Source organism: Vibrio sp. 1580, from assembly GCF_033340055.1.
This window is the reverse complement of sequence record NZ_JAWOVT010000001.1, coordinates 480,607-595,949: the sequence shown is the minus strand read 5'-3', so window position 1 is coordinate 595,949 and position 115,343 is coordinate 480,607. Positions and strand designations below refer to the sequence as shown.

The window sequence follows — 115,343 nt, the reverse complement described above, 5'->3', positions numbered from 1 at the left end:
GATGATAGGGAAGATGTCCTCAAACGAGTGAGCGAGATCGCCAAAGAAGACAAAATTCCGGTCATTATCGATTTACTCTATGGCTTACCTTATCAAACCAAAGAAGTGTTAGAGCAAGATTTAAATGATTTCCTCTCGACTGGCGCACACGGACTGGACTTGTATCAGTTAGTGGTTGGTGGGTCAGCTCCCATGCTCAACCTCGTGGAAAAGGGAAAAATCCCGCCACCTGCGACCACACCAGAAAAAGCGGGAATGTACGAGCTCGGTGTGAACTTTATGGCCAAACACCATATGAAGCAACTGAGCGTGAACCATTGGGCAATCGATAACCGCGAGCGTAGTTTATACAATAGTTTAGCCAAGACTTATGCAGAGGTATTGCCAATTGGCTGTGGTGCTGGAGGTAATATCGGTGGCTACGGGATGATGCAACACCGCACACTAGAGACCTATATTAAAGCGGTCAAAGAAGGTCAAAGCACCATCGCGATGATGATGAAGCAAAGCCCTCTAGAACCACTTTTTTCTGCACTCAAATCTGCGTTTGACCGTGGCATTGTTCAAGCAAATCAACTTCCATCATTTATGGGAGAGGACGCGTTCGGGTTTTTATTGCCTCTATTTAAAGTGTGGCAAGCGAAAGGCTTAGTACAACTACATGAACGTAGCGCAGTCCTTACTCTTGCAGGCAGCTTCTGGGCAGTGTCATTGGCTCAAAGTTGTATTCAGGTACTCACATCAGAGATGAACGAAACCGTACCGAAAGCATCCAATAATTAATGAAAACAAATTGAACAAAAACGGAGACACAATGGAATCAATCAATCAACAAGTTGAAGTATTACTAGAGCAAGAACCACAATTATTGCCAGCTGCGATGGCAGAGCGTCTTGGCATTTCCGAGTTTGAGGTTGTTGCGGCTCTACCTCAGGAAATGGTGGCTATTGCACCAGGAGAGCAAGCGCAAAGCATCTTAGAAAGTTTGGTTGGTTTTGGCCCGGTGACGACCATCGTCCACTCTTTTGGTTCTATCTTTGAAGTTAAAGCGCCGTTTCCAAAAGGAAAAGTGGCGCGTGGCTATTACAATTTAATGGGTAGAGAAGGTGAACTGCACGGCCACCTTAAATTAGATAACGTTAAAAATGTCGCATTAGTCAGTAAACCGTTTATGGGTAGAGAGAGTCACTATTTTGGTTTTTTCTCAGAGTGCGGAAGCAATATTTTCAAGGTTTATTTAGGCCGTAACGAAAAGCGCGAGTTGATTGAAGAGCAAGTCACCGCATTTCGCGCCCTACAAGCCGAATTAAAAAAGTAATCACAAACATAATCGAGGCTTAACTCGAATACTAATTAGTAAAGTCAGGTATCAATATGGATCAACAAGTTAAACAAGAGCGTTTGCAAGGTCGTTTAGGGCCAGAGATCAAAGAGTTCCGTCAGGAGCGTCGTACACTTCAGCTTGCAACTGTCGATGCAGAAGGTCGCCCGAATGTAAGCTACGCGCCTTATGTCCAAAACCAGGAAGGTTATTTCGTTCTCATTTCTAAAATCGCTCGTCATGCCCGTAACCTTTTAGAAAACCCAAACGTTTCATTGATGATGATCGAAGATGAAGAGTCTTCAAAGCAGCTGTTTGCTCGTAAGCGCTTAACTTTTGATGCGGTAGCAAATGTAGTTGAGCGAGACACAGAGATGTGGCAACAAGTTGTTGGACAAATGAAAGAGCGTTTTGGTGAGATTATTGATGGTCTAAGCCAGCTAGAGGATTTCGTTTTGTTCAACTTAAAGCCAGAATCGGGGCTATTTGTTAAAGGTTTTGGTCAGGCGTATCAAGTGTCTGGTGATGATTTAGTCGATTTTGTTCACCTTCAAGAAGGTCACAAGAAAGTCGAAAGTGCCTGATTGTAAACCGATCATATGAATGTCGATCATTTGGCATAATGAACGTTTAAAGGGAGTTAGGTTATACTGACTCCCTTTTTTATATTGGAACAAAAGCATGAAACCTGTAAGCAAGGAATTGAGCGAGATTTGCTATCCGTTTATTTACGAGGACAGTCCGGTTTGTGACTTTGAAATTACAGCAGATGAACTTTGTAGTCGTATTGGCCTTGTTCTCGCTATGGAATTGGACGAGTTTAGTCGCGATATACTGACAAGAATGCAGCCTAATGTTTATCATCTAAATGGTTCGGTTCGCGGAAAATTAGCGATTACAGAGACGGAAGTTGAAGAGTTAAAGGCCGATTATGCTTTGCTCAAGCAACGCATTGATGGTGGCTTCAAAGGCTTTGTTCTACCCGGAGGACACCCGGCAGCCAGTCAATTGCATTTGTGCCGTTGCCAAGCTAAAAAAACGGTACGAGCATTAGTTGCCGTTGAACATACAGGTAAGAAGCAGCCCGCACCTATTTTGTTTCGTTACGCGAACTTATTAGCGAATGTACTTTACAGCCTAGCTTCTTATATTAATCATGCTCACCAAGTCAAAGAGACGGAATTCGTTTCTCGTAGTTACGCGATGCCAAAGAAGTGAGCTGAGAAATTAGCGGATGTGAGCATCAGGGATAGGACAAGTACTGCATTATATTCTCAAATCAACTCGTCCAATAAGAGTTAAGAAGTCATAGCTTTGGCTTCTAGCTCTTTTGCTCCGCGAAGCATCGCTTCGATTAGTTCTCCTGCATTGAATTTCTCAAGTGCCTCATGCGCGCCAACTTGGTGAGCTCTGTCTACACAGATTTCGCTCGATAACGATGTATGTAAAATGCGGTATGAATGGTTCAGAGAGGAATTATTCTGAACTTCAAATGCTAATTCATAACCGTCTAATCCGGGCATTTCAATATCGCTGACCAGAATATCAATTGGGCGATGAGCCGCAGCGTCACTTTTCATCAGTTCCAATGCATCTAAACCATTTTTACAGATTTGATACCCAATATTGATGCTATCGAGTGCGTCACACAGCTGTTTACGAGCGATGGAAGAGTCATCCACCAATAGAATACTGAGTGCTTTTAGGCGTTCTCGCTCAATATCTGTCAGCATTGGGATCTTTGAATTCTCGTACTGCGGATAAATTTTGGAAAGTAGCAGCTCCACATCCAGCATTTGAACAGTTTTGTCCTCGTAGCGAGTAATTCCAGTCACGAAAATATTTTTTCCAGCGCTCGGAGGTGGCGTTTCAATAGCTTTCCAATCGCACTCAATGATCTTTTCTATACTACGAACCATAAAAGCAACCACGGTTCGCAAGCAATCTGTCACAATCAAGTAGCAGCTTTTATATTCTTCTTCACTTATAGGACGAAAGCCAACAGCCGCTGACATATCGATCACTGGTACTGTTAAGTTACGTATCGTAACGGTTCCAATGACGTGATGATGCGAGTAAGGGATCTTCGTCGTTGGCATGTATGGGACGATTTCACGGACTTTTAGCGTACCGATAGCGAAACTCTGTTGCAGGGTGAGCTTAAACATCAACATGCCCTGAGACTGATTCGCTTTGCTAACGACTTTTGCCATGAAAATAACCTTATAAATACCACCGAATTGTGTCTAATCTAATCTTATCAGACGAAGGCTTCAACCATTGGAGAGACAAATGTGAGCTTTTTAGACAATCTTTTAGAGAATAGTGATTAACTGAGCAAAACTTGTTTGTATTTTAAACTCATTATGTAGACGATTTTATATTCCTCGTGTATTTGGGCCTTTACCGCTGAGCTATTATTAAGAAATGTTTGGTCTGTTAAAAAGGATTGGGTACACTTGCGCGACCAGAATAGTGAGAGATAGATCAATGGCAAATACAGCAGCCGCATTACATATTCTTGTGAAGCACAAAGAGCAAGCGGAAGACATAATCAAGCAACTGAAAAAAGGCGCAAAGTTTCAGACATTAGCGAAGAAGTATTCAACTTGCCCGTCAGGCAAACGCGGTGGTGACCTTGGTGAATTCCGCCGTGGTCAAATGGTACCTCAATTCGACAAAGTGTGCTTTTCTGGCGAAGTGTTAACGCCGCATCTAGTTAAAACCAAGTTCGGTTGGCATGTTGTAAAGGTGCTTTACAGAACATAAGGCTTGGTATCGACCTAAACATTGTCAGATGAAACCCACAAGCATTAAATATCATCTGTACGGTCTCTTTTCACCAATCACTACCGTTATGACATGGCAGATACATTCTGATCTGCCATGCTCCACCAAACGCCAATCTTTCCAAACTAGAAACTCATTTATATGCAGTTAACTTGGCTTTTCTCATAAGTCGTTATTCTATTTCAAGCTTTGATATGAGGATACGTTTGCCGGTTGTATCAATTATCAATGCTATTCCTTGCTGGCGAACTTTGGTTCATGTTCGGGCGCCATTCGCATATGATAGCGACCTTATAAAAATTAATCCTGTTCATAATTTAAGATGTCCCTGACTCATAAAGACTATTTTAAAATCGCATTTCCTTTCATCGTTTCTACGGTAACCCAACCATTATTGGGGGCGGTGGACACCGCGGTGATCGGTAAACTCGGTGTGGCTGAGATGATTGGTGGTGTAGCGATAGGCACCGTCATCATGAATACCTTGTATTGGCTGTTTGGCTTCTTCCGCGTCAGTACTACCGGGCAAAGTGCAATAGCATTAGGTAAAAATAGCCCAGAGGATCAAGCGAGCAGCTTATTCCGTCCTTTCGTGCTTTCGCTCTGCCTTGGCTTGATTTTCATTGCGTTGCAGTCCGTGATTTGGATGGGGGCAGAGCTGATTATCTCCCCTGATGCAGTTGTGGCAGAAAACGCTAAGATTTACTTCGATATCATGATCTTTGGTGCGCCATTTGTACTGCTGAACTACACCGTGATTGGTTGGTTGATGGGGCAGGCGAAAGCCAAAGAAACCTTGTTCACGCAAGTGTTTGGTAACGTGCTGAACATCGTGCTGGATATCGTCTTTGTGTTGTACTTCGATATGGGCATTGCTGGCGTTGCGGTAGCGACACTTATCGCGCAAATTTCGACGTTTGTTATTGGTGCGGTGCTGGTGTTGAAAACCTGTCGCTTCCCGCTGTTTGATTACATTCAGACCGCAAAAATGACGCGTAAAGATCTCAAAGTCATCGCGTCTTCCAATATGGATCTGCTGCTTCGTACTGTGTGTCTATTGGTGTTCTTCAACATGATGGCGCGTGTAGGCTCTCAGCTTGGTTCTGATGTGCTTGCTGCGAACGCAATCTTGATGCAAGTGACCTTTATCGTCAGCTACATGTTCGACGGTGTGGCGAATGCGTCGAGCGTCTTCGCAGGTAAAGCAGTAGGGCAGAAGAATAAGACATTGCTTGATAACGTGATTAAGCTAAACACGCAATGGACCGCGGCGTTCGTTGTTGTCTTGACCTTGCTGTTAGTTCTGTTCAAACACCAAGTGGTGATGTTGTTTACCACCTTGCCAAACCTTGTTGAACTGTATTTAGACATGAGCCCTTGGTTATTGGCATTCCCGTTGGTTGCTGGTTTTGGTCTTACGTTTTACGGCATCTTTACCGGTACAGGGACGACGCGACCAGTGCGTAACTCTACCTTTCTAACCATGGTGTTGTTCTTTGTGACTCAATTTATTGCGGTGCAATATTGGGGCAACCACGGTTTGTGGCTGGCATTCACTTTGTTCTACGTTGGGCGTTTTGTCTTCTTGTTCCCATACCTCGGTCAAGTTAAACAAAAGTGTCTTTAATTCACACTGTCACAAACGACCTAATTTAGATGTTCTTATAACAAGGGTGGAGCCATCTGCCCTTGTTGATAAATCTGAAAAAGGTGATGAAATAACCTTTCCGACTGGTTTCCTTGCTTTAACCCGCATGATATTATTTGTGATGTTATATTATTACATTTATTTTGATGCCGTGATTTCTCGACCAATACTCTCCGTTAATAATCTCAGCCTTACAGACTCAGAACGCACACTCTTCAAAGACATTTCTTTTGAGCTGTTTCAAGGTGAAGTTCTTGCCATTATGGGACCTTCCGGCATTGGTAAATCCATGTTGTCGAAAGCCGTCGCAGGTTTTTTGCCGTCTGATATTTGGGTAGACGGAAGTATCCAGCTTAACAGCAGTGAAGTCACACAAACTGCCATGCTGCAACGTAGTCAATCTCAGCGTCCTGCGGTCATTTTCCAAGATGCACTTAAAGCACTGAATCCATTGGCGTCTGTCGAACAACAACTGTGTTTGGCATTGACGGGCAACAAAACGCGCTTGTCTTCAGCAAACCGAGAAACGGTGACGACCTTGTTGTCTCAACTCGGATTTGCGGATCCAAAAGCAGCATTGGCGCAGCATCCAAGCCAGCTATCTGGTGGTCAACGTCAGCGTATTTGTATTGCGATTGCGTTGCTTGGTAGTGCCAACTTGATCATCGCTGATGAGCCCACCAGTGCGCTCGACCCAATCACCGAAGCGGAGATCCTTGAGTTGTTTCGCAGTAGTGTTCAGCAACGCAACATCAGTGGTTTGTTGATCACGCACGATCTATCTGCGGCTTTGGCGTGTGACAAAGTCTTGGTGATTGCGGACAACACCATGGTGGCTTATGGCGCACCATGGCAAGCCATTCAGCAAAGTTCGCATCCTTTCTGCCAACAACTTGCGCAACTGCTGCCTTAACCTCATCTCTGGAGCCTATTTTGACTAAGCACAACTTGAGCGGGCACACGCAGCCTAAATCGGCGGAAGTTCGCTTTGAGCAAGCCAGTGTTCACTATTACTCCAAACCAAGTTGGTTAGGGGGCAAACCGTTTAAAGCGCTCGAACAATTGGATCTTGCTATCGACACAAAGAACATTGCGATTGTTGGTCCGTCTGGTGCGGGTAAATCGACCTTGATTGAACTTCTGTTTGGTCTTCGTAAACCGACATCTGGTGAAGTGTATGTGTGTGGTTATCCGTTATCGCGTAGCTCGGCTAAGCAGCGACAAGAGTTGTGTCAGCACATTCAACTGATTCCGCAAGAGCCGCAGTCTAGCTTGAATCCGTATTACACCGTTCGCCAGATCTTACTGGAGCCGTTAAGCAACATTGGTTTGACGCAAGAGCTTAACGAGAAGGTGGAAAAGGTTTTGGCGGATGTCGGTTTGGATCTCACATTGCTGGATCGTAACCCGCAGCAGTTATCAGTTGGGCAAGCTCAACGTGTGGCTATCGCCAGAGCTTTGATTGTTGAGCCTTGCGTGTTGGTTGCCGATGAGCCAACCAGCAGCCTAGACCCCGTCAGTCGTAAACAGATTCTCGACTTGTTGGCAGGCATTCAAAAGAGTCGTCAGATGCGCCTGATTTTGGTGACACATGACCTCGATGCGGCACAAACCCTATGCGATGAAATCCTAGTGTTAGACAAAGGACGCGTTGTCGAGCACGGCACAGCACAGAACGTGACAAATAACCCATCACACTTGATCACGAGAGCCTTGATGAGCGCTCAACACAAAAGTAATGAATTCACAAAAACCATTGGAGAGGTTTCTTATGCACCTTAGTACTCCCAAGTTAGCTTTGTCGCTGGCTTTAAGCGCACTGCTGACGGGTTGTTTTGACTCTGGCGAAAGTAAGCCAGAAGCGGAAAAAGCAGCTGCACCGCAAGCAACGGAAATTCGCGTTGCCATGATGCAACCACCACGCACAGGTTTGTCACCACTTTCAGATGACGCGTTCAAACTGTCACGATGGAGCACGGCAGAAACGCTAGTGAACCTAAACGATCAGTCGGTAGCAGAGCCTATGCTGGCAACAGAGTGGGAACAAGTTGACCCGATGACGTGGCAATTTAAGGTACGTAAAGGCGTGAAATTCCACGATGGTTCTGACCTTGATGCCAACGCGGTCGTGAACTCTCTGCAAAAAGCATTAGATGCCGCACCTAAACCACGCATCTTGGACGGTATCGAATGGCAAGTTCGCGCATTGGACGACTTCACTGTTGAAATCAAAACGACCTTTAACGATCCACTGTTGCCAAGCCGTCTTTCTAGCCCACAGCTAGCGATCCTTTCTGGTGCTGCATATCAAGAAAACGGTCGTGTTGTGCCAATCAAAGCAGGTACGGGCCCATTCGTTCTGACAGAAATCAACGGGACAACCAGCGCAAAACTGAAGCGTTTTGACGGTTACTGGGGTGAAAAAGCAAAAGTAGACAGTATCTTTGCTGAATACGTACCAAACGGTTTTGCTCGTGCTGCAGCACTGCGTACTGGTGAGGCGGATGTAGTGGAAGCCGTTCCTGTTTCGCAAATCGCGATGATGGAATCTTCACAGCTGCACGAAGTCGCAATGCCGCGTACCAACACGCTTTACCTAAACAATAAATCAGATGTGTTTAGCCAGTTCGGCTTGCGTAAAGCAGCAGCTCAAGCGGTTAACCGTGAGCAAATCATCAAAACGGTTTACGAGAACCACGCCGATTCAGCGAAAGGTCTGTTAGGTCCAGCATTGGCATGGGCTCAACCAATTCGTGATGCGAACCCTCGTATGGAAACCATGGAAATGCGCCACGCGAACGGTGAGAAGATCACCATCGGTACATTTACCGACCGTGCTGAGTTGCCAGAAGTAGCGGTGCTGCTAAAGCAACAACTTGAAGCGGCTGGCTTTGTGGTTGAGCTAGATGTTCGTGAATACGCACAAATCGAAAACGATGCACTAGCAGGTAAGTTCGATGCGTTCTTGTTGTCACGTGCAACGGTGCTGGATTCTGGTGACCCAGTGGCGTACATGCAAAGTGACTTTAGCTGTAAAGGTTCTTACAACCTAGGTCAGTTCTGCTCTGAAGAAGTGGACGCAGCATTGAAACACGCTGATCGTCAGCCTTTGGGTGAGAAACGCCAACAAGCGATCATCGAAGCAGAAAGCAAAATCCTTGAGCAATACGCTGTGATTCCACTGCTTCACGAGCGTGTAATCCAAGGTGAGAGTGACCGCGTGAAGAATGCACAACGTGACCCACGTGAGCGTCGCCTGATCGACCAGTTTACTGAGGTGAACTAACTCGATGTCGTCTGTTGCCAACATGCGCTCTCGTTGGAGCGCTTGTATGCCTGAGTGGTTTACACGTTTTTTGTCGCGCTTCCTGTCACTCGGGGTAGTGGTTGTGCTGGTGGGTTTGATGCCGGATATTGCCGGTATCGATCCAAGCCAATCAATCCTCCGTGCCCGTGCGGGGGCTCAACAATTGCTGACGGCAGAAGCTCTGCAAGCAATTCGAGAAGATCTTCAACTTGACCGCAGCGCTGCTGAGCGACTGTGGGATTGGTTGACGCTTGCCATGCAAGGTGACTTAGGTGTCTCTTGGGTGAGTGGCGCACCCGTGATGGAGAGCGTTCAACAAACCGCAAAAACGTCACTATTACTGATGCTTACAGCGTTAGGTATGGCATTTGTAATGTGCATGGCGAGCGTGCTTTACACCGTGCGTCGTTGGCAACAGAATCGTTTAGACAAACATCATGACACGCTTAGTTCGGTGTTGGTCTCACTGCCGGAATACGTGATTGCTTCACTGCTGATCATGGTGTTTTCCATTTGGTTGAGTTGGTTCCCGCCTTATGGCTGGCAAGGCGTGCAAAACCTCTGGCTACCCAGTTTGGCAATGGCATTGCCTGCTGCTGGTTTGTTCGGGCGCTTGCTCAATGACAGCCTCAAGCGTGTATTAGATGAACCTTGGGTGATCACTTGGTTATCGGCGAACGTCAGTAAGTTTCAAATCTTACGCTTTGCCTTGTGGCGTGCCGTTAGTAACTTGATTCCTCAAATCGCAATGACGGTGATTGGTTTAACCGGCGGCGCGGTTGCTGTGGAACAAGTGTTTTCCATTCCGGGTATCGGACGACTAATCTTAGGCGCTGCGAAGTCACAAGATCTGCCTATGCTGCAAGGTGGCTTGTTGGTGTTGCTGGTGTTCTCGATGTTGATCAGCAGTGCGAGCATCTTATTGCAACGTTGGTTACTCGGGCACAGTGTCACAAGTGGCAAGCTGATCAGCAGTCACAGTACGTTCCGTTTTACCAAAAGCACCACCAAACGTATCGTCAGTGCGACAATCTTTGCCTTGCTGATTGGTTGTGCGGGATGGGCGTTAATGCGCGATCCTTACACCATCCAATTTACCCGCCTTGAATCGCCAAGCTTAGCAGCACCGTTTGGTGCCGATGCGGTCGGGCGAGATCTGCTTGCTCGTGTTGGCGGCGGTATGATGTCGACAATCAAAATGGGCATCATCGCAACGTTCCTCAGTTTGGTGATTGGTTTGCTGCTCGGCTTCGTGACTCGTTATAGCCAAGGCTTAATTGAGATCACCAAAGGTGTGCCATACATTGTGGCGGGTCTGCTGATTGCGGGTCTAACGGGGATGAACCCAAACAGTGCCTTGATTGCGATTGTTATGGTGTCATGGGCACCATTAGCGGCGCACTGTGCGAGCTTGTTGATGGAAGCCAAAGCGCAGCCTTACACGCATCTTGCGCCCATTTGGGGAACCAGTCAGTGGCGAGTACTTCGTTACTACTTGTTGCCTTATGTGCTGCCGCCATTGATTCGTCACGCGTTTCTGCGTTTGCCATACATTACGCTCAGCCTGACGTCTCTGAGTTTTATCGGACTTGGCGTTAAGCCGCCAGAACCTGAGTGGGGCTTATTGATTGCTGAAAACTTGCCTTACATAGAGCGCTCACCATTGGGTGTCTTGCTACCAATCTCAGGCTTAGTTTTGATGGCAATTGCGGTGAATTTGATTTTTGATGACAAGTGACGAGCAGCGATAAAGTGAAGTGAGCTTCCATATCCCAGATGTAATCAGTAATTTGGTAATTTAGAAAACAAAAGGATGTGTTTTCTGCCAGAAAGTACACAGCACGGTCTATGTATATTGGAAGCACCTATAAATTAACGAGTATAAAAGTTACGCGAACTCAGATGTTTAGGTAGTGTTACTCTTTATACACACGTAATCCTTTATCCGTTAATTCTTGAGTGACCACTTCGGATAGGTTTCGATCGGTAATAATTCCGTCCAATTGCTCGATGTCTAATGCATGAAAGCTCGCTATCTGACCGTATTTAGTTGAGTCTGAGATCAGATAATTGGTTTGTGCCGCCTTGATGATTGCTTTTTTAACGAGAACTTTATTTTCATTAGGTGTTGATAAGCCTTTCAAGCTCCAAGATGAAGTCGAAATAAAGGCGATATCAATATTTAGCCCATTCAAGAACTCTGCGACTTTTCCTCCAATGGTGGATTGGTTCTCGCGGTCAATTTTTCCCCCTGTGTGGTAAAGCTCACATTCACTGTGCGTCATAAGGAAAGCAGCAATAGAGAAGTCATTGGTGATCACTAAAAGATCATTACGATTTGCTATTTGATGGGCGATTTCTAGAGAGGTTGTTCCCGCATCCAAGTAAATCGTAGCGTCTTGACCAATTAACGTAGCCGCCAGCTTACCAATTTGAATCTTTTCATCCGCTTGTTGCTCGACCTTCGCATCATGGGAAAGTTCGGAATGTAGAGCTTGAGCGAGTTGCACTCCACCAGAAACAGAAACGACTTTACCTGAGGATTCAAGCTTCACGATATCACGACGAATGGTCATATGTGATACGCCAAGGTGGTCGGTTAAATCTGAAATGCTTAACACTTCTTGATGTGATAACAGGGATAATATGGTTCTTTGACGTTCTGCTGGGATCATAGTTTCACTTCTATATTCTTGTTTTTCAGTATCCTACCAATCTTTTCATTTGTTGTGAATATCTGTGAATTATGTTCTCAACGTTGTAAGAACAGCCTTCGCTTGTGTTAACTGCTCGGAATATCTCTGCCCATAAAGAGGTATATATCACGACATTGTTAATTTGTGTGAAAAAATGTGATTCAAAGCGAGGTCTTAGTATTAATCTTCACATATAATCACATCAACCAAACAAGAATTAACAAAGTTTAATAGACCAGAAGGCATTGTTTTTATGAGTGAAGTTCAATCTGTAGGTGTTATCGGTTTAGGCTCTATGGGAATGGGCGCCGCAAAGTCATGTGTGCGTGCAGGCCTAGATGTCTATGGTTTCGATTTAAATTCTCAAGCGCTTGAAGAGTTAGGTTCATTCGGTGCAAAAGCTGTTTCTACAAATGCAGTTGAGTTTGCAGATAAGCTTGATTCGGTTCTAGTTCTTGTTGTGAACGCAGCTCAAGTTAACACGGTCTTGTTCAAAACCGGTCTTGCTACAGCGCTTAAGCCGAATACGCCAGTAATGGTTTCAGCAACCATCTCAGCAGAAGACGCAAAACAAATTGAAGCGAAATTGGCAGAACACAATCTTGTGATGCTTGATGCACCGGTATCTGGTGGTGCTGCAAAAGCAGAATTAGGTGAGATGACTATTATGGCGTCGGGAGCGCAAAGCACATTTGATGCACTTGAACCAGTACTCAACGCAACGGCAGCTAAAGTCTACAACATCGGTGAAGCGATTGGCCTAGGCGCAACTGTGAAGATTATCCACCAATTGCTAGCAGGTGTTCATATCGCAGCTGGTGCTGAAGCAATGGCATTAGCGGCACGTGCAAACATTCCTCTTGACCTGATGTACGACGTGGTGACGAATGCAGCGGGTAACTCTTGGATGTTTGAGAACCGCATGAAGCATGTAGTTGATGGTGACTACTCCCCTAAATCTATGGTCGACATCTTTGTGAAAGATTTAAACCTCGTATCGGACACAGCAAAAGATCTCAAATTTCCACTTCCTCTATCAAGCACAGCACTAAACATGTTTTTGAGTGCAAGCAATGCTGGTTTTGGGCAGGAGGACGACAGTGCCGTTATCAAGATTTTTGATGGTATTGAGCTTCCAGGTGTAGAAAACAAACAGAAATAAGCGCACGTAAAACGGAGAAAAAATGATGTTATTAGGCGTTATCGCAGACGACTTTACTGGCGCAACAGACATCGCAGGTTTTCTTGTAGAAAACGGCATGCGCACAGTTCAGCTTAACGGTATTCCAAAAGAAGAGATTGATGTAAACGCAGATGCGGTCGTGATCAGTCTTAAATCTCGCTCTTGTCCTGTAGATGAGGCAATCGAGGATTCAGTAGCAGCGCTTAAGTGGCTGCAAGCAAATGGCTGTCAGCAGTTTTACTTCAAGTACTGCTCAACGTTTGACAGCACAGCAGAAGGTAACATTGGTCCTGTAACGGATGCACTGCTTGCAGAGCTAGGTGAAGCGTTCACCATTGTATGCCCATCATTACCAGTGAATGGTCGCACAGTTTTCAACGGCCATCTATTTGTATTCCAAGACTTGCTAAGCGACTCAGGTATGCGTAATCACCCTGTGACACCAATGACTGATTCAAGCCTAGTTCGTATGATGGATGCTCAATCTCAAGGCAAATCTGGCCTGGTGAACTTCCAAATAATTGAACAAGGTCCAAAAGCGGTAATTGAGCGCTTTGAAGAGCTAAAAGTACAAGGCAACCGCTACGCAGTGGTTGATGCATTCAATGCAGAGCATCTCGTCACACTTGGCCAAGCAGCGAAGTCTCTAAAACTGGTAACTGGTGGTTCTGGTTTGGCTGCGGGTATTGCTAAGAACTGGATAGAGAACCTTGAAGATCAAAGTGATGCGAAGCAAGAGGGGAACCCTAAAAAGGCACCAACCGTTGTGTTATCTGGATCTTGTTCTGTCATGACCAACCAACAGGTCGCTGTTTACAAAGAAAAAGCGCCACACTTTGCTATTGATGTGAAGGCGTGTCTGACGGAAGAAGACTACTCAAATCAAGTGTTTGATTGGGTCATGACCAACATCGAAAGCGAGTTCGCACCACTGGTTTACGCAACCGCAGATGCAGCGGCGTTAAAAGCGATTCAACAAGAGTTTGGCGCGCATGCTTCAAGTCACGCGGTTGAACAGTTCTTTAGCCAACTTGCAGTTAAACTTCAGCAGCACGGTGTGAAAAATTTCATCGTTGCGGGTGGGGAAACCTCAGGGGTTGTAACCCAAAGCCTAGCCGTAAAAGGTTTTCATATCGGTCCTCAAATCGCACCTGGTGTACCTTGGGTGAAGTCACTTGAAGGCGAGCTTTCTTTGGCTCTGAAATCGGGCAACTTCGGCGATGAACACTTCTTTGCCAAAGCACAGTCGTTTTTTGAATAGGTGAGGTTGTGATGAATAAAGAATTGATGACAGAACAACAACTGCGAGAGCAAATGGTCACTATGGCTCGCTCTATGTTTGAACGTGGCTATGCGACTGGCGGCGCTGGCAACCTTTCTCTAAAGCTGCCTAATGGACACTTTCTGGCAACGCCAACTGGTTCCTCGTTCGGCCGCTTGATTGCTGAAGAGCTTTCGGTTGTGGATATTGATGGCAACCATATCTCTGGTGAAAAGCCATCAAAAGAAGTCGCTTTTCATCTGGCGATTTATCGAAATAACTCAAAGTGTAATGCGATTGTGCATCTGCATTCTACTTACTTGACGGCGCTTTCTTGTCTTGAAGGTCTAGATCGCGAGAATGCCATCAAAGCTTTCACACCTTACTTTGTAATGCGCATTGGCGAACTGCCAGTGATTCCGTACCTGCGCCCGGGCGACCCTCAGATTGCTGAAGAACTTGCGCAGCGGGCTAGTGACTACAGAGCTTTCCTCCTGGCGAACCATGGTCCAGTGATCACGGGTACGGACTTTGAAGATGCAGTGGATAACGCAGAAGAGCTAGAAGAGACAGCGAAGCTAGCGTTCATTCTTAAAGACAGCAACATCCGCTACTTAACGGATACTGAGATTCAAGACCTAAAAGGGAGAGGTAAGTAATGGCTAAATTCGCGGCAAATCTGACAATGTTATTCACAGAAGTTCCTTTTCTAGATCGTTTCGAAAAAGCACACCAAGCGGGCTTCAAAGCGGTGGAATACCTTTTCCCATACGCATTCGAAGCGCAAGAACTAGCAAGCAAGATACAGCAGTTTGGTTTTGAGCAAGCGTTATTCAACATGCCTCCAGGTGATTGGGATGCAGGTGAACGAGGTTTTGCAGCTATTCCGGGGCGTGAGGATGAATTTAAAACGAGCGTCGAGACTGCGCTGATGTACGCCAAGGCACTGAACTGTAAAAAGGTTCACGCTATGTCTGGCATTGTTGATTCACGCTTCACTCGTGATCAGCATATTGAAACCTTTATCTCAAACATTCGTTATGCAGCGGATAAGTTTGCCGAACATGGTGTTGAGCTGATGATTGAGCCACTCAACAATCGTGATGTACCGAACTACTTTGTTGCACATCAACGTGAAGCGGTGGAACTCATCAAACAAGTGGCTCGTCCAAACGTGAAATTGCAGCTCGATCTCTATCACGCACAAATTATGGACGGTGATCTGAGTACGTTGATTCGCGATGTGGCGCCATACACAGGCCATATTCAAATTGCTTCTGTGCCTGAAAGGCACGAACCATCGGAAGGCGAACTGAATTACCCACACCTATTCAATGTTTTGGATGACTCTGGTTACCAAGGCTGGATCGGTTGTGAATACAACCCAAGGCATAGCACGCAGCTGGGCCTTAGTTGGGTTAAACCATACCTATAACAATTTTAATTTCTATCCATAAATAACTTGAAACTAATTACAAAAACAAAGGGTCGTGACTATGAATATTATCATAACTGGAGGGGCGGGTTTTCTCGGAACCCTACTTGCCAAATCACTACTAAAAGAAAACAAAGCTGAAAGTATTACTATTGTCGACATTCAAAAGTCGCGCTTAGAGGGCATTGATGACCGAGTCGTTTCTTTAGTCATGGATATGACAAAACGAGAAAATATAGACCAAGTTATTACTGCCGAAACGACACACATTTTTCATTTAGCGGCAATTGTATCGAGCCATGCTGAGCAAGATTTTGATTTAGGTGTAGCTGTAAACCTGACGACCACACAGTTATTGCTTGAGCGTTGCCGTAAAGTAAACCCTAATATTCGTTTTACGTTTGCTTCATCTTTAGCTGTCTTTGGTGGTGATCTTCCGGAAACGATTACACCAATAACAGCACTTCATCCTCAGTCATCCTACGGGACGCAAAAAGCCATAGGTGAGTTATTGGTGAACGACTATGCCCGTAAAGGCTTTGTTAAAGCTGTATCCGTACGTTTACCGACTATTTGTATTCGCCCTGGGAAACCAAACCTTGCCGCTAGCTCTTTCGTAAGCGGAATTATTCGTGAGCCTTTGAATGCTCAAGAATCAAATTGTCCTGTAGACCCTACGCTAAAACTTTGGATATCGAGCCCGTCTAGAGTGGTTGACAATATTCAGTATGCAGGGCTAATGCCTTATGAGCAGTTAAATAATCTGTCCTATAGAACGCTTAATTTACCTGGTATTCAAACTACACCAGCTGAGATGATTCAAACAATGGACACTCTAATGGGTAAACAACTTTCTAATTATATTACTTATGAGCATGATGCGGGTATTGATCGTATTGTGAGTAGTTGGCCACAAAAAATTGATTGTACTAAAGAACTGGAGCTTGGATTTAAAGCAGACAGTAATTTCAAGGATGTATTACAACAATTTATTTCTGTTAACAATATGGAGATTGTCTAATGTTACCAACCTCAGTAATTGGACTAATAGTAGCCGTATCAGTCCTTGTTTTTCTTGTATTACGTACAAAAGTACATGTGTTAATTGCGATGTTAATTGCGGCATGTATCGCAGGTATTATTGGTGGGTTAAGTGTTGACGACACGATTGCGACCGTTAGCAAAGGATTTGGTGGAACATTAGGCGGTATAGGGATTGTCATCGGTCTCGGCGTTATGATGGGGGCTATTTTAGAGGCTTCTGGAGCAGGAGAAAGTATTGCCTATAATTTTATAAAGTGGTTAGGAAAAAAGAAAGAAGAGGCCGCTCTTGCTGTAACTGGCTATATTGTTAGCATCCCAATCTTTGTGGATAGCGCGCTTATCATTCTTTATCCAATTGCGAAGTCTTTGTCAAAAACGTCCAATCGCTCGATTTTAACGCTTACGGTTGCTCTGGCGGGCGGCTTGGTCGTAGCGCATCATGCTATTCCGCCGACTCCAGGGCCTTTGGGCGTTGCTGGTATCTTTGGTGTCGATCTTGCCAGCATGTTAGGTTTTGGTTTGATGATCGCAGCGCCTTGTGTCATAGGTATTGTTTGGTATGCAAGATGGTTAGAAAAGCAGTTTCCTGAATTCATTCCAACCGAACATTTCTCGAAGTCTAGTGAGCAATTGATTAATGATCACAAAGAGTACATTGCAAGTAAAGAAGCGAAAGACCTACCATCTTTAAGTAAATCTATCGCTCCAATTATTATCCCTATTTTACTTATACTTGCGAAATCAGTGATGGGTTTATTAGAGGGGACTTTCGGTTTCGAAGGGCTGACTGCAACAACATTTGGTCAATTTATCGCTTTTATCGGCAGCCCTACTATTGCACTATCAATAGCGACGTTATTAGCGGTTTACACATTGGGTAATAACCTTACCAAAGAAGAAGCGAATGAAAAGATGGAACAAGGAATCTCCACTTGTGGCATCATTTTGTTAGTAACAGGAGCTGGTGGCGCGTTAGGTGCCGTATTGCGTGAAACGGGTGCGGGCGCAGAGATTGCTAACCAAGTTGCAGGGCTTCCTATTTCTGCGGTTATGATTCCATTTATTATTGCGACGTTAGTTCGTATTATTCAGGGCTCTGGTACAGTCTCCATGATAACCGCTGCTTCTATATCTGCCCCAGTTTTAGTAAATATTCCTGACGTTAACCTTTTATTCGCAGCGACGGCAGCTACGATGGGATCTCTATTTGCTGGCTACTTTAATGACTCGCTATTCCATATTGTTAATCGACTAATGGGGGTGACTGAGGTTAAGAAACAACTCATTATTTGGACTATTCCAACAACAATTGCTTGGGCTATTGGTGGTTCATTAGTCATGATTCTTAACTTATTCTTCGGATCTCATGGTTCAATCTTTGATCCCGTGTTACCACTTGCTGTACTTTTGGGATGTGTCGCATTTACAAAATCTTACAGCGCTAAGCACGTCGAATTACAAGAGGTATAAAGGTTTACTTGTACTCTTCCATAAAGTAAAAGCCTATCACAACATGTATTTTTATCAGATGGTTTAGAGATTGTTAATAATATGAACGGCCCTATGTTTGGGCCGTTTTAGTTCTTATAAATAAACTATTTAACTCGAACCGATATAGGTTCCACTTTCAACTTAATCAATATGAAATGGAATTGTTATTTCCCGCTTAGTAAGCGATTACCTATAAAGGATCTATTCGAGTTTAACCCTAGTGACTTTACTCTAGCGAAGTAGGGTTACTTTATATAAGAGTCCAGTACTTTTAATACGACTTCCATATCTTTTTCACGTTGAGTTTTGTCTTCCTCAAGTACAACGTGCTCAAGTAAGTGACCTTTAATTACTTCTCGCATCAAACCATTTACTGCTCCCCGAATAGCGGCAATCTGCTGCAACACATCTTGGCATTCATGCTCTTCTTCCAGCATTTTTTTAAGTCCATTCACCTGACCCTGTATTTTACTGACTCGAGTGTTGAGCTTCTTTTGATCTCTGGTTGTATGCGACATGTCTTATCTTCTTTAAGTTACGGGCCGAGTTATTCTAACTGATAATGTAGCACTCAATTTATACTGGGGGGTAGTATTTAATACTAGGGGGGAGTATAGTTTGCGATAAATTAGAATCAACAACAGAGAACAACAATGGATTTTGTCGCGTTACTACAACAAGGTAATGGGTGGTTCTTTATTCCCAGTGCCATTTTGCTTGGCGCCTTGCATGGTTTAGAACCTGGGCACTCTAAAACGATGATGGCGGCGTTCATTGTCGCGGTGAAAGGAACGGTCAAACAAGCCGTGATGCTAGGTTTAGCTGCCACACTTTCTCACACTGCAATTGTATGGTTAATCGCTGTTGGCGGGATGTATATTAGCCAGAAATTCACCGCTGAAGCGGCTGAACCATGGATGCAACTTATCTCTGGGGTCATTATCGTGACAACCGGCGTATGGATGTTTTGGCGGACATGGAGCGATGAGCGAGCTTGGAACAAAGCTCAGGATCATGCTCGCGACTGGACGACGCAAGTTGTGGATACAGGACATGGGCATGTTTCGCTTTCGATTACAGAGGAAGGGGAGCATCACCGTTTCCAGTTGCGAACACTCAGCGGTAAACCTTTAACTGCTGAAGGTATCAAGGTTTCGGTATCGAGTGATGGTTATCAACCTGCTGATATTTATCACTTTATAGAGCGTGATGGATACTTGGAATCGGCGTCTTGCATTGAAGTCTCTAATGGACTTTCTGTCACTTTGATCATCGGGCACCATGATCATACCCATGACTTTGATGTACATTTCCGTCCTGGGTCTCATTTAGAAAGCGAAGATAAGGAATATCAAGATGCTCACGAGCGCGCTCACGCTTTAGACATTCAAAAGCGCTTTGAGAATCGAGACGTGACGAATGGGCAAATTCTGCTGTTTGGATTAACGGGCGGTTTGATTCCATGCCCTGCTGCGGTAACGGTTTTGCTTATCTGTTTGCAGCTTAAGGCAATGACTCTTGGTGCGACTTTAGTTGTGTCATTCAGTATTGGCTTAGCCTTGACTCTGGTTGCTGTTGGCGTTGTGGCAGCAGTGGGCGTGCAAAAAGCGACATCTAAATGGAGCGGTTTGAATGATGTTGCACGTCGAGCTCCTTACTTATCGGGCGTCTTGATCAGTGCAGTTGGTTTGTACATGGGTATGCATGGATACATATCGCTGACAAGTTAAACTCTGTGGTAAAGATTTTTTTCCTTTCTTTTTTATGGGCAATGGCTTAATGCCTGGGTTTGCATATTTTGCTGCCGATTCTTGATTGAGAATCACTCGATCTGACATCGCTGCCATATCTACAAACCAAGTCATTCTCGCTTCACCAAGCATCTCGGATTACAACCGCTGCGATTGTGGCTCTAATATCTGAACCTGAGATACTAAATGATAAAACGGGAGCACTGACCACAGCGCTCCCGACGGCAAAACGCTAATTAGCACTCTTTTCTTTAATGTTCGATACCAATTTGGTCGCATAGTTAAATTTAACTATGCAAACGTTTCCTTTTGCGTACTCGTCCCTTCGCCAAACCTCGTAGAAATGTGACGTTTTGAAGACTTTTTTTCCTTCTGTCTAAAGTAATCGGGAACCAAGCAGATACATAGTTATAAAGTTATGTCTTGCTCTGCCAAACAGACCCAAAATGCAGTTTGGTTGGTTTTGGAGAAGAAAGGCTTAGCGCTCGATTAATGAGCATCAATTGAATTGTATTGAGACAATTATAATGAAAAGAATCATCTTATTAGCAGTCTGCGCCATGTTTGGTATTGCTGTCGTGGCGAGTATGGCATCAACGTACCTAATTTCGAGTCAGAAAATCGATGACATCATCTTAAACAAATCCCAAGTTCAAGCTGAGTTTCTAGCGGGAAATGCGAGTTATATTTTGGAGAACTCAGCCAATCCAATGCAAGATTTACAATCGCTTGTTGAGGGGCTGAAACAACGTTCAGACGTGAGTTATGCCGTTGTAATTGACCGTAACGTAACGGCAGTAGCCCACAGTGATAAGCACAAGCTGAACAAAACCTATAACGATGAATATACTGTTGAAGGCGCGACGAGAGGTGTTCAACAGTACTCAAAGTGGTATGCCGATGTCCAGAAAGTATGGGTGTTTGACATCATGGCACCAATTTATGTGGATGGTCAGTTATACGGTACTTTTGATATCGGTATTCCTATTACCGAAGTGAGCCAAGCGACGAATGGAATTATTACTTACCAGTTGATCTCTATGGTGGCGATCTTCGTTATGTGTGTTTTGATTCTGTCACTTCTGCTAAATAAACTGATGAGACCGCTTTCTGCGCTTAAAGACGCTCTACAAGACATCTCAAAAGGAGACGGAGACTTAACCGTTCGTTTGCCAGCGAAAGGTAATGACGAAGTCGCGCAAATTTCTTCTGCTTTCAACGTTTTTGTTGGGAAAGTACATGAGATTATTACACAAGTTGTAAATACTGGTGTGGAGCTTAATAGTTCAGCTGTCGCTTTGCGTGGGCAATCTCAACAAGCGCTCACAAGAGGGCAAGAGCAGAACGAGCAAACCATGCTGGTTGTCACATCCATGAACGAAATGATTGCGACGGTCAATGAAATTGCCTCCAATGCTGCCGGAGCGGCAAATGCTGCGAGTGCAGCAAGTAATGAAGCGCAAGATGGCTACACGACGCTAGAAAGAACCAAAACGGCGATGACTAATCTTGAAAACGAGATGAACAGCACTTCCAACATTATCGTGAGTCTTGCTGAAAATACTCAGTCGATTGGTAGTATTCTAGAGGTGATTAGAGGTATTTCGGAGCAAACCAATCTATTGGCTCTCAATGCGGCTATCGAAGCGGCACGCGCTGGTGATGCCGGCCGAGGTTTTGCAGTAGTCGCTGATGAAGTTCGCAACCTAGCGACTAAAACGGCTCATTCTACCGATGAAATTGACAATATGATTCACCAGCTACAAACTGAAGCTCAAAGTGCGGTGAATTCAATGAGTAATAGTAAGACTCTTATTGAAGAAGGAACGGCAGAAACTGAGTTAGCTCGACAGGCTTTAGAAGCAATAGCTGCACAAGTGACGACTATTTCAGATATCAATACTCAAGTAGCAACCGCAACAGAACAGCAATCAACGGTAGCAAACGAAATTAATATGAACATGGATACCGTCAGCCACTCAGTGAAAAGTGCGCTAACAGCGAGTGAGCAACTAGAAGAATCAAGTCAACAACTCGCGGAGCTATCGCGAACACTCGATCGTCACGTAGGAGCGTTTAGAATCTAAACGCCAACTGACCCTCTTTAATAAAAGCCAGTAAATGTTAATTGCTGGCTTTTTTATTTGAAAAAATCGAGTCTCAAATCGCTTAGCGGTGTTTGTCCTTTCTAGACGATAAAACAGAATACGATAAATTAGTTGAGTAAAGCTTAGCTAGGCGTTGAGTTTTGCGTTTTGCTTTAAATGTTCAACAAACATAGATATTTTCTTAGCTACATGTTTTCTTGACGAGTAAAAGGCGTAAAGCACTAAATCCTCAGGTTCGTACTCTAGAGTGACGATTTCTAGCTCACCATTTTTGATCTCATTTTGGCATGACTCAATTGGCAATATTGCGTATCCAAGCCCTAATAACGCGCCATATCTGGCGAGATGACCGCTGTTTACTTTGAATGAAGATTGCACAGTTTGAGTAATATGGCCCCCAACAGGGTTTCTGAATACCCATGGTGCACCATTTACTGCGGTAAGCGTCGTGATGCAGGGAACATGACTTAGATCCGTAATTTTGTAAGGGGTGGCGTATTTCTCAATTAGTTGAGGCGCGGCTAAAATGGCACTGGGCCAGCGTTTTATCTCTCTCGCCACCCAGTTACTGTCTGACAAAGTCCCTCTATGAAAACTCAAAATGACATCAAAGCTGTCAATAACATCATCTTTAGGGTTTAGCGTTGTATCGCAAGACAAAGAGATTGACGGGTATTGCGTGCAAAAGGTGACAACCGCTTTGGCCAGTACAGGTGTGTCTGGCATAAGAATTCGCAGTTCCCCTGTTACCGTGTGCGAGTGGCGCGTTACCGTTTCTAGTGCAGCGTTGAGTTGCTCCAATAACGGACGAGTGCTGCTATAGAGCTCTTCTCCAGCCTCGGTAGGCGTCATTCGCCTTGTTGTTCTATTGAACAACCTAATGTTTAACTTTTCTTCAAGCAGGGCAATGTGTCGGCTGATATTTGATGTTGGTATATTCAAACATTCAGCGGCTCGCTTAAAGCTGTTGTTCTCATAAACACAGTGAAAACTTTTTAACCAGATTTGGTCAACGTTATCAAACATTTCATTATCCCACTTTATTGGATTATCAAGCCAGCATATCGCACTTTATCCCTGTACTAAGTTACATACAATTTTATTTACAAGTTTAAGCGAACAAACAACGAGATATCGCGCTAGAACGTAATCAATAGTGGTGAATTTATGAGCTGGTTAGAACGGTTGTTTGAGAATAAAAATATAATAGGTTCGCGCAAAGCGTCTATCCCTGAGGGCGTTTGGACAAAGTGTCCTGAGTGTGAACAAATACTTTATCGTGCCGCGTTAAAAGAAAATTTGGAAGTATGCCCTAAATGCTCATATCACATGAGAATGGCTGCGCGTCAAAGGTTGCTCTCTTTTCTGGACCATGGAACACAACAAGAGTTGGCAAGTGAGTTGGAGCCACAAGATATTTTGGGTTTTAAAGACTTAAAGCGATATAAAGAGCGAATTGCTTTAGCGCAGAAAACGACTGGAGAAAAAGATGCGTTGGTGGTGATGCAGGGCAAGTTATTGGGGCTGCCTGTTGTTGCGTGTGCATTCGAATTCTCTTTCATGGCAGGCTCGATGGGCGCAGTGGTTGGCGAGAAGTTTGTCCGAGCAATTGAAAGCGCAATTAATACAAAATCTGGGTTAGTATGTTTTTCCGCTTGCGGAGGGGCGCGCATGCAAGAGTCTTTGGTGGCACTAATGCAAATGTCAAAAACCAGCGCCGCGTTAAACCACTTATCTGAGCACAGATTACCCTATATCTCAGTATTGACGGACCAAACTTATGGTGGCGTCTCGGCGAGTTTAGCCATGTTAGGAGACATCAATATTGGTGAACCTAAAGCAAGTATTGGCTTTGCGGGAAGACGGGTCATTGAGCAAACGGTACGTGAAAAGTTACCAGACGAGTTTCAGCGAAGTGAATTTTTACTAGCGCATGGTGCGCTAGATATGATTGTCGATAGACGTGAAATGCGCGATCGCGTTGGCCGCTTACTGGCTAAGTTAACCAACGCGAGGGTGGTCTCAGAATAGGTTGTATTAAAATTAGACTTAGTACTTGCGTTTATTGAGCCGTAATCATTACAAACCGTTCATTTTGCCCCCATCTTGGTTCCGCATTCATTAGGCTGAGATCCAACGCCGTTTGGTATGGGTCAACAGCAAAATGGTTGCTTACTAACCCCCAGAGCATCCAGTTGATTGCGGTTTCATTCTCGGTAAGCTCTTCGAGTGGCGCTTGGAGGAAAAAGTACTCATCTTCGCCATCGTAACCGAGCCGATCATAGATAATGTTGCGTAGCTCTCGATCCAAATCATGTTGGAGGTTGATTGAGTCGTACAGTTGCTCTTCTGTTGGGCCATTCTCATGGTGATAAACATTGCGTTTTGACTCTTTGTGTAAAGTACCTGCGCCAGTTTCAATGCTTACTTTCTTTTGCGAGTGTTGCTCAAGAACTTGAATGATTTCATCCTCTAGTTGATCGAGTTTACTCAGCAAAACTTGATTGTTTATGTCACCAGCGGGGGAGGCCATCGTTTGGAAGGCTTTCACTCTCTCGTAGACTGCTTTCCCGTGAGGAAGGGCTGCAAAACACTGTTCTTGGAGCGCTTCATTGGCTTGCCAAATGCCCGAGTAGAGCTCGTAATCATGTGTATATGGTGGAAGCTCTTCAGTATCTTCCCCTAATAATTCTCGCCAGTGCTTTTGCCACTGTTCTTCTTTTGCGTGTTTTACACGCGCGTATTGCTTAACCCAGCGGTTACGAAGTTTTACCCCAAAAATGGCAAGTCCCCATGGAGCGAGCAAATAAAAATAATAGTGAGAAGAGTTATCCCAAAAGTAACCGTAAACGTAAACACCAAAAGCAAGCACCCAAGTTCCAATAGTACAAGCAATAACCCCGGACATTATTGATGATTGGCGCTTTGTTTCTCTTAATGTATTACCTTCAGAACATAACCAAAAAATGCCGCCAAAAACAAAGGCAAACGTTGTCATGAAGTAGGCAATCCCCGCTCCCCAAAATCCCCAAAGTGACATGTATTATCCCTAGCCAAATATCTGCTTTATTCACTCATCAATGACTGGAGGAGTAAATGTGTTTGATTTGGCGGAGAATTTACCATTAGTGCCAACCTTTTGATATGCACTCTGTGACTTATTGGGAATGAGTCACAAATAAAAATAGATGGTATCAAGCATCAAAATTTAATTTAGAACCTTTGATTGTCGTGAACTCTATCTGGAAGAGTTAAGGGGGGCGTTTAAGGGCAATTTTCCTCATAAAGTCGTTATTTAGAAAAAGGTAAATTAATGTTTTTATTGATAATTGTGAGTTTTTTTGGAGTGGGATTGCTCCCATTTAATTAGAGTAAAAGACCTATTTTTGGGAGCGGTTTCATAAATTTTATGACACTGATTTCACTGTTTGAGCTGTAAAGAATATAAACCCCCACTCAATGTATGTTAATAATCAATGAGTGTTGTTATGTCTCATATCCGTTTTTTCCCGCGCCATCGTTTGGCGCTTGCTTGTATGCTAGCGAGTGTGTCTGGCTTCTCTTTTGCACAAAATCAGTGTGCTGTTGCTGATTTACAACAATCGCGAGATCTGGCTACTGCCGTTTCTGGTGCTGAGTATGATTGCTACCACGCTTGGTTTTCAGCACCTTCAGAAACGCTGAATGATATCTATAGTGAAGCGAGCCTAAGCCGTATCCAAGTCGCGCTGGATCAAGAAATCGCTCGCTATCGTGGTGAAGCAGATCAAGCTCGTATTCTAGAGAACCTAGGCGAATTTATTCGAGCGGCCTACTACGTTCGCTACAACGCTGGTACTGGTACACCTGAGTTTTCGCAAGCGTTGAGTCAGCGTTTTGCTCAGTCGACGAACCTATTCCTAAACAATCCTCATGCTTTGGATCAAGGTCGTGAACAAGTTGGTGCAATGAAGAGCCTGACTTTGATGGTTGATAACGTTAAGCAGTTGCCGCTGACCATGGATAGCATGATGGCCGCGTTGATGCACTTTAATCGTGAAACCGCGCAGGACACGCAATGGGTCGATGGTTTAAACAACTTGTTCCGCTCTATGGCAGGCCATGCGGCGAACGATGCGTTCTACCGATACATGGCAAACAATACTCACCATATTGATACGTTGGTGAAATTCGCATCTGATAATGCTTGGGCATTAGATACGGATGCAAGCTTTATCGTTTTCAATGCATTACGTGAAACTGGTCGTTTGCTCGCGAGCCCAGATCAGGAGACCAAACGCAAAGCATTGGCAGTAATGCAACAGGTGATGCAGCGTTATCCACTGGGTAGTGAGCATGACAAACTATGGCTTGCTGCCGTTGAAATGATGAGCTACTACGCACCAGAAGGCCTAAATGGTCTGAATATTGAGCAAGCCAAGCAAGATTTAGCTGCACGTGTAATGCCAAATCGTTTTGAATGTCAGGGACCTGCCATTATTCGCTCTGAGGATCTGACCGATGCTCAAGCAGCGAAAGCGTGTGAAGTGCTAGCGGCAAAAGAAGCCGACTTCCATCGAGTTGCGAATACGGGTAATCAACCTGTCGCTGATGATTTGAATGATCGTGTTGAAGTGGCGGTATTCGCGAGTAACACTAGTTACGTTGATTACTCTTCATTCCTATTTGGTAATACAACGGACAACGGTGGTCAGTACCTAGAAGGTGACCCTTCAAAAGCGGACAATACTGCGCGTTTCGTCGCTTATCGCTACGCGAATGGTGAAGATCTCTCTATCTTGAACCTAGAACATGAATACACGCACTATTTAGATGCACGATTTAACCAATACGGTTCGTTCAGCGATAACTTGGCTCATGGTCATATTGTTTGGTGGCTAGAAGGTTTTGCTGAATACATGCATTACAAGCAAGGTTACCAAGCTGCGATTGAGCTGATTGCAGATGGTAAACTGAGCCTTTCCACTGTGTTTGATACCACGTACTCTCACGATACCAATCGTATCTATCGTTGGGGTTATCTAGCTGTTCGATTCATGTTAGAAAATCATCCACAAGACGTCGAAAGCTTGTTGGCATTGTCGCGCTCTGGCCAGTTCGAACAATGGGCACAGCAGGTGACGTCTTTAGGTCAACAATACGATGCTGAGTTTGAACGTTGGTTGGACACATTAAAAGTGGAACCTGAGCAACCTGATACAGACCCAGAAGAGCCAACAGAACCAACAAGCCCTGAAGCACAAGTGACTGAATTGACGGCGAACCAAAGCCTTCAGCTCAGTGGCGAAGCATACAGCGAAAAACTGTTCTACGTTGATGTTCCAGCCAACACCGTTAACTTCAATGTATCTATTGAGGGTGCGGGTGATGCGGATCTTTACATGAGCTACAACAAAGTCGCGCATTACTATGATTTCGAAATGAGTCAATATGCTGATGGCAGCAATGAAGAGATTGTGTTTGAACCAGAGCAAGATGGTTACGTTAAAGCGGGTCGTTACTACATCAGCTTAACTGGACGTGATAGCTATGACTCAGTGAATCTTGTGGCTGCGTTAGAAGTGGAAGCGCAAACACCGCCAACCCAGGTGCAAGATGATTTAGCACCTGTGGTATTAGAGTCTGGTGAAGCCAAAATGCTTACCGTTCACAAGCAGCGTTATGCAGCAGTTTATGTGCCTGAAGGTGTTGAAGAGGTTCGTGTATGGCTAACGGCTCACTCTCAAACTGGTAATGTCGATCTATACGCGAGTAGGGAGCATTGGCCTACAGTAGAGCAGCACGAGTATGCGTCCAACTATGCAGGCAGCAATGAATACCTTGCGATTCCTGTTACTGAAGCAGGGTACGTGCACTTCGCTCTTCAGGCTCCAGAGCAAGGCGATGACGTTGAAATGCTAGTGCACTTCAACTAAAAAATTCGATTGACTAAAGTCGAGATAAAACGTCGCTGATACAGCGACGTTTTTGTTTATATCGGACACGATTATAAACAAACAGCGGCGAATGCTAGTTAATCGGCTGATCTATCGAGTTATCAGTTGCCCTTTTTCTAAACGGCTTTAGGTTTGTATTGCAATTTACCGCGCACATAAACTTTTTTAGCGACGCGTTCTGTGACCTAGCTTCTGATTTGTGCTTCCCAAATGGATACAATATATATGCACCCCGTGCAATAAAGTGAAAAGGGAAAGACATGAAAACGCTTATTTATGAAACGTTGATTAGCCTTGCTAACCAAGAACCAGAACAACATGCAAGAATCCGACAAAATCTCTATGAACAGTTGGATCTGCCGTTCGATAAGCAGCTGGCTTTGTATTCTTGTGCCCTTGGTCCTGCAAGTTCAGGCAAGTTGGAGAGCAGTCAAGGCATTAACAACGCGGTAGATTGCGCGGTTAAACTGCTTGAAACTCCTGAGCGCTAATTCACTCGTTGTTTTAATCACGGCCCGAACCCCAAGGGCCGTTTTTAATTGCGGTTAAATTGATTTCAACGTCGTTATTACTCTGCTCTTTCCGCTAGCACTTCTTTGAATGCAAACATGCCGTTTAATGCCGCGGGAAAACCTGCGTAGACGGACATCTGCAAAATGATCTCTTTAATCTCATCCTCGCTACAGCCTACATTCAGCGCTGCATTTAAGTGCACTTTTAGTTGCGGCGCGCAATTCCCCATTGCCGTTAGCGCGGCGACGGTTGCGATTTCTCTCGATTTTAGGTCTAAGCCCGGGCGAGCATAAATATCGCCAAACGGATACTCAATGGTGTACTGAGCTAAATCTGGACAAATATCTTGTAAGGTTTCGATGACATTATGACCAGCGTCGCCATCAATTTGAGAGAGTAGTTCTAATCCTTTGTTAAAGCGTGATTGTTCCATCGGTATGTTCCTAGTGAATAAACGTAAACACACCTTAATCGTTAGAGTTAACTCTAAGTCAACGAACTTTTCCGCTTTTATACAAGGCAATTTTTTCTTCTAGAGCCGATAAGTGCTTTTTCTGTTGCTCAATGTGGCGTTTGAGGTTTTCTTGGTGTTGTTCTAACAGGGCTTGACGTTGTGGTACAGATTGAGAGCCGACTTCCCTTAATTTGGCATATTCTAGAATCTCTTCAAGTGGCATTGCAGTTTCTTTTAAACGTTTAACAAAGCTTATCCAGTTTAGATCTTTCGAACTATACATTCGATGTCCACTCGCGTTTCTATGGACATGTTTAAGTAAACCGATTTTTTCATAGTATCGAAGAGTATGAGCAGATAGCCCGACGAGGTCAGAAAATTCTTTGATATTCAATATTATCCTCCAAGGTAGAGCATACCCCCATAGAGATAAGCTAAGTTTCGCATTTTGAAGTCATTTCGGGACAGATACAAACAGAAATCTTTAGTCTTTTAACACTAGGTATGGTGATTTACTGGATTTTTGAAACGCGCCAAACGTGATCCACCTGCCAGTTTCGTTTTATTAACAATTGATTACTCAACGGGTTGGCTTGGCTATTTTTATCCTTTGGGCCTATTTTAGGGCGTACATAGGTCTTATGTTCTATCTTTTTAAATTGAAGTTTTTGCTAAGCAAAACAATGTTTTAGGTCTGTGTTGGGCTATTTGGGTTGTATGTTGTGTGCCCGTTATTCACTCAGAACGATTTATCGCTGTGCAATGGATGAGTCGCTACGCCTTCGATTTCAGCCTTGAGTTAGTGCTAAAAGGGTGAGTGCCTCTGATGAATAGCTTTTATAATTTCGATTATTGAATTCACTCACAAAAAAATGCAAACAAGTAATCGTGAGTGGAAACGAGCAGGAGAACAACATGAGTGGCTCACAGGAAACACAATCATTCGGTGCAAACGTTATCTTACATGCGTTTGATTGGAAGTATGCTGACATTGCCCAACGAGCAAAAGAAATCCGCGAGCTTGGTTATGGCTCTGTGTTGGTTTCGCCACCAATGAAAAGCGCACACGATGAGCGCTGGTGGCAGCGTTATCAACCACAGGATTATCGTGTTATCGATAATGCCTTGGGTGATACCAAAGATTTTATTCATATGGTTCGTGAACTGGAGCAAGTTGGTGTGTGGGTTTATGCCGACGTAGTGTTTAACCATATGGCAAATGAGGCCCACCTTCGCAGAGACCTTCAGTACCCAAGACAAGAGGTCTTGGAGGAATACCAGAACAACAAACAGAAATATCAGTCGCTAGCGTTGTTTGGCGATCTATCTCAACCACTTTTTGATGAAGAGGACTTTGTTGAAGCATTCGGCATCAAAGACTGGAAAGATAAGTGGCAGGTTCAAAACGGACGTATCACAGGTGGACCAACCGATCCTGGCTTGCCAACTCTTCGTGTTTGTGACCATGTCGTTGAGCAGCAGCGAGCGTACCTAAAAGCGCTGAAAGCTATTGGTGTGAAAGGTTTTCGTATTGACGCTGCGAAACACATGACGTTAGAGCATCTTAAGCGTGTTTGGACAGACGACATCACGCGGGATGTGCATATATTTGGTGAAATTATTACCGATGGCGGTGCGACGGAAGAAGAGTATCAGCTGTTTCTTGAGCCGTATCTACAGGAAACTCGCCTAGGTGCGTACGATTTCCCTTTGTTCTCAACCATGTTTAAGGCGTTTGCTAAAAAGGGCAGCTTCAAGTCTCTGATTGATCCCTATTGTTTTGGTCAGGCTTTGTCCCCCGGTCGTGCGATTACATTTGCTATCACACATGATATTCCTAACAATGATGTCTTTCTTGATCTCATCATGGACGAGGAAAACGAATGGTTAGCTTATGCCTATATTCTAGGCCGAGATGGTGGTGTGCCGTTGATTTATACCGACTTAAACACCAGCGGTATTAAAGGCAAAAATGGTCAGCCAAGATGGCAGGGTGCATGGAGCGATCCGAGTATGGCAAAAATGATCCAGTTCCATAATATGACGCATGGCGAGCCGATGAGTGTTCTTGAAGGTAACGATGACATGCTCGTACTTAAGCGAGGTGACAAAGGTATTGTGGTGCTTAATAAATCACAGCGTCAACAGTCTTTGACATTAAAAATCGATGGTAATTGGGTTGATTTGATGACAGAACAAATCATTCCAACTGACGGTAAGTTAATCGTACCATCTAAGTCGTCAATGTTACTCGTCGCGAACTAGAAGATGTACACACCGAGGTTAGCAATTTCGGTGTGTATGTTTTTCATCGTCATTCACGTTCTGCTGAAATTCAATATAAACTCAAACTCTCTCGTTTTTGCTAGAAATTTATGAGCACTCGTTAACGCAACATTCTGCTTTTAAAAAACCAATTACGTCATCTAAGCACTGATATTCTGCAACACAAAAAAGGGTTCTACCCTCACGGCGCTGGGTGAGAAGACCGGCTGAAGCAAGGCTAGAGATATGATGAGAGAGAGTGGATGCTGGAATGCCAAGCTTTTCTTGTACGCCGCCTACCGCGATACCTTTGTATCCCGCTTTGACGACTTCTTTGTAAATACTTAAACGAGTCGGATGCCCTAACTCTTTTAGTGCTTTAGCAACGGCTTCAAGCTCCATACTGACCTCTAAAGAATGACCACAGTAATTTTGTTTCGATAATAGGGAAAGTCTCGGTAAATGCCAACTATTACGATCTCAGAACAATTTAAATCAGATGAGATTCATACTGGCTCATGCCTTCATGGCAACAATTGTCTGTTCTAATGAGACAGATCAATCTTCATTATTATTTCACGCCACGTTCAAAATCCCTCGTCTACACTCAATGTTGAGTTGTCAGTTGGCAGACCAAGGAGGCGGCCATGATTGCGGTTCATAGAGATTATTGTTTGTCTAACAGTTCGGAGTTACATGCCCACGTTAAAGTCAATCCTGTCGGTAAATTAGAAGTTGAGATTGTTGAACTTCAAGAGCGCCACACCACAGAGTTTGATGATTTGTCTTTTGAGAGTCGTGGGTGTGAAACTCGAATCTGTGGTAAAGAAGACACAACTCCGTGGCAGTTCAATCTTGCAGTTACTGATGCGTTAGAGCTTTCTCATTTAGTGGAAGAAGCAAACGAAGAGTATGAGATTTTAATGAATGATCTTATGTAATATCGAGAAGATCATTTTATCCTGCACGGCGTGTGGCTCTGTACTGAAAAAATAAAAACCTCCCAAGCGGGAGGTTTTTAATATGGAGTGCGTTATCGTTGGATAGGCTCTTCTCTTGGTGGTGTTAGCTCTTGGACGTTATCTTCATTAAAGTCATCTGCGTAACCTTTAGGTGGCGGTGTCCAACCACGTTCTGACCGCGATAGTTTGTCATGACGATCTTTTTGCATCTCTTCCGCCATTTTCTCCTCTAACTGAATAAACAGTTGTCGGAAATTGTTGTCATAGCGTTCACCTTCAGAATCATCTTCCCAAGCTTTGTAAAGTATTTCTGACTTACGTGCTTCAACACGCTTATATGTCGCCTTCTGTTGTTCAACAAAGAAGGGGTGAATGCCAAGGGCTTTCATTGTGTGACCGCCCATCTCCAATGCAGAATGGTAGGTCTCTGATTCAATAATATCAGCCCCCGCTTGACGCAAAAGATAGCCATGTCCACGGTCAAAGGCACGTGCAATCACTGTTACTTTTGGGTACGTGTGCTTAACGTACTTCACCAGTTCTACACTCGATTCTTGGTTATCAATCGCCACAACCAACGCAGCGGCGTGCTCAATGCCGGCTGTATGTAGCATATCTGGTCGAGTCGCGTCGCCAAAATAGGCGCGAGTGCCAATCTGGCGCATGTTATCGACTTGGTCAGATTGATGGTCAAGTACCACGGTAGTCACGCCGTTTGATACCAATAGGCGATTCACTATTTGTCCAAAGCGGCCGATGCCGGCGATGATCACCGTGCCTGTTTCCTCAATCGTATCGCTTTCGCGTTCATTTGACTGGCTTTCAAAGCGCGGCAGAATCACTCTATCAAACAGAATAAACAAACCTGGTGTCAGGAACATCGAAATCGCAACCACTAACGCAAGAGTTTGTGAGAGTTCAAATGGGATGACGTGGTTTTGCACTGAAAAGCTTAGAAGCACAAAGCCGAATTCACCTGCTTGAGCCAAGCTTAGAGTAAACAGCCAGCGGTTGCTGCCTTTCACCCTAAATATCAGTGCAAGAATAAACAGCACCAAGGCTTTCAAAACCATCACGCCAATGGTCAATGCCATGACCAACCAGAAATCACCAAAAAGGACCGAGAAGTTGATCCCTGCGCCAACGGTAATAAAGAACAGACCTAACAATAGACCTTTAAATGGTTCGATATTGGATTCTAACTCGTGGCGGAATTCACTGTTCGCCAATACAACGCCAGCCAAGAAGGTTCCTAAGGCAGGAGATAAGCCCACTAAACTCATTAGTGCAGCGATACCAATGACAAGCATGAGTGCAGTTGCGGTAAAGATTTCTCGCAAACCAGAGCTAGCCACATAATTGAGCAGAGGTCGACTTAAAAAGTGTCCACCAACGACGACGATTGCAATCGATGCTGTGATTACGATGCCGTATGCCCAGCCTGGCAATCCCGCAACGAGGCTTAATTCTTCATGGTGCGCTGCGGCTGTTTGAGCCGCGGACTGTGCCTGTTCAATTAATTCAGGTAAGGCCAATAGAGGAATGAACGCCAACATTGGTATCACTGCAATATCTTGAAAAAGCAACACGGAGAAAGCGTTTTGTCCACCTTCCGTCTTCGTTAATCCTTTTTCGCTAAAAGTTTGCAAAACAATCGCAGTAGAAGAGAGGGCGAAGATCAAACCTATGGCTAAGGCTATGGTCCAAGGCTGGTCAAAGTACAAGGCAATACCCATAATCGCCGCGACGGTACCACCGACTTGCAGACCTCCTAAACCCATTAAGCGATTGCGCATCGCCCACAACATTTTGGGTTCGAGCTCTAAACCAACGAGAAACAGCATCATCACCACGCCAAACTCGGCAAAGTGCTGGATTGTTGTTGTTTCTTCACCGACTAAACCGATAATTGGGCCAATGACCACACCTGCGATGAGATAGCCTAAAACGGACCCAAGTCCCAAACGCTTAGCAAGTGGGACTGCAATTACAGCAGCAATCAAATATACGAAGGCTTGTAAGAATATCCCTGTCATGAAGCCTCCTTAATGAGCTCTGGCAATGCGCTGTTAAGCTTGATTAATGACGCCGCAGCTTCAACATCCAACCTATCTTCGACTAAAGCTGTTAGCAGGCTCTTGTACCGCTCAACATGACGAGGGATTCGCCCTTCTTCATCTGCTGTACGTGCGCCAAACATCGCGAGAGGGGCAATGTAGTTCATGCCTGTCAGTGCGGACATTTGTTCAATAGGCGCAAGCAGTTGACGAATCGTAAAGTGGTTGTAGCCTTCTGCCTTATAAGCTTCTTCTTTACCCCCTGCAGACAGCACACAAAGCATGGTCTTACCTTGCAGTGCTGTGCCATCTGTACCGTAAGCAAAGCCATATTCCAAAACCAGATCTTGCCACTCTTTTAAAATCGCAGGCGTTGAATACCAATATAGTGGGAATTGGAAAATCACCACGTCATGCTCACGTAAGCGTTGCTGCTCACGGTCGATATTAATATCGAAACGAGGGTATTCGCCATAGAGATCAACACATGTCACGCCTTCAATTTTTTGAGCTTCTTTGAAAAGTGGAGTATTCACTTCTGAACGATGCTGGGAAGGATGAGCAAAGAGAATGAGTACTTTTTTATTTGCCATAGGGATCCTTGCTATCTAAATAACCATGCCCAGTAGGAGCGCGGGTTGGTTAGAAAATGTAACTCATAAATGATCGCCAAGCTAGTTTGGAAAACGGTTTAAGCTGTTTCAATATCAATAAAAAACCACCAAATAAATTGGTGGTTTTGGGAAGCGTTACGTTTTACTAATCATGAATAGGGACGACTAGAATATCCACCGGTGACTTGTTAATTAAGTGTCTGGAGTAAGAAATAATCTTGCTCCAGAAATCTTGGTGGTGACCACAAATCAGAAGATCCACTTCTTGCTCTTTAATGGTGACCTCTAATTTATCAGCCAAGTCGCCAGTACCTACGAAGAAATGTTTAAGTGGGTAATCCATGTAATCACTAAATGTTTTTAAACATTCCATTGAATGCTCATTCAACGGCCTTTGATCCGGGTTTTCTTTGATGTCTACAAGCTCACGATAGATTTCTCCGTGCGTACCATCAATATGAATAAAGGATATATCGGAGTCGAGATAGTTTGCCATTGATACCGCTCTGTCGATAAGCACGGTGCTTTCATCTGACAGTTCGAGTGCAACAAGGATATGTTTGTATTTCATAACCACGCCCTTATGTGGATTATCTTTACTCTAAGCATAGTATGGCTTGGATAAAAATTGTGTTGCTAAGATCTCGAAATTGTTCAAAGACTTGTTAAAAAGTTAATGTGATATAACAACTTACTGTGAAACTTTCTTTTTGTTCACATTTGGTTAGAAAGCTTGCTTTTTGAACAAAAAAGCGGCTACACTCTGTGCATCATTTCTCTAGGAGATTACGCCAACATGAAGAACTAAACCTGTCATCCATATTTTTACTTATTTTTTGGATCTGCAGGGTTAGTAGGCGTAGCTCACTTTCCGATATTTCTTTGCAACAAGACGACTTTTTGATTTGACGTATATCGTCGAGCTTTACATAGAGCTTAATGCGTTTGTGCACGCGTTTTGTTGCCATTTCAAATCATAGCTACGGCTGTTGTCCCTGTCATACAGGAGGCAAATTATGCCAGTTTTACAAGCTTTTAATGTTAGCCATCAGTTTGATAATGGCGATACGCTATTCCAGTCTATTTCTTGTTCCATGACTAAACGACGTGTTGGTTTGGTTGGGCGCAATGGCATCGGCAAGTCGCTTTTGGCTTCCATTTTAGCGGGAGAAATTCAGCCTGCCAGCGGTGTTGTGACTGCTCCCTCTTCTTTCATGATGTATCGCCAGCAGCCGTCTGATCTGCTTTCAGGTCAGCAATCGATCGCCCAATTTCTGGGAACAGACTCGGCCTTACATGCTTTGAAGCAGATTGAACAAGGTGATGTTTCTGAACATTGGTTCGAACTGGTTGGCGAACAGTGGGATATTGAACTGAAACTCAAACAGCAGCTTGCTGCGATGGGCTTGCCGCAAGACCCTGATTTCTCTTGTGCTCGGCTCAGTGGTGGTCAGTTGGCGCGTTTGCAGTTATGGCAGTTATTTGAAAACGAAACGGATCTTTTGATTCTCGATGAGCCATCCAATCACCTCGATACCGAGGCGAAACAATGGCTGATAGAGTCTATGACGCATTTCAGCGGTGCGATTTTACTCATCAGTCACGATCGTGAGCTGCTGCGAGAGATGGAGGAAATTTGGGAGCTATCGGGCCTAGGTTTACAGGCTTTTGGTGGAAATTACGATGTGTACGCCGAGAAAAAACGCACTGAACTGCAAGCGGTCGAGAGGCAGTTAGCGCAAGTCGATAAACAGAAAAAACGGTTAGCCGAGCAAGCCCAGAAAAATCGCGAAAAAGCAGACCAACGCGCCGCGCAAGGGAACAAACTGCGCAAAGACGGCAGTCAGCCCAAAATTTTGCTTGATGGAAAAAAGGATAGCGCGACCGCCAGCGCTTCAAATCGCAATAAGAATGAGCAACTCAGACAAGCGCATTTACAAGCCAAAGAACAGGCGTTGCAATCGCGACATGAGCAACTCAAGGCGCAAAAGCTTTATCTTACAGATAATCCGAACCGTTCGCGAAAAGTGTTGTCGATACAAGAAGGTATATTACCTTTTGGGAATTCTACGCCTATCACGTTGCAGATTTTTGCGAACGACAAAGTCCATCTCAAAGGGAGAAATGGCTGCGGAAAATCAACCTTGTTAAAGACGTTGCTTGGCGAGTTATCGTTGCAGAGTGGTGAGTTGCAAGTGAATACGCCTTTGTATTATCTCGACCAACATTTTGGTGCAGTGAATCCAAATCTTTCGTTACTTGAGAACGTAATGGAGAGCTGCCAAGAGATGACGGAAAGTGAAGCGAGGACCTTATTGGCCGGGATCGGTTTTCGTCGAGATGCAGTGTTTCGATTGGGGCGCCTACTGAGCGGTGGCGAGAAGATGAAGCTCGCGATGCTGATAGTCAGCCACCAAAATTCTCAGCCTTTGCTGCTGCTTGATGAACCAGATAACCATCTCGACCTCGAGTCAAAAATAATGCTTAGTCAGGCGTTAAATGTATACAAAGGTGGATTTGTTCTGATTAGTCACGACCAAGATTTCGCTTCTGAGTCTGGGGTTTTGCGCCAAATCGAGCTGACTTAGACGAAAGAGAGTAAACGTCATCGTAGCTCTTCAGTATTGTTCCCAAGTTCTACACTTCCACTTACTAGTTTGTAGAACTGGAAGTAAATGAGGGAGTTAGGATGGCTTTCACAACTCGTTTAATGAAATTAGATTCATTTTGTCGATATATAGTAGAGTTCTGATGTATTGCACAAAAAGACAACAGAAAAATAAAAAGGAATTTCATGAAAAAGAACACCCTAGCACTCACAACGGCTCTCGCACTCGGAAGTGTGTTGTCTGTGGCGTATGCAAATGAAGCGGCGCAATCGTCGGTTGAACAGGTAACCCTGAAAACCATCACGTATCCAACTACACAAAAAGTGGATGTTGTCGATGACTACTTTGGTACAAAAGTGAGTGATCCTTATCGCTGGTTGGAAGACGATCTCAGCCCAGAAACCGCAGAATGGGTTAAGGCACAAAATGCAGTGACGTTTGATTATCTGTCGAAAATCCCTTACCGCGAGCAGATTGAAGAGCGCATCACTAAGCTCATGGACTACGAAAAGCAAAGCCAACCGTTCAAAGAGGGTAAGTTCACTTATTTCTACAAAAATGACGGGCTACAAAACCAAGATGTGCTTTATCGGCAGTTAGGTGATGGCGAAGCAGAAATTTTCCTCGATCCAAATACTTTTAGTGAAGATGGCACCACATCGTTAGCGGGAGTGAGCTTTTCACGTGATGGTTCTTTGGTTGCATACAGCATTTCGGAAGGCGGTAGCGATTGGCGCAAAGTCATTGTGTTAGACACAGAAACCAAAAAGCCCGTCGGCGAAACGCTGGTGGATATTAAGTTCAGCGGCATCAGTTGGCTCGGCAATCAAGGTTTCTATTACTCAAGTTATGACAAGCCAAAAGGGAGTGAACTTTCCGCGAAGACAGACCAACACAAGCTCTACTTTCATAAACTAGGGACGAAACAAAGTGAAGACCAATTAATTTTCGGTGGTGTAAAGGACGAAAAGTATCGCTACGTTGGGGGTTACACGTCGGAAGATGAACGCTACTTGTTTATCTCAGCCAGCGTATCGACGTCGGGCAACAAACTGTTCTTCAAAGACCTGAGTAAGCCAAATAGCTCGCTCAAAACCATTTTAGATAACACCAGTTCTGATACTTGGGTGATAGACAACCAAGGCACGAAACTGTACTTGGTTACGAACCTTAATGCGCCGAACAAACGCGTCGTGACGGTGGATGCAAGTCAGCCGCAGCCCAAAAACTGGAAAGATTTGATTCCTGAAACAAAGAACGTGTTACGTGTTTCTACCGCGGGTGGCAATTTGTTTGCGAGCTATATTGTTGATGCGATCTCGATGGTGAAGCAATACGACATGAACGGCAAACTCATCCGAGAAATCAAATTGCCTGATATTGGCAGCGCATACGGTTTCTCGGGGAAAAAAGAAGAAACCGAAGTCTACTACTCTTTCACCAACTACAAGATGCCAAGCACTACCTATCGTCTGAACATCAAAGATGGTGATAGCGAGGTGTACTACAAATCTAAAGCGCCATTTGACCCTGTTTTGTATGAATCTCGCCAGGTGTTTTACACCTCAAAAGACGGAACAAAAGTGCCGATGATCATCACCTATAAAAAAGGGACACTGATGGACGGCAGTGCACCAACCATCCTATATGGTTATGGCGGTTTCAACATTAGCCTCACGCCATCTTTTAGCCCGACACGTGCGGCTTGGTTAGAGCTTGGTGGTGTTTACGCGGTAGCGAACATTCGTGGTGGTGGGGAATATGGCAAAGAATGGCACAACGCTGGCATTCAAATGCAAAAGCAAAATGTGTTTGATGACTTTATTGCGGCGGCTGAATACCTAATTGATGAAAAGGTAACGTCATCAAACAAGTTAGCCATTAACGGTGGATCGAATGGTGGCTTGTTAGTGGGGGCCGTTATGACGCAACGTCCGGAGCTATTTAAAGTGGCGCTGCCAGCAGTCGGCGTACTGGATATGCTGCGTTACCATACTTTTACCGCAGGTGCTGGTTGGGCGTATGACTACGGTACGGCAGAGCAAAGTAAAGAGATGTTCCAATATCTGAAAGGTTATTCGCCAGTGCACAATGTAAAAGCGGGGGTGGAATATCCAGCAACATTGATTACAACGGGTGATCATGATGACCGTGTTGTTCCTGCTCACTCATACAAATTTGCTGCTGAGTTGCAATCGAAGCAAGCGGGTTCAAATCCGACCTTAATTCGCATCGAAACCAATGCAGGACATGGTGCAGGCACACCAACGCGTAAAATAATTGAGACAAATGCAGATATTTATAGTTTTGCACTGTTCAATATGGGAATAGAGAAACTGCAATAGTGCGAATTGTTTGCGTTTTAGTTATCGAAACGCATCGGCGCTTTATCGCTCGATAATAAAAGGGAATCACAGAGAGTGACTCCCTTTTTATTTATTATAGGCCTACTATTCTAATCTGATGCTAGGCTAATCAAACTAAGGTTTTTTAAATTATTATAATGTTCTAATTAATCTGAAGAGTGTTGTACGATCGAAATGAAACATTGATCGCGATCACCTAAATCCATTGCACTCTCTATTTATATGGTAAAATTAATTAATCATTTGTTCTAATGATAATTGAATTTTCATAAGTTTTAATATTTCCTTCTTCATTGGTATTACCAAATTTCAAGTTATATAAGATATAAGTAGCGGTGATTGAACTTTTACGATGCTTTATTTTATTTTAATTAAAACGTCGAATGTTTCGTCATTATTGAATTTGCTTTGATAATTTATGTTATCCAAAGCGAGTTGTGTTGCTTGCTATTTATGATGACCTCATGACGTGAATAATTTTATAATCATTAAAATGGATACAGTTTTATGAATTTAGTGAAACCGTCTGTTGCCATTATGGTTGCAGCCCTACAACTCGCGTCTTCTGCCTATGCGCAGACAAACAATAACGAAGAACTACAAGATATGTCTGACCCACTTGCGGTATACACCCAAGCTGGCTTTGGTATTACTGATAAAGGCGCGAACATCAAAATCGGTCAAACTTACCAATCTAGCCAGCCTGGTACCATGGCGATGAACATCATTGAAATGAAAGGCATTGGTGGTGAGCTATTTGGCATTCGCGACAATGACGATCCAATATATGCCAACGTTGATGACAGCATTGACTCTTTCCGACTACGTAATTTCCAAGTAGAAGTCGCAAAAGGTCTAGGCCGTCAATTAGATGTAAACTACGACGTTGATAACGATAAATTAGATGCATCTTATAGCTTTATTCAAGGTCTACCTAAGTTTGGTATGTTGCAGCTATTTCCTTTAGCTGGTGCGGGTGTCACTATTGCTAATGATTTTAGTGGTGATGACAAAGGTTATGAAATTCCAGGTACTTTCACTGTTGTGGGTATGTACTCAAAAATTGAATTAACCGATAAAATCTGGATTAACTACAACCCAATGTATATGCATACGTTGTCAGGGTCTAGTCAATATAAAGATACTTATTACGCGGGTGAAGATAATATCTTGACTCATGAGTTTGCGTTGTCTTATCAAATTAATCCTCGCGCAAATATTCGTTACTTTGCAAACTGGAATGAGCACGTTAATTTCTGTGATGGTGATCACCGTATCGAATTTAACTACCAATTCTAACTCCCTCGTTTATTTCCAGAATATAAAGTGTGTTTATCCATATATTTAAATATTTAGGCTAGGGCACTTTCTAAATAAAGTAGGTTTATCATGAAAGCCAAATATAAATTTGCGTTGGTATCTATTGCTATATCTTCTGCATTACTATCAGGATGCAAAACTGGCGATATCGCAACGAAAACAGCCCAAGCACCCTCTGTTGAAACCGTTACCCTAACCGAAACAAAAATCACTCCTTATCATACTTTTATCGGTCGAACTGAAGCGGTAAATGACGTTGATATTATGCCGCGAGTCGGTGGCGAATTAACCGCGATTCATTTTAAAGATGGCGATATGGTCGAAAAAGGCCAATTGTTGTTTGAAATCGACGACCGTTCTTACAAAGCGGCACTGGCGTATGCAAAAGCGTCGTTGCAAAAAGCAAAAGCACAACTCGTTCAAACTACGCGTGATGCAGAACGTGTGAAGAAACTCATCAAAGATAAAAGCATCAGTGAGCAGCAATACGATGACGCCATTGCAGCGCACGCCGCAGCGATTGCTTCGGTAGAAGAGGCGAAAGCGACGCTGGTTTCAGCAAGGCTCGATCTTGAATTTAGCTCTGTGCGCGCTCCTTTCTCTGGCCGCGTGGGTTTCAGCAACTTCCGAGTGGGTGACCGTATTTCGAAAATTCAAATCGTTCCTCTTGTTTCGATCACTCAAGTAGACCCAATTCGCTTTGGCTTTGATGTGGATGAGAAGCTCTACCGCCGAGTAAGAAGTGCCATTGATGTGGCTCATCGTAACGATGACAAACTGGATGTTGATTTAACACTGACGCTTTCAGACGGCTCATTGTATCCACTTGATGGCAAGATCTACGCCGTTGGCAACAAGATCGATTTAGAAACAGGCTCAATTCGAGCAGAAGCACAATTCGATAACCCAACTTACGCGCTTATGCCGGGTGAATATGGCAACTTGACCATCAAGCTGCGCAACAAAACCATTGATGGTTTGCTTATCCCATCGGCGGCTGTTCAACAAGACCAAGCGGGTGACTACGTCATGGTGGTTGGTGATGATCACGTGGTGTCTCGTCGTAACGTTGAACTCGGTCAGACCTACGGTGTGAAACGTGCTGTGCTGACTGGTTTGGCGGCTAACGAAAAAGTCATCGTCAATGGTCTACAAAAAGTGCGTCCGGGTGCAACGGTGAAAGACGTTGAGCTACAGAGTGAACAAGGCTGAGTGAGTACTGATGTTAAGTAAATTTTTCATTCACCGGCCGAAGTTTGCTTTGGTGATCTCACTGGCTATGACATTGATGGGCATGATCGCCCTGAAAGTCTTGCCAATTTCTGAGTATCCTCAAATCTCTCCAACGGTAATTACGGTGAGCACCATGTATCCGGGGGCAAACGCGGACGTGGTTAAAAAGACCGTAGCACAACCGATAGAAGCCAAAGTCAACGGCGTTGAAGACATGATTTACATGTCTTCTGTGATTGGTAACGATGGCTCATACACATTGCGTATTTACTTCCGAGTGGGCGCAGATGGCGATATGGCGCAGGTTCGTGTGAACAACTTGGTGGCACAGGCGACGTCGTCTCTACCACAAGAAGTAAACCAAATCGGTGTGACGGTTAAGAAGAAATCTTCCGACATGCTGGGCGTTATCACACTGCGTTCTCCGAAACAGTCTCACGACAGTATCTACCTTTCTAACTACGCGGATCTCAATATTGTCGAGCGTCTAAAACGTATCGAAGGTATGAGTGACATTACGCTGCTGGGTAAGAAAGACTACTCAATGCGTATTTGGTTGAACCCAAATAAACTGGCTACCTTGAAGCTTTCTGCTAGCGATGTTATTGGCGCAATTAAAACGCAAAACATCCAAGTGGCGGCGGGTAAGATCGGTGGTATGCCAGCTCCGGGTGACCAGCAATATCAATATGTTTTGCAAACCAAAGGCCGCCTTACTTCTGCGGAAGAGTTCGAGAACATCATCATCCGCGCGAGCAAGAAAGGTTCTTTGATTCGCTTGAAAGATGTGGCTCGTGTCGAAGTTGGCGCACAAGGTTACGAAGCTGATGGTCGTATGAATAACGAACCAGCCGCCGTTCTGGCCTTGTACCAGTTGCCGACCGCGAACGCGCTAGACGTGATGGAACGCGTGAAAGAGGCCATGAAAGAGTACGAGAAATCGTTCCCAGATGATTTGGTCTATGACATCGCGTATGACTCTACCGAATACGTAGAGACATCGATTGATGAAGTGTATGAGACGCTGGTGATTGCGGTACTTCTTGTCACCTTCGTTGTGTACGTTTTCTTGCAGAACTGGCGAGCGACCATTATTCCAACCTTAGCGATTCCGGTTTCCATCATTGCGACTTTCGCAATCATGGGCGTGATGGGCATGACCATTAACACGATCTCGTTGTTTGGCTTGATCCTCGCCATCGGTATCGTGGTGGACGATGCGATCATCGTGGTAGAGAACGTGGAGCGGGTTATTCATGAAGAGCATTTAGACCCGATTCCGGCCACTATCCAAGCTATGAAAGAAGTGACGGGGCCAGTATTGGCAACAACGCTTATTTTGTTGGCGGTATTCGTACCGGTTGCGCTATTGCCGGGTATTTCTGGTCGAATGTTCAACCAGTTCGCGGTCACCATCTGTGTATCGGTGCTGATCTCTGCGATCAACGCATTGACGTTAACGCCAGCGCTTTGTGCGTTGATGTTGAAATCTACTCACTCGCAACCTATTGCGCCTTTGCGTGCGTTTAACCGAGGTTTTGAAGCAATAACGCGCAAATACCAAGGTTTAGTTGGCTTCTTGAGCCGTCGTATTGTGCTGAGTATCGGTGTTTATGGCGCGCTTATTGCGGTGCTGGCATTTGCGTTCATGACCGTACCTTCTTCTTTCGTACCGAACGAAGATAAAGGCGTGTTCATGGTCGAAATGCGTTTGCCAGACGCAGCAGCATTGCAGCGTACTGCACCATTAATGAAGAAGTACGTTGATGAGCTAAAACAGATGGAAGGTGTGGAGAACGTGGTTTCGGTTGCGGGCTTCTCGGTAATTAACATGGCGTCGATTCCAAACTCGGGCATGTTGATCATCAAACTGGATAACTGGAGCAAACGTAAAGACCCTGAGCTACACCAACGCGCATTGATGAATAAAGTTAACCAAATGCTGAACTCAACGCCAGATGCCGCTTCGTTCGTTTTCGCGACACCGGCAATCAAAGGTATGGGTGCGGTGGATGGTTTCAACCTTGTGCTGCAGGACAACTTGGGCCGTTCTCCACAAGAGTTGGCAAAAACAACCGCTGATTTTGTTGCCCAAATCAACCAACTGCCTGAAGTGGCACGTGCGTTCTCGATTTTCCGTGCGAATATTCCGCAACGTTACATCGATATTGATCGCGATAAAGCGATTTCGATGGGCGTACCGTTGAATGAAATCTTCAGCACACTGCAAGCACAGTTGGGCGGGGCCTACATTTCTGACTTCAACTTGTTTGGTCGTTCGTACCAAGTGAAAGTGCAAGCAGAAGAGCAATACCGTGACAATATCGACGACATCAACCATCTGTTTGTTCGCTCAAGCTCTGGAAAAATGGTGTCACTGGCAACGCTAGTGAAAGTGAAGCCGATCTTCGGCCCAGATACCTTGTCGAACTACAACATGTTCAGTTCTGCAACCGTGAACGGTGCGCCAGCGCCAGGTTACAGCTCGGGTGATGTTGTAAAAGCCATTGAAAAACTGGCTGCGGAATCTTTGCCAAGTGGTTACTCATACGAGTGGTCAGGCATGACTTACCAAGAGATGAAAGCAGGCAACATGGCGCCGATCGCGTTCGCATTGTCTTTGCTGTTCACATACTTGTTCTTGGTGGCTCAGTACGAAAGTTGGACCATTCCTGCAGCGGTAATGATGGCGGTTCCAGTCGCGATTCTCGGCGCAATGGGCACGCTACTGCTGGTGGGACAACCGTTCGACTTGTACGTGCAGATTGGTGTGGTCATCTTGATCGGTATGTCCGCCAAAGTGGCGATTCTTATCGTGGAATTTGCCAAAGTTCTGCGAGAAGAAAAGGGCTTATCCATCATTGATGCTGCCAAAGAAGCTGCTCGAATCCGTTTCCGTGCAGTACAGATGACCGCATTTGCCTTCATCTGGGGGGTATTCCCGTTGGTGATTGCATCGGGTGCCGGTGCGGCATCTCGTCACTCACTGGGCTTTGCAGTATTCGGCGGCATGATTCTCTCTACGTTTGTAGGCACGTTACTGACGCCAGTGTTCTTCGTGATGATGCAATCTCTGCGCGAGAAGTTTAAGCGAAAGAAACCCACTGAACTTGAGGTGAGCGAGCAATAACGCTGATTTCAACTGACTGACTCCACAACACCCCCACGCTGTGTGCGATTGGCCAATGCCTTTCATTGATATACAACCACCGTCGCAGCGTGGGTTCCCCTAACAATAATAGGTTTTAGCATGAAAAATCTTTCAAAAATCGTCGTAGCGAGCTCTCTACTGACGTGTGCTGCTGCGCAAGCGGGTGGGTTATACCTTTATGAAACTACAGCATCGGATATTGGTTTGGCATCCGCTGGTATGGCGGCTCGTGCGCAAGATGCCTCAGTAATGGCAGCAAACCCGGCTGGTCTGGCGAATGTTTCTGGTAAATCTTTCTCTGGTAACCTGATTGGCCTTTACGGTGACGCGCAACTAGACACGATGACTAGCGATGCGGGCAACGTGATTGGTTTTGTTCCTATGGCGTCGGCATTTTACAGCCAACAAGTGAACGACAAATGGACGCTGGGTATTGGTCTGTATGGCAACTACGGCCTTGGCCTCGAGTACGAAGGTCTTTTGAATAATCATTTAGATATTCCTACAGCAACGACACAAGCGTTGACCATTCAACCTTCCGCTTCTTACCGCATCAATGATCACTGGTCTGTGGGTGCGGCGCTTGGCATTCAGTACGGTATGTATGAAGTGGAAACGAAGGGAGCCCTGAACTTCAATGACGAAGACCAAGATACTCAGGTCAACGGTCGAGTAGGTGTGCTTTATGAGGCAACACCAGGCACTCGTCTTGGCCTGTCTTACTCTTCTGAAACCGAATTTGAATTCGACAAGAGTAACTCCATTGCTCCACAACAACTGATCTTCAGTGCTTACCATGAAGTGAATGATGACCTAGCGGTGATGTGGAACGTGAACTGGCAAGACTGGAGCGAATACACAACCACGCTGGGCGTAGAGACACAAGACACTTACCAAATCGCATTGGGTACTCAGTACAAACTGAATGAAAAAATGATGTGGAATGCAGGTTTTGCATTCGATACCAGCATGTATGAAAGCCAATCAAACGGTGACATTACCGTTCCTACTGGCAAGGCGTACCGCATTGGTACAGGCATTGATTACAAATTGGATTCAGAAAACTCAATTGGTTTCGCGTTTGAAGCGATCTTGATGGAATCGTCAGAAACGCCACGCTTCCAAGCGGGCTTTGATGAGCCTGCACTGTACTTCATGAGCATGAGCTACAACTGGAAAAACTAATCATTCCTAATCGCTAAACGCCTTCCTTACAGGCCATTCTACCCTAACTACCTGCACTGGATGCTGTCACGCCATCTAAGGTAGTTAGGGCGCTTTTGTCACATCCAGTGAGTGATGATTCAAAAAATATCTGCGCAGCTAAGTGCGGGTATTCAACATCTCAAAGGACTAAAAAATGAAAAATAAACTAGCGTTAGTGTGTATAACTTTGTTGGTTAGTACGCTGGCTCATGGTGCCGAGCATCGAGTAAAAGACAATAAAAACAAGTTGGCGGATGACCCAACAAAAGTCATCACGAAATTTGGCGCGTCTTACGCAAACAACTACGATTTTGATGATCAAAACATCTCATTCTCGGGCTCACTTGCGCTTGACCAAGCGCGCAAAATTAACCTGCGTATCAATGATGATGCGAGCGAGTGGCGTATTGGTGGCTCGTGGTTGTTTCCGGTCGGTATCGTGAACTTCAACTTCGGTAAAAATGAATACGTAAACGGCGCGGATCAAACCAACTACAGCGTTGGTACCTTTATGCCGCTAAGCTATTTCGGGATTGAGCCAGCAGGCTTCCAAATTTTCCCAATGGCAGGCTATACGTACAACACTGGTGATGTTCCTGTTTGTGACGGTGCAGAAAGTAGCCACTGTAGCGAGCCTAACTTTACGGGCACTCCAAGTGCAGAGAATGGCTTCAATATGATGAGCTCTTCAGGCAGCAGCGGTTACGTTGGTGCATTTGCGCTGAAATCGTTTACCAAAGAACTGACGTTAATCAGCTTCGCAGCAGGCACTTACGGCTCAGAAAACAGTGAAGGAGAGAACTACAAAGGCTTCTTTGGTGGTATCGGCCTTGGTTACCTCGTGAGCAAACGCCACTCGTTTAACGTAATGACGTTTGTCATGGACAACAACACCTATTTGGATGAAGCAGACAAGCGCATCGTATTATCATATCAATATCAATTCGAATAAATAAAAACGCAGCTCAAATAGCTGCGTTTTTACTTTGATAGAATGAACTAGTGAATTGAGTTGTTTTCTTCGATCTTTTTCTGGTATTGGTGTTTTAATATATACATGCGCTTAACATCGCTGTAAGCGCCGTTAATAAAGTATTCTTCTACAAGGTGACCTTCTTCGATAAAGCCGCATTTTTTGTATAAGTGAATAGCGACTTCGTTATCCACTGCGACTAATAAGTAGATTTTACGTAGATTAAGAATTGAGAATGAGTAATCTAACGCACGATTAATCATCTCTGTCGCATAACCTCGGCCTTGATGCTCTGGGGCGATGATTATCTGAAATTCCGCGCTGCGGTGAATGTAGTTAATCTCGATCAGCTCAACTAAGCCAATTACGATGCCGTCTTCATCTTCGACGACAAAACGCCTTTCAGCGTCATCATGTATATGTTTTCGATAAAGTTCTTCGAGCTCGTCATAAGACTCGTAAGGTTCTTCGAACCAGTAGGCCATGATATTTCGGTTGTTATTCAGTTCATGAATAAAGCGCAAATCAGAACGCTCTAATGCACGCATTTTTAGGCCTTTCTTCATCATTTTTCTCCAATGAGGGCGGAGAATACCTCCGCACTTGATGCTAGAAAATATTACCGTATTTCACAAGAATAGCGCATCTTTTTTTGGAAAATATCCTGTGATTTTCAATGTGGAAACTTAGAGTTCACGACAAATATAAATTAATCTTTACGATAAAAAACTCGATTAGGTGCTTTGCCTAATATCGTATTAAATACCGCGCAACGACTTAGTGTCTTAATCTAAACAAACAAGGTATTCAATATGTTTTCAATCGGTGACGTAGTAGTAGCGACTAAAGGTATCGATCTTGGCGAAATGGTTGTTACAGGTTTAAGCAGTGGCGGTTTTTACACACATGTAAAAGCAGGCGAAAAAACACTAACTTACCCAGCTAAAGATCTTAAGAAAGCATAATTAAATTTGCTCATTCTTATTTTTAACTCGCTTAAAGTTCGTATTAGTTATTTTAAGCGGGTTAGAATCGATAAAAGGTAGCACAATGAGTCGCTACCTTTTTTTATTTTTTCTACCTTTCTTCACCAATATGAAACTCAACGCGATTTCTTCTGGTTTCTTTTGCCTTGTAAAGTGCTAAGTCGGCGCGTTTAACGAGTGGTTCAAATGAGTCGTCGAGACGACAGACTTGAGTTACCCCAATACTCGCGGTGAAGCTCATATCACAACCTGAATGTTGAACGGTCGTCGTTTCTAGTGCATTACGAATCGTTTCTAATGTGTCTAGAGCTTGCTGTGATGAGCGACTTCTTAATACGATGGCAAACTCTTCACCACCAACTCTGGCAAGTAAGTCACAATCAAGTAGATGACTTTTAATAGTATTAACTGCATGGATCAGTGATTTATCGCCTGCGTCATGACCAAATCGGTCATTGAGGCTTTTAAAATTGTCGAGATCTAAAATAGCAACATGGAAGTCAATGCCCTGGGTTCGGTATTCATTTAGGCGGCTTTCGATTTGTCGTATGAACTCTCTGCGGTTTGGAATACCTGTTAGATCATCCGTCGTGGCGAGGTGCTCCATTTTCATTATCTGTATATGAAGGGCAATGTTTAAAGCAATCCAATTAGCGATGCACTGAAGCTGTGCCGCTTGTTCGTTTGTGTAAATGTGCGTTTGATGATGCGCAACATTAAGCGTTCCTAGGCAGACTTTACCGTGCATTAAAGGCGCGTCCATACACGTACCCATACCATTGGATGCGAGCATCACACAATCAATCTCATCAGATTGTGTAACATCATCGCAGATCATCAGTTGTTGCTTTTTGAACACTCGGCCAACAAACGCTTGATGAATGGGCACTAAAAATTCAGCGGGAATAGCTTTACTACCAGAGAAAGAGTAGACCTTTAGATGATCATTGTTTTCATAAAGTGTGATACTCGCACGGTCAGAATTAAATATACGATTTATCCATTCTGCCACCGTATCAAGTACTTGCTGTAGTGTTTCCGATTGAGCTAAAAAGTGAACAAACCCTATCGGCATACATATCGGACTTTCCATGTTTTGCATCGATAAGTCATCAGGGTTAAAAGTTCTTTCAAGTCTCAATAGACATCTCCTTGGCAATGTTGCAAATACCAACAATAAATTACGTGAAGCTATTTTGTAGAAAATGTGCTTCTTGGTAAGAGTATGGTTTAATTATCGCCATTTGTGTGTGTTTGGTTGCTCAATGTGGGCGTTAACTCACCCTAAATAAGTAAATCTTATACCTATTTATAAGTAAGTCATTACTCAATAAGTGGTGTTTTAAGATGGAAGTACAGAATGAGCCCTTCTGGAAGAGAAGGGCTAGAAAAGGATACAAATGGGGTCAGGTGAGTAGAGACTTAATTGTCTTTGTACTTTTGTAAAATCAACTGACTTATCTGCGCAACGAGCTGGTCCCTAGCTTGAAGTGAGAGCTCGGTTTCTGTGACATAAATACTAATGTAAACAGGTCGATGATTTTCCTTCCATATAATCGCGTTAATGCCACGCGAACCATGCCCTCCCGCACCAGATCGGTCTGCAATAGACCAACCTGTTGGTAATACAGAACGCATTAACGAGTCTGAAACTTTGTTGTCCTGCATCCAGATTTTTAATTGTACACGAGACTCATAAGACAACGTTTCGCCTTCGACCAAGGTTCGTAGAGTGTTTAGTATGGCGTTAGGTGTGGTTGTGTCGCGGCTATCGCCTGGTGTGGCTTCGTTCAAGCGAGGTTCTATTCTGTCTAGGCGCGTTGCTTTATCTCCAATTGTTCGCAGAAACATTGTTACGGCCTTAGGGCCGCCAATTTCATTTAATACTAAGTTGGCTGCGGTATTATCACTCATTAACATAGCGGCTTCACACGCGTGCTCTATGCGTGTGTTTTGGCCTGCGAGCTTATCCATCACTGGAGACCATACAACGATACTGTGCTCATCGACTTTTGCGGTCGCATTTTTACTTAGCTTACCGCTGTCCATATCACTTAGCATTTTGGCACAAGCTAGGGTTTTGAATGTGCTCATGAGTGGGAAGCGTTCATCGCCACGGTAATCCCAACGCTCGTCTGCTTGGGTATCCCAAACTGACACCCCAATTCTGCTTGAGGTTTGTTGCTCGAGGAGAGAGATGTCCTCATTCAGTTGGGACGCGTAACTTAGGGTTGAGCAAACCATTAGCCCAGCCAACAAAAATAACTTTTTCATGGATCGTGTTCTTCAATTTTAGTTTTAGTTCGCACTATAGCGATGTCACGTAAACTATAACGAGCCAATACTCTAAGCACTGTTAAATCTATGTCTATTTTATGTAGGATTCTTCGCAATACGCTTAAACGGTCTCAATATGAGGAGAAGAGTGTTGCTATCAAGGCCTGTAGTTTGGCTTATATATTACGTCGGTGATTCGGTCACAAAAATATCTTAGCGTGAGACACTGGCTCAGAATTTCTTATCATGAGCTAACGAATAGTTTGATCCAGAAATAAAAGGAGCTGAATCATCAGCTCCTTTGTCTAGTTGGATAATTACTTACAGTTCAATCTTTTTAACCATGCCCGATTCTGCATGGCCTGGAATGTTGCACGCGAACTCAACCTTGTTGTCACCGTGGAAGTGCCACAGTAATTGCTTCGCTTTACCTGGTTCTACCGTAACTGCGTTGCCTGAGTCATGCATGTGATCACCGCTCATTGTCTTCATCATTTCGCGATGTTCTAGCTGCTCTTTAGCCGAACCAATCGTAAACTCGTGGTTGATCTTACCGGTGTTCATGACCACAAATTGCACCACATCGTTTGGCTCAATTTTAACGTCTTTTTTGAACTTAATAGTCATGTCATCACCCAAGATAACGTGTACCACCTTGTCTGGCTTTGCCCCTTTTGCTGGCATACCAACAGTCGACATGCCCGGCATATCCATCATGTTTGAATGGTCCATTTTACTGTGGTCCATCTTCATGCTGCCGTGGTCCATGTTTTCATGCTTCATGTTGCCATGGTCCATGCTCGCGTGGTCCATGTTTGAATGATCCATTTGGGCAAACGCAGTCGTTGTTGTTAGGGCTAGAGTAAGAGTGATTAGTGTCTTTTTCATTTTTATATCCTTGTTTTAATTCATTAATAACTTGGTTGCTTCCCCTCAAACGAATTGATTGAGGGGAAGGTAGGGATTAAGCGTTGTTGTTTACATCACTAGCTTGGTGATTAGTTGCATTGCTTTGGCGCAACTCACGTTGTTTCCACAGCTTGAAGATGGCTGGAAGCACCAACAGCGTCAGCAGCAGTGCTGATGCCATACCACCAATCATTGGTGCGGCGATACGTTGCATTACTTCTGATCCTGTCCCTTCGCCGTACATGATCGGAATCAGACCAATAATGACCGTCAGTACCGTCATCATTACTGGGCGAACACGTAGGCCTGCACCTTCACGAATGGCATCAGTTAGGTCTTTCGCCTCAAGCTTCTGTTGGCTCTCTTCTGCATCGAGTTTTTTGTAGTGCCACGCTTGGTTGAGGTAGACGAGCATGATGACCCCAATTTCAACCGCGACGCCTGCTAGGGCAATAAAGCCGACCCCAACGGCAATCGAGAAGTTGTAGTTGAGGATATGCATGAGCCACAAACCACCAACCATAGCGAGTGGTAGGGTAAGCATGATGATCATCACTTCACCGACACGACGGAAGCTGAAGTAAAGCAGCAGCATAATGATGGCGATGGTGATTGGTACCACGACACTCAAGCGATCTTTCGCACGCTCCATGTATTCGTATTGACCAGACCAAGCCAGCGAGTAACCCGCAGGAAGTTCTAGTTGATCGGCCACGACTTGCTGTGCTTCCACTACGTAAGAGCCAAGGTCACGACCATCGATGTCGACAAATACCCAGCCGTTTGGACGCGCGTTTTCTGTCTTGATCATCGGAGGGCCGTCTTCGTAACGAATGTCCGCTACATCAGCCAGCGCAATACGAGCGCCATTTGGTGTCACCAATGGTAGGTTTTGCAGTTTAACCACTGAATCTCGGTAGTCTTGTGGGTAGCGAACGTTGATTGGGTAACGCTCCAAGCCTTCAATGGTTTCACCCACATTCATACCGCCCACCGCAGTGGAGATCACTTGCTGAACGTCTTTGATGCTTAAGCCATAACGCGCTGCGGCACGACGTTTAATGTCGATCGTGACATAACGACCACCTGCTACACGTTCTGCATAAACCGATGCCGTGCCTTGTACGCCGTTAAGAATTGGCTCCAACTGAGAACCGATCTTCTCAATCACTTTCAGATCGGGTCCGGAGATCTTAATGCCGATAGGGGTTTTGATGCCCGTTGCCAACATGTCGATACGCGTTTTGATCGGCATTACCCAAGCGTTAGTAAGACCAGGGAACTGAACCAGCTTGTCGAACTCTTTGCGCAGTGACTCGGTTGTTACCCCTTCACGCCATTGGTCGCGTGGCTTCAACTGAATCACGGTTTCAATCATGGTGAGTGGCGCTGGATCGGTTGCAGTTTCAGCTCGGCCAATCTTGCCCCATACGGTTTTCACTTCTGGAACGGTTTTGATCAGCTTGTTGGTTTGTTGTAGAAGCTCGCGTGCTTTACCAATTGAGATACCCGGATAGGTTGTTGGCATGTACATCAAGTCCCCTTCATCCAGCGGAGGGATGAACTCGCTACCCAGTTTACTGGTTGGGTAGTAAGCCGATGCCATCAGACCTAATGCGATAACAATCATGGTCTTAGGGTATTTTAAGCTGGTGTTCAACAGCGGACGGTACAACGCGACCAAGCCACGGTTAACTGGGTTTTTGTGTTCCGGTAACACCTTACCGCGAATGAAGTAGCCCATAAGAACAGGGACGAGTGTGATTGCCAAACCTGCTGCCGCTGCCATTGCGTAAGTCTTAGTGAACGCAAGCGGCGAGAACATCTTGCCTTCTTGGCCTTCTAAGGCGAACACTGGTACGAAGCTAAGAGTGATGATAAGCAACGAGAAGAACAGCGGTGCGCCGACCTCTTCTGCGGCTTTGCCGATTACTTGCCAGCGGTTCTTGTCGGTCAATGGCGTTCGTTCAATGTGCTTGTGAACGTTTTCAATCATTACGATTGCCCCATCCACCATGGCACCGATGGCAATTGCAATACCACCCAAGGACATGATGTTGGCGTTGATGCCTTGCCAATGCATTACGATAAACGCAGTGAGAATGCCAACCGGTAGGCTCAGAGCGATAACCAACGAAGAACGAATGTGGAATAAGAATAACGCGCACACAATCGCAACGACAATGAACTCTTCTGCAAGCTTCTTCCATAGGTTTTCTACCGCTGAATCGATAAGGGTAGAGCGATCGTAAGTTGCAACAATTTCCACGCCTTCTGGCAGGCTGCGTTGTAGGTCTGCGAGTTTGTCTTTGACTTTCGCAATCACTTCACTGGCGTTTTCACCAAAGCGCATCACGATAACGCCACCTACCGCTTCACCTTCGCCATTCAGCTCTGAGATACCACGGCGCATTTGTGGGCCAAGGTTAATGTCTGCGATGTCTCCTAATAGCAACGGCGTGCCTTTCTCGGTGACTTTTAGAGGCAGTGATTTGATGTCTTCAATGCTGGTTAGGTAACCCGTGGTACGAACCATGTGTTCGGCTTCCGCAACTTCGATAACGGACGCGCCGGTTTCTTGGTTACCGTTTTGGATTGCCATGTTCACTTGTTGCAAAGTGAGGTTGTACGCACGCAGTTTGGCAGGATCAATCTGCACTTGATACTGCTTCACCATACCGCCCACGGTAGCGACTTCAGAAACGCCATCAACGGTTTGCAATTCGTATTTCAAGAACCAGTCTTGCAGGCTGCGAAGATCCGCCAAATCATGCTTGCCGGTTTTGTCTTGTAATACGTAGCTGTAAACCCAGCCCACGCCCGTTGCATCAGGACCTAGGGTTGGTTTTGCGTTCGGTGGCAGCTTTGGTGCTACTTGGCTTAAGTACTCCAACACGCGCGAACGTGCCCAGTACATGTCGGCATCATCGTTGAAAATGATATAAACGTAAGAGTCACCAAAGAAGGAGTAACCACGAACTGTCTCAGCACCCGGCACGGCAAGCATGGCGGTGGTGAGTGGGTAAGTGACTTGATCCTCGACGACTTGAGGAGCCTGACCCGGATAGCTTGTCTTGATGATCACTTGCACATCAGAAAGATCCGGAATCGCATCAACAGGCGTATTCTTTACACTGTAAAGTCCGCCTAATACAAGGGCTAAGGTCGCGACCAACACTAGGAATCGGTTGCTCAGTGACCAACGAATAATAGCATTGATCATAATTAACCCTCGACGGCTGTTGTTGCAGGAATTAGCTGTTTAAGAACGTAGTCAGAACCTTGTTTTTCAACTAGAAACCGAACTTTCTGTCCTTCTTCAAAACCCGATAGATCAACGTCTTCACCCACAGAGAAGTTCATCTCGCCTGCATCCCAGTTCCATTCTGCAACCGGTAGGTGGTTTAAGGTGATCATGCCAAAATCAGCCATCAGCATGCTAATGTCACCAGTTAGCCAAACTTCTGCGGCAATGACGCTGTTGTCTGCCTTATACTCGATGATTTGGTACTGACCGGACTCCGTCTTTTGCATTTCAAATTCGATAGCCTGACCTTTTTTCAAGTCACCCATTTCAACGCCATCTGCGAAAGTGAAGTTCATTACCATGCCCGGCCAATCCCATTCTGGTACAGGTTGGTGGTTGATGGTCAGCATGCGGTGATCTTTCATTACGTCTGTGATTTCACCTTTGGCCCATGCTGTTTCTGCCGCTGCTTCTACACCATTGATGCGAGACAGATCCGCCGACTGGCTTGATTCAGAATCGAGCATGAAGTGAGATGAAGTAACGATCTTATCGCCTTGTTTAAGTCCTTGTAATACTTCGATTTGTTCGCCAGCTTCACGGCCAACTTCAATTCGAGCGGAGCGATATTTGCCTTCGCCCTCAGCTAGAACAACGCGAGTCATACCACCAGAGCGGATAACAGATGATTTAGGAATCGTTAACACTGCGTCGTCAGTAACAGGCTGCAAGGCAATATTGGCGAACATGTTTGGCTTCAATGCGCCATCTGGATTAGGGAATTTAAGACGCACACGCAACGTACGTGTTTTCGGATCAAGGATTGGGTACACGTAATCGACAACACCTTGCCATTCATTGCCCGGAATCGCGTCAAGGGTCATCGTGGCTTGAGAACCCGCTTTCATCCAGTGCGCTTGACGCTCAAAGACTTCTGCATCAACCCAAACATTGTCCAAAGGACCTGCACTGATCACCGCTTGAGCAGGGGACAAATAGCCACCTTCACGCACGTTTAAGCTCGCGATAACGCCATCAGCAGGCGCTTTGATTTCAATGGTTTGCGATGCTTTACCACTACGAGTAATGGATTTGATTTGAGCACGGTCAACCCCAAGCGTTACCAAGCGCTCGGTCGCGCCTTTTTCAAGACCTTTGCGGCCAGTGCGGTACGCATTCAGCAATTCTTCTTGTGCTTTAACCAGTTCTGGAGAGTAGAGCGTGAACAGCACATCGCCTTTCTTCACTTTCTCACCCACGGCATTGATGTAGAGTTTTTCTACCCAACCCGCCACACGAACGTTGGTTTGCCATAACAGACTTTCATCAAAGGCAATATAGCCAACCGTTTCGATGCGTGGTGATAGCTGTTGTAGTGTCGCGTTTGCGGTTTTAACCCCGAGGTTGTTCTCTACTGAAGGGTCAATAGTCACTGTACCCGGTGCGTCTTGTTCACCGGATAGGTCTTCTGCGTAAACCGGAATCAAATCCATGCCCATTGGGGACTTACCCGGCTTGTCGCGTTTGTAGTTCGGATCCATTGGGGCAACCCAGTAAAGCGGATCATTAGAGCTTGCAGCAGACTCGCCACCCATCGCACTCATGTCATGAGTTGAGCCCGTAAGAAAATGATTAGCACCAAACCCTAAAGCACCACCAACAATCAGCGCGATGGTTGCAATTTTTAATGTTTTCATTGTTTTACCTTATTTTCCCCTTCACATTTGACGCTACAGCGTTGTTGCCTGCTCTCGTTCACCCAAATCACATAGAGGATCTATGCTCATGGGATTCTCTCGTTTGCCGCCTAACTGCAGCCCCAACTGTCTTGGGGAATCACAAATTAATATGTCGAAATAGAGCGAGCTTCCGGTGAAGCCACTTGGTAGTCGAAACCACCGAGTAGGGTGGCTAAATTGCTGTTTGCGATGTTGAGATCGGTCAGTAGACGTTGTTGCTCTAATTGCAGAGCCAATTCGTCAGTCGTGGCAGAAATCACATCGTTAAACTGCGCTGTGTTGTTTTGATAACCCCGCTCAACGGCTTGAATGCGCGCTTTCGCTTGAGGCAATAAGGTGGATTGATAACGTTCTAAACGCTGGGTTAAGTTGCCGCGATCAACTAGCAAAGTGTTCACCTTGGCATTCATCTGCGTTAGTAAGGTGTCCTTTTGTGATTGTGCCGCGCCAACTTGGTATTGAGCGGCCGCGAGATTACGATCTTGGCGGTCACCCGTAAACAACGGAATGTCCATGGTGAGGTAAGCGCTAACCAAATCAGAGGCGGGCTCACCCATCATGTTGTCGGCTTGGCGGTAGGCGTACATTACTTCGACGCCAAATTGTGGGTTGTAGGCTTGCTCAGCAATTTCCACCTGCGTTTTATTGGCAGAAATGCTGACGTCGGCCATCTTAACCATCGGGTGTTGGCTGAGTTGCTGATAATGCTTGGTGGAACCCTGGCTGGCAGCAAGTTTGCTGTTCAGTGTGTCCCAATTAAGTTGATTGCTCGCGTGCAGAGCCTCTTCGTTCGCCAACCAATTTGACCCCAACCATTCGGAGAGTTGAGAGATAAGACGACGTTGCATTTGTGCATTGGCTTGCAGTTTCTCATCCAACTTGCTGACTTGAAGTTGGGCGTTGAGCAGATCTTGCGCTTCACTCTTACCAATCGAATAGTTGGTTTGAATAAAGCTTTCCATTTCCTTCATCAACTTGCGGTTCTCAAGCATGATTTGCTCCGCGCGTTGCTGGTAACCAAGTTCTAACCAAAGTTGAGTCATGCTGTTGGCTACCTCAAGCTCACGAGCATGGACTTGAAGCCCAAGGCCGTCAGCTTGTTGATTGGCTTTCTTCTGCTGTAAATCAAGCGTAGAGCCACGCTCAAATTGTTGCATTAAACCAACGGAGATGTTGGTCATTGGGTCTTCATCGAATTTGAAGCTGTCGACAGGTAAGCCACCAAAACCCACTTTCAGTTTTGGGTCCATCAAGGTCGCACTCGCGACACCCGTTTCACGCATGGCAGCAGATTGCGCTGAGTATTGCTTACGATTGCCATCGTTACTCAAAGCGACGTTGATCAGTTGGGCAAGCTTGGTCGTTGAATCTCGCTCACTTGATGCGGAATTTTGCGCTGCGTGCGTCTCTTTACCAGCGGCGTTAACCAAGGTTGGCACAGCGACCAGAGCCACCATAAAAATAGGTGCAGCTAAGCGGTATGGTTTGATATCCATAATCTAAATCCAGTGTTCGCCGGATCGATGGAGGTGCGGATTTTATTGCGGGAACAGTAAAGCCTTGTTACCTCATCGTTCAGGCGCATTAAAACAACCTGCGATACACGCGCAGGGTCGAATGCTAGGATGGATTTAGGCTATAGGAGGTCGGTACAGGTCGCGGCTGACGTGTACGACTGGGGAAGCAACTTCAGGAGTAATAGTTGCGCGATAGACGACGGGCATTGGGCTATTGATAGGATTCGGTAGGGGGACGAAAACTATCGTACACGCAGCAGTACAGCAGGTATGAACCATGCCGGAGCCCCCACCACAGTTCATGCTGGTTTCTCTTGCATCGCCATCTTCGGACATAGAAGCGTCAGTCATGGAGACGTCCATCATGCCAGGCATACCGCAGTGTTCGCTGTCACTCATCATAGAAGGATGGTGAGCCATGCCAGTAGACATCATTTGAATATTCATCAACGGCTCACTGTTCGCCACACTAGATACCAATAGTACTAGCGTCGTGAAGAGAGTTAACCAGATTGTATGCAGCGATTTTAAGTGCATACCTTTTCCCATGTGTTTGATGAAAATGATGAAAACCCTTCGATTCTAAAGGTTAACCTAAGGGTAAGGTCAATCATTTATTACTCTTATTATCAAAATAGTCCACCCCTTCAGTTTTCGCACTTTCGAGGGAGTAAAACGTTTGTTAAACACCGAGTGTTGAAAGTTAGCGAAAGAAGCCCTCGCTTTTTATGACACGTGAAAAATGTGGTTTATAAGTTTTACATCACACTAACTTGTCTTACAAATGATTATCCTTATAGAATGCATGGTTTTACTTGTGCAGATTTGGATTTGCTTTGCTGCGGGGGTTGCATGATAGAAATCGTCATCGATGGAAAATATAGAATTGTAGAAGAGGGTCTAACCCTTTTAGAAGCAGCAAAAGTGTGTGGGGTCGAGATCCCATCGCTGTGCGGAATGAACAAAAGTAATGAAAAAGTACCGTGTGACTTGTGTGTAGTTGAAGTCGAAAGTGGCGGTACTAAGCGTGCGTGTGAGCTCGAAGTTTACCGCGGCCTTAATGTGGTCACGCAATCAGAACAATTAAGCGAGCACCGCAGAAAAGCACTCAACCGCATCATGACGGACCATTACGCCGATTGTGAAGCGCCATGTAAAACCGCGTGTCCTGCGGGCGTGGATATCCAATCGTACCTTTATCACATCGCACAGAACGACCATCAAAAAGCGATTGAAGTGATTAAGCGTACGCTGCCTATGCCGTTATCGATTGGCCGCGTATGCCCTGCATTTTGTGAGAGCGAATGTCGCCGTTCGCTAGTCGATGAGCCAATCGCAATTCGTCAGCTAAAACGTCATGCCGCGGATGCAGATCTGTCTGCGCATGAAGCCTATGTGCCAGAAAAGAAACCAATTAAAGGGTTGAACATTGCCGTCGTCGGCAGTGGCCCTGGTGGTCTAACGGCTGGCTATTACTTATCGAACGAAGGCTACGACGTTACGGTCTTTGAATCCATGCCAAAAGCGGGCGGTTGGTTGCGTTATGGCATCCCAGAATACCGTTTGCCAAAAGACATTCTCGATAAAGAAATCGAACTGATGTGCCGTAATGGCATGCAAGTGCACACTAATCAAAAGCTGGGTGTGGATTTCACGCTTTCTCAATTGAGCGAAGAATACGACGCAGTGTGTTTGGCGGTCGGTGCGTCTCAAGCGGTTGAAATGCATTACACAGGCAGCGACCTTGAAGGTTGCTACTTAGGCGTTGATTACCTTAAAGATTACGTGACTGAGCAAAATTACGTTACGGGTCAGAAAGTCGCGGTGATCGGTGGTGGTAACACGGCAATTGACTGTGCTCGTACTGCGCGTCGTGCTGGTGCAGACACCACGTTGATTTATCGTCGTACCCGTGACGAAATGCCGGCAGAAGACTACGAGATTGTCGAAGCGGAACACGAAGGGGTGAAATTCCACTTCTTGACCAACCCTGCAGAAAACCTTGCCGATGAAACCGGACGCGTGAATGCGATTCGTCTAGAGCGCATGGCGTTGGGTGAGCCGGATGCATCTGGTCGTCGCAGCTCTAAACCAACTGGCGAGTTCTTTACCGAAGAGTTCGACACCGTGATTGCGGCAGTATCGCAAAAGCCAGATCTGAGCTTCCTCGAAGGCGAAGATTTGTCGATTCCACTTACGCGCTGGAATACTTCTGATGCAGATGAAAAGACCATGCACACTGGCACGGGCAACATCTTCAGTATTGGTGATTTCCGCCGCGGTCCTGCAACGGCAGTTGAAGCGGTGGGTGATGGTCGCGTTGCGGCAAAAGCCATTGACCTGTTTTTGAATGGCGATATGGCGGATATGCCAAAGGCGGCGTTCAACTCGCGCAAAGAGAAGAAACTCTCTCAAGTCGATCCGCTTCACTTCGAGAATATCCAAAAAGTCGCTCGCTCTATCATGCCAGAGCTGACTCCAACACAACGCGAGCAAAGCTTCGCTGAAGTGGAGTTGGGCTTTGATAACGAAGAAGCAATGAAGGAAGCCGCGCGCTGCCTTGAATGTGGCTGTCAGGCCAATACCGATTGTGCGCTACGTGACTACTCCACCGAATATGAAGCCGAGCAGAGCTTTGACTTCTCCTTGCAGATTAAATCGCATCAAGATTGGTTAGATCTTCGTGCGAAAGACTTGCGTCATAAGTACGAAGTTGACCGCAGCTCTGAGTTTATTGAGTTTGATGCTAACCGCTGTATTAGCTGTGGTCAGTGTATCCAAGCGTGTCGCGACAAAGCCGTGCACGGTGTACTGAACTTTGTGTGCGATAAACAAGGTCGTCCCGCATTACGTCCTGATGATCGTCCACACTTTGGAAGTAACAAGAATGGCTTAACCCTAATGGGCGATTCGAACTGCGTGCAATGTGGCGCGTGCGTTCAAGTGTGTCCAACGGGTGCGATGGTCGATAGTCGTGACCGTTCGCAAGGTCGTACTGAAGATCTGAAAGCGGTCGACACCATTTGTACATACTGTGGTGTGGGCTGTAAGTTGACTATGTTCGTGGACGAAGCAACCAATACGATTCGTTACGTGAAAGGCGGTGACTCGCCGGTGAATCAAGGCATGCTGTGTGTGAAAGGGCGCTTTGGTTTTGACTTCATTGGCAGTGAAGAGCGTCTTACCACGCCATTGATTCGTAAAGACGGTTGGTTGCAGCCTGCAAGTTGGGAAGAGGCGATTCAACTGATTGCAAGTAAGTTCTCTGGCATCAAGCAAGATTTTGGCAGCAACGCATTAGCGGGTTTCTCTTCAGCGAAAACCACCAACGAAGACAACTACGCGTTCCAAAAATTTGTCCGTCGTGAACTGGGCACCAATAACGTCGACCACTGTGCGCGTTTGTGCCACGCATCGAGTGTAACCGGTCTTGAGGCGTCACTGGGTAGTGGTGCAATGACCAACGACATTCCAAGCATTAAGCACTCGGATGTGATCTTTATTATTGGTTCGGATACCACATCGGCGCACCCGATCATCGCTTCACACATCAAACAAGCAATTCGTCACCACGGCGCTCGTTTGATTGTGGCTGACCCGAAACGTGTCGATATGGCAGAGCATGCTGAGTTGTACATGGCGCACCGTCCGGGTACGGATGTGATGCTCCTAAATGGCGTCATGCAGCAGATCATCAAGAACGGTTGGTACGATCAAGAGTACATCGAAGAACGTGTCGACGGCTTTGATACCTTGCTGCAAGAAGTAATGTCGCCAGCTTACAACCTCGATAAAGTGGAGTTGGTTACGGGCGTTAAAGCTGAAGACATTCAAGCAATGGCGCGTATGATTGGCACGGCAGATCGTACCGCTGTTTACTACTCAATGGGTATTACTCAGCACACGACAGGTCATGACAACGTGCGTTCTATCGCTAACCTGCAATTGCTGTGTGGCAACATCGGTATTGAAGGTGGTGGTATCAACCCGCTACGTGGTCAATCAAACGTGCAAGGCGCGTGTGATATGGGCGCGTTGCCAAACAGTTTCCCGGGCTACCAAAAGGTATACAACCCAATTGTGCGTCAGAAGTTTGCGATTGAATGGAACGCACCAAATCTGCCTTCTGAGCAAGGTCTAACCCTGACAGAAATCATTGATGCGGCTTGCCATCGTGACGTTCGTGGTATGTACATCATGGGTGAGAACCCAGTGTTGAGTGACCCGAACCAAGCGCATGTGATTGAAGGTTTAGAAACGCTCGACTTCTTGGTGGTTCAAGACATCTTCCTAACGGAGACTGCACAATACGCGGATGTGGTTCTGCCTTCTTGCTCGTTTGCTGAGAAAGCGGGTCACTTCACCAATACGGAGCGTCGTGTTCAACGCGTGAATCCGGTCGTAACGGCACCGGGTGAAGCGAAAGAAGATTGGTGGATTATCCAAGAGATCGCCAATGCAATGGGCAGTGATTGGGATTACCACTGCGTGTCTGATATCACTAATGAAATCGCACGAGTGACACCTCAATACGCGGGTCTTCGTTGGGATGCCATTACGCCAAACGGTGTGCAATGGCCGAGCAACAAGAACAACCCTGCGGGTACTCGCATCATGCACCAAACCCAGTTTACTCGTGGTAAAGGGCAAATGGTGGGTGTACCGTTCCGTTATGCGGCTGAGCTGCCAGATGAAGAGTACCCACTTGTGTTAACGACGGGTCGCGTACTTGAGCAGTTCCATACTGGAACCATGACGCGCAAAACCAAAGGGTTGGATAATCTTGCTGGCCCTCGTGCGATGGTGAGCGTGGAAGACGCAGAAGCGTTAGGTATCAGTAATGGTCAGCGTCTGACGGTATCTACACGTCGCGGGAGCATTGAGATTGATGCCTTTGTGACTAAGCGTATTCAAAAAGGAGTGGTGTTCATTCCATTCCACTTTGTTGAATCGCCAGTCAACCGTCTAACGACAACAGCGACTGATCCGCATGCGAAGATCCCTGAGTTCAAGGTCGCTGCGGTTAAAGTGGAAGTGAGCGAAAAGACAACGCAGACAGAGTCTCTCGAAGATAGTTACCAACACGTTTAAATTCGGCGAGTCACGTTGTTGTGGGCACTGACAATTTGAGCCTAGTTGATGGGCGGATAATCTACTCTTGATTTCCGCTCTCACTACATTCACTCGGATTGTCTTTTTCTTCAAACTCCTTTTACTTTTCTGTTATCACCGCGCTCCGGTTAGTTTTCCTTTCTTACTTCTTACTTCTTACTTCTTACTTCTTACTGTCTCTATGGCGTTTTTTTGTTCAAGCCCATGATGAGAGTGCAATAAAGTTTGTTGTTGAGCTTGTCATAGAATTGACTGTCTCTGACTGTCCTCTGTTATTTGGGCAAGTTCTATAACCTAAACTTTGCTCGCTTCCTATACTGAATTAACGAAGCAAGATTTTTATAACAACAAGAGGAAGCTTGTATGACAAGAACAACCTCATTTGCACTCGTTTTATTACTTATGTGCGCATACTTTGGTTACAACCGTTATTATGTATACCCCCAGCAGTTGGAAACACAGGCGAAGTCCATGCTAATACAAATGGCAAATCGCGAAGAGTGGGTAGATGTGTTTGAGATGATGAATCGCGTAGACGCGCATAAGGGCCATTTGGAACTTGTTGCTGACGTGACATCCTCTGATGGTCAGCGTGCGTACAGTGAAGGTATTATCACGTACACGGATCGCGAAGGCGTTGTCTGTAAACAGGTAGTGTTCAACTTTAAAATAAACTCTTTGAAAAACTACAATATTTCCGATTTACGAGATTGTTCCTACGGTGAGTACTATTAATATTGTCTGAGAGTTGAGCTCGATAGCACAGTGTATGAATACACAAACAAAAAATAGCCCTTCGTTGGGGCTATTTTTGTTTTTAAGGAATGAACGCAATATCGTGGGATTAGTCGAGTGATTTTTTGAAGCGAAATGAAGCGACAATAAGGCCGATAACAGTGAATCCAAGTAACCAGACTGTATCTCGCCATAGCTCCATTAAATCTGCACCACGCAACACCACACCACGAATAATGCGCATAAAGTGAGTGGCAGGCAGGGCTTCTGAGATCCATTGTGCCGCGACGGGCATTCCTTCATAAGGGAACATAAATCCGGACAGAAGAATCGATGGCAAAAGAATAAACACCGTCATCTGCATGGCCTGAAGCTGTGTCGTCGCAATGGTGGATATCACCAAACCTAAGGTTAAACTCGCGGCGATAAACAGCAGCGTGCCAAACAGTATCTGACTAATGGCGCCGTTTATTGGCACGCCAAATATCCAGTGCCCCAATCCTAAAATGATAAACACCTGAATCAGACCAACAAAGATATACGGAATGATCTTCGCCACCATGAGTTCGATGGAGTGAATTGGCGTAGTAATCAGTAACTCTAAATTGCCGCGTTCTCGTTCTCGAACAATGGCTGCACTGGTGAACAAGATCATCGTCATGGTCAGAATCACGCCCAATAAACCAGGGACAATGTTCACCGCCGAGCGCCGACTCGGGTTGTAATACAGCGCAACTTCAAAGGTTTTGGTTGGGGCAGGGCGTATCTCAAAATCAAAATCCGTTAACGGCATGGTTTGTAGCGAGAGAATCGCAGAGCTGATCATGGTGTCTGAACCATCCACAATCCACTGGCCAAGTTCTCGACCTTGCACCATACGTTGGGTTAAGTCGCTAGGTAGAATTAAAGCCGCTCGCACCAAACCGTCTTGAATGGCTTGCTCGGCTTCTGAAGCGGTAGCAAAGGTTTCAACCACATCGACCACTTGCGTGACTTTGACGGACTCGGTAATCACGCGTCCGGCAGTACTGCCACTTTGATCGACGACGCCAACGGGGATGTTGCGAATATCGGTATTAATGGCAAAGCCGAATAGCAGAAGCTGAATTAGCGGGATCATCACGACCATGCCAAAGGTAATGCGGTCACGTGAAAGCTGACGGATCTCTTTGAGCATTACCGCTTTCATGCGGGCAATAGATTTCATCATTGGCGACCTTCTCCCGTAACGCTGACAAACACATCTTCCAAGCTAGGACGAGCAATGTTCATCTCGCAGCCATCAAGCTCAGGAAAGGTTTGGGTTAACCATTCGATCGGTTGTTCGATGTGCTGGTGGATCAAAATGCGTAAGCGAATGCCGAGCTGTGCGGCTGAGCGTACCTCTTCGCGCTGAATGACTTTCTCTTTTAGCTCGCGTAAGTTATCCGCTTTGACTTCGACGATGTTAACGCCCATTTGCGTCATGAGTTCTTCTGGCTCACCATCGGCGCGGATTTCCCCAGCTTCCATGATAGCCAGACGATGGCAACGCTCCGCTTCATCCATGTAGTGCGTTGTGACCAAAATCGTCGTACCTTGGTCAGAGAGATCAAACAACTGCTCCCAGAAATCGCGTCGGTTCTCTGGGTCAACCGCAGACGTGGGTTCATCGAGAAACAACAGTTCTGGTTTATGCATGGTGGCTGCGGCGAGAGACAAGCGTTGTTTCTGGCCGCCGCTCATTCCTCCGACGCGCTGTTTACGCAGTTGGTCGAGACCGTAGGTGGCTAGTTGTTCTTCGATGCGAGCCTTTAGGGCCTTGGTTTCCATACCAAAGATTTGTCCAATAAACTCAAGATTCTCTTGAACCGTCAGGTCATCGTAGAGGGAGAACTTTTGTGTCATGTAGCCAATCTTGAGGCGCAGAAGCTCAGATTGTTTTGGGATCTCTAGCCCGAGTACATCGACATTGCCCTCGCTTGGGCTAAGTAAGCCAGTTAACACACGAATAGTTGTCGATTTGCCACAGCCGTTAGGACCAAGAAAACCATAAATACTGCCTTTGGGCACATTAAGCGTGATGTTGTTGATGGCGGTGAAGTCACCAAACTTCTTCACTACATTTTCAGCTTGAATCGCAAATTCGGTCATTGGCTTACTCCACCAAATCCACTTGCGCTGGTATACCTGAAGGCAAGGATTTTGCTGAGTCTTGAAGGTCGACTTCTGCTAAGTACATCAAACGCGAGCGCTCTTCCTCGGTAAGCGCGAAATAAGGCGTAAATGAAGGCTCAGTCGCAACCCAACGAACGGTGCCGCTATATGGTTGCTCAACGCCATCTACATGCACGTTAACCGTTTTACCCGGAACAAAGTCGACTCGGTAGTTGGCAGGAACATAAACGCGAGCGTATGGGACGCGGCTGGCTTGTATTACAGCAACCACGCCATTCACAGGAACGCGTTCACCAAGGTTAAACGGTAGGTTATCTAACAAGCCATCTCGCGTGGCCGTGATGGTGAGTTCTGCCAGTTTCTGTTCTTGCAGTGCCACATCGGCTTTTGCTGCCATGAGTGCGGCTTTCGCTTGTTCAATATCTTCAGGACGAGAGCCAGCGGTCAGTTTGCTGAACTCTTCTTGTGAGGAGTCTAGCTCTGCACGGGCGGAATCTCTGGCTGCTAAAGCGCTGTCTTTTTCTGATTGGCTGATGAGTTTCTTGCGAACTAACTCCGCTTTACGTTGGTAGTTCTTTTGCGCTTCAACCAATTGAGCTTCCGCTCTGGCAACGCGTGCTTGCGCTGCGGCAATGTCTTCTGGTCGCTCACCATTGGTCAATTTCAAAAGATAAGCGTCAGCCTTGGCTTGTTCAGCTACGGCGTGAGCTAAAACGGCTTCTTGGTTCTTTGTATCGAGCTGAACCAGCACTTCTCCTTCGGTGACTTGGCTGCCTTCCTTAATGGGTAGGGCACGAATTATCTCGCTAGAGGTGGCAGTGAAGGTTACGCGGTCACGTTCTAATGTGCCAAGGGCTTGCTGTCCGTCATCTTTGGAACAGGCAGTTAAAAGAGTCAGGGCTAGGGTGCCAAGAATGATTCGCTTCATCATGCGACGCTTCCTCTAAGAAGGTGAGCTCGAACTCGTATCAAGCTATAGAAGAGTATGGGACTGCATTCAGTGTAACGTGAGTCAGTTTTGTCCGGCTAGGAAGTTAATTCCTTCAATATTCATCAATTGATTAATTATTGAAGCTGGCTTGATCCTGCGGAAGCCGTGCTTTACTTGGCTCTTTTAAGTTGATTACATGAATATCATTTAAACAAAAATCTTGCCTTTCATGTAGAGCACGCCGTCGCCAGATACTCTTACTTGTTCGTCAGTAACTTCACAGTGCAAAATACCTCCGCGCTGAGAAGCTTGATAAGAAACCAGTGATGTTTTTGCCTAATTCTTCTGCCCAGAATGGTGCTAATCCAGCGTGAATCGAGCCAGTTACGGGGTCTTCGTCGCCACCATTTGCAGGCCAAAAGTAACGCGATACAAAGTCTTGTTGATCGCCTTTCGCAGTAACGACCACATCGTAAGGAGCGAGAGTCTTGAGATGTTCTGAACGGTATTGAACCTCAAGTACCTCCTGCTGGCTGTCGACCACCACGAAATACGCTTGAGGGCTAAGCAGTACGCGTTCCACATCGCAACTTAGGCCTTCAATCAATGCCGAGGGAATATCAGAAACGGCTTTTGGAGGACGAGCAGGGAACGTCATCTCGATCTTACCTTGCGCATTCTTCTCTACGGTGAGGGTCCCTACTTCCAGAGTATGAAATTCAATCGTGCCATTAATGCCAAACTCATCAAACAGAACTAACGAAGAGGCCAGTGTGGCGTGTCCACAAAAGTCGATTTCAGTTATAGGAGAGAACCAACGAATCTCATATCGGTTTGCGCCAATGGATTTTAGAAAAGCCGTTTCCGACAAGTTGTTTTCTGTCGCGATATTTTGCATCAATTCTGGGGCTAGCCATTCCTCTAACGGTACCACCGCTGCTGAGTTGCCTTTGAATTGCGTATCGGTGAAGGCGTCCACCACGTAGATATCCAATTCCATTTTCCTTCCTTATTCCGTGAGCGATTAATTAGCATAAACCAAGTGCAATTAAGAAAGTAAGAAGTTTGTGTTAGAATCTTAAAGTGTCAAAATTATAGATTATTTTGTGGTTTTTGATACTTACTGATAAGGATTCGGACTGCTGGGTATTTAGACTAGTGTTGAATTCATTGAAAGGAAGAAAAACATGAAAGCGATATACAAGTCAGTTTTGGTATTGAGTGTTTTTGCGGTCGGTTCTACCCATGCATTTGAACTCGTGAGTAGAGATATTCAAGAAGGCCACCCGATGGCGAAGACATTTGAATACTCTGGTTGGGGATGTGATGGCGGGAATCAATCACCACAATTGATGTGGAAAGAAGCTCCAAAGGGCACAAAAAGTTTTGCGATCACCGTGTATGACCCCGATGCACCAACAGGCAGTGGTTTTTGGCATTGGATAGCGTTTAATATTCCATCCACCGTTAGCGAGCTGCCTCGAGGCATTGATATGAACAAGTTAGGCGGCAAAGAATCTCGTATTGACTACGGCACAACGGGGTTCGGCGGCGCGTGTCCTCCAAAGAATGATGGGATGCATCGTTACCAGTTTACGGTGTGGGCATTGCCAACTGAAGAACTGAATTTGGATGAAAACACGCCACCAGCCATTGTAGGGTTTACTTTGAATAGTGTTGCTTTGGGTAAAGCGACATTAACCACGACTTACACGCGATAATTGAATATAAGGGGAGAGAATGGGTCACCAATATCAGGTTACGCTGTTTCGTGCGGAGCAGCAGCAGAAGCTTCGTAATGTCAGGGTTCACTCCCCAAGCCTTATTCAGATTGTTAAGGGGAGTAAACATCTTTTCTGGAAAGACGAAGTACTCGACATCCATCATCCAAATATCATGCTTTGTGAAGCAAATGCATCCCTAAATTTTGAAAATCTTCCTCTACAAGGGCGATTTCTTTCTCGAATGTTCAGTTTTCACTGTGTGCCTAGCGATGAAATGTTGGAGCTAAGCATGAGCAACGCATTAGGAAACTATGTACCCGTTGTTGAGATAGATAAAGCATTGCAAGCGACGTTAAATGCTTTGTTTTCGTTTGAGCGGGAAAGCTTAAGTGAAGCGACACAACGCTATTGGATTATGGGTCTATATCAGCAGCTAGCTGAGAGAGGGTTATTGCATCGGTTGTTCTCGAGTTCACATATCTCTTTTAGTCAGAAACTTAGTCGTTACTTATCGCGCTCTCCAGGGGAGGAGCATCCATTAGACATGGTCGCGGGGCACTTTGCTATGAGCCGAGCAACATTGATACGCAAACTGAAACAAGAAGGTACCCAGTATCGTGAAGTATTGGCAGAAGTGCGCCTAAATCACGCACTTTACTTGATGCAAAATGGCTCGTATAACGTTGCGCTGCTAGCACAGTTGTGTGGTTATCAGTCAGAGGGGCGTTTTAGCCAACGCTTTAAAAGTAAGTTCGGCCTAACGCCCAGCGAGTATATTAAAACGGTAGTGAGTTAATGTTTTACCGCTTTTGTATTTTTTGTGCTTTTTAGGTTAGCCATAATATTTGGCCTTCATTCGCAATGCTACATTCACCAAAGCAATCAACACAGGCACTTCGATCAGTGGACCAATGACACCAGCAAAAGCTTGGTCTGAGTTTAGGCCAAACACCGCGATAGAAACCGCAATTGCCAATTCAAAGTTGTTGCCTGTTGCCGTGAAAGCAATCGACGCGTTTTTGTCGTAGTCAATGCCCATTTTCTTACCAACGAAGAAGCTGACAAAGAACATCAACACAAAGTAGATAGCCAGTGGAATTGCTACACGGAATACATCCATTGGCAGTTCAAGAATCATTTCACCTTTCAAGCTGAACATCAGCACGATGGTCGCAAGCAGGGCGATAAGCGTAATTGGTGAAATGCGTGGGATGAATACGTCGTAGTACCATTGTTCACCTTTCGCAGCGACCAGCCATTTGCGGCTTAGGAAGCCCGCTAGGAATGGGATACCAAGGTAAATAAGAACGCTTTCCGCGATGTCCATCATCGAGATATCAACTACGAAACCTTCGTAACCAAAGACTGGTGGCAACACAGTGATAAACAACCATGCCATCACACTGTAAGTTACGATTTGGAAAGCGCTGTTTAATGCAACTAGGGCTGCGCCGTATTCTTTGTTACCACCACCGATATCGTTCCATACCAATACCATCGCGATACAACGAGCAAGACCGATCAGAATGATACCAACCATGTAACCCGGATGATCACCTAGGAAAGTCAATGCAAGGATGAACATTAAAATAGGGCCGACAATCCAGTTCATGACTAAAGACAGCGTGATCGCTTTTTTATCTTTCGTCACTGTACCTAGCAGGTTGTAGTTCACCTTTGCTAGCGGCGGGTACATCATCAAAATCAAACCAATCGCGAGCGGTACGTTCGTGCTGCCGACTGACATTGACTCATTCCACTCAGCAACTTGAGGGAATGCTGCGCCAATACCTACACCGATTGCCATTGCCACAAAAATCCACACCGTTAGGTAACGGTCCAAGAAGCTCATTTTGTCGCTGGCACTATTTAAAACTTGAGTAGTCATAGTGTTCTCTTATTCGTTTATCGTCGAAAGGCGATAGTTAAAGGTATAGTTTATCTCTGCACGCCTGACCAGCGTGCAAAGGGAATTAATCAAATAACTTGGAAAAGCCTAGATTGAACTGATCAAACGCGTCGCGTTGAATGCGGTAACACACCTTAGGCGGGTTTGGCTCGGCGCTGATAAAGCCTGCTTGCTTGAGAATACGCAAGTGCTCGGAAACAGTAGATTGCGCAAGACCCAGTTCAGAAACCAAATCACTGTTCAAACAACCGCCCATGGTATCGAGCGTGTGCAGGATATGCAGAATGCGCAAACGTGCTGGATGCGACAAAGCTTTTGCTTGCGCTGCGAGAGTTTGTTCTTTCTCGAGCTGTTGTTGTGTTGTCTGAAAAACAACTTCGCACGTGTCCTTGCACTTATCACTCATTCGCTGGCCTTAATAGTTAATCGTCGAATTGCGATAAAGTGTACGCCTGCTCTGTGGAAGATGCAACAACTCGATGAAAAAATTAATCGTAAAATAACGATGAATAAAAAATTGAAAAAATATATGTTTTAAAAACAGTGATATAATAAAAAATTAAGTAGGTTACTAAAAGTTAACTAATTGCACTATATTTCTAGGTTACCATAATAAACCACATCCGACGCACAATGGTTACTGCGTCATCTTGTGAACTTATTTAAAGGTAATCCCATGAGCAACGTACTGATCATCAATGCACACGAACCATCACCATATTCAGAAGGTCGTCTAAATGCTTCTCTTGTCGACAAAGCACAGACGTTTCTGCAAGCAAAAGGCCATGAGGTTCGCGTTGTGACAATGCAAGATGAGATCAACGTAGATGAGCAACTCGCACACTTTGAGTGGGCTGATCGCGTGATCATCCAAAGCCCAATCAACTGGATGTCTGTGCCTTGGTCATTCAAAAAATACATGGACGACGTGTTTACTGCGGGTATGGGCGGCGCACTATGTGCATTTGATGGCCGTAGCGCAGAAGAACCAAAGAAAAACTATGGTACAGGCGGCACTCAAACCAACAGCAAATACATGCTGTCACTGACATTCAACGCGCCAGAAGAATCGTTTGATGATGAGAACGAATACCTATTCCAAGGTAAAGGAGTGGACGATTTGATGTTCCACATGCACGCTAACTTCCGCTTCTTTGGTATGTCAGCATTACCTACATTCGCTTGTTATGATGTGATGAAGAACGCAGATATCGAAAACGATTTTGTTCGTTTCGAAGCTCACATTAACGAAAACTTCTAATCCTTTTAGAAAGATAGTGCGAACTGAATGATGAATTGAGATGGACTGCTGTACGCGGTCCATTTTTATTTGTTTGCGGCGAGGTGACGTTTTTATTACTCTAAAGCACTAAATGTATCTAGCTTACTTTTCGTTACCTAGATTAGGTGCGTATCTTGAGGTGTATTGTGGAAAGCAGAATCAGTGTAGATAGCAAAGGTCGTAAGTCAGTGGCGAACGTATGTGCGGAGCCATGTGCTATCGAGAAAGGGATGCGTTTAATTGGTGGTAAATGGAAAGGTTCTCTGATTTATCATTTGAAAGACGGCCCAGTTCGTTTCAATGACTTAGCACGCATGCTAGGCGGTGCAAGTAAAAAGATGATCGACCAACGTCTTAAAGAGCTAGAAGCGGAAGGTATGGTGGTGCGTAAAGTGATCAGCGACCGCCCAATTGCAGTCAGCTATGAACTAACAGAGTTCGGCCGTACCGCACTTAAGATTCTTGATGATTTGCGAATTTGGTCTGAAAAGCATCAAATTGAGCTTCGTTAAGACCAAAGTAGTTAATCGCAAACGTCACTCTCTTTTGAAAGCTGATTAACAATACATCGCCGTTTATACCCAAGTAACTTAGATGTGCTTCATTCAAATCGTAATTTGTTTCGTAAAACAACGTACTCTTTCGAGTCAGGCATATCGAAGCTACTTGAGCATAATCGTACTTTTTAAGTTTTTGATTTTTAGTTATTATTTTATCATACTTAATAAGTTGTAGAATAAATCACTCACTTCAGTTGAATTTAAAAAAGCACTATTTAATTCCAGTTTCTTTTCAAAATCGGAATATTTATCGAATTCCTCTTTCTCAACTAAACCTATTGGTGAGTTGTCGTTAACGTGGCTTTCATATTTTTTGATGGTATATAATTTAGACCTTTCGTCAAAATATTGAATTATCTTAATGTTAACGTCAGGTCTCTCCGTATTATACGTGATCGTAATTTTTTCATAATCTTTATTAATCGGAGTCGTAAGCCCTGTAGGGTAGATGATTTTAAACCTATTAATGTCATTCTTCTTCGTGCTTTTATAATGTTTTGAGTATGAAAAGTTTTCAATTGCACTTTTAGTGACGATAATTGACTCACCTTTCTTTAAACCGTATTCGGTACATTCATAATCGTCGACAACCGTAGAATTTCTTTTCTTTTCAATCAGGTAGGACATAGTTGCAGATGTCCCTCCGTGTTCCAGTTTTTGTTGGTTTACAGAACAATAGAAATGACCTTTGTCCACCGTCATTGCGTTGACTTGTTCCGGATTTGAAATGGTGGGATGTATATCTTTTGCTGGATCGTTGTCGCTTCCTCCTGAACCGCATCCAACTAATCCGATACAAACGGCCATATAAAGCAAAGAGATTTTATTCATACTGTATTTCTCAATTAAGATGTGTGATTGCAAATAACGATTAATTACATTTTTATAAAGTGAAATGTTTTTTATTTTAATTGAACGGTGTTTTATTGGTAATTTAATCGTTTGCTTTTATTTTGTCTCTTACGGTATCTATGTTTTCATTTATGGTATGAATTGTTAGATTTGCACAATTTTGAGTTGCAATAGGATAATAATCGCTAGCCAACTACTTGTGTAGGTACCGTTATGATTTATATATCCGTTAAGTCTAAGTTTTTAGTTTTAATTTCATGTATTTATCGTGAAAGTGACTTAGAAGTAAATAACTAACGTTGTTTGAGGGGAGCCTGGGCTTCACTGATCTTGTTTTTCATCAAGGCGTTGTATAATGAACAAGGACTCTATTTCCAACTTGTTGATACATATCAGATCTCACGGATCTGATATGTATTCCAAGTTATTCTCACTAAGGCAAGAATCCTAGCTTATTTAAGGATAGAAAGTTTACTTGGGTGTAGAAGATATTAGTAATCCAATGTGCCACGGATAGGGTAGTTATTGTTTGGATCGCGAATCCATGCCAATCCGCGTGATAGCGCGCCAAGCTCAGGGCGAACAAACGGGTTGTTTGAAATATCCACCACGTGTAAGTCGCCGTGTTCATTCACCACAAACAGACCTGGTTCTGCGAAATTATGATCGGTTTCCTGTTCAGATCGAGGAATAGATACATACAAGCCTAGCGTTTTCATTTGTTCTTCGGTCAGGCCGTAAGCGATAGGGAAGCTGATTTCGAGTTTCTCTAGATGCCCCTCTAGCTGTGCTTTTGAATCGCCAGAAACGGCAAGAATATCGACGCCAGCATCAGCGAAAGCCTGTTTGTAACTCTCAAGCTCGTTGAGGTACTTAGTACAAAGAGGGCAGTGTTTACCACGATAAACGAATACTGCTTGCCAAGTCGCATCACCTTGCGGCTGACCCAACGTTACGTTTGAACCATCTAGCAAAGTGGCTTGAAGATGAGGGAAGCTGTCGCCCGCTTTAAGTTTCACTGAAGTTGCCATATTGACTCCCGAATTGATGGTGTATATCCATGAATGCCCCTTTCTCAACAAAGCGATTGGGGGATGAGACTTCAATGTAGACTCTGTTTTGCGGTGTTTCAACTAGTTAACTTTTAGTAACCTGCAATAAGGTATTAGAGTGCAAAAGATGAAAAAGCAGAACTTAAGATACAACGAAGTGGGGGTGTAGTATCAGGAGCTAAGTTCTGCTTGAGGTTAGGCTATGACCACTGGAACATATCGTTAAGATAAACCAGAGTCATCACTTCTATTTTATTACTCGATTGAGCTAGGCGTTGCTGAAAAAAGTACGCCATCATTGGCTTCTTCATTTTTTCCTCCTTTAGCTGACGAGTAAATTATGCGTATAAAAGGGGAGATAAAAAAGAGAGTGCTTTTGTTGACTTTATTCCTAATAACGTAAATATCTGGGGCTTTAAAGCCGAATTTGGAGGTTAATTGTGGAAAAGGGGAACAGATAATTAGGAAGTTTTCTTATTTTATTACCGCCAACTTAAGTAAACTATTCCTATCCACAAACTTCACAGATCTAAGGTTGATTCAGTGTCTGATCTCAATTTGTTTCGCTATTACCAACGATTACTCTCGTTTAGTGTTGGTGATGAAACAAAAACCACGTTACAGGACATTGCCGACATCATGTTCACTTCTTCTCGGCATGCTCGTAGCCTGCTAACGCAGATGCAGCAGAAGGCGTGGTTGAGCTGGCACCCGAAAGCTGGGCGGAACCAACGATCGACTCTTATTCTGAATATGGAGTTAGACGTTTTAAAAGAGAGCTTGGCTCTTGAACGTATCAAGCTAGGCAAGTATGAAAAAGCACTGGCGATATTAGATGAAGACGAAATGGCATTTGGCCGTTTGTTAAAAACAACGTCTGGTGCTTCTGTTCAAGAAGGACAGCTCAATATTCAATTAACCTATAAGCGAATGTTTGAGCGCGTCGTTCCACATCAACTTCAGCGTAGCAGCGAACGTTTCTTATTAAGGCAAATCTATTGTTGCTTAGTTTCGAGTGATAACAATGGGAAAGTGCAACCAGAACTCGCACATCACTGGCGTTATGACGAAGACACCTACGAATGGACTTTCTACCTTCGTCCAGGTCTGACTTTTCATAATGGTAATTCCATTGATGCAGAAACAGTGGTTAGCTTGTTTGCAAAGTTGAGTTCATTACAGTACTACGAAAAAGAGTTGGCACATGTTGCTAACATTACTGCGCCAACGCCATTGAAAGTTGTTTTTAAGCTTAATCGAGCTGACTTGGGCTTTGCTGGACTTATTTCTGGTGTGAAATACGGCATTCAACCAGTAAGCCAAGTTAACGTAGCGAATAACAAGCTGGTGGTCGGAAGTGGCCCATTCTCTGTTGTCGAGCACAATGAAAGTCGTTTAAAACTGCAAGCATTTAATGGTTACTATGCATGTAGAGTTCTAACGGATTTGGTGACTATCTGGATTGTTAATGACGAGCAAATGGAGAACCCGTCATTGGCAGCAAATACGTTGCAAAGGGATACTTCGCCCGAGGAGGATTTGTGTGGACACTATATGTCGACGCAAAACCGAGAAAACTCATCGGCGAGCAAGCGTAGCCGAATAGAAGATGGTTGCTTATTCGCCTTATTTAATCAGCACGCTAAGCACAAACTTTCTTTAGCGCAGCGCCGTTATATTAGTGAGCTAATTCAACCTGAGCGCTTGGCCGAAGTGATGCGCCGCGAGAATATTGTATTTGGGAGTATACCCGCTTATAACCTGCTACCAGGTTGGAAGCCAGTGCTCCGTCCGTTTAGTGAGCCGCTTAAGTTACCTAAACATATTACGATAGCGGGATATAACTATACCGCGTTGCGTCGCTGTGCGCGGGCTATTTCTAATCGTTTGGCGAGTGTTGGCAGTAAAGTAGAAATTGTTATGTATTCCTACCGTGAGCTGAACGAGAAGGCTAAGAACGGTGAGCTAAATGAGACAATGGTCGTAACGAACATAAACTTAGATGATAATCGTCATGCCTCAGCGTTCACGAACTTCTTCAGCAACGCTGTGCTATTCCACACTTTGGGAGAAAAGAACGCACAATGGTTAGATGAACAACTACAGAGAGTCAGATCTTTCGTTCCACTTGAGGACTACCTTAATGCATTGGAGCCAATTTCATCGACGTTGATCAGCGAGTATTGGATTGCACCTATGTTCCACCATACACAAACTTTGCGCTTCCAAGGTGTATTAGAAGACGTTGCTTTAACCAATTGGGGTTGGCCAGATATCCGCTCGGTGTGGTCGGCAGATTAACTACCTTAGTTATTTAGCAAAGTGCTGCTTCACGAATTCAATGAAGGCTCTGGTTTTCGCCGATTGATAGATAAGTTGTGGGTACACCAAGTAAACCGCGTTGTGCTGGTGGTCGGTTTCTTCCGATAAAACCTGCATTAGACGACCATGTTCAACGTCTTGTTCGACAAAGTAACTTGCTAACCGAGCAATGCCATTGCCAGACAGGGCTGATTCTTTGAGTAAGCGGTTTTCATTGCTTGAAAGCCAACCTTGGGTTTGAACTGTTCCCGTTTTTAACGGCCACTCTTTTTGATGCAATGTGGTTAAGCATTGATGCTGTTTTAAATCCGCTAACGTCTCCGGCGTACCTTCTTCTTGCAGATAATGAGGAGAGGCAACCAGCCAGTGGTGGTAGTCCAAAAGGTGATGAGCAATCATATTCTCTGGCGGCGTTCTTGTTGCTCGAAACGCAAAGTCGACGCTGGTTTCCGTCAGATTAAACGCTTGATAGCTAGAAAGAATCTCGAACTCTACGTTTGGATGTAAAGCGCGAAACGCCACACACAAATCATGCAGCACCGCTTCGGCAAACATCTTGGGAGCAGTAAGACGAATCAGACCGTCTACTTGCTCAGATTGCTGACTTAAACTCTTTTCCATTTCCATTACGCGGCGTTTGAGATCTTCCGCTTGTGCAAAGATCGATTCACCTTCTGCCGTCAATCTCACGCTGCGTGTGGTTCGAACAATCAAAGGCGTGGCGAGTTCCGATTCCAATCGCTTGATTTGTTCCGACAGGTAACTTTTAGAGATACCAAGTTGCTCTGCTGCTCTAGAAAAGTTGAGTGTTTGAGCCACTTCAGCAAACAGCATCAGTTTTTCGATTCTCTTATAATCTGCCATCTTGATTGCTCGTCTTTATTGTTCGCTTTAATTGTTCGCTTTAATTGTTCGGTAGCGAGGATAATGAATTCGATTTTACGGTATTAAACTAATTTTTACGAACGGTAAGATGGTTCGAGTTAACTTAAGAAATTGAAAACGCAGAAATCGGAAAAGTGAGAATAACGATGAACAATCCAACACTACCGCTCGCCAAAACCTTACCTAACGTTAGTCGCTTGGTCTTCGGCTGTATGGGACTTGGAGGGGAGTGGAATCGCAACCCATTAACCGCCCAAGATGAAAACCAAGCTTATGCCGCTGTCGAGGCTGCATTAGAGGTTGGCATCAATCTCTTTGATCATGCGGATATCTACAAATTCGGTAAGGCAGAAGAAGTGTTTGGGTGCATCTTAGCCAATGACTCAACCTTACGAGAGCGAATTTATCTGCAATCCAAGTGCGGCATCCGTCTAGGAGATGAGCAAGGTGTTAAGCAGTATGACTTCTCTGCCAAATGGGTGACGGCTTCTGTTGAGGGCATTCTTGAGCGCCTTGGCGTGGAAAACCTTGATGTTTTGATGCTGCATCGTCCTGATCCTCTGGTTGAATTTGAAGAACTGGGCACAGCGCTCCAAGCACTGAAACAAGCTGGCAAAGTTAACCACTTCGGTGTTTCTAACATGAACAGTGCTCAAATTGATCTTCTTCAACAAGCAACGGGCGAAGTTATTGTGGCGAACCAGTTGGAAATGAGTCTGGCTAAGTCTGACTTCATAAAGCAAGGCATGGGGCTTCCTTCGTCTGCATCTGACTACGTTGTAGGAACACTGGAGCATGCCCGTAAGCACAATATCCAACTGCAAGCGTGGGGCAGTATGGCGCAAGGAAGGTTCTCAGAGCGTGGCTTACATTCTGATGATCACAACACCAGACAGACGTCGGAGATGGTGATGGCGCTGGCAGCTGAATATGGCGTGCCGTCAGAGGCGATTGTTTTAGCCTTCTTGATGCATCATCCAAACCAAATTCAGCCTGTTATTGGGACTGCAAACCCACAGCGTATTCGCGCTTGTGCTCAAGTAGAGAACGTCACGCTATCACGCAGCCATTGGTATGGATTGTTCGAGAAAACCCTTGGTCATGAGATCCCTTAGGAGAGAAAAATGAAATACGTACAAGTTCAAACTCTAATTCAAACGGCATTGGAAATTGCGACTGCTCGCAAGCAAAACATTGCGGTTGCCGTGGTTGATACACATGGCGAATTGCTCGGTTTTGCCCGAATGGATGATGTGAGTGTGCAAGCAGGTTTGTTGGCACAGAACAAAGCTTACACCTCTTCTAGAGACCGTCAGCCTAGCGGCAATCTGGGTGCTTGGGCTCGTGAGACGGGTAAGCAGTTGAGTTATTGGACTGACCCGAAGATCACAGGCTTTATGGGTGGTGTGCCTATAGAACAAGAGGGGAAAATCGTCGGTGCAATTGGCATTAGCGGTTTGGCTGAGCAAGATGATGAAGCACTTGCGATGGAAGTATTAAACGCGCGTTGAGTATAACGTTTATCAGTAGGTGTGATGCTTTGTCCAGCTTTGTACTCACTGTAGGGACTCAAGTTCACAGGCTTCGTCGAGTCACAATGCTATCTAATAGCCTGAAGTAAGCAGAAGTTGAAATCGCGAACTATGATTAATTTATTTGAAAGCTTTGAGGCCTAAATATGTTTCATAAGGTATTCGTTTCGCTATTTTTTGTTCTCCTCTCAGGCTGTGGTACGAGTGACAGCTCGTTAAAAGAGAGCGGTTATGATGAAGCTTATATCCAAGGCTTTCATGACGGTCGGCATAGTGGTATGCAAGAGGCAGGGAATGATTTTGAACACTATATTAAGGACGAAACAAGGTATCAAACCGACTCAGATTATCGACAAGGCTGGGATGCTGGTGAGGTAGAGGGTAACAAGTTACAAAAGCAGGCGACCGCGATAGGACAAGGCATGATTGATAATTCATATGAAGAACGTGATGTATTTGATCCTGATAAAGTGGCGAAAGATGCAATAAAAGGCGTTGATACATCGGAATTAAAAAGCCTAGAGTAACGGACTGATATAAAGAATAAAACTCGTCATTTGACGAGTTTTATTTTTGTCTAAACGATTCATGTTTCAACGCTCAACAGGACATTCACGTTTGGGTATGAGTAATGTGGTTAATCACCTTTCTTGTTCTTTTGTTCAAGGACTAACGATAACAGGCGAACGAGCAGGGACTGAGCTTCCGGTGAGAGCAATCGCGCCACGGCCGTTAGGTCATTTGCTGTGACATGCTGAACATCACGTACATCTAAAGCAATATCTAGGTCAGTCAAATGAAGCGAACGCAATATGGCACGATATTGTGAGAGTTTAAGATCGGACTCTCCGCGCTCGATCCTTTGATATGTTTTTACGCTCATTCCAGCGATGTTTGCCATTTGCTCACGGGAGAGGCCATTCGATTTTCGTCTTGCAATCAGTGCTTGAATTATAGGGTCTACCTGCATGTGCTCTCCTGAAAGGACAGTTTTGACCTAAACGGAGCAAGAAGTGGACCAGTTTAACCACCACATATTTACCTGCTTTGCAATCAGTATAAAAATAACTGTCTTATAAAAACGTAAATATTTTAGTCAGTTATTAACTCAATGGAAAAGTATCAATCATACAAATCAATAGAAACGAAAGCTTCTATTCGCAAAATGCAACGCATTTTAGATCATTTATTTAGTGAAATTGATCAGCAACATCGTGAGACTAAAGAGAATATTGTGACACTGATTCAACAGTCACAACAGCGATTGATGAACTACAAAGAGCTTTACCTTCACAAAGAATCGATAAGTGAAGTAGAGCTGCGGATGGCGCATGAAAATATGAGTGAGACTGAGAAGCAGGTCGCCGATATGGGTATTCCAGTGTTAACTTATATCATTGGCGCGCTAGATAAAGCGTATTAACACAATCGTAAAGTCGGGCGATACAAGATTTATGCAATTTCGATCAATTGATGACATCTAAAAGAAAGGATGCAAATGCTGGGGAACCACACCCAGCATTCGGACACTCATTTACCTATATTTTCGAACCGTAAATCAGTGTTTAGAGGTATGTGAACCGAACAGTGTCGGTACGCAGCGAATAATAGCGATATTGTCCGATCTAGGCTACGTCCTTGGAATCTAACACCTTCACTTAAACTGTAAATTAATCTGTACACCCAGCCAAATTGAGCCATTGAGCACGTTCTTCCTTCTCTTTAAGCGATAAAAGACTAATTAGTGACGAAAAAAACAACACATCTTAGGTAAAAGATAAGAGTTGTTAAAATATATCGCTATAAGATTGACCTTTTGCTTTTCAATCGTCCTGCTTATGCCTTACAATCTTTTCGAACCAAATCCATTCATAACGAATGGGGTTGATGAATTAAGATGAACAATTTTGCTTCGAACCCAAAGTTGCGCACATTTCATCAACGATGACATCGCCAAAAACGACTCTCAAGTGTTCATGTGCAAATGATTAACCACCTTTTGTTGCGTGTTTTCTTAGCCATACAGGGCTCTTGTAACATAGTGCTCTTGTAACCAAATTTTGACTAAGTCGGAGCGTTTTGTTGTGTGCTTTAGATAAAGCACAACTGGCGAGAAATTAACGGATTGAATTTAGAGGTATTAACCGTGAACCTAAAACTTGTCGGCAGCTCCCTGATCGTTGCAGGTACTGCTCTTGGCGCTGGTATGCTTGCTATACCAATGGTGCTTGCTCAATTTGGCCTCCTTTGGGGCACTCTTCTTATGTTGTTCATCTGGGCTGGAACGACTTATGCTGCGCTGCTCCTTCTTGAAGCCAGTTGTAAAGTAGGTGGTGGTGTGAGCATGAATGCAATTGCTCGCGAAACGCTTGGTAAAGGAGGTCAGTTGGTAACCAACAGCTTGCTTTACGCCCTGTTAGTTTGTCTATTAATGGCTTACATCATTGGTGCGGGTGATCTCGTACAAAAAGTAACAGCCTCATTTGGGCTTCCAACATCTACGATCTCAAGCCAAGTCGGTTTTACTCTTTTAGTTGGTATCATTGTTTCGGCAGGTACAGGGGTAGTAGATAAGCTGAATCGCGGTTTGTTCCTAGGCATGATCGTAGCGCTGATCCTGACACTTTTTGCGCTTGCACCAAGCGTCTCGTTTGAAGGACTTGATGAGGTTGTGAGCGACGATAAAATGGCACTTATCAAAACCAGTTCGGTGCTTTTCACCAGTTTCGGTTTTATGGTCGTGATCCCATCGCTTGTAACTTACAACAAAGAAGCGAGTAAAACACAGCTGCGTAATATGATTATCGTGGGCTCAACTATTCCGCTTGTTTGTTACCTATTATGGTTGTTAGCGGTTGTCGGCAATCTACCACCTCATGAGCTTGTTCAATACTCCAACGTAACAGAGTTGATCTCGGTACTAGGTCAGCAATACGAGGGCTTAGAGTTCATCCTATCCATGTTTACTGGTTTGGCACTGCTAACGTCGTTCTTAGGTGTTGCAATGGCGCTATATGATCAAAATGCAGACCTACTGAAAGCAAGTAAGCCAGTGATTTTTGTTACTACTTTTGTGCTACCACTATTAGGTGCTGTATTTGCGCCAGAACACTTCCTAGCTATTCTCAGCTACGCGGGGATTATTCTTGTGTTTCTCGCGGTCTTTGTCCCATTATCAATGACCATGAAAGTGCGCCGAGTGCCGGTAAAAGATGACAATATTTATGAAGCTGGTGGCGGCGCAATGGGAATGAGCATGATCTTCCTATTCGGCTGTTTCTTGCTGTTTGCCCAAGCAGTATAAAATCACGCTAGCTTATTTAAAAACTGAGCCGCTCGTAGTCAAACGGGCGGCTTTTTTGTATTCATAGCCGAACCCAGGCCACTCGAAGTCATCAGCATTTGTGATGTTTGACGTTTCTCTGATAATCACGGTTAGCGCTGACTTTTTAGTAAAACTCCTTAGCGAAAGGCTGACATGTACAGTGATTCACCCTTCTATTATATCGATGTTGATATGAATAAGAGGCTCTGTTGTGTCAAAGCAATTATCTTTTGCCATGGTTGGCGTTATGTTGTCTTTAGGTGTGTTGAGTACAGAAGCGGTGGCTGACCCGAAGCATAAGCATGGACATCGGTACGATCACCATCATGCGCATTACCACCATCATAAACACAAGCGCAAGCATAAACATAAACACAAACATCGTGACGTTATTTATGTGGAGACCCGTCGACCAAGGCGCAGTTACTATTACCATGACCGAATTCCTCGGAATAGTACCTACATAAAGATTGGAGATTTCACTTATCTAAAAGTGGACGACCGCTATTATCGTCGTTCTAATGATCGCTATATCCATGTCGAGTTCAATTAAACTTGAAAGGACACATAGTCGGCGTTCTTGTAATGTTGAAGCTTAATAGCACCAACATGGCACATGTAACATCGACCAATACTAGGGTTAAAAACAAAAACAGCGAGCCGGTGCTCGCTGTTTTTGCTTAGATGAGTGTTAGACAGTAAATCTATTTAAGATTTGATCTTGTTTATGTACATCTTCTTGTTGCGCCTGCATCGCGTCGTTGGTTCGATTTGCCGATTCGGCGACTTGAGTCGATAGGTCTTTAATATTCACCGTATTGTTGTTGATCTCTTCAGCGACAAGGCTTTGCTCTTCCGCTGCTGAGGCAATTTGCAAGTTCATATCGGAAATACGCTGAATCGCATCACGAATGCGTTGTAACGCACTATTTGCTAAACCCGCTTTTTCAACGGCCTCTATAGCACTACCTTTGCTTTGATGCATGGCATTTGCCACAGATGAAGCGCCAGATTGTAGTTGCTCAATCATAGTACGAATCTCTGTTGTCGACTCTTGAGTACGTTGTGCCAGTGTACGTACTTCATCTGCAACAACGGCGAAGCCTCGGCCAGATTCTCCCGCACGTGCAGCCTCGATTGCGGCATTCAACGCGAGTAAGTTCGTTTGGTCCGCAATATCGTTGATGACTTTTAGAATCGTTTCGATATTGGCGGTAGCAGATTCCAACACTTGTACTTCTTCGACTGCAAGGTCAATGCTATCGGAAAGCATGTTTATCGTTTGTGTCGATTCACCAACGATAGAAGACCCCTCAACCGTTGCTTGGTCGGCTTCTTTGGCTGCACTTGCCGCACCTTGCGCATTATTAGCAACCTCTGTCGCGGTGACAGACATCTCATGCATAGCGGTAGCAAGTTGTTCTAGCTCTTGCAGCTGAGTGTGAATTGCGCCTGCCGAGTCTTTTGCGCCCTCAGCGGTGATTTGAGTTCCGTTTAAAATTTGATCAGAAATACGTTTCGACTCAATGATTTGCTGTTGTAAGTTCTCCATGAACGTATTGAAGTTTGTGGCAAGCTCAGAAAACTCTTGGTCAGTATCTGTTTCGAGGCGTTGTGTGAGGTCGCCTTTCCCTGATGCTACATCTTTAATCGCATTGTTTAGCGTGTCCAAAGGACGCATGAGAGTGCGAATCAACAGAGTTAGGGCGATAATAGATGCAATCACGGCAATGATTGAATAAATAATAGCGTTGTTACGGAGCTCTCCTACGGCAGAATAGGCAACAGCTTCATCGATCACCGAACCTACGTACCAGTTCTCGCCAGGAATGTGAGTCAGGTTAACCATGTAGCGGTTGCCATCAATCTCAACATGTTGTGCTGATTGCGTAAGTTCGATTTGTGGGAGGTAGCTACCGACTTTCTCACCGTTGTATTTACTTTGAGGGTGAGCAATGGTTGTGCCATCAGCGGTGACCAGAAATAAGTAACCAGCATCAAACAGATTCACTTGGTTGACCAGATCTGAAAGGGTAGTTAATTCGAGGTCATAAAACATACCGGCTAAAAACTGGCCATTTTCTTTTACTGGCGTACCAACAGAGATGATAACGTTTTTCGAAGACGCATCGACGTACGGATCGGTTACGACCAAATCGCCTTTGCTCTTAGCTGCAATAAACCAAGGACGCTGACGTGGGTCGTAGTCTGGACCCGCATCCCAGCCGTCGTCATTTTCAATCACAAAGCCATTACTTTCATAACCAAAACCGATGGCAAGGAAGCTGCTTTTTGGCGTGGGTCTTTCAAGTATGTTTTGAACATAGCTATGTGAACTGGGATCAAGCTCAATCACTTCAGTAATGGAGCGAGCGAGATCCTTCTTTGCATTCATTTCTGATTGCACAGTGTTACCAACACTGGTCAATATCTCGTTGACACTTGAGTCGATTTGCTCCTGAGTTTGGGAGCGGATGGTCATAACTTGTTGTGTCGACAATAACGACACGGTAATTAGCAGCAAAAATGAAGAGGCTGTGACAACCTTATGTCTGAATTTCATGAGCTTTCCTCTGATTCTCCCGGTTGGTTCCACTTTGCTTTCGCCTCTTTTAAACCGGGCGAATTGGGCATAAAGAGAAACCTATTGTGTTTGGTTATATTTTTATCGACATCTTTGTCAAAAACATGAACTCATTTGTCGTCTTTTTTAACTAAATTTAAACAAAACGATAGTTTACGTTAAAACTTGTGAGTGTGATCATGTTTGCGAGCTCGATTAATGAAATCGTCATAATGAAAAGAATTGCTTAACAAACAGTGGTATCAACTGGTTTTACAGGTGAGGTGATGAAAATTTTGTTGGTGCTGACAGGTGTTTTGTTTAAGTTTTGTCTTTGTAAACTATGAGCTTTTTACTAAAAGCCTAATGTGGACGGAGTTTTAGGTATAAAAAAGGCCCCGACGATGCGGAGCCTTTGTTAATTGACGTCTCGATTTTAGAAAATAAGATGAGCAACGCCAGCAATCACAGGTAACGTGATTAGCGTACGTAAAATGAAGATTACGAAGAGCTCTACAATGTTTACTGGAATTTTGCTGCCTAACAGTAGGGCACCTACTTCCGACATGTAGATAAGCTGAGTTACTGACATTGCCGCAATAACAAAACGTGTCATTTCGTTATCGATTGATGCCGCTAAAATTGCTGGAATAAACATATCCGCAAAGCCAACAACGATTGTCTGTGATGCTGCAACAGGTTCAGGGACTTGCAGTAGCTCTAGGTATGGGATAAACGGTTGACCCAGAATTGCAAATACAGGCGTGTATTCTGCAATCACCAATGCAACGGTACCAAGACCCATAACTACAGGTAGTACGCCAAATACCATATCGACTGCGTTGTGTACGCCTTCTTTAAATACAGACTGAACCGATGTGACTTGACCAGCTCGCTTAAGAGCTAGATCCATACCCCAAGAGAATGTGGTGTGGCCTTCTGGCACTGCATCTGCGTCTTTATCAGGGTTGCCGCCGTCAATGTAGCGATCTTTCTTCAGACTAAGCGGAGGCAGGCGAGGAATGATAATCGCAGCTACGATACCAGCTAGACAGATAGCGCCGTAGAAAGGCAAAAATAAGTGCTCTAGTTTTACCTGAGCGATAACAACTAAGCTAAACGTGATCGATACTGCTGAGAAAGTGGTCCCGACAACAGCCGCTTCACGCTGAGTATAGAACTTATTTTCGTATTGCTTGCTGGTTAGCAAGATACCAACACTTCCGTCGCCTAACCAAGATGCCATACAGTCAATTGCACTGCGGCCAGGTAGGTTGAATACCGGACGCATTATTTTACTGAGTAACGCACCAAATAGCTCCAGAAGACCGAAGTTCAAAAGAAGCGGAAGCAGTAAACCCGCGAAAATGAAAACGGCAAACAGAGTAGGTAGAAGACCAGTAAGAACAAGCCCGCCAGTGTTCTCTTCCCAAATTGCTTTTGGACCCACTTGGAAGAACGTCATTAACACGGCAGCGCCGCCTATTAAACGAACAACGAGCCAAAGTGGAGATGGGTTGAAGAGACCGTTTAAAAAACCATTACGTAAAATTGCAGCTGGCTTAAAAATTTTGCAAAGAACAGAAGCAACGGCCATGAAAGCGATGATACTGGTGACGATAGCAATCAAGGTATCGCCTAACACCGCTGGGATGACTTTTGCCATCACTGCAACGGGAATGGTTAGGCCGCCATCGTAAGAGATCGGAGCCATAAAGAGTAGAAGACCAATTAGGGAAGGGATGAAAAACATCCAAAAGTTGCCCTTAGGAGCTTCAGTAGCATTAGTGGTGTTATGCATAGTTGTCTCGTGTTACTACTAGTCAATACTTGCCATTTCCATGACATAAATATTCACTAAACATCCGTATTTAATCACAGTTTTGCGGAGGGTACCCGCAAACTGCATCCATTGCAATACTATTCATTAAATACATCTAGTTATTCAGCCGATTTGTCGGGTAATTGGTCAAATAACGTCTAAGTGTATGCGAATATGTTGCTTGTGTTAGAAAATTGTAGCACGAGAGGCGAATTGCGCAGTGAATTATGGGGCGCATTGTGACTGGAATAATAAAATGGTAAACAAATGTGATTTTGATCTAACTAACTTCTTAGCCAGAAATTCAGTTAGCCTTATCTATTCTAAGGTTTTTAGTGGTGTCAAAATACCGTTCAGCGTTTCTTGTACCGTTGCAGTGTGAACCTATTGAGCCAAATCCGATTGAAGCATGTCGCTTCAATCGGATCGAAATTTTATGCTTTTTGTTGACGGCTAAGTATGTATAGGTAACTCCAGTAAATCAGAGCCGTAGAAAAAGCCAATATTGCTGGGAAAACCAGCGTATATAAACCATATACCGTAAATAGAGCCGCTCCCGCGACGCCGCCAAACAAAAAGCCAAAGAAAATGAATAGGAATAATTTTGCTTTACGTCGGTCAAATTGACGACCTCTCAAGCTTTCTCCAATCATAATCCCTAGATCGGTGATGATTCCGGTCATATGTGTGGTTCTGACTACTGCGCCGCTAAACGTGGTGATCATTGCGTTTTGTAATCCACATGCTGCTGATGCTAGATATTGACCGTACAAATCCCCTTGCACCAAAAAGCCCAAGCTGAGTAAGAGCAAGCTCCCTTCTATGCACAGTGCAACACCATATCTTCGCCCTAGTTTTAACGCACTGCTTTCAATAAAAAAGCCGCTAAAGGCAGCGCCAATCAAAAAGCTAAATACGATGAAGAGCAGGTGAATGGAGCTCTCCACACCTGTTAGCAAGCTGTTCCCTAGCTGAGTTACGGTTCCCGAAAGATGAGTTATCGCTTGGTGTTGAAAGCCGAGAAGACCAACGGCGTTGACGCAGCCCGCGAGAAGAGCTAGTAGAAACGCGCCATATTCCACCCAACGAGGAAGTCTGGAAATCACAATAAACCCCCACCAAATATTAGGAGCCGATTATAACGCTCACACCGAGTTACGAAACCCTTTACAGTAAAACTCGATTGATCATTCTCAAAAAAATCTCACTTATAGGGCGTTTGTCCGAGCCAAAGTAAATACGTGAACGAGGATTGCTCGCTAGCAGATGTGTTCCGTTGTGCATTCGAAACTCACCCACCCGTGTTTCATTTGTTCATAGACTGAAACGGTAGGTTGGTGGAACTCTTTATCGGTAAATAGACCGACGGGAATGATCATGATTTCTGGGTATGCAGAAACGAACAACCTCATTGTCGTGCCGCAGGATGGACAAAAGTCATACTGAACCTCACTGCCATCATCGCCAATTCGGGTATAGCTAGTGACTTCACCGTTTAAAGTGACGTGCTCTTTTTCAAAGCGAGCTTGTACCCCAAAAACACTGCCAGTTCGTTTTTGGCATTCGAAGCAATGACGGACAGACGTGTGGGTGGGCTCTCCCTTACAACGGATCTCAACTAAACCGCAGGCGCACTCGCATGTATGAATGGTTTTTGTCATCGTGATTACCTATTTGTCCCAACACACCGATAGACCTAGAGCACAGAGCTTGTGTCACTGGCTCGTTATTAGCTCTGGACTTGAAACTATTTGGATACAATCAGTTTAGTTTAATTTTGAAACACTTGAAGAGGTGAAATCATTTGGGTATACAATGGTATACTCGCTTTTCGTTTATACCTTGAAACAAGGAAGCCTTCATGACTTACAAAAAAATCCTGCCGATACCACTTATTCTACTTATTCCAATCGTTTTATTAGTTGTGGTTGTGATCGCAGGTGTTTATCGTTTTAGTTTGTCTGATGACGAGATCATGGCTAAGTTTCCTCAAACAGAAGTAGAAACTAACGTTATTGTGCAAGAGACGCTTGGCATCACTGCACGTAACCCTTGGACGATCCAAGTACCCGAGCAAAGTGCGGTCACTTTTCTTGATGAGTGGGATAAAGAAAACGGCTATTTGATCGGTGACTATGATGCAGGTGCGACAAAAGGTCAGATACTTGTTCCAACTGCGTCGATTAGTCAGCGTGAGATTGAAGGTGTTTCATGGGTTGTTGCACCGATGATTGTAACGACACAAGGTAGCGGTTCGTTTAACTATGTTGGCTTGTTCAAGTTTGACCCCGTGCCGAGCCGAGTTGTCCTTTTAGACAGTATTTTTGTTGGTGACCGCGTGAAATTTACTCAGCTCGAATGGAAAAGTGATACAACTATCACGCTTTCATATTTAGCGCACGGTGACGATCAAGCAATGGCAGACACGCCAAATCAATTCAATTCATCCACATTACAGCGTGTAGGGAATAACTTACATATGCAACAGTGATGGATTTTTTTTGAGTTCTGTAAAAATTCAGTATTTTCTGCGCTAGATCTCGAAATTTCCTAGTGATTTCTTATTCGGGAATGCATAAGCTATGAGCCTTGTTTGAAAGGAGATAGTAATTCCCGTGTCTACAAATGAAATTACAAGACGGTTGCCGAATCTGACAAGTCGTAGAGCGCTGCTGTTATACTCCTTGCCAGTTTTAGTTGCGATTGGTGTTTCTCACTCTCTCAAAGAGTCACCTTTAACCAAAACCATCGCATTGAACCTACCTGAATCTCAGGTCGTTGAAAAAATTCTTGATGCGACAACTGCCGAAGTTGTCACTCCCCCGAACTTCGAATATCAAATCCAAGCAGGTGACAACCTAAGCACTATTTTTAGTCAGCTCGGTTTCGGTTACAGCTCGTTAATGAAAGTAATGGAAACGGATTTGAACTACTTGGCACTTGATACACTTAAGCCGGGCAATACGCTCCGTTTCTGGCGTGATGATGCAACAGGCGAGTTAGCGAAAATGGAACTGCAATTTTCTATTGCAGATAAAGTGGTCTACAAGCTGAATAGTGACGGTAGCTATGACTTTACTGATATTTCCATTCCTGGCGTGTGGAGCCAAGAACCTTTAGTTGGCGTCATTCAAGGCAGTTTTTCTTCTTCTGCTAGTCGTTTAGGTTTAACGTCAGCGGAAGTGAGTCAAGTCGTAAGCTTACTCAAAGAACAACTTAACTTTGGACGTGATCTTCGTGCAGGTGACCGATTTGAAGTTGTTCGTCGCTCACAAAGCATCAATGGTGTACCAACAGGTAAGAACGAAATTGAGGCGATTAAGATTTATAATCGCGGCCGCGAGATCACCGCTTACCTTCATACTGATGGTCAATTCTACAATGCCAAAGGTGAAAGCTTACAGCGCGCATTCCAGCGTTACCCTGTAAGTAGTCGTTGGCGTATCAGTTCTGGCTTCAACCCTAATCGTTTACATCCAGTAACGGGGCGTGTTGCGCCGCACAACGGCACTGACTTTGCTGTACCAACCGGTACACCAGTCGTTTCTACTGGTGATGGTACAGTGATCATGACTCGTAAACACCCATATGCGGGTAACTACGTGGTTGTTGAGCACGGCAGCAAATACAAAACCCGTTACTTACACCTAAGTAAGATTTTGGTGAAGAAAGGGCAAAAGGTTTCTCGAGGCCAGCGTATCGGTCTTTCTGGTAAAACAGGTCGAGTGACTGGGCCACACCTTCACTATGAGTTGATTGAATACGGCCGTCCAGTTAACGCTATGCGAGCAAATATCCCAATGGCGAGTTCTGTTCCTAAGAAAGAGATGGCTACTTTTGTCGCGAACAGAGATGAAATGGATAGACTATTACGCGATAAAGAGAAAGCAGTGCTGTAATAAAGTACTTCGCTTAAAAAACAAAAAGAGACTAAGCATAGCTTGGTCTCTTTTACTTTGTGCATTAACTAGATTTGAATTCTATGACAGCAGTCTGTTCAGTACGTTAGGCACTCCGCACTTCACGTTCATTTATCAGGTGTACGATTTCTTCAACACTGTGTGGACGAGAGTAAAAATAACCTTGGATGTAGTGGCAGCCCATTTCAATTAACTTTTGTAGTGCTCTATCGTCTTCTACGCCTTCGGCAATCAAATCCACATCAAGCAGCTCTGCCAATTGCGCTATCAAAAACACTACTTGTTCAGAGGTTGTATTTGAGAGCATGTTCTGCACAAAGGTAGCATCGATTTTGATGCTATCAATCGGATAATTGTGTATATAGTTCAAGCTTGAGTATCCCGTACCAAAATCATCCAGTGCGACTTTAAAACCCAAGTATCGCAACGAGTTAAGTACCATCTGTTCACGGCCACTTTGTGAGAGTAAGACGGTCTCGGTGAGCTCTATAACAAAGTCTTTTGCTTCGTGCTGATACTTTTCAACCATGTTGGTTAAGTGATTAATATAACGGTTGGAATCAACCAGCTCATACGCTGAGCAATTGATGGAGAGTTTGACTTTATAGCCTAGGTTCGCTTCGAGTTCTTGCTTTGCGATACACGCGAGTTCAATAATCCGTTCACCTAACTCGATAATCAGGCCTGATTGTTCGGCAGCTTCAATGAACTCCGCTGGAGAGATATTTCCATAGATATTGCTATTCCAACGAGTCAAAATTTCAAAGTAATTCCAGCGGTCGCTCGTGATATCAACGATCGGTTGAACCACTACATACAACTCATCGCTGTCTTGTATATCAGTACTTAGCTGGATTCGCATTGCCTCAATAAGCTGCGTCCTACGGTGGTATAACGCACTAAGGTGTGTGTCGTAATGCTGAATCCGTGTATCGCGGTGTTTTTTACAATCTTTGAGAGCGAGACTGGCATTCAAAATCAGCTCATCACTGTTCAACATATGTACTGGGGCACGTGCAATACCAATACTAACGGTGAAAGAAATCCGGTTAGATTTGTCGCTGTAGCCACTTTCAATTTTGTCGAGTACTTCCTGACACACGGCGACAGGATCTTCGTCGTACGTGATGAAGGCGAATTCATCTCCTGCGACACGGAACGCATTGTTTGGCGACGACAAACTCTGTTGAATGGCGTTAGCTGTGAACTTAATGATTTGGTCGCCGATATAGTTTCCGTTGATATCATTGATCGATTTGAAATTATCGATATCAAGATACGCCAAACTGAATGGGCGAGTCGCCTGCTGCGTTAATGTCTCCAAGGTATCAGCTAAACAGCTACGGTTGAGCAGTCCAGTTAGGTTATCATGCGATACCTCATAGCTAAGCTGATTAAGAAGCTTATCTGAACGTTCACTGACCCACTTTTCACGTAAGCTATGAATAATGACATTGGCATAAAATCGGTGGAAGTCGAGGATATCTTGCGCTTCTTTCGCGTGGATGCTTCGGGTAAAGGTAGACAGTAAAATTCCCAGAACTTCGCCATTTTGTGTCTTCAATGGCAGGCCAATGTAAGCTTGAATGCCATCTTCTTGAAACATCTGATCTTCAGGAAAACGCTTGTATACCTGGTCTTGATAGAAAATATGTTCGCCAATGTCTTTCGCCACTTTTTCACAGGTGGTGCCTGAAAGGTGGTAGCTTAGGTTGTCTGTAATTTTTCCATTGCTGGCGAAGGAAATGGTATGAGCCGAATGCTGAAGATGCGCAACTTCTACAACGCAAGTGCAATGGCTCTGCAAGTGTTGATGAATATCTAGCGTGACTCGGTTTAGCTGAGCCGTGCCGTTTAGCTTCAATATCTCATCAATTTTGTGGAAACTGATTTGTACCTGACCCATCGAGCATTTCACCTAGCGTTGTTATTAACATATCGTGTAAGACACGACGAATTATTATTTGATATGCATCAAATAAACTATCGGTTACTAAGGCAGATTTTTCAAATTTTGTGAACGAACAAATCATTATTTTCATGTTTTTATGCTTGAACCTTTTAAAGTTATAGCGATAAAAACGCTAAGCTAGGCGCGCTTCTCCTCTTCTAATCGTGATTTGAGATAATCGAGGAATAGCTTAGTTCGGGTGTGCTGATAATCCAGCTTTGGATAGTAGGCATATACAGTGGCTTTATCCGCTGTGATATCGGGCAGGATAGGGACTAACGCGCCGGATTTGAGATCATCTTTGATCATGACGTTGTTCGTCATCAAAATACCCATGCCTCTTTTGGCACCATGAAACAGCGCTTCTGGGTTGGTCGTGGCAAAGTTACCGGACAAGCTGATACGTTTGCCTCGATTTGTTTTGATTTCTCGTGAGGGTTTTTCTCCCCAAATCAGGACATTATGCTCTGTCAGATCCTCAACGCATTGTGGTGTTCCATATTTTTTTAGGTAACTAGGCGCGGCGTAAAACTGTGCTTTGTGTTCGAAAAGCGCTGTGGCTTTGAAACTTAGAGAGTTCAGTTGCTCTAATTCCCGGCTAATAAACAGGTCTAAGCTTAGCTCTGGCAATTGGCCTGGTAGCGTTGTTGTTAATTGAAGTGTGATGTCTGGATATTTCTCAAGAAAATCATCAAGATAATGAACTAGAAATTTAGAACCAACGGCCAGCGTTGCCCCAATTTTTAATAGCCCCGCTGGTGATTGGTTGACTGAGCGAGTTTCATCTAATACCGATTGCCATGAATCAAGCTGACTTTTTGCTCGTTGATAAAACAGAGCACCAGCTTCAGTTTGGCTAATTGAGCGGGTCGTACGTTTGAGTAGTTGAACGCCAATTTTATCTTCTAGCCATTGAACTCGCTTACTGATAGCTGAGCTGGTGGTATTGAGTTTCCGCGCTGCTGCATTAAAGCTACCTTCTTCGACCACACGAATATAACTCTTCACGCTTTGAATCCAGTCCATTGTATCTCCTTGGGAATTAATTCCTTTCCAACTTAGCTGATTATCATCTTTGAGTATCAAATATACACTGTTTGCCATCAATCTGTCACAAAGTAGGAGGAACGTTTGCGTAAAACACCATTGTTATTAGCGATGATGATCATTGCCACAGGCCAAGTTGGCGTTAGTATTTATCTTCCTTCTTTGCCATTGATTGGTCATGACTTGAATTTGCCGCAACATTCGATTCAGAATCTCGTCACGCTATTTCTCGTTGGCTTCGGTATCTCTCAGCTTTTTTACGGCCCATTGTCTGATGCGATTGGTCGTCGGCCGGTGTTTATTCTGGGGCAAAGTGTATATCTAGTTGGTACGGTTATTTGCATCGCGTTTTCGGACAACATTGTTGCCCTTGAAGCGGGACGGTTACTGCAAGGCCTAGGAGCGGGCAGCGCTTCGGTACTTGGTCGGTCAGTACTGCGTGATAGTTATGACGGTATGCAATTAACCAAAGCGCTATCTTATATTTCAGTCACTGCTTCAGTGATGCCAATTATTGCTCCGCTGTTTGGTGGCTGGATTGCTTTTCACCTGAGTTGGCACGCTGTCTTCGTGTTTGTACTGATTTACTTAATGGCAATTTTTACACTTGGTTTATTGGTGCTGCCAGAAACGCTGCCTTATCCGAAGAGAAAATTTAAAGTAGGCGAAGTAAGCGCGAACTATTTGCGTCTGTTAACGAATACACAAGTGATTGGTAGTGCGAGCTACAACTGGCTTAGTTATTTATCGGCTCTGGTTACGCTCTCCTTGTATCCATTTTTAATGCAACAAGAGTTAGGATTAACGGCGGCAGATTACGGCTCTTTGATGATCATACCATCAGTTGGTTTGCTGACGGGTAGCTTAGTGCTGAACTTGATCAATGCTCGTTACAAAGCTCAGCAAATCTTGCTGATGAGTTTCGCGATTGTTGCTGTTGCTGGCTTCATGTTGTTGGTTACCCCCTTCAGTGTATTTTCATTGCTGACGGCATTCACGTGTTTAAGTTTTGCTCAAGGCATGTCATTCCCAGTATCGATCAGTTTGCTACTTTCACCACATAAGCAACAGGCAGGCGCGGTTTCTGCGCTATCTGGTTCTATTCAAATGTGTTTAGCAGGTTTGTTTGGTGGGTACTTAGTAGACTCATGGGTTACGAATCAGCAGCAGCTTGGGGTGTTTTATTTGTTTATTGCGTTACTTTCTTGCTTTGTTCTTGTACTAAGCCAATTTCGTAAAGTGCCAGAAGGGACGGTTCAAGCAGAAACTTCCATCTGAATATACTTGCAACCAGAAGGTCGGCTTTCTAAAATGCGCAGCTAAATTAAGCTTGGCCTGTTGTGTATACTGAATGACTTGGTTTGAAAGGAAGAGGGCGAACCTTGATACTTCTCTCAAGCTTGGAATACATTTCTGCCCAATGGCTATCCGATCTCTAATCGTTAGGTGAAAGAATGCAACAAAACGAATTTGAAACACTGGTAAAAGAAATTACTCAGCAAGAAAGCATGCCAAAGGCACTTGAAATCTTGAAGGCGTGTGAGGAAGAAGAAGTTGCACAAGCGGCGCAATCCCTAACGGGTCAGTTTGGCCTTGCAGAAGTTGATGGTGAGAAACGTATTTACCATATTACCACTCAAGAAGATGAGTCCGGAGAAGAGCAAGAATACGTAGAGCACGTCATGAATGAAGGCGATCACTTGATCAAGTTTGCTGCGTGGTTCTTTGAAACATTCTTTGAAATCAAACAGAAAGATACGTACGTCGCAGCGGGTAAAACATACCAACAACCTAAGCGATAGACGCTCATTTCAAGAAATCCACGAAAACCAAACTGAAAGTTAATTACAAAATAAATGTGACTGGAGTCTTGTTTTTATCTAATTGTGGTGTAAAATTACAACATAGTTAAGTCAATACATTCAGGAGAAGGTCATGGGTAACGAACTTGGTGGTGCTTATATTGGCCAGATGATTGCAAAAGACGCGATGCACAAAGCGCTTTACGGTAAAGCGAAGAAGAAAAAAGCTTCTGTTTTTGCTCGTGTTATTAAAAAACTGGCGAAATAATTTAAAAAGCCCTGATTGAAAAATCAGGGCTTTTTGCTTTTCTCTGTTTTGTTGTTAGTAAGTAGCCAACATATTGCACAACATTGGCAAAACGCTACTCAAAGATTGATGACATTTAAATCTAGAATTACGCGGATTGGCTTGGTATCTCCACAACATTGTTAGGCACTTTATCTAGCCCCTTTGCTGATAACCACTTTTCTAAATCGTCAGCGCCTCCAATATATTTTCCATCTAACCAAATTTGCGGCACTGTTACCGGTGTTTTTTCGCCAATGATGGCTTTTACTTCAGGAATCATGCGGTATAAGGCGGCGCTGTCTTTAACTACATCATGGTACTCATACTGAACGCCAGCCTCGTCAAGTAATTGTTTGGCTTTGACACAGTAAGGGCAAGTTGCTTTACCATAAACAATGTTGCCTTTTAGCTCATCGCGTTTTACCCACTCAGCAATAACAGACTGTACAAGCACACCCCGATTCAATGCTTCTCCTTGGCTGATAACTTTCCCTTCGACAAGAAGAATGGGTGCATGCCAAGCACCAGTTTTTAATGGTTCCCACCAGTGCGATAACCAATCTTTTACTTCAAGTTCAACGGGCACATCGGCTAGTTCGTTTTCAAAAGTATCCTTTAAAATATCTTTGGTTAATGTACATTCACCACAAGGAATATTGACTTTGAATGGGCCCCAACTACCAGCCCAGCGATACAGTGTAATTTTGATTGGTTGACTCATATGGGTTCCTCATTTCCTTTCCTGAAAATATAGAACTTTTAAATTAGATTTTTCTTTCAACTAACTTTGTCTTTTTCGCTTCCCAATGCGTAATAAACGCAATAGATGCAATAATAATCGCAGCACCTAACCATAAACGACCAGGTGGCACCCAACCAAACACCAACCAACCAGCAACAACATTCAAAGGCAGTTTGGCGTGATCAAATGGTTGCACAAATGAGGCGTCTGCTACTGCATATGCTTTAACGATAGCCCATTGAGCGAGTGCTGTAAGTGCACCTGCGGCTAAAAGCACACCCCATATCGTCCACGTATCTGGCATAGTAAACGTCGGTATCGCTAACAAGATATTAAATGGCGTTATCAGCAGTAATAAATAGACGACCATGGTTGAAGGCGGATCGTTTACCGACATTTTTTTAACCATTAATGAATACGCTGCCCAGAAAAATGCGGCGCCAACAGGGAGCAGGGTCGCCCATGTAAATGAGTCTGCCCAAGGCTCAAGAATGATCATGGCACCAACAAACCCCGTCAATGTAGCGAGCCAGCGTGCAGTACCTACTTTCTCTTTGAGTAACAAGCCAGAACCAACTGTGGCAAATAACGGGGAGGTCATGAGAAGTGCAATACCTTGCCAAATTGGAACTGGGTAAGCGAGAGCCCATAACCAAAGTTGAATCCCGATAACAGAGAGAAAAATGCGGAATGCATGCCAGCCAAAGTGTTGGGTTCTTAAAGAACGTCTAATCCCAAGTGTACGTAGGTAGGGCAGAATAACAAATAAGGCGATTGCATATTGGAATAACGCAAATGTGGTGGAGGAGACACCAAAGTTGATGCTAGCAATTTGGGCGAAGTTGTTCACTATGGCGAATGCCAAGCCAGCTGTTAGCATCCAGGACGCACCTTGAACAGGATGATGATTCAATTGAAAAATTCCAGTTTGATAGAGGTGGCGGGATCATACGTCCTATTGTTTTTCGCGCCAATAAAAAAATGCCTCCCAGAGGGAGGCGACATTACCAATTCAAAGGACGTGCCTGTTATAACAGGTACAAAGAACGAGAAGCACAAACGCTGCCATGCATTTGCATAAATAATATTGCAGAACACGTGCCAACTTTTATATATTTGATTTTAAATGGTTTTTTGGTTTTTCTATGTTGTCGATTAGATGAAATGCACTAACTTAGTGATCAATCGCATTAAAAGAGGGCAGAAGTAGGCGTCGTTACGCTCGTCTTTCATTGCTGAGCGATGCTTGGATAGTGTGAAAACTTATCGAGTTGTGTTGGGTTAAATAAAAAATGGCCAGCAAAGGTGCTGGCCAAGTGGACTCGCTCTTAGGACAAGAGTGAATTAGAAATCGTAACGTACGCCTAGGCGCAGTGTATCTTCGCCTTCTGTTACTAGACCTGTTGTTGCATCTTTTGCTTCATCAAGTTGGTTGATGTAGTAAGACAGGTAAGTACGGAAGTTGCTGTTTAGTTTGTAGTAACCAACAAGCTCGATACCTTCAACGGTGTCGTACTTTGAACCGTTGTCTGGATCATTCTCTTGAGCTGTGTATAGAGCTGCAAGTGTCACTTTGCTTGCTACTTTGTAGCTTGCGACTAGCTCGTAAGCCGTAAAGTCTTCAGAGTCAGTCAGGGAACCTTGAGAATAAGTACCTGCTAGGTAAAGGTTGTCCATCGAGTAAGCGATACCACCTAGAATTTGATCTTCAGAGTTATCTTTATCTACATCGCCACCAGAGTATGCAAGACCAAAGTCGAGGCCCATTGGTAGTGAGTACATTCCAGAGATGCCGTATTTATCTTCGTTATCGCTAGAGTTTGCTTGGTAGGTTGCTTGAAGTTGTAGTGCATCAAACGCACCACGGTATGCGAAAACGCTGTCTTGCTTATCAGAAGACGAATCAATAACTTGCTGAACACCAGAGAATTCAGTGATATCCGTCATGTCAGAGATGATGACGGCAGCCATGTCTTGACGACCTACAGAGAAAGCACCGATATCAGAGTCGACGCCTGCATACATGTAGCGGTTTTTGAATTCACTCTTGCCCGTTTTTTGTTCGGCTTCGTAAACACCGAAAGCAGAAAGGCCGTTGCCGATGTCTGTTTTACCTTTTAGGTTAAGACGAGCACGGCTTTTATCTTCCATAGAACCTTCAACTTCAGCACCGTCTGAACCGATGAAGTCACCACGAAACTCAACGCGGCCGCCAACTTTTAATTCAGTACCGTCGTTTTTGTATACAGTTGCTGCGAATGATGGTGCTGATACCAATGCTGTAAGAATTGCAGTAGTTAGTGCTGCCTTTTTCATTTTCTTATTACCCTAGTTGTAATCGATGGGCTTTCTTGCCCGATGTGTTGATGACGCTAAGGTAAAGGCTGAAAATGAAAGATAGATTTCTGTTAAGTTATGATTTGATTGCACTTTTATTGCTGGAAAGAATAAGTTCCCCTTCTCATACCACTTATAAAAAGAAAGGTTTATCTTTTTTGAGGTTTTTTCCTCTCCGTTGAAGACTGTGTTTTTTTCAAAAAGTTCCTGAATTGTTTCTTGACCCTAAATGTAAGTAAACATTTCAATTTGGCAGGGAAGTTTGGCCTAAAAATAGCGAATCATCAGCTATTTGTGAGCTCACTCTCTCTAAAGCATTTCTTATTGTAAGGTTTTTATTTCTCGATTTCTTGAAGGCTAAGTAAACGATTGCTTTTTAGGTTTTGTCTGAGATCTTTTCACTCGGTTGTCAGGAACTAATCAAATAAAGTGTCGGCAGTTGTTACACAAAGGTAAAACTAATCTGGTGGAAACGATGCCTCGGATAGCCTTTGTATTCCTCTCTTTGTTCATCATTTCGTTTTTACGAAAGTGAACCAAAGCCGGGTCTAAAACTGACTAACCAACTAATAAGTAATGGATTTAGAAATGAATAAAAAATTATTAGCAGCGGCAATCGCGGCAGCAACCTTCGGTACTCAAGCAGTTGCAGTGGAACTATATAATAACGATGGCACAACATTTTCGATGGGCGGCCACGTTTCTGTTAATTTAAATGGATCAGAGCAAGGTGACACGGATGTGGGTACTAACTCTCCTCGTATCAATATCTCTGCGACACAGGATTTGGGTAATGGCTTCACCGCAGACGCACGTGGTGAATGGGCGCTAAACTACTTAGACGGTGGTGAAGAGTCGTTTAAAACTCGTCTAGGTTACTTAGGTATAACTCATGAGGTTTATGGTCGTGCAGTAGGTGGTACGCAATGGTCACCTTACTACGATGTCGCAGGTATTGCAGATATGCCAATCGCGTTTGCCAACGACTTCATCTATGACGATCATGGAAACCTTGGCACTGGCCGTGCGGATAAAATGCTTTCTTACCGTAATGCCATCGAGTTGGGTGAAGCGGGTGTGATCAACTTTGGTCTTGGTTGGCAGGGTGCAAACGATGATTACACGCGCAACGATGCTGGAGTTATAACTGGCGGTGCTAAATACGATGACCGTGTGCAAGCTGCGCTTTCTTACTCAATCATGGGCGCTAAAATCGGTTATTCATACAATGGCGGTGATTTCCAGCACCCTGCATATGCAGGTAAGCACACGGCGGAATCACACGTTGTATCAGCATCTTACGGTGCGTACGGCCAAGGCCTATTCCTTGCTGCGGTTTATGGTTCAAACGAAAACATGAACTTCAGTGCAAAAGGCGACCGTTTAGAAGAAAGTGATGTGTACGAAGCGATCATCGCATACGCTCTGGCGAACAGCCTAAACTTGAGTGTTAACTATGAGATGGTGGAAGGTAAAGAGTTTAAGAGCTCTAAAACAGAAACTGCTCGTGAAGAAATGGCACTACAAGCAGAATATAACTTCACGCCTAAATTTGTTGGTTACGCGGGTTACCAGTTTGACCTAAATGACGACAATGGTCGTGAAACTGATGACAAATGGGCGTTAGGTGCTCGTTACTACCTATAATAGGGTTTAGCGAGAACTATTATTCAAGCTCATTGATCTAAAGCCAGCCTCGTGCTGGCTTTTTTGTCTATTTGTTTTACAAATACTTTGCTGTTTCAATTAGATGATACAAAACTCAAAACGGGGTGAATGTCTTATTTTTTACACTAGAGGTTGCTATTTAGTGTCGTTAAGTCAATAGGTTAGATTATGATGGGATTTTTGTTTTGCAGGGAAGAATGATGAGTGTTATTCAAGTTGAAGAAAAGAAAGTAGAAGTGGGTAAAGTGCTTTGTGTTGGACGAAATTACGTTGAACATATTCATGAGCTTAATAATGCAATGCCTGAGCAAATGGTGGTATTTAATAAACCCGCAACTTCCGTATCAACAACTCTGCGTTCATTCCATCAAGAGCCCCTTCATTATGAGGCTGAAATCTGCTTTTTGATCAAGGATGGACGTTATTCAGCGGTTGGTTTGGGATTGGATCTGACCAAGCGTGGTTTGCAATCCTCGCTTAAAAATCAGGGGTTGCCGTGGGAGCGTGCTAAGGCATTTGATGGCTCTGCTGTGTTTAGTCGGTTTGTCTCTTTGGATAACATTGATATCAATGATCTTAACCTTGAGCTCTTAATCAACTGTGTTCGTGTACAAAAAGGTCACGTTAACCAAATGCTCTATCCGCCGCTAACTATCCTGGATGAATTAACCAGTTACACAACACTTCAAGATGGCGATGTAGTGATGACTGGTACACCAAAGGGCGTTGGTGAGGTACATGAAGGTGACATCTTCCTTGGTCGATTAAAGTGTGGCGATGTCACCTTGTTGGAGATTGAGTGGTTGGCGGATTAAAGCCAAATTCGCAGAACGAGAAATACCACCATACTGATGACCGTCGTTAAAAGAACATTTTTAGTAAAATACGCGATTAAAGCAGCCAGTACGGCAGCCAGTAAAAATGGGTTTTGCACATTGACGCTGAGCTCCCCATCGGGAATGAAAACGATAGGTGCCCAGATCGCAGTCAGTACTGCGGGGCTAGCGTAATTGAGTACTTTTTGAGTGCGCGTCCCTAATCGCAATGGTAGCTTGGGTTCTAAAAACAAGTAGCGGCTGGTGAAAACAAGTACCGTCATCAGCAAAATAGCCAACATGATCATTAGCGTTTCTCCTTTACTTGTTCCACAAAGTAACCAGTAAGCATGGCTAAAATGCTCGAAATCATCAAACTTCCCTCAATTTGATAATAGGTTAGGGCAACTGAGCTCACCAAAGCTACAATAACACTCGCGAGCACCGCTGCATTTTTAATGGTGGGTACTACTATCGCGATAAAAGTAGCGGCTACAGCAAATTCCAAACCCATTTCGTTCAGTTCAGGGATTAGACTTCCCGCAATAATGCCCGTCAATGTCGCGACATTCCAAAACAGGTAAAAACTCAGACCAGCCCCAAGTGCATACCAGCGATTAAACTGTTTATCGGAATGGTGGCCTACAATCGCAAACAGCTCGTCAGTAAGTAAGAAGCCGAGTGATAATCGCCATTTTAGAGGGAGCGGTGCAATTTTACTGCGCATCGATACACTGTAGAGGAAATGTCGAGAGGTGATAAAAAACGTTGTCAGTAACATGGTCACTAGACCTGCTCCGGTTTTAATCATTCCCATCGCGACGAGCTGTGCAGAACCTGCGAACAAAATGGCGGATAGTGCTTGTCCTTCCAAAGGGTGAAGCCCAGTATCAATTGCGAATGAGCCTGCGAGTAAGCCCCAAGGGAGCACTGCGATACTCAGAGGCATCATCGCAAGTGTACCTTGCCAAAATAGCGTGGCTTTTGATTCTTTTTGTAACGGCAAAGTGTGGTCCATGGTTTCTTCTTATTTATTCCTAAATCAGATTACCAAGATAGCTCGGTAGTCGCATAGCGCCTTGTACAATATTGCTGCTTTAGCTGTGACGGACGTATTGGCCGGGAGTGACGCCCATGGCTTTTTTAAAGTGTCGATGCAGATGGCTTTGATCATGGAAACCGCATTCTTGTGCCACGTCTGAAATTTTTTGTCCCATTTTTAATAGCTTCTTCGCCATACGTAAACGTTGCTGAATTTGATAGGCATGAGGCGGAAAGCCAAATTGCTTTTGAAACTCTCTCAGCAGATGAAAAGGGCTTAATCCAGACAGTTTCGCGAGTTCTTCTAGTGAGACGTCCGTTTGTGGAAAGTCTTCCAAAAATTCTCTGACGAGCTGCACTTGTCGCTGAGCTCTGGTTGACTCTTTCAGTGGTGCCCGATGAGTGCTGTGTTTACTGGCTAGCTTGATCAACGTGCCGTAAACCAAAGTTTCTCTCAATAAACGGTTGTCTGATTTTTCTAGTGTTTCAAATACCAGTCGTAACTGACTAGCCAGCTCAGGATCGTAAACCACAGGTTGAGGGAAATAGGGCAGAGCTACATTTGGTGAGCCAAGCTCTTGTCCTAAAGTTTGAAACTGCTGAGGTACGGGGTACATTGCTTTGTATTCCCAGCCGCCTTCCGAGGCTGAATGCCCGTTGTGTACTTCATCTGCATTAACAAGGATGATGCTGTCCTGTGGCGCGATATGATTCCCGCCCGTCCTAAAAAATTGTTGTGCCCCTTTTTCGATGACACCAATAGTGTAACCTTCGTGGCTATGGCGTGAAAAATTCTGCTTCTCATACTTTGCATCGAGAAGCTCTAAACCTCCGAGCTCTTGAGCTATCTTGAAGGTAGCGATTTCCTTATTCTTTTCTTTCATCTTTATCCGGTCTGCTCAAGAAAATCATTTTAGAAGTGTAACGGATCCATAGTGCTTATTTTTGTACAAAATTGCTATTCGATTTTGATAAACAGGCGAATTGATTGCTATTTTTCGGCTGGGCAAACTATGATTTTTATTTTTTGATTTATCTTGGCTATTTTGGGCTGGATGATGTCATTTTGTTGGTATAACATTCGCCGCCTTGTTGTAGAAAAGCGGTTCCATCATGATTGATTTATCTGTACTTCCTGTTTATCTCACCGCAGTTGTCGCCTTATTGCTCTTACCAGGGCCTGATATGTTGCTGATAGCGAGCTCAAGTATGAGTTACGGTAAGAAGGTCGGTCTTTTTGCTAGCTTAGGCAATGCGACGTCTGGTGTTATTCTTACTTTGCTTGCTGCAATGGGCGTATCTACCCTGATTGCCATGAGCCCAATAGCCCTTAAAGTCCTTCATCTATTAGGTGGCGCTTACTTGCTAAAAATGGGTTGGGACTGCTTACGAGCTGAGGCATCTTCGGCTCCAGAGCTTGATGGTCAAAACAAAATGGCATCAACTTATTATCAGCGTGCTTTGATGAGTAATTTGCTTAACCCTAAAGCCTTGGTCTTTTTTGTAATGTTTTTGCCGCAGTTTGTCTCAAGCAATATCACGGCATCTTCCGGTGAGCAGATGCTAGCGCTAGGGTTATTGTTGAACGTTCTTGGCTTGTCATTCAATTTATTACTTGTTGGGTTAGCAGGCACATTGGGCAAAGGGCTGCTCGAGAACGAAAAATTCCGCACGTATCAGCATAAACTAATGGGGTTAGTGTTTGTTATTCTGGCGTTGTGGATGCTGAGTAGTTTCGCCTTGTAAAGTTATCATATTCCATCAGAAAGCCAGCAATTGCTGGCTTTTTGTTTTAGGATATTGGTGTTTCCTAAGGAGAGGATATATGAAGCTTGAATTTTGTTTAAATCCAGATCAAACAGACCTTGATTTTGTTCGTGAAGGTATTCGATCTTATAACCGACTGCATTTACCAGAAGGGGAAGTGCATGCTGTAGGCTGTTTCGCAAAAGATGAGAATGGCAAGATCATGGGTGGCTTGACTGGCGAAATGTTTAAAAATACGGTGTTTGTTGAGTTTTTGTGGGTAGACGCTGAAAGTCGAACCTCTGGTCTCGGTAGCCAATTAATGTCGATGCTAGAACAAAAAGTAAAGCCTCACGGGGTTACCCATGTTTATTTGGATACCTACAGCTTTCAAGCTCTTGAGTTCTATCTCAAATTAGGTTTTGAGAAAGTGGGGCAGTACTCAGGCTATCCTGCAGAAGGCATCCACAAGTACTTTCTACAAAAGGAAATTGTAGGCTAGGGAAAAGCACGGGTTAGCTTGACTTGTTCTAGTCAAAATCAAAAAAAGAGGCGCGAATTTGCGCCTCTTGTTGTATCAAATATCTATGTTTCTCTTTGACTTACAAACTTTGCTGGTGCGCTTCGATAAGTTCGTTCATCTTCGCTTCTGCTGCTTGCTGTGCTTGTTCATAGCTCATATCCGCAGGGAAGAGGTTGATGACTTCGTAGTAACATTTTAGTTTTGGCTCAGTACCAGAAGGACGAACAATCACGCGTGATTGATCTTCTAGGTGATAAATCAATACGTCACTTGCTGGTAAGTCAATGGATTCTTCAGAGCCGTCGTCAAACATGCGAACCGATGTTTTAAGATCTTCGGTTACTGCAACTTTTTTACCAGCAATCTCTGTTGGTGGGTTTGCTCGGAGTTTGTCGCCGATTGGTGGAGAGTTTGGGTCGAGAGCGATGCTTCGTTGTGCGTTGAAGTAGAAACCGTGCTCGCGGTACAGCTCTTCCAGTTTATCCCACAGTGTTTTGCCTTGCGCTTTAAGCTTGCCTGTTAGCTGTGAAAACGCGACGATTGCAGATAAACCATCTTTATCCCACACCTTGTTACCCACGGTATAACCGAGCGCTTCCTCATAAGCAAACAAGAATGGGTTGGTTTCTGTCTCTTGTTCCATGGCAACGTTAGTAAGCCATTTAAAGCCAGTTAATGTTTGATAGTATTGTGCGCCATGCGCCTTAGCGATGCTGCTCAGCATTCTTGAGGATACGATGGTGTTGCCAACCAAAGCGTTAGGTTGCTGTTCCAACAAGCAATCGCCAAACAGTGAGCCCACCTGATCACCCGTTAGCATTTGATACTCGCCATCTGGGCGTTTAACTGCCACGGCAAAACGGTCCGCATCTGGATCGTTAGCGCAAGCGATATCGGCATCTACGGACTTACCTAACGCCATCACCATATCCATTGCACCGGCTTCTTCAGGGTTTGGGAAGTTGACGGTTGGGAAGCTTCCATCAGGTTCGCGCTGTTCCTTAACACTTGCCACTTTTTGGAAGCCTGCGTCGGCAAGTAGCGTTTCCGCCATATTCGCGCCAACGCCATGCATTGCGGTGTAAGCAATAGATATATCGGTATTGTTGTCAGGAGTAAGCAGCGCGTTTTCATTCATTGTCTTACGGTAAGTTTGGTAGTAGTCGTCTTCCAACCAAACTAACAAACCGTGCTGTTTTGCATCATCGAGAGACATTAAAGGTAATGGCTTCGTTGTTGCGTCATCAATTTTCGCTGCGATTCCAGAGTCGTGCGGAGGAATAATCTGTGCGCCATTCTCCCAATATACTTTAAAGCCATTGTATTCTGGTGGATTGTGACTGGCAGTAACAACAACAGCGGCCGCAGCATTCAATGTACGGACACCAAACGCAACAATTGGGGTTGCTGCAACGTCATACGTTAGGTAAACCTTGATACCAAGGGCCGTCAGTACGGATGCGGTATCATGCGCGAATTGTTTTGAATCGGGACGACCGTCGTAGCCAATAACGACACCACGACTCGCGGCATCTTTGACTTGCTCAAGCAAATAGTTCCCTAAACCAGTGGCGGTCTCTTGAATCACCAAGCGGTTCATTCGGTTTGGACCTGCGCCCACTTTGCCACGTAAGCCTGCAGTACCAAAGGCAAGGCGTGAGCCAAAGCGATCAGTAAGCTCTTGTTCATTGTTCGTATCGACGAGGTGTTGTAGCTCTTCACGAGTCTTAGGATCAGGGTCTCGTTTTAGCCATTGCGTAATTAGTGCTGTCATATCAATCATTCCTTAGTAGGGGGAGCCTACTTTCTTGGACACTTCGTTTGGTAAGTATCTCAATGTTTTCTTTTAAATCAATGTAAATGGTTCTCAATTACATTTCAAAGAGGGCAATCGATAAACCGAATTAATTTTTCTTATCCGAACAAAATTTAATCATATTTAATTTCTTGAAGAACCTTGGAACTATAACTAGCCTTTTAACATAAATATAACAAACCGTGTCGAAATCGTAGTTTTTGTGATTTTTCGTAAAGTTGTTCGATATTTGCATCGGGACGCAAGGAAGCTCGCGTAGGCGTAGCGGCTGAGCAGAGGAGAGATCTTTTGAAAAGATTAACGACTACTCTAGCCTTATCACTGAATGTGATTTTAATCACATTTTCCTCTTTTGGTTGGTCAAAGGAAAATGACTACAACATGACAAAAGGGGTCACAGAGATAAGTGGGCAAGTGTATGAATTACATATGCTGATTTTCTATATCTGCTGTGTAATTGCTTTGATTGTTTTTGGTGTGATGTTCTATTCCATCTTCCGTCATCGCAAGTCAAAAGGAGCAGTTGCAGCACATTTCCATGAAAGCACAAAAGTGGAAATTATTTGGACGGTCATACCCATCATCATTCTTGTCGCTATGGCGATTCCCGCAACAAAAACTCTAGTAGCAATGGAAGACACAAGCCAATCGGATATCACGGTCAAGATCACAGGCTCGCAATGGAAATGGCATTACAGCTATTTTGGTGAAGATGTTGAGTTTTTTAGTTTGCTTGCCACCAGCCAAAAACAAATTGATGGAATCGAAGCTAAAGGCGCGCATTACTTACTGGAAGTAGACAACCCTTTGGTGTTGCCTGTGAATCGCAAAGTGCGTTTTTTGATGACTTCTGATGATGTCATTCACTCTTGGTGGGTACCAGACTTTGCCGTCAAGAAAGACACCATTCCAGGTTTTATCAATGAAGCATGGACAAGAATTGATGAGCCAGGCGTATATCGCGGTCAGTGTGCGGAGCTATGTGGTCGTGCACACGGATTTATGCCAGTGGTGGTGCATGCGATGGAAGAAGAAAAGTTCGATGAATGGTTAGCGAGTAAGAAGCAAGAACTCGCGCTTCAAAAAGCGGCGGCTCAAGAAGCGCTCTCTCAAGACTTATCTATGGACGAATTGATGTCGCAAGGCGAATCGATATACACGGCGCGTTGCGCTGTGTGTCATCAGGCAAATGGTGAGGGGATTCCGGGTGCATTTCCCGCGATTAAAGGCAGTCCTATTGCAACCGGAGACGTTACAGAGCACATAGATATTATTGTCAACGGTCGCCCAGGCACCGCAATGCAGGCTTTTTCTAATCAGTTAAGTGACAAAGAAATTGGCGCGGTTATCACATATCAACGAAATGCATGGGGCAACGATACTGGCGATACAGTGCAAGCATCCGATGTGAATGCCTTTAAGGCACAAGGCAGTGCTAAGGAGGAAATATGAGTAAGCCAATAGATAAGGCAGTGAAGTCTGCGCCAGCAGAAGCCAGTGCGAACAGTACCATTGCGATTGATGATGGTCACGAGCATCATGCACCCCAGGGCATCACTCGTTGGTTGTATTCTACAAGCCATAAAGACATAGGCACCCTCTACCTTTGGTTTAGCTTTGCGATGTTTCTAACAGGTGGTGCGATGGCAATGATCATTCGTGCCGAACTGTTCCAGCCAGGGCTACAGCTAGTCGACCCGCAGTTTTTTAATCAAATGACCACGGTACACGGTTTAGTAATGGTATTTGGTGCGGTGATGCCAGCATTTACTGGTCTTGCTAACTGGATGATCCCGATGATGATCGGCGCTCCAGATATGGCGCTACCGCGCATGAACAACTTGAGCTTTTGGATCTTACCTTTTGCATTTCTCATCTTGTTGAGCTCGTTGTTTTTACCTGGCGGCGGTCCTGATTTTGGTTGGACGTTTTATGCTCCGCTGTCCACGACTTATGGCCCGGATAGCACTGCGCTGTTTGTATTCTCTGTGCATATCATGGGTATCAGCTCCATTATGGGCGCGATTAACGTTATCGTGACGATCGTAAATATGCGAGCTCCGGGAATGACTTGGTTCAAGTTACCAATGTTTGTTTGGACTTGGCTAATCACCGCTTTCTTGTTGATCGCGGTTATGCCGGTACTAGCGGGTGCGGTGACCATGGTTCTTACTGACAAATATTTCGGGACTAGCTTCTTTGACGCAGCTGGTGGTGGTGACCCGGTAATGTTCCAACACATCTTTTGGTTCTTTGGTCACCCAGAAGTGTACATCATGATTTTACCGTCGTTTGGAATCATTTCCGCCATTCTGCCTGCTTTCAGTGGTAAGAAGCTGTTTGGTTATCATTCGATGGTTTACGCGACGTGCAGCATTGCATTGTTATCTTTCCTTGTGTGGGCGCACCACATGTTTACCACGGGGATGCCAGTTTTTGCTGAGCTCTTCTTCATGTATTGCACTATGCTGATTGCGGTACCAACGGGGGTTAAAGTCTTTAACTGGGTTGCCACCATGTGGCGTGGAGCTCTGACATTTGAAACGCCAATGTTGTTTGCCATTGCCTTTATTGTGCTGTTTACCATTGGTGGCTTCTCGGGACTGATGTTGGCGATTGTGCCGGCGGACTTCCAATATCATGACACTTACTTCGTAGTTGCCCATTTCCATTATGTGTTGGTATCTGGTGCGGTATTCTCGATCATGGCAGCGGCATACTACTGGCTACCTAAGTGGACGGGCAATATGTACGACCACAAGCTGAGTTTATGGCATTTCTGGTGCTCAATTATTTCCGTCAATGTCCTGTTTTTCCCAATGCACTTCCTAGGCTTAGCGGGCATGCCAAGACGCATACCGGATTACGCCATTCAGTTTGCTGATGTTAATCAAATAGTATCAATTGGTGGGTTTGCATTTGGGTTGTCACAACTGATCTTCTTATGGTTGGTGATCAAGTGTATTCGTGGCGGGGAAAAGGCTTCTGCAAAACCGTGGGAACGTGCGGAGGGCTTAGAGTGGACAGTGCCAAGCCCTGCGCCACATCATACGTTTACTACACCGCCTGAGATTGACTAGCAAAGAGTGGGGTGAGTGACATGAAACCGAATCCATCAAACAAGAAGCTCACAGTGAAGTTACTTTTGGCGACCCTGTTAATGTTTGGCTTCGGCTATGCACTGGTCCCACTTTATGACGTGATGTGCGACGCACTGGGAATCAATGGAAAGACAAGTGAAGTGGCCGCCATTCAACCGACAGGTATGCAACCGGACATGAGTCGAACTATTCGCGTGGAGTTTATGGCGCATGTCAGCCCAGATATGCCTTGGGAGTTTAGACCCAAAGTGATTTCGATGGATGTTCACCCAGGTGAAGTCGTACAAACCGAATACCTTGCATTTAATGAAAGCGGGCAGAAGTTGGTGGGGCAAGCCGTTCCTTCTGTTTCTCCCGGGACTGGAGCTGCTTACTTCAATAAGATTGAGTGTTTTTGCTTTAACCAGCAGCCTCTGGATGGTAAACAGCAAGCTCAAATGCCGTTGATTTTTTATATCGAACCGGGCTTGCCGGAGTCTATACACACGTTAACGCTGTCTTACACACTCTATAAACTTCCCCCTCCTACAGGCTCTTAGCCACTCAGGGAGAGAGATACAGACCAAGGTTGGTCAGTAAGGAGAGAAATTATGAGTAACAAGCCAGGAACATATTATGTTCCCGCTCAAAGTAGCTGGCCGATCATCGGTGCATTTGCTCTGTTTTTGGTTGCTGTTGGCGCAGGCATGACCGTCCAGGGGACACAAAGTGACGGTGCAGTGGGAACCATTGGTGGCATTGTGCTAGCGGTGGGCTTCTTGTTCTTGCTTTACATGTTGGCTGGTTGGTTTAGTAATGTGATTACTGAATCACTGAGTGGAAAATACAGCTCGCAAATTACTCGTTCTTTTCGCCAAGGAATGAGCTGGTTTATCTTTTCTGAAGTGATGTTTTTTGGTGCCTTTTTTGGTGCCTTGTTTTACGCCAGAATGATTTCTGTGCCTTGGTTAGGTGGGGCAGATAATAACTTCATGACCAACGAAGTCCTGTGGCCAACCTTCGAAGCGATGTGGCCACTCACTCTGACGCCGGGAGGAGAAACAACACAAGCTATGCCGTGGCAGGGCATACCCCTTACCAATACTATCTTGCTGCTATTGTCGTCTATTACGCTACATATGGCGCATATAAGCCTTGAACAAGACAAAAGAACGGCACTGATTGTTTGGTTAGAGATAACCATCGTACTTGCTGGCTTTTTCCTATATTACCAAGCGGTTGAGTATGTTCATGCTTATCAAGACATAGGGCTCACGTTGCAGTCCGGTATTTACGGTAACACGTTCTTCATGTTGACGGGATTCCACGGTTTACACGTTTGTCTTGGGACTATCTTCTTAATCGTGCTGCTGTTCAGAATCGCTAAAGATCACTTTTCGCCAAAGAACCATTTTGCCTTTCAAGCGGGCAGCTGGTATTGGCATTTCGTGGATGTGGTTTGGTTATGTCTGTTTGTGTTTGTTTACGTACTTTAGGCTCAGTGTGAACTCTTGGTTCGACTAATAAGGGCGAGGGTTTGGTGCTAGCCAACCCGAGCTGAGCGCAATAAGCAAAAGGACGACCACCAAAGCGGAGAACATGACTCGACGGCCTAAGTAATGACTCATGGGTTTATCTCTTTTTTCAGGATTATCTGGGTCTTCACGAACCATTTCGATAAGCGCTTTTGCGAGGTTGAAGATAATGAAAAGCAGCAAAAGGACAAGCGTCAGTTTGAATAGAAATACGGTGGACATGGCACCTCCGGTTTCATCATTGTTGTTATCAAGACAATTATGGCTATCGAAACGGTTTTGGGTTGCAGTTGGTTTAACTGTGGTTGTGTTTTCTCTTTTGGTCAAACTGGGTTTTTGGCAGTTTGAGAGAGGGCAAGAAAAACAAGCATTGGAACAAGCCATTCTCGCGCGTGCGGATAGTGCGTACCAAGCACTAAGCGTCGTTCTTGAAGACAACGACTGGCGAGAGGAAAGTATCCTCGGGAAAAAAGTGGAAGTTAATGTTGTTCCTCAGGCGTTTCCCGTAATTTTGTTAGACAACCAAACGCATCAAGGCAGTGTGGGATATTTAGCATTTCAGATTGTATTGACGAGCGATGAGCCTAGTACCTATGCGTTATTGGAGCTTGGTTTTGTCGAGGGAAGAGCAGATCGCTCAATGTTACCAACGGTCACCAAACTCGATAATTCGATTTTCATCACAGGACGCCTGTACCGAAAATCTACTAATCCACTGAGCTCAGAGTTAATGCCGGAAGTTGGCGATGTTATTCGCGTGCAAAACCTAAACATCGCGCAATTGAATCAGCTACTGAATATTGAACTTATGCCCGCAGTCTTGCAGCCAGACAATTTAACTCGTTGGCCCTATGACTTTCCTTGGAATCCATTACCACTCAATAGTGCCAAACATTTTGGCTATTCGATTCAATGGTTTTCGATGGCAGGTGTTTTCTTAATACTGACTTTAATTGTTTTTGTTCGTTGGCAAAAAAAGTTGCGTCACATGGAGGTGAAGCATGACATCTAAAGTAACCAAAGGACGACTAATGTTGATTGCGCTGGTTTGTACGTTCGCGCTTCCCGCTGTCATTGCAAAAGTCATTCTCACACAAGGGTGGTATCAAAGCGGAGTGACCAATAGAGGCGAGTTAGTCGAACCATACACGACGTTAGAGCAGCTTGGTCAAGAGTCACCTCTCAAAGACCATGGTTGGCAACTCGCTTATGTATTGCCTAACGAATGCACTGAACAGTGTAAACAGCAGCTTTACCTGCTTCAGCAAAGTCATGTTGCTTTAGGTAAGTATCAAGAGCGAGTAGTGCCAGTCGTTTGGCAGACTGAGCATTCAGATCCCATGGAAGTATCGATGTTAGCGATGCAAATGAATGAATTGGTTACCGCAAAAGTGAAACCTGGGCAAATGTTGATCGTTGATCCTCTTGGGCAACTGGTGATGTCTTACTCGCCGAAACCAAATGAGGACTTAGTCCTATTGAATAAAGGTATGTTGGCGGACTTACGCAAGCTCTTAAAACTGTCACGAGTCGGTTAGAGGAAGTGCATATGAAATTAATTCAGTTGGTTAGATTCAGTTTGCTGCTAACTCTCGTGGTGATCATGTTAGGGGCATATACTCGCCTTTCAGATGCAGGGTTAGGTTGCCCGGATTGGCCTGGTTGTTATGGGCACTTTTCTGTGCCGCATCAAGAAGAAGACGTCATACGTGCTAACCTGAACTTCCCCGAGCGGGCAGTAGAGCATGAGAAAGCATGGCTTGAGATGATTCATCGCTATTTTGCAGGAACGTTAGGTTTAGTCATTTTTGCGATGGCAGCGATATCAGTAAGGTCTGAGCGTGTAAATTCAACCATTCCGATGTTGCTAAGCGTATTGGTGATTGGGCAGGCACTTTTGGGAATGTGGACAGTTACTCTTAAATTAATGCCCGTCATCGTGATGCTTCACTTGCTCGGTGGTTTTGTTTTATTGGCGTTACAGGCGATTTTTTACTGCCAATTAAAAGCGCAAAACAATCTCTATTTCTCTCCATCTTCTAGCTCTCTGAGAGGCTTTTCATTGTTGGTTTTCCTGGTTGTTTTGGTGCAAGTGCTCCTTGGAGGATGGACTTCGTCAAATTATGCTGCGCTGATGTGTACCACACTGCCGATTTGTGAGGGAGACTGGATGAGCCATCTCTCATGGAAAGAAGCGTTTTCTTTCTGGCAAACTGGATTCGAGAATTATGAATTTGGTGTCTTGGAGTATCCGGCAAGAATGACTATACACGTCACTCATCGTATAGGCGCTATTGTTACCGCCACCGTGGTATTGGCTTATAGTATTGGGCTTATGAGGCAAGATTCTCATCATTCACAGAGAATCGGAGGGTGGTTGTTATTCACTCTGGTGTGCCAAATTATGCTGGGTGTAAGCAACGTAGTATTTCAACTTCCTATCTATGTCGCGGTGGCGCACAACCTTGGTGCCGCTGTTATGTTGAGTCTCGTTTGTGTTAGCCAGTTTTACTTGTGGCAGGGTAAAACGGCTTGGAATTACACCGCGAAAGGAGTTCGCTATGAGTAAAGAAATCGCGCTGTCGTTAAATGGGCGAAAGCGACTAAGTTCCGTTTATTTGAAGTTAACGAAACCTAAAGTGGTGGCGTTAATGTTGGTGACGGCAGTAGTAGGGATGAGCTTAGCCCCGGTTGATGATTTCCCCTGGTTGCAGGCGGTAGTTGGCCTAACGGGGATTGGTCTGATGGCAGGGTCTGCGGCAGCGTTTAATCATCTAATTGATCGCCGAATTGATGCGAGAATGGCACGTACACACAAACGACCATTGCCATCGGGTGAGACTAAACCATCATCGGTGATAGCCTTCGCTACAGTTTTAGGTGTCTTAGGGTTTGTACTTCTATATGCGATGGTCAACCCGCTGACGGCATGGTTGACTTTGATGAGTTTGCTCGGCTATGCGATGGTATACACAATGTACCTCAAACGTGCTACGCCCCAAAATATCGTCATTGCAGGGATTGCCGGTGCGATGCCGCCTCTTCTCGGTTGGACTGCTGTAACAGGGCAATTACATGCGAATGCTTGGCTGCTCGTAATGATCATTTTTATCTGGACGCCACCACATTTTTGGGCTCTGGCTATTCATCGTGTCGAGGATTACCGCAAGGTAGATATTCCCATGCTGCCAGTGACACACGGCATTGAGTACACCAAAACTTCTATTCTGTTGTATACGGTGCTATTGACTTTGGTTTGTGTCCTACCGGTTTTGGTTGGTATGGTCGGCGTGGTGTATCTTTTTGCCTCGCTACTCCTCAATGCTGGCTTTATGTACCATGCATGGAAGCTAAAATATGCACCAGAGCCAAATACCGCGATGGAGACGTTTAAATTCTCTATCTATCATCTTTTGGCGTTGTTCATTGCATTGCTTTCGGATCACTATATTGGTTTTTAACCTCTCTTAAAGCAGAAAACGCCGCGTGATTCGCGGCGTTTTTGGTTTTGATACTTTGGTTTTAAGACAAAGCTTTCTAGATTTATTGAATTTCTAGCAGTTCAACATCAAAGATCAAAACACTTGCTGGTGGAATTGGGCCAGAGCCACTCTTACCATAGCCAAGCGTGCTTGGTACGAAAAGGCGGATTTTCTCACCTTCTACCATGTATTGTAGACCTTCTTGCCAGCCTTTAATGACTTGGTTAAGACCAAATGAAATCGGCTCACCACGATTAACAGAGCTATCGAATACCGTGCCATCAATCAAGGTGCCGTGGTAGTGTACTTTTACTTTACTTGTTGCCGTTGGGTGAACCTCACCTTCGCCTTTTTCAAGAACCATGTATTGAAGGCCACTTTCTGTTGTGATGACGCCTTCTTTTTTCGCATTTTCTA

Annotated in this window: 104 protein-coding genes and 1 pseudogene (2 of these 105 only partly in view); 61 read left to right on the top strand and 44 right to left on the bottom strand. The window is 44.7% G+C overall.

Annotation, left to right across the window (positions count from 1 at the left end):
* From hutW to R7093_RS02660, 4 genes are all read left to right on the top strand, one after another.
* Nucleotides 1–783: the 3' portion of a heme anaerobic degradation radical SAM methyltransferase ChuW/HutW gene (hutW, locus tag R7093_RS02675; protein WP_047101735.1), read on the top strand. The gene continues 588 nt to the left of window position 1, outside the view; only the last 783 of its 1,371 coding nucleotides appear in the window; the start codon falls outside the window, past its left edge; its stop codon occupies nt 781–783.
* Between the two features lie 31 nt (nt 784–814).
* Nucleotides 815–1,318, top strand: a complete 504-nt coding sequence (gene hutX, locus R7093_RS02670; RefSeq protein WP_318146494.1) for a heme utilization cystosolic carrier protein HutX — start codon at nt 815–817, stop codon at nt 1,316–1,318.
* Nucleotides 1,319–1,374: 56 nt separating this feature from the next.
* The gene (gene hutZ, locus R7093_RS02665; RefSeq protein WP_005375331.1) at nt 1,375–1,905 is read left to right on the top strand and encodes a heme utilization protein HutZ; all 531 of its coding nucleotides are present in this window, start codon (nt 1,375–1,377) and stop codon (nt 1,903–1,905) included.
* Between the two features lie 97 nt (nt 1,906–2,002).
* Nucleotides 2,003–2,539 (top strand): ATP:cob(I)alamin adenosyltransferase, encoded by a 537-nt coding sequence (locus R7093_RS02660; protein WP_005375333.1) that lies wholly within the window; start codon nt 2,003–2,005, stop codon nt 2,537–2,539.
* A gap of 80 nt (nt 2,540–2,619) precedes the next feature.
* Here the strand turns inward: R7093_RS02660 and R7093_RS02655 are convergent, their stop codons facing one another.
* The gene (locus R7093_RS02655) at nt 2,620–3,534 is read right to left on the bottom strand and encodes a chemotaxis protein (RefSeq protein WP_005385059.1); all 915 of its coding nucleotides are present in this window, start codon (nt 3,532–3,534) and stop codon (nt 2,620–2,622) included.
* 214 nt (nt 3,535–3,748) lie between these two features.
* On the opposite strand from R7093_RS02655, the gene ppiC reads away from it, so the two are divergent.
* From ppiC to R7093_RS02625, 6 genes are all read left to right on the top strand, one after another.
* Complete coding sequence (gene ppiC / locus R7093_RS02650) at nt 3,749–4,090, top strand: peptidylprolyl isomerase PpiC (RefSeq protein WP_080276970.1); 342 nt, start codon at nt 3,749–3,751, stop codon at nt 4,088–4,090.
* A gap of 343 nt (nt 4,091–4,433) precedes the next feature.
* Nucleotides 4,434–5,738 (top strand): MATE family efflux transporter, encoded by a 1,305-nt coding sequence (locus R7093_RS02645; protein ID WP_047101728.1) that lies wholly within the window; start codon nt 4,434–4,436, stop codon nt 5,736–5,738.
* A gap of 172 nt (nt 5,739–5,910) precedes the next feature.
* Nucleotides 5,911–6,672: an ATP-binding cassette domain-containing protein gene (locus tag R7093_RS02640; protein ID WP_080960086.1), complete on the top strand. Its 762-nt coding sequence runs from the start codon at nt 5,911–5,913 to the stop codon at nt 6,670–6,672.
* Between the two features lie 20 nt (nt 6,673–6,692).
* Nucleotides 6,693–7,541, top strand: coding sequence for an ABC transporter ATP-binding protein (locus tag R7093_RS02635; RefSeq protein ID WP_009698234.1), 849 nt, complete (start codon nt 6,693–6,695; stop codon nt 7,539–7,541).
* Nucleotides 7,531–9,045, top strand: a complete 1,515-nt coding sequence (locus R7093_RS02630; RefSeq protein ID WP_047101724.1) for an ABC transporter substrate-binding protein — start codon at nt 7,531–7,533, stop codon at nt 9,043–9,045. Before R7093_RS02635 ends, R7093_RS02630 begins: the two co-directional genes overlap by 11 nt.
* A gap of 4 nt (nt 9,046–9,049) precedes the next feature.
* A complete protein-coding gene (locus R7093_RS02625; RefSeq protein ID WP_411913245.1) occupies nt 9,050–10,804 on the top strand; it encodes an ABC transporter permease subunit in 1,755 nt (584 codons plus the stop codon).
* 178 nt (nt 10,805–10,982) lie between these two features.
* Here R7093_RS02625 and R7093_RS02620 read toward each other — a convergent pair whose 3' ends face one another.
* Nucleotides 10,983–11,741 carry a DeoR/GlpR family DNA-binding transcription regulator gene (locus R7093_RS02620; protein ID WP_005375354.1) on the bottom strand — a complete coding sequence of 253 codons (759 nt, stop codon included), beginning with the start codon at nt 11,739–11,741 and terminating at the stop codon, nt 10,983–10,985.
* Nucleotides 11,742–12,015: 274 nt separating this feature from the next.
* On the opposite strand from R7093_RS02620, the gene ltnD reads away from it, so the two are divergent.
* From ltnD to R7093_RS02590, 6 genes are all read left to right on the top strand, one after another.
* Nucleotides 12,016–12,924 carry an L-threonate dehydrogenase gene (gene ltnD, locus R7093_RS02615; RefSeq protein ID WP_005375356.1) on the top strand — a complete coding sequence of 303 codons (909 nt, stop codon included), beginning with the start codon at nt 12,016–12,018 and terminating at the stop codon, nt 12,922–12,924.
* Nucleotides 12,925–12,949: 25 nt separating this feature from the next.
* On the top strand, nt 12,950–14,206 hold the full coding sequence (gene otnK / locus R7093_RS02610) for a 3-oxo-tetronate kinase (RefSeq protein WP_213903501.1): 1,257 nt from the start codon (nt 12,950–12,952) through the stop codon (nt 14,204–14,206).
* Nucleotides 14,207–14,217: 11 nt separating this feature from the next.
* Complete coding sequence (locus tag R7093_RS02605; RefSeq protein ID WP_005385078.1) at nt 14,218–14,865, top strand: aldolase; 648 nt, start codon at nt 14,218–14,220, stop codon at nt 14,863–14,865.
* On the top strand, nt 14,865–15,641 hold the full coding sequence (gene otnI / locus R7093_RS02600) for a 2-oxo-tetronate isomerase (RefSeq protein ID WP_005375365.1): 777 nt from the start codon (nt 14,865–14,867) through the stop codon (nt 15,639–15,641). The genes R7093_RS02605 and otnI overlap by 1 nt, the downstream gene beginning before the upstream one ends.
* 61 nt (nt 15,642–15,702) lie before the next feature.
* Nucleotides 15,703–16,662, top strand: a complete 960-nt coding sequence (gene denD / locus R7093_RS02595) for a D-erythronate dehydrogenase (protein ID WP_017635260.1) — start codon at nt 15,703–15,705, stop codon at nt 16,660–16,662.
* Entirely contained in the window at nt 16,662–18,155 is a 1,494-nt protein-coding gene (locus tag R7093_RS02590) for a GntP family permease (RefSeq protein ID WP_047101717.1), read from the top strand. Before denD ends, R7093_RS02590 begins: the two co-directional genes overlap by 1 nt.
* 266 nt (nt 18,156–18,421) lie before the next feature.
* On the opposite strand, the gene rcnR is transcribed toward R7093_RS02590, so the two are convergent.
* Entirely contained in the window at nt 18,422–18,694 is a 273-nt protein-coding gene (gene rcnR / locus R7093_RS02585; RefSeq protein ID WP_005375370.1) for a Ni(II)/Co(II)-binding transcriptional repressor RcnR, read from the bottom strand.
* A 135-nt stretch (nt 18,695–18,829) separates the two neighbouring features.
* Between rcnR and R7093_RS02580 the strand changes: the two genes are divergently transcribed.
* A complete protein-coding gene (locus R7093_RS02580; protein ID WP_085569321.1) occupies nt 18,830–19,906 on the top strand; it encodes a nickel/cobalt efflux protein RcnA in 1,077 nt (358 codons plus the stop codon).
* A 548-nt stretch (nt 19,907–20,454) separates the two neighbouring features.
* Nucleotides 20,455–22,014, top strand: a complete 1,560-nt coding sequence (locus R7093_RS02575) for a methyl-accepting chemotaxis protein (protein ID WP_017635256.1) — start codon at nt 20,455–20,457, stop codon at nt 22,012–22,014.
* 147 nt (nt 22,015–22,161) lie between these two features.
* Here R7093_RS02575 and R7093_RS02570 read toward each other — a convergent pair whose 3' ends face one another.
* Complete coding sequence (locus tag R7093_RS02570; protein ID WP_005375376.1) at nt 22,162–23,061, bottom strand: LysR family transcriptional regulator; 900 nt, start codon at nt 23,059–23,061, stop codon at nt 22,162–22,164.
* Nucleotides 23,062–23,202: 141 nt separating this feature from the next.
* Between R7093_RS02570 and accD the strand changes: the two genes are divergently transcribed.
* Nucleotides 23,203–24,066 carry an acetyl-CoA carboxylase, carboxyltransferase subunit beta gene (gene accD, locus R7093_RS02565; RefSeq protein WP_239939339.1) on the top strand — a complete coding sequence of 288 codons (864 nt, stop codon included), beginning with the start codon at nt 23,203–23,205 and terminating at the stop codon, nt 24,064–24,066.
* Nucleotides 24,067–24,097: 31 nt separating this feature from the next.
* Here accD and R7093_RS02560 read toward each other — a convergent pair whose 3' ends face one another.
* Nucleotides 24,098–25,075, bottom strand: a complete 978-nt coding sequence (locus tag R7093_RS02560; protein ID WP_065275418.1) for a hypothetical protein — start codon at nt 25,073–25,075, stop codon at nt 24,098–24,100.
* A 448-nt stretch (nt 25,076–25,523) separates the two neighbouring features.
* Here R7093_RS02560 and R7093_RS02555 point away from each other — a divergent pair, with 448 nt between their 5' ends.
* Both R7093_RS02555 and R7093_RS02550 read left to right on the top strand, forming a co-directional pair.
* The gene (locus tag R7093_RS02555) at nt 25,524–27,950 is read left to right on the top strand and encodes a M9 family metallopeptidase (RefSeq protein WP_005375382.1); all 2,427 of its coding nucleotides are present in this window, start codon (nt 25,524–25,526) and stop codon (nt 27,948–27,950) included.
* A 281-nt stretch (nt 27,951–28,231) separates the two neighbouring features.
* The gene (locus R7093_RS02550; RefSeq protein WP_005375384.1) at nt 28,232–28,462 is read left to right on the top strand and encodes a PAS factor family protein; all 231 of its coding nucleotides are present in this window, start codon (nt 28,232–28,234) and stop codon (nt 28,460–28,462) included.
* A 77-nt stretch (nt 28,463–28,539) separates the two neighbouring features.
* Here R7093_RS02550 and R7093_RS02545 read toward each other — a convergent pair whose 3' ends face one another.
* Nucleotides 28,540–28,917 (bottom strand): carboxymuconolactone decarboxylase family protein, encoded by a 378-nt coding sequence (locus R7093_RS02545; protein ID WP_005375385.1) that lies wholly within the window; start codon nt 28,915–28,917, stop codon nt 28,540–28,542.
* A gap of 58 nt (nt 28,918–28,975) precedes the next feature.
* Nucleotides 28,976–29,332: a MerR family transcriptional regulator gene (locus R7093_RS02540; protein WP_005375386.1), complete on the bottom strand. Its 357-nt coding sequence runs from the start codon at nt 29,330–29,332 to the stop codon at nt 28,976–28,978.
* Nucleotides 29,333–29,853: 521 nt separating this feature from the next.
* On the opposite strand from R7093_RS02540, the gene R7093_RS02535 reads away from it, so the two are divergent.
* Entirely contained in the window at nt 29,854–31,203 is a 1,350-nt protein-coding gene (locus R7093_RS02535; RefSeq protein WP_318146492.1) for an alpha-amylase family protein, read from the top strand.
* 108 nt (nt 31,204–31,311) lie between these two features.
* Here R7093_RS02535 and R7093_RS02530 read toward each other — a convergent pair whose 3' ends face one another.
* Nucleotides 31,312–31,605 carry an ArsR/SmtB family transcription factor gene (locus tag R7093_RS02530; RefSeq protein ID WP_005375388.1) on the bottom strand — a complete coding sequence of 98 codons (294 nt, stop codon included), beginning with the start codon at nt 31,603–31,605 and terminating at the stop codon, nt 31,312–31,314.
* A 245-nt stretch (nt 31,606–31,850) separates the two neighbouring features.
* Between R7093_RS02530 and R7093_RS02525 the strand changes: the two genes are divergently transcribed.
* On the top strand, nt 31,851–32,144 hold the full coding sequence (locus tag R7093_RS02525; protein WP_005375389.1) for a hypothetical protein: 294 nt from the start codon (nt 31,851–31,853) through the stop codon (nt 32,142–32,144).
* Between the two features lie 92 nt (nt 32,145–32,236).
* Here R7093_RS02525 and R7093_RS02520 read toward each other — a convergent pair whose 3' ends face one another.
* From R7093_RS02520 to R7093_RS02510, 3 genes are all read right to left on the bottom strand, one after another.
* On the bottom strand, nt 32,237–34,201 hold the full coding sequence (locus R7093_RS02520; protein WP_005375390.1) for a monovalent cation:proton antiporter-2 (CPA2) family protein: 1,965 nt from the start codon (nt 34,199–34,201) through the stop codon (nt 32,237–32,239).
* Nucleotides 34,198–34,815 (bottom strand): NAD(P)H-dependent oxidoreductase, encoded by a 618-nt coding sequence (locus R7093_RS02515; protein ID WP_005375391.1) that lies wholly within the window; start codon nt 34,813–34,815, stop codon nt 34,198–34,200. The genes R7093_RS02520 and R7093_RS02515 overlap by 4 nt, the downstream gene beginning before the upstream one ends.
* A gap of 166 nt (nt 34,816–34,981) precedes the next feature.
* The gene (locus tag R7093_RS02510; RefSeq protein ID WP_005375398.1) at nt 34,982–35,407 is read right to left on the bottom strand and encodes a universal stress protein; all 426 of its coding nucleotides are present in this window, start codon (nt 35,405–35,407) and stop codon (nt 34,982–34,984) included.
* 445 nt (nt 35,408–35,852) lie between these two features.
* Here R7093_RS02510 and R7093_RS02505 point away from each other — a divergent pair, with 445 nt between their 5' ends.
* The 7 genes from R7093_RS02505 to R7093_RS02475 all read left to right on the top strand — a co-directional run bounded on the left by R7093_RS02505 (nt 35,853) and on the right by R7093_RS02475 (nt 47,673).
* The gene (locus R7093_RS02505; protein WP_033906795.1) at nt 35,853–37,424 is read left to right on the top strand and encodes an ATP-binding cassette domain-containing protein; all 1,572 of its coding nucleotides are present in this window, start codon (nt 35,853–35,855) and stop codon (nt 37,422–37,424) included.
* 206 nt (nt 37,425–37,630) lie between these two features.
* Nucleotides 37,631–39,790 carry a prolyl oligopeptidase family serine peptidase gene (locus R7093_RS02500; protein WP_318146491.1) on the top strand — a complete coding sequence of 720 codons (2,160 nt, stop codon included), beginning with the start codon at nt 37,631–37,633 and terminating at the stop codon, nt 39,788–39,790.
* Nucleotides 39,791–40,318: 528 nt separating this feature from the next.
* Nucleotides 40,319–41,110, top strand: a complete 792-nt coding sequence (locus R7093_RS02495) for a hypothetical protein (RefSeq protein ID WP_047101690.1) — start codon at nt 40,319–40,321, stop codon at nt 41,108–41,110.
* A gap of 90 nt (nt 41,111–41,200) precedes the next feature.
* Nucleotides 41,201–42,343, top strand: a complete 1,143-nt coding sequence (vmeP, locus tag R7093_RS02490) for an efflux RND transporter periplasmic adaptor subunit VmeP (protein ID WP_047101688.1) — start codon at nt 41,201–41,203, stop codon at nt 42,341–42,343.
* Between the two features lie 10 nt (nt 42,344–42,353).
* On the top strand, nt 42,354–45,494 hold the full coding sequence (gene vmeQ, locus R7093_RS02485) for an efflux RND transporter permease subunit VmeQ (protein ID WP_053350523.1): 3,141 nt from the start codon (nt 42,354–42,356) through the stop codon (nt 45,492–45,494).
* A 120-nt stretch (nt 45,495–45,614) separates the two neighbouring features.
* Nucleotides 45,615–46,700 carry an OmpP1/FadL family transporter gene (locus R7093_RS02480; protein WP_213879478.1) on the top strand — a complete coding sequence of 362 codons (1,086 nt, stop codon included), beginning with the start codon at nt 45,615–45,617 and terminating at the stop codon, nt 46,698–46,700.
* Nucleotides 46,701–46,875: 175 nt separating this feature from the next.
* On the top strand, nt 46,876–47,673 hold the full coding sequence (locus tag R7093_RS02475) for a hypothetical protein (protein WP_213970908.1): 798 nt from the start codon (nt 46,876–46,878) through the stop codon (nt 47,671–47,673).
* A gap of 47 nt (nt 47,674–47,720) precedes the next feature.
* On the opposite strand, the gene speG is transcribed toward R7093_RS02475, so the two are convergent.
* Nucleotides 47,721–48,260 (bottom strand): spermidine N1-acetyltransferase, encoded by a 540-nt coding sequence (speG, locus tag R7093_RS02470; protein WP_005375417.1) that lies wholly within the window; start codon nt 48,258–48,260, stop codon nt 47,721–47,723.
* Nucleotides 48,261–48,506: 246 nt separating this feature from the next.
* Between speG and R7093_RS02465 the strand changes: the two genes are divergently transcribed.
* Nucleotides 48,507–48,659 carry a hypothetical protein gene (locus R7093_RS02465; RefSeq protein WP_005375418.1) on the top strand — a complete coding sequence of 51 codons (153 nt, stop codon included), beginning with the start codon at nt 48,507–48,509 and terminating at the stop codon, nt 48,657–48,659.
* 112 nt (nt 48,660–48,771) lie between these two features.
* On the opposite strand, the gene R7093_RS02460 is transcribed toward R7093_RS02465, so the two are convergent.
* The 7 genes from R7093_RS02460 to R7093_RS02430 form a co-directional block, all read right to left on the bottom strand.
* Nucleotides 48,772–49,821 (bottom strand): sensor domain-containing diguanylate cyclase, encoded by a 1,050-nt coding sequence (locus R7093_RS02460; RefSeq protein WP_318146490.1) that lies wholly within the window; start codon nt 49,819–49,821, stop codon nt 48,772–48,774.
* Nucleotides 49,822–50,102: 281 nt separating this feature from the next.
* Nucleotides 50,103–50,954 (bottom strand): CARB family carbenicillin-hydrolyzing class A beta-lactamase, encoded by an 852-nt coding sequence (gene blaCARB / locus R7093_RS02455; RefSeq protein WP_213970910.1) that lies wholly within the window; start codon nt 50,952–50,954, stop codon nt 50,103–50,105.
* A gap of 324 nt (nt 50,955–51,278) precedes the next feature.
* Complete coding sequence (copI, locus tag R7093_RS02450; RefSeq protein ID WP_047101679.1) at nt 51,279–51,845, bottom strand: copper-resistant cuproprotein CopI; 567 nt, start codon at nt 51,843–51,845, stop codon at nt 51,279–51,281.
* 76 nt (nt 51,846–51,921) lie between these two features.
* A complete protein-coding gene (locus tag R7093_RS02445) occupies nt 51,922–55,089 on the bottom strand; it encodes an efflux RND transporter permease subunit (protein WP_047101677.1) in 3,168 nt (1,055 codons plus the stop codon).
* 2 nt (nt 55,090–55,091) lie between these two features.
* A complete protein-coding gene (locus R7093_RS02440; RefSeq protein ID WP_047101675.1) occupies nt 55,092–56,810 on the bottom strand; it encodes an efflux RND transporter periplasmic adaptor subunit in 1,719 nt (572 codons plus the stop codon).
* Nucleotides 56,811–56,956: 146 nt separating this feature from the next.
* Nucleotides 56,957–58,348 carry a TolC family protein gene (locus tag R7093_RS02435; protein WP_318146489.1) on the bottom strand — a complete coding sequence of 464 codons (1,392 nt, stop codon included), beginning with the start codon at nt 58,346–58,348 and terminating at the stop codon, nt 56,957–56,959.
* Between the two features lie 135 nt (nt 58,349–58,483).
* Nucleotides 58,484–58,906, bottom strand: a complete 423-nt coding sequence (locus R7093_RS02430; RefSeq protein WP_017635236.1) for a hypothetical protein — start codon at nt 58,904–58,906, stop codon at nt 58,484–58,486.
* A gap of 315 nt (nt 58,907–59,221) precedes the next feature.
* Between R7093_RS02430 and fdhF the strand changes: the two genes are divergently transcribed.
* On the top strand, nt 59,222–63,460 hold the full coding sequence (gene fdhF / locus R7093_RS02425) for a formate dehydrogenase subunit alpha (RefSeq protein ID WP_318146488.1): 4,239 nt from the start codon (nt 59,222–59,224) through the stop codon (nt 63,458–63,460).
* A gap of 384 nt (nt 63,461–63,844) precedes the next feature.
* Nucleotides 63,845–64,216 carry a hypothetical protein gene (locus R7093_RS02420; protein WP_005375433.1) on the top strand — a complete coding sequence of 124 codons (372 nt, stop codon included), beginning with the start codon at nt 63,845–63,847 and terminating at the stop codon, nt 64,214–64,216.
* Nucleotides 64,217–64,325: 109 nt separating this feature from the next.
* Here R7093_RS02420 and R7093_RS02415 read toward each other — a convergent pair whose 3' ends face one another.
* From R7093_RS02415 to R7093_RS02400, 4 genes and pseudogenes are all read right to left on the bottom strand, one after another.
* Nucleotides 64,326–65,423, bottom strand: a complete 1,098-nt coding sequence (locus tag R7093_RS02415; RefSeq protein ID WP_318146498.1) for an ABC transporter permease — start codon at nt 65,421–65,423, stop codon at nt 64,326–64,328.
* Nucleotides 65,423–66,349 (bottom strand): ABC transporter ATP-binding protein, encoded by a 927-nt coding sequence (locus tag R7093_RS02410; RefSeq protein ID WP_085569305.1) that lies wholly within the window; start codon nt 66,347–66,349, stop codon nt 65,423–65,425. The genes R7093_RS02415 and R7093_RS02410 overlap by 1 nt, the downstream gene beginning before the upstream one ends.
* A gap of 4 nt (nt 66,350–66,353) precedes the next feature.
* A complete protein-coding gene (locus R7093_RS02405; RefSeq protein ID WP_373922404.1) occupies nt 66,354–67,304 on the bottom strand; it encodes an HlyD family secretion protein in 951 nt (316 codons plus the stop codon).
* A 207-nt stretch (nt 67,305–67,511) separates the two neighbouring features.
* A pseudogene (locus R7093_RS02400) lies at nt 67,512–68,304 on the bottom strand (PhzF family phenazine biosynthesis protein).
* Nucleotides 68,305–68,491: 187 nt separating this feature from the next.
* Here R7093_RS02400 and R7093_RS02395 point away from each other — a divergent pair.
* Both R7093_RS02395 and R7093_RS02390 read left to right on the top strand, forming a co-directional pair.
* Nucleotides 68,492–69,025: a YbhB/YbcL family Raf kinase inhibitor-like protein gene (locus R7093_RS02395; protein WP_047101665.1), complete on the top strand. Its 534-nt coding sequence runs from the start codon at nt 68,492–68,494 to the stop codon at nt 69,023–69,025.
* Between the two features lie 19 nt (nt 69,026–69,044).
* Nucleotides 69,045–69,824 carry a helix-turn-helix domain-containing protein gene (locus R7093_RS02390; RefSeq protein ID WP_170890025.1) on the top strand — a complete coding sequence of 260 codons (780 nt, stop codon included), beginning with the start codon at nt 69,045–69,047 and terminating at the stop codon, nt 69,822–69,824.
* A 36-nt stretch (nt 69,825–69,860) separates the two neighbouring features.
* Here R7093_RS02390 and arsB read toward each other — a convergent pair whose 3' ends face one another.
* Together arsB and R7093_RS02380 are read right to left on the bottom strand one after the other, a co-directional pair.
* A complete protein-coding gene (arsB, locus tag R7093_RS02385) occupies nt 69,861–70,916 on the bottom strand; it encodes an ACR3 family arsenite efflux transporter (RefSeq protein WP_318146487.1) in 1,056 nt (351 codons plus the stop codon).
* Nucleotides 70,917–71,001: 85 nt separating this feature from the next.
* Complete coding sequence (locus tag R7093_RS02380) at nt 71,002–71,343, bottom strand: ArsR/SmtB family transcription factor (RefSeq protein WP_005375451.1); 342 nt, start codon at nt 71,341–71,343, stop codon at nt 71,002–71,004.
* 270 nt (nt 71,344–71,613) lie between these two features.
* Between R7093_RS02380 and R7093_RS02375 the strand changes: the two genes are divergently transcribed.
* Both R7093_RS02375 and R7093_RS02370 read left to right on the top strand, forming a co-directional pair.
* Nucleotides 71,614–72,198 (top strand): NAD(P)H-dependent oxidoreductase, encoded by a 585-nt coding sequence (locus R7093_RS02375; protein ID WP_054578681.1) that lies wholly within the window; start codon nt 71,614–71,616, stop codon nt 72,196–72,198.
* A 167-nt stretch (nt 72,199–72,365) separates the two neighbouring features.
* Nucleotides 72,366–72,731 (top strand): winged helix-turn-helix transcriptional regulator, encoded by a 366-nt coding sequence (locus tag R7093_RS02370; RefSeq protein ID WP_005375456.1) that lies wholly within the window; start codon nt 72,366–72,368, stop codon nt 72,729–72,731.
* A gap of 195 nt (nt 72,732–72,926) precedes the next feature.
* Here the strand turns inward: R7093_RS02370 and R7093_RS02365 are convergent, their stop codons facing one another.
* Together R7093_RS02365 and R7093_RS02360 are read right to left on the bottom strand one after the other, a co-directional pair.
* Nucleotides 72,927–73,610 (bottom strand): hypothetical protein, encoded by a 684-nt coding sequence (locus tag R7093_RS02365; RefSeq protein ID WP_054578682.1) that lies wholly within the window; start codon nt 73,608–73,610, stop codon nt 72,927–72,929.
* 512 nt (nt 73,611–74,122) lie between these two features.
* Nucleotides 74,123–74,662 (bottom strand): redoxin domain-containing protein, encoded by a 540-nt coding sequence (locus R7093_RS02360; RefSeq protein ID WP_054578683.1) that lies wholly within the window; start codon nt 74,660–74,662, stop codon nt 74,123–74,125.
* 564 nt (nt 74,663–75,226) lie between these two features.
* Between R7093_RS02360 and R7093_RS02355 the strand changes: the two genes are divergently transcribed.
* Nucleotides 75,227–76,984: an SgrR family transcriptional regulator gene (locus R7093_RS02355; protein WP_213885948.1), complete on the top strand. Its 1,758-nt coding sequence runs from the start codon at nt 75,227–75,229 to the stop codon at nt 76,982–76,984.
* A 9-nt stretch (nt 76,985–76,993) separates the two neighbouring features.
* On the opposite strand, the gene R7093_RS02350 is transcribed toward R7093_RS02355, so the two are convergent.
* The gene (locus tag R7093_RS02350; protein WP_104976494.1) at nt 76,994–77,869 is read right to left on the bottom strand and encodes a LysR family transcriptional regulator; all 876 of its coding nucleotides are present in this window, start codon (nt 77,867–77,869) and stop codon (nt 76,994–76,996) included.
* A gap of 167 nt (nt 77,870–78,036) precedes the next feature.
* On the opposite strand from R7093_RS02350, the gene R7093_RS02345 reads away from it, so the two are divergent.
* From R7093_RS02345 to R7093_RS02335, 3 genes are all read left to right on the top strand, one after another.
* Nucleotides 78,037–79,005 carry an aldo/keto reductase family oxidoreductase gene (locus tag R7093_RS02345; RefSeq protein ID WP_318146486.1) on the top strand — a complete coding sequence of 323 codons (969 nt, stop codon included), beginning with the start codon at nt 78,037–78,039 and terminating at the stop codon, nt 79,003–79,005.
* Nucleotides 79,006–79,014: 9 nt separating this feature from the next.
* Nucleotides 79,015–79,401 (top strand): GlcG/HbpS family heme-binding protein, encoded by a 387-nt coding sequence (locus R7093_RS02340; protein ID WP_130545856.1) that lies wholly within the window; start codon nt 79,015–79,017, stop codon nt 79,399–79,401.
* 167 nt (nt 79,402–79,568) lie between these two features.
* The gene (locus tag R7093_RS02335; RefSeq protein ID WP_318146485.1) at nt 79,569–79,949 is read left to right on the top strand and encodes a hypothetical protein; all 381 of its coding nucleotides are present in this window, start codon (nt 79,569–79,571) and stop codon (nt 79,947–79,949) included.
* A 110-nt stretch (nt 79,950–80,059) separates the two neighbouring features.
* Here R7093_RS02335 and R7093_RS02330 read toward each other — a convergent pair whose 3' ends face one another.
* Nucleotides 80,060–80,392: a helix-turn-helix transcriptional regulator gene (locus tag R7093_RS02330; RefSeq protein ID WP_031780945.1), complete on the bottom strand. Its 333-nt coding sequence runs from the start codon at nt 80,390–80,392 to the stop codon at nt 80,060–80,062.
* A 141-nt stretch (nt 80,393–80,533) separates the two neighbouring features.
* Between R7093_RS02330 and R7093_RS02325 the strand changes: the two genes are divergently transcribed.
* From R7093_RS02325 to R7093_RS02315, 3 genes are all read left to right on the top strand, one after another.
* Entirely contained in the window at nt 80,534–80,845 is a 312-nt protein-coding gene (locus tag R7093_RS02325) for a hypothetical protein (protein WP_318146484.1), read from the top strand.
* A gap of 723 nt (nt 80,846–81,568) precedes the next feature.
* Nucleotides 81,569–82,726 carry an amino acid permease gene (locus R7093_RS02320; RefSeq protein WP_047101651.1) on the top strand — a complete coding sequence of 386 codons (1,158 nt, stop codon included), beginning with the start codon at nt 81,569–81,571 and terminating at the stop codon, nt 82,724–82,726.
* Nucleotides 82,727–82,958: 232 nt separating this feature from the next.
* The gene (locus R7093_RS02315; protein WP_080960076.1) at nt 82,959–83,300 is read left to right on the top strand and encodes a hypothetical protein; all 342 of its coding nucleotides are present in this window, start codon (nt 82,959–82,961) and stop codon (nt 83,298–83,300) included.
* Nucleotides 83,301–83,438: 138 nt separating this feature from the next.
* Here the strand turns inward: R7093_RS02315 and R7093_RS02310 are convergent, their stop codons facing one another.
* From R7093_RS02310 to R7093_RS02295, 4 genes are all read right to left on the bottom strand, one after another.
* On the bottom strand, nt 83,439–85,310 hold the full coding sequence (locus R7093_RS02310) for a methyl-accepting chemotaxis protein (RefSeq protein WP_017821611.1): 1,872 nt from the start codon (nt 85,308–85,310) through the stop codon (nt 83,439–83,441).
* 436 nt (nt 85,311–85,746) lie between these two features.
* Nucleotides 85,747–87,111, bottom strand: coding sequence for a YjiH family protein (locus R7093_RS02305; RefSeq protein ID WP_047101646.1), 1,365 nt, complete (start codon nt 87,109–87,111; stop codon nt 85,747–85,749).
* A gap of 455 nt (nt 87,112–87,566) precedes the next feature.
* Complete coding sequence (locus R7093_RS02300; protein WP_047101645.1) at nt 87,567–88,238, bottom strand: YoaK family protein; 672 nt, start codon at nt 88,236–88,238, stop codon at nt 87,567–87,569.
* Nucleotides 88,239–88,391: 153 nt separating this feature from the next.
* Nucleotides 88,392–88,793, bottom strand: coding sequence for a GFA family protein (locus tag R7093_RS02295; protein ID WP_047101644.1), 402 nt, complete (start codon nt 88,791–88,793; stop codon nt 88,392–88,394).
* Between the two features lie 200 nt (nt 88,794–88,993).
* Here R7093_RS02295 and R7093_RS02290 point away from each other — a divergent pair, with 200 nt between their 5' ends.
* Both R7093_RS02290 and R7093_RS02285 read left to right on the top strand, forming a co-directional pair.
* The gene (locus R7093_RS02290) at nt 88,994–89,623 is read left to right on the top strand and encodes a hypothetical protein (RefSeq protein WP_047101642.1); all 630 of its coding nucleotides are present in this window, start codon (nt 88,994–88,996) and stop codon (nt 89,621–89,623) included.
* 124 nt (nt 89,624–89,747) lie between these two features.
* The gene (locus tag R7093_RS02285) at nt 89,748–91,031 is read left to right on the top strand and encodes a peptidoglycan DD-metalloendopeptidase family protein (protein WP_318146483.1); all 1,284 of its coding nucleotides are present in this window, start codon (nt 89,748–89,750) and stop codon (nt 91,029–91,031) included.
* Between the two features lie 106 nt (nt 91,032–91,137).
* Here R7093_RS02285 and R7093_RS02280 read toward each other — a convergent pair whose 3' ends face one another.
* Together R7093_RS02280 and R7093_RS02275 are read right to left on the bottom strand one after the other, a co-directional pair.
* On the bottom strand, nt 91,138–92,958 hold the full coding sequence (locus R7093_RS02280) for a putative bifunctional diguanylate cyclase/phosphodiesterase (protein WP_047101640.1): 1,821 nt from the start codon (nt 92,956–92,958) through the stop codon (nt 91,138–91,140).
* Nucleotides 92,959–93,141: 183 nt separating this feature from the next.
* Entirely contained in the window at nt 93,142–94,029 is an 888-nt protein-coding gene (locus tag R7093_RS02275; RefSeq protein WP_017635852.1) for a LysR family transcriptional regulator, read from the bottom strand.
* A 105-nt stretch (nt 94,030–94,134) separates the two neighbouring features.
* On the opposite strand from R7093_RS02275, the gene R7093_RS02270 reads away from it, so the two are divergent.
* The 3 genes from R7093_RS02270 (at nt 94,135) to R7093_RS02260 (ending at nt 96,120) form a co-directional block, all read left to right on the top strand.
* Nucleotides 94,135–95,328 carry a multidrug effflux MFS transporter gene (locus R7093_RS02270; RefSeq protein WP_017821607.1) on the top strand — a complete coding sequence of 398 codons (1,194 nt, stop codon included), beginning with the start codon at nt 94,135–94,137 and terminating at the stop codon, nt 95,326–95,328.
* A gap of 176 nt (nt 95,329–95,504) precedes the next feature.
* Nucleotides 95,505–95,852, top strand: a complete 348-nt coding sequence (locus R7093_RS02265) for a hypothetical protein (RefSeq protein WP_005375501.1) — start codon at nt 95,505–95,507, stop codon at nt 95,850–95,852.
* A 133-nt stretch (nt 95,853–95,985) separates the two neighbouring features.
* Nucleotides 95,986–96,120 (top strand): hypothetical protein, encoded by a 135-nt coding sequence (locus R7093_RS02260; RefSeq protein ID WP_017635854.1) that lies wholly within the window; start codon nt 95,986–95,988, stop codon nt 96,118–96,120.
* 127 nt (nt 96,121–96,247) lie between these two features.
* Here the strand turns inward: R7093_RS02260 and R7093_RS02255 are convergent, their stop codons facing one another.
* The 3 genes from R7093_RS02255 to R7093_RS02245 all read right to left on the bottom strand — a co-directional run bounded on the left by R7093_RS02255 (nt 96,248) and on the right by R7093_RS02245 (nt 99,199).
* Nucleotides 96,248–96,862, bottom strand: a complete 615-nt coding sequence (locus R7093_RS02255) for a glutaredoxin domain-containing protein (RefSeq protein WP_025768469.1) — start codon at nt 96,860–96,862, stop codon at nt 96,248–96,250.
* Between the two features lie 43 nt (nt 96,863–96,905).
* Nucleotides 96,906–97,763, bottom strand: a complete 858-nt coding sequence (locus R7093_RS02250) for a DMT family transporter (protein WP_318146482.1) — start codon at nt 97,761–97,763, stop codon at nt 96,906–96,908.
* Nucleotides 97,764–98,227: 464 nt separating this feature from the next.
* A complete protein-coding gene (locus R7093_RS02245; protein ID WP_005375535.1) occupies nt 98,228–99,199 on the bottom strand; it encodes a porin in 972 nt (323 codons plus the stop codon).
* A gap of 609 nt (nt 99,200–99,808) precedes the next feature.
* On the opposite strand from R7093_RS02245, the gene R7093_RS02240 reads away from it, so the two are divergent.
* Together R7093_RS02240 and R7093_RS02235 are read left to right on the top strand one after the other, a co-directional pair.
* Nucleotides 99,809–100,867 (top strand): porin, encoded by a 1,059-nt coding sequence (locus R7093_RS02240; protein WP_047101621.1) that lies wholly within the window; start codon nt 99,809–99,811, stop codon nt 100,865–100,867.
* Between the two features lie 221 nt (nt 100,868–101,088).
* Nucleotides 101,089–101,703 carry a fumarylacetoacetate hydrolase family protein gene (locus tag R7093_RS02235; RefSeq protein ID WP_017635857.1) on the top strand — a complete coding sequence of 205 codons (615 nt, stop codon included), beginning with the start codon at nt 101,089–101,091 and terminating at the stop codon, nt 101,701–101,703.
* On the opposite strand, the gene R7093_RS02230 is transcribed toward R7093_RS02235, so the two are convergent.
* The 3 genes from R7093_RS02230 to R7093_RS02220 form a co-directional block, all read right to left on the bottom strand.
* Nucleotides 101,700–102,011 carry an AzlD domain-containing protein gene (locus tag R7093_RS02230; protein ID WP_005385193.1) on the bottom strand — a complete coding sequence of 104 codons (312 nt, stop codon included), beginning with the start codon at nt 102,009–102,011 and terminating at the stop codon, nt 101,700–101,702. The two genes, R7093_RS02235 and R7093_RS02230, sit on opposite strands and share 4 nt — an antisense overlap.
* Nucleotides 102,011–102,721 (bottom strand): AzlC family ABC transporter permease, encoded by a 711-nt coding sequence (locus R7093_RS02225; RefSeq protein ID WP_005375526.1) that lies wholly within the window; start codon nt 102,719–102,721, stop codon nt 102,011–102,013. The genes R7093_RS02230 and R7093_RS02225 overlap by 1 nt, the downstream gene beginning before the upstream one ends.
* Before the next feature lie 79 nt (nt 102,722–102,800).
* On the bottom strand, nt 102,801–103,628 hold the full coding sequence (locus R7093_RS02220; protein WP_005385198.1) for an AraC family transcriptional regulator: 828 nt from the start codon (nt 103,626–103,628) through the stop codon (nt 102,801–102,803).
* 229 nt (nt 103,629–103,857) lie between these two features.
* Between R7093_RS02220 and R7093_RS02215 the strand changes: the two genes are divergently transcribed.
* Complete coding sequence (locus R7093_RS02215) at nt 103,858–104,490, top strand: LysE family translocator (protein ID WP_005375522.1); 633 nt, start codon at nt 103,858–103,860, stop codon at nt 104,488–104,490.
* A 79-nt stretch (nt 104,491–104,569) separates the two neighbouring features.
* Nucleotides 104,570–104,992 carry a GNAT family N-acetyltransferase gene (locus tag R7093_RS02210; protein ID WP_005375519.1) on the top strand — a complete coding sequence of 141 codons (423 nt, stop codon included), beginning with the start codon at nt 104,570–104,572 and terminating at the stop codon, nt 104,990–104,992.
* A gap of 100 nt (nt 104,993–105,092) precedes the next feature.
* Here R7093_RS02210 and R7093_RS02205 read toward each other — a convergent pair whose 3' ends face one another.
* Nucleotides 105,093–106,787, bottom strand: coding sequence for a phospho-sugar mutase (locus R7093_RS02205; protein WP_047101619.1), 1,695 nt, complete (start codon nt 106,785–106,787; stop codon nt 105,093–105,095).
* A gap of 330 nt (nt 106,788–107,117) precedes the next feature.
* On the opposite strand from R7093_RS02205, the gene coxB reads away from it, so the two are divergent.
* Genes coxB through R7093_RS02185 form a run of 4 tightly spaced genes read left to right on the top strand, consistent with a single transcriptional unit; the run spans nt 107,118 to nt 111,405 of the window.
* A complete protein-coding gene (gene coxB, locus R7093_RS02200) occupies nt 107,118–108,281 on the top strand; it encodes a cytochrome c oxidase subunit II (RefSeq protein ID WP_017821602.1) in 1,164 nt (387 codons plus the stop codon).
* Nucleotides 108,278–109,909: a cytochrome c oxidase subunit I gene (gene ctaD / locus R7093_RS02195; RefSeq protein ID WP_017821601.1), complete on the top strand. Its 1,632-nt coding sequence runs from the start codon at nt 108,278–108,280 to the stop codon at nt 109,907–109,909. Before coxB ends, ctaD begins: the two co-directional genes overlap by 4 nt.
* Before the next feature lie 20 nt (nt 109,910–109,929).
* On the top strand, nt 109,930–110,469 hold the full coding sequence (locus R7093_RS02190; RefSeq protein WP_047101617.1) for a cytochrome c oxidase assembly protein: 540 nt from the start codon (nt 109,930–109,932) through the stop codon (nt 110,467–110,469).
* Between the two features lie 51 nt (nt 110,470–110,520).
* Entirely contained in the window at nt 110,521–111,405 is an 885-nt protein-coding gene (locus R7093_RS02185) for a cytochrome c oxidase subunit 3 (RefSeq protein WP_005385214.1), read from the top strand.
* 24 nt (nt 111,406–111,429) lie between these two features.
* Here the strand turns inward: R7093_RS02185 and R7093_RS02180 are convergent, their stop codons facing one another.
* Nucleotides 111,430–111,666 (bottom strand): DUF2909 domain-containing protein, encoded by a 237-nt coding sequence (locus tag R7093_RS02180; protein ID WP_005375504.1) that lies wholly within the window; start codon nt 111,664–111,666, stop codon nt 111,430–111,432.
* Here R7093_RS02180 and R7093_RS02175 point away from each other — a divergent pair.
* Genes R7093_RS02175 through cyoE form a run of 4 tightly spaced genes read left to right on the top strand, consistent with a single transcriptional unit; the run spans nt 111,665 to nt 114,905 of the window.
* Nucleotides 111,665–112,456 carry an SURF1 family protein gene (locus R7093_RS02175; protein WP_031777208.1) on the top strand — a complete coding sequence of 264 codons (792 nt, stop codon included), beginning with the start codon at nt 111,665–111,667 and terminating at the stop codon, nt 112,454–112,456. The genes R7093_RS02180 and R7093_RS02175 overlap by 2 nt on opposite strands.
* Nucleotides 112,446–112,982 (top strand): hypothetical protein, encoded by a 537-nt coding sequence (locus tag R7093_RS02170; RefSeq protein WP_017635864.1) that lies wholly within the window; start codon nt 112,446–112,448, stop codon nt 112,980–112,982. Before R7093_RS02175 ends, R7093_RS02170 begins: the two co-directional genes overlap by 11 nt.
* An 11-nt stretch (nt 112,983–112,993) precedes the next feature.
* A complete protein-coding gene (locus R7093_RS02165; protein WP_017635865.1) occupies nt 112,994–114,013 on the top strand; it encodes a COX15/CtaA family protein in 1,020 nt (339 codons plus the stop codon).
* Entirely contained in the window at nt 114,006–114,905 is a 900-nt protein-coding gene (gene cyoE / locus R7093_RS02160) for a heme o synthase (RefSeq protein ID WP_005385222.1), read from the top strand. Before R7093_RS02165 ends, cyoE begins: the two co-directional genes overlap by 8 nt.
* An 82-nt stretch (nt 114,906–114,987) precedes the next feature.
* Here cyoE and R7093_RS02155 read toward each other — a convergent pair whose 3' ends face one another.
* Nucleotides 114,988–115,343 carry the 3' portion of an FKBP-type peptidyl-prolyl cis-trans isomerase gene (locus R7093_RS02155; protein ID WP_005375638.1) on the bottom strand. 118 nt of this gene lie beyond the right edge of the window, so 356 of the gene's 474 nt are visible here — the last part of the coding sequence; its start codon lies beyond the right edge, outside the window; its stop codon occupies nt 114,988–114,990.

Excerpts from the sequence above, each read along its gene's own strand:
- R7093_RS02345 (WP_318146486.1), top strand. The coding sequence starts at position 78,037 with ATGAACAATCCAACACTACCGCTCGCCAAAACCTTACCTAACGTTAGT.
- R7093_RS02220 (WP_005385198.1), bottom strand. The coding sequence starts at position 103,628 with ATGAAAGAAAAGAATAAGGAAATCGCTACCTTCAAGATAGCTCAAGAG.
- speG (WP_005375417.1), bottom strand. The coding sequence starts at position 48,260 with ATGAAGAAAGGCCTAAAAATGCGTGCATTAGAGCGTTCTGATTTGCGC.
- R7093_RS02550 (WP_005375384.1), top strand. The coding sequence starts at position 28,232 with ATGAAAACGCTTATTTATGAAACGTTGATTAGCCTTGCTAACCAAGAA.
- R7093_RS02280 (WP_047101640.1), bottom strand. The coding sequence starts at position 92,958 with ATGGGTCAGGTACAAATCAGTTTCCACAAAATTGATGAGATATTGAAG.
- R7093_RS02465 (WP_005375418.1), top strand. The coding sequence starts at position 48,507 with ATGTTTTCAATCGGTGACGTAGTAGTAGCGACTAAAGGTATCGATCTT.
- accD (WP_239939339.1), top strand. The coding sequence starts at position 23,203 with ATGAGCTGGTTAGAACGGTTGTTTGAGAATAAAAATATAATAGGTTCG.
- R7093_RS02620 (WP_005375354.1), bottom strand. The coding sequence starts at position 11,741 with ATGATCCCAGCAGAACGTCAAAGAACCATATTATCCCTGTTATCACAT.
- R7093_RS02525 (WP_005375389.1), top strand. The coding sequence starts at position 31,851 with ATGATTGCGGTTCATAGAGATTATTGTTTGTCTAACAGTTCGGAGTTA.
- R7093_RS02205 (WP_047101619.1), bottom strand. The coding sequence starts at position 106,787 with ATGACAGCACTAATTACGCAATGGCTAAAACGAGACCCTGATCCTAAG.
- R7093_RS02440 (WP_047101675.1), bottom strand. The coding sequence starts at position 56,810 with ATGAAAACATTAAAAATTGCAACCATCGCGCTGATTGTTGGTGGTGCT.
- R7093_RS02530 (WP_005375388.1), bottom strand. The coding sequence starts at position 31,605 with ATGGAGCTTGAAGCCGTTGCTAAAGCACTAAAAGAGTTAGGGCATCCG.
- arsB (WP_318146487.1), bottom strand. The coding sequence starts at position 70,916 with ATGACTACTCAAGTTTTAAATAGTGCCAGCGACAAAATGAGCTTCTTG.
- R7093_RS02170 (WP_017635864.1), top strand. The coding sequence starts at position 112,446 with ATGACATCTAAAGTAACCAAAGGACGACTAATGTTGATTGCGCTGGTT.
- R7093_RS02325 (WP_318146484.1), top strand. The coding sequence starts at position 80,534 with ATGGAAAAGTATCAATCATACAAATCAATAGAAACGAAAGCTTCTATT.
- R7093_RS02630 (WP_047101724.1), top strand. The coding sequence starts at position 7,531 with ATGCACCTTAGTACTCCCAAGTTAGCTTTGTCGCTGGCTTTAAGCGCA.
- R7093_RS02250 (WP_318146482.1), bottom strand. The coding sequence starts at position 97,763 with ATGCTAACAGCTGGCTTGGCATTCGCCATAGTGAACAACTTCGCCCAA.
- denD (WP_017635260.1), top strand. The coding sequence starts at position 15,703 with ATGAATATTATCATAACTGGAGGGGCGGGTTTTCTCGGAACCCTACTT.
- R7093_RS02230 (WP_005385193.1), bottom strand. The coding sequence starts at position 102,011 with ATGATCATGTTGGCTATTTTGCTGATGACGGTACTTGTTTTCACCAGC.
- ctaD (WP_017821601.1), top strand. The coding sequence starts at position 108,278 with ATGAGTAAGCCAATAGATAAGGCAGTGAAGTCTGCGCCAGCAGAAGCC.
- R7093_RS02480 (WP_213879478.1), top strand. The coding sequence starts at position 45,615 with ATGAAAAATCTTTCAAAAATCGTCGTAGCGAGCTCTCTACTGACGTGT.
- R7093_RS02560 (WP_065275418.1), bottom strand. The coding sequence starts at position 25,075 with ATGTCACTTTGGGGATTTTGGGGAGCGGGGATTGCCTACTTCATGACA.
- R7093_RS02190 (WP_047101617.1), top strand. The coding sequence starts at position 109,930 with ATGAAACCGAATCCATCAAACAAGAAGCTCACAGTGAAGTTACTTTTG.
- otnI (WP_005375365.1), top strand. The coding sequence starts at position 14,865 with ATGGCTAAATTCGCGGCAAATCTGACAATGTTATTCACAGAAGTTCCT.
- R7093_RS02500 (WP_318146491.1), top strand. The coding sequence starts at position 37,631 with ATGAAAAAGAACACCCTAGCACTCACAACGGCTCTCGCACTCGGAAGT.
- R7093_RS02380 (WP_005375451.1), bottom strand. The coding sequence starts at position 71,343 with ATGAGTGATAAGTGCAAGGACACGTGCGAAGTTGTTTTTCAGACAACA.
- R7093_RS02165 (WP_017635865.1), top strand. The coding sequence starts at position 112,994 with ATGAAATTAATTCAGTTGGTTAGATTCAGTTTGCTGCTAACTCTCGTG.
- R7093_RS02420 (WP_005375433.1), top strand. The coding sequence starts at position 63,845 with ATGACAAGAACAACCTCATTTGCACTCGTTTTATTACTTATGTGCGCA.
- R7093_RS02660 (WP_005375333.1), top strand. The coding sequence starts at position 2,003 with ATGAAACCTGTAAGCAAGGAATTGAGCGAGATTTGCTATCCGTTTATT.
- vmeP (WP_047101688.1), top strand. The coding sequence starts at position 41,201 with ATGAAAGCCAAATATAAATTTGCGTTGGTATCTATTGCTATATCTTCT.
- R7093_RS02520 (WP_005375390.1), bottom strand. The coding sequence starts at position 34,201 with ATGACAGGGATATTCTTACAAGCCTTCGTATATTTGATTGCTGCTGTA.
- R7093_RS02350 (WP_104976494.1), bottom strand. The coding sequence starts at position 77,869 with ATGGCAGATTATAAGAGAATCGAAAAACTGATGCTGTTTGCTGAAGTG.
- hutZ (WP_005375331.1), top strand. The coding sequence starts at position 1,375 with ATGGATCAACAAGTTAAACAAGAGCGTTTGCAAGGTCGTTTAGGGCCA.
- R7093_RS02225 (WP_005375526.1), bottom strand. The coding sequence starts at position 102,721 with ATGGACCACACTTTGCCGTTACAAAAAGAATCAAAAGCCACGCTATTT.
- R7093_RS02360 (WP_054578683.1), bottom strand. The coding sequence starts at position 74,662 with ATGGCAACTTCAGTGAAACTTAAAGCGGGCGACAGCTTCCCTCATCTT.
- R7093_RS02240 (WP_047101621.1), top strand. The coding sequence starts at position 99,809 with ATGAATAAAAAATTATTAGCAGCGGCAATCGCGGCAGCAACCTTCGGT.
- R7093_RS02570 (WP_005375376.1), bottom strand. The coding sequence starts at position 23,061 with ATGTTTGATAACGTTGACCAAATCTGGTTAAAAAGTTTTCACTGTGTT.
- R7093_RS02365 (WP_054578682.1), bottom strand. The coding sequence starts at position 73,610 with ATGAATAAAATCTCTTTGCTTTATATGGCCGTTTGTATCGGATTAGTT.
- R7093_RS02645 (WP_047101728.1), top strand. The coding sequence starts at position 4,434 with ATGTCCCTGACTCATAAAGACTATTTTAAAATCGCATTTCCTTTCATC.
- R7093_RS02575 (WP_017635256.1), top strand. The coding sequence starts at position 20,455 with ATGAAAAGAATCATCTTATTAGCAGTCTGCGCCATGTTTGGTATTGCT.
- R7093_RS02375 (WP_054578681.1), top strand. The coding sequence starts at position 71,614 with ATGAGCAACGTACTGATCATCAATGCACACGAACCATCACCATATTCA.
- R7093_RS02555 (WP_005375382.1), top strand. The coding sequence starts at position 25,524 with ATGTCTCATATCCGTTTTTTCCCGCGCCATCGTTTGGCGCTTGCTTGT.
- R7093_RS02495 (WP_047101690.1), top strand. The coding sequence starts at position 40,319 with ATGAATTTAGTGAAACCGTCTGTTGCCATTATGGTTGCAGCCCTACAA.
- R7093_RS02295 (WP_047101644.1), bottom strand. The coding sequence starts at position 88,793 with ATGACAAAAACCATTCATACATGCGAGTGCGCCTGCGGTTTAGTTGAG.
- R7093_RS02210 (WP_005375519.1), top strand. The coding sequence starts at position 104,570 with ATGAAGCTTGAATTTTGTTTAAATCCAGATCAAACAGACCTTGATTTT.
- R7093_RS02255 (WP_025768469.1), bottom strand. The coding sequence starts at position 96,862 with ATGAGTCAACCAATCAAAATTACACTGTATCGCTGGGCTGGTAGTTGG.
- blaCARB (WP_213970910.1), bottom strand. The coding sequence starts at position 50,954 with ATGAAAAAGTTATTTTTGTTGGCTGGGCTAATGGTTTGCTCAACCCTA.
- ltnD (WP_005375356.1), top strand. The coding sequence starts at position 12,016 with ATGAGTGAAGTTCAATCTGTAGGTGTTATCGGTTTAGGCTCTATGGGA.
- R7093_RS02435 (WP_318146489.1), bottom strand. The coding sequence starts at position 58,348 with ATGGATATCAAACCATACCGCTTAGCTGCACCTATTTTTATGGTGGCT.
- R7093_RS02655 (WP_005385059.1), bottom strand. The coding sequence starts at position 3,534 with ATGGCAAAAGTCGTTAGCAAAGCGAATCAGTCTCAGGGCATGTTGATG.
- R7093_RS02580 (WP_085569321.1), top strand. The coding sequence starts at position 18,830 with ATGGATTTTGTCGCGTTACTACAACAAGGTAATGGGTGGTTCTTTATT.
- R7093_RS02545 (WP_005375385.1), bottom strand. The coding sequence starts at position 28,917 with ATGGAACAATCACGCTTTAACAAAGGATTAGAACTACTCTCTCAAATT.
- R7093_RS02305 (WP_047101646.1), bottom strand. The coding sequence starts at position 87,111 with ATGCATAACACCACTAATGCTACTGAAGCTCCTAAGGGCAACTTTTGG.
- R7093_RS02405 (WP_373922404.1), bottom strand. The coding sequence starts at position 67,304 with ATGATGAAGCGAATCATTCTTGGCACCCTAGCCCTGACTCTTTTAACT.
- R7093_RS02445 (WP_047101677.1), bottom strand. The coding sequence starts at position 55,089 with ATGATCAATGCTATTATTCGTTGGTCACTGAGCAACCGATTCCTAGTG.
- R7093_RS02260 (WP_017635854.1), top strand. The coding sequence starts at position 95,986 with ATGGGTAACGAACTTGGTGGTGCTTATATTGGCCAGATGATTGCAAAA.
- R7093_RS02625 (WP_411913245.1), top strand. The coding sequence starts at position 9,050 with ATGTCGTCTGTTGCCAACATGCGCTCTCGTTGGAGCGCTTGTATGCCT.
- cyoE (WP_005385222.1), top strand. The coding sequence starts at position 114,006 with ATGAGTAAAGAAATCGCGCTGTCGTTAAATGGGCGAAAGCGACTAAGT.
- R7093_RS02515 (WP_005375391.1), bottom strand. The coding sequence starts at position 34,815 with ATGGCAAATAAAAAAGTACTCATTCTCTTTGCTCATCCTTCCCAGCAT.
- R7093_RS02395 (WP_047101665.1), top strand. The coding sequence starts at position 68,492 with ATGAAAGCGATATACAAGTCAGTTTTGGTATTGAGTGTTTTTGCGGTC.
- R7093_RS02510 (WP_005375398.1), bottom strand. The coding sequence starts at position 35,407 with ATGAAATACAAACATATCCTTGTTGCACTCGAACTGTCAGATGAAAGC.
- vmeQ (WP_053350523.1), top strand. The coding sequence starts at position 42,354 with ATGTTAAGTAAATTTTTCATTCACCGGCCGAAGTTTGCTTTGGTGATC.
- R7093_RS02235 (WP_017635857.1), top strand. The coding sequence starts at position 101,089 with ATGAGTGTTATTCAAGTTGAAGAAAAGAAAGTAGAAGTGGGTAAAGTG.
- R7093_RS02340 (WP_130545856.1), top strand. The coding sequence starts at position 79,015 with ATGAAATACGTACAAGTTCAAACTCTAATTCAAACGGCATTGGAAATT.
- R7093_RS02215 (WP_005375522.1), top strand. The coding sequence starts at position 103,858 with ATGATTGATTTATCTGTACTTCCTGTTTATCTCACCGCAGTTGTCGCC.
- R7093_RS02335 (WP_318146485.1), top strand. The coding sequence starts at position 79,569 with ATGTTTCATAAGGTATTCGTTTCGCTATTTTTTGTTCTCCTCTCAGGC.
- R7093_RS02290 (WP_047101642.1), top strand. The coding sequence starts at position 88,994 with ATGACTTACAAAAAAATCCTGCCGATACCACTTATTCTACTTATTCCA.
- R7093_RS02535 (WP_318146492.1), top strand. The coding sequence starts at position 29,854 with ATGAGTGGCTCACAGGAAACACAATCATTCGGTGCAAACGTTATCTTA.
- R7093_RS02605 (WP_005385078.1), top strand. The coding sequence starts at position 14,218 with ATGAATAAAGAATTGATGACAGAACAACAACTGCGAGAGCAAATGGTC.
- R7093_RS02505 (WP_033906795.1), top strand. The coding sequence starts at position 35,853 with ATGCCAGTTTTACAAGCTTTTAATGTTAGCCATCAGTTTGATAATGGC.
- R7093_RS02275 (WP_017635852.1), bottom strand. The coding sequence starts at position 94,029 with ATGGACTGGATTCAAAGCGTGAAGAGTTATATTCGTGTGGTCGAAGAA.
- R7093_RS02590 (WP_047101717.1), top strand. The coding sequence starts at position 16,662 with ATGTTACCAACCTCAGTAATTGGACTAATAGTAGCCGTATCAGTCCTT.
- R7093_RS02265 (WP_005375501.1), top strand. The coding sequence starts at position 95,505 with ATGCAACAAAACGAATTTGAAACACTGGTAAAAGAAATTACTCAGCAA.
- R7093_RS02415 (WP_318146498.1), bottom strand. The coding sequence starts at position 65,423 with ATGAAATCTATTGCCCGCATGAAAGCGGTAATGCTCAAAGAGATCCGT.
- R7093_RS02390 (WP_170890025.1), top strand. The coding sequence starts at position 69,045 with ATGGGTCACCAATATCAGGTTACGCTGTTTCGTGCGGAGCAGCAGCAG.
- copI (WP_047101679.1), bottom strand. The coding sequence starts at position 51,845 with ATGAAAAAGACACTAATCACTCTTACTCTAGCCCTAACAACAACGACT.
- R7093_RS02330 (WP_031780945.1), bottom strand. The coding sequence starts at position 80,392 with ATGCAGGTAGACCCTATAATTCAAGCACTGATTGCAAGACGAAAATCG.
- R7093_RS02410 (WP_085569305.1), bottom strand. The coding sequence starts at position 66,349 with ATGACCGAATTTGCGATTCAAGCTGAAAATGTAGTGAAGAAGTTTGGT.
- hutX (WP_318146494.1), top strand. The coding sequence starts at position 815 with ATGGAATCAATCAATCAACAAGTTGAAGTATTACTAGAGCAAGAACCA.
- R7093_RS02185 (WP_005385214.1), top strand. The coding sequence starts at position 110,521 with ATGAGTAACAAGCCAGGAACATATTATGTTCCCGCTCAAAGTAGCTGG.
- ppiC (WP_080276970.1), top strand. The coding sequence starts at position 3,749 with ATGTTTGGTCTGTTAAAAAGGATTGGGTACACTTGCGCGACCAGAATA.
- R7093_RS02245 (WP_005375535.1), bottom strand. The coding sequence starts at position 99,199 with ATGAAAAAGGCAGCACTAACTACTGCAATTCTTACAGCATTGGTATCA.
- R7093_RS02430 (WP_017635236.1), bottom strand. The coding sequence starts at position 58,906 with ATGCACTTAAAATCGCTGCATACAATCTGGTTAACTCTCTTCACGACG.
- fdhF (WP_318146488.1), top strand. The coding sequence starts at position 59,222 with ATGATAGAAATCGTCATCGATGGAAAATATAGAATTGTAGAAGAGGGT.
- rcnR (WP_005375370.1), bottom strand. The coding sequence starts at position 18,694 with ATGTCGCATACAACCAGAGATCAAAAGAAGCTCAACACTCGAGTCAGT.
- R7093_RS02180 (WP_005375504.1), bottom strand. The coding sequence starts at position 111,666 with ATGTCCACCGTATTTCTATTCAAACTGACGCTTGTCCTTTTGCTGCTT.
- R7093_RS02175 (WP_031777208.1), top strand. The coding sequence starts at position 111,665 with ATGGCACCTCCGGTTTCATCATTGTTGTTATCAAGACAATTATGGCTA.
- R7093_RS02475 (WP_213970908.1), top strand. The coding sequence starts at position 46,876 with ATGAAAAATAAACTAGCGTTAGTGTGTATAACTTTGTTGGTTAGTACG.
- otnK (WP_213903501.1), top strand. The coding sequence starts at position 12,950 with ATGTTATTAGGCGTTATCGCAGACGACTTTACTGGCGCAACAGACATC.
- R7093_RS02310 (WP_017821611.1), bottom strand. The coding sequence starts at position 85,310 with ATGAAATTCAGACATAAGGTTGTCACAGCCTCTTCATTTTTGCTGCTA.